We start from the raw sequence: 115,343 nt of genomic DNA on the forward strand, positions 1-115,343 counted from the left end.
ACTCAGCAGTGAAACGATGCATCGCCGATGGTAGTGTGGGGTTTCCCCATGTGAGAGTAGGTCATCGTCAAGATTAAATTCCGAAACCCCTATCTGCGTATGCAGGTAGGGGTTTTGTTTTGCGCGCAAGAAAAGTTCGGCGCTCCACAACCAGGCGGCTTGCGGCTGTCACGGTCTGCCGAGAATGCTAAGGTTCGCCCCTAGCTTTTGTATTTTCCAAGGAAGCCTTTATGCCGGACGCAACGTCCCTCAGTGCTGGTTTTATGGTTGTTCACGGCAATCGCCTGGACGAGTTGCGCAGCCTGGTGGTCAGCTGGATGCGGCGCTACCCATTGGCTCCCCTGGAGAACGAAATCGCCCTGGTGCAGAGCAACGGCATCGCCCAGTGGCTCAAGCTGGCATTGGCTGAAGATCCGCAAGAGGACGATATGGGCGGCTGCGGTATCGCCGCCGCGATCGACGTGCAGTTGCCGGGCAGCTTCATGTGGCAGCTCTATCGCATGGTCCTCGGCCGCGATGAAATTCCCGTCAAATCCTTGCTCGATAAAGCGCCCCTGACCTGGCGCCTGATGCGACTGCTTCCGCAGTTGATCGACCAGGCGCATTTCGAGCCACTGCAACGCTTCCTGACCGATGACGGTGATCTGCGCAAACGCTACCAACTGGCCGAGCGACTGGCTGACCTGTTCGATCAGTATCAGGTGTACCGCGCCGACTGGCTCGAGGACTGGGCAGAAGGTCGTCATCAATTGCGCAACGTTCGAGGTGAACCCAAGCCGTTGACGGCGGCCAACTGCTGGCAAGCCGAGTTGTGGCGGGCATTGCTGCTGGATGTGGGGGAGCAGGGCATGGCGCAAAGCCGGGCCGGTGTTCATCAACGCTTCATCGAGCGCATCAACAGCCTGGACACTGCGCCTGCCGGACTGCCTTCGCGAGTGATCGTCTTCGGGATTTCCTCGCTACCCGCCCAGGCGCTGGAGGCTCTCGCCGGCCTGGCTCGATTCAGCCAGGTGTTGCTGTGTGTCCATAACCCGTGCCGCCACCATTGGGCGGATATCGTTGCCGACAAGGACCTGTTGCGCCACCAATACAAGCGTCAGGCTCGCAAGAGCGGCATGCCGGTGGTGCTCGATTCGCAGACCCTGCATCAGCATGCTCATCCACTATTGGCCGCCTGGGGCAAGCAGGGGCGGGACTACATCAATCTGCTCGACAGCTACGACGACCCCAACAGTTATCGCTCGGCGTTTCGCGATGGGCGCATCGATCTGTTCAGTGACAGCCTGCCCTTGAACATGCTCAATCAACTGCAGGACGACATCCTCGAATTGCGTCCCCTCAATGAAACGCGTGAGCGCTGGCCAGCGGTCGATCTGAAGCAGGATCAGTCGATCCGTTTTCACATCGCCCACAGCGCCCAGCGTGAAGTGGAAATCCTCCACGATCAGTTGCTCGCGCGCTTCAGTGCCGACCCTGATCTGAAACCTCGCGACATCATCGTGATGGTCCCTGACATCGACAGCTACGCACCGCATATCCGTGCCGTCTTCGGTCAGCTCGAGCGCAATGAACCGCGCTTCATTCCCTTCACCCTCGCCGACCAGGGACAGCGCGGTCGCGATCCGTTGCTGATCGCGGTCGAACACCTGCTCAAGCTGCCCGACAGTCGATTCCCTGTCAGTGAAATTCTCGACCTGCTGGATGTTCCGGCGCTGCGTGCCCGCTTCGGTGTCGAGGAGCGTGACCTGCCGACCCTGCACCGCTGGATCGAAGGGGCGGGTATCCGCTGGGGCATGAATGCCGGGCAACGTGCTGGCCTGGGTTTGCCGCAGGCGCTGGAGCAAAACAGTTGGCGCTTCGGCCTGCGACGGATGCTGCTCGGCTATGCCGTGGGTAGCGGCGATGCTTGCGAAGGTATAGAGCCGTATGACGAAATCGGCGGGCTGGACGCCGCGCTGATTGGCCCGCTGGTGGCATTGCTCGATGCGTTGGAGATTGCGCACCACGAACTCTCTGAACCGGCTCCCCCCCAGCAATGGGGCCAGCGCCTGCAAGCGCTGGTGCAATTGTTTTTCCAGGCCAGCAATGAACATGACGACTACCTGCTGGCCCAGCTCGAAGAGCTGCGCGAAACCTGGCTGGAGACCTGTGAATCGGTCGGCCTGCATGATGATCTGCCGTTGACCGTTGTTCGTGAGGCCTGGCTCGCCGGCCTCGATCAGGGGCGTTTGTCCCAGCGCTTTCTCGCCGGTGCGGTGAACTTTTGCACCTTGATGCCGATGCGGGCGATCCCGTTCAAACTGGTGTGTCTGCTGGGCATGAACGATGGCGATTATCCGCGTGCACAACCGCCGCTGGACTTCGACCTGATGGGCAGTGACTACCGTCCCGGCGACCGCTCGCGTCGCGAAGACGACCGCTACCTGCTGCTCGAAGCCTTGCTGTCGGCACGTGATCAACTCTATGTCAGCTGGGTCGGGCGCAGTATTCGCGACAACAGCGAGCGCCCCGCATCGGTATTGATCGGGCAACTGCGTGACCATCTCGCCAGCGGCTGGCGATTGCAGGCTGCCGACGAAGGCTTGCTCGAGGGCATGACCCAGGAGCATCCATTGCAACCGTTCAGCGCCCGTTACTTTCATGAGGGCGATGAGCTGTTCAGTTACGCCAGTGAATGGCAGGCGCTGCATCAAACCAGTGAGCCCGTCAGCGACGGCGGCCTGCTGCCGCCCTACGTGCAGGAGGAACCGTTGAGCCTGGGTCAGTTGCAGGATTTCCTGCGCAACCCCGTGCGGCATTTCTTCAGTCAGCGCCTGAAAGTGTTCTTCGAGGCGGCTGAAGTGCCGTTGGCCGATGAAGAACCCTTTGTGCTCGACGCGCTGCAACGCTACAGCCTCAGCGACAATCTGCTCGGCGCCGCGCTGGCCCGGATCGATCTGGCCGATGAGGCATTGGTGTCGCAGGCCAAGCGCCTGCAAAACAGCGGCCTGCTGCCCATGGCCGGATTTGGCGAATGCCTGCAACGCGAGTTGATCGAGCCGCTGCCCGATCTGTTGCAACGCTATCAGCAACTGCTGGCATTGTGGCCGACGCCGCTCGACAGTGCGTTGCCAATCAATCTCGAATCCCAGGGTGTGCGCCTGGAAGGCTGGCTCAGTGGCCTGCACCGACGTGCAGACGGCGGGTTGCTGTCGGTGACCACGATTCCCAACAGTATCGGCTCGATCAAGGCGCGCAAGTGGCATCGGCTCACTCGCCCGTGGGTCAATCACCTGGTGGCCTGTGCCAGTGGTCTGGCGATGACCACGGCGTTGGTGGCCAGCGACGACAGTCTGCTGTTGGCTCCGCTGGAAGAGGAGGCCGCCTCGCGAATGCTGGGCGACCTGTTGCAGGCCTGGCAGACGGGCATGCGCCAGCCCCTGCCGGTTGCGGTGAAGACGGCGTTTGCGTGGCTCGGCCAGACCGATCCGGCGAAGGCTGACGCCGCTGCACGCAAGGCCTATGAAGGCGATGGCCTGACCACTGACGGCGAGCGTCGCGAAAGCCCTGCGCTTGCCCGGCAGTTCGCTGGCTACGACGCCTTGATCGGCGACGAGACCTTCCCTGATTGGTGTAACGCTTTGTACAAACCCATCGTGGACGCTTCCTGGCGTTCAGTGACCGGTGAGGAGGCGCACTCATGACGGCGAAAACACCGCTGGCCCTGGCCTTCCCCTTGCGCGGAAGCCAACTGATCGAAGCCAGCGCCGGCACTGGCAAGACCTTCACCATCTCCGCGCTGTACTTGCGCCTGGTCCTCGGCCACGGCGGCGAGGCGAGTGGCTTCGGGCGTGAATTGTTGCCGCCGCAGATCCTCGTCGTGACCTTCACCGACGCCGCGACCAAGGAGTTGCGCGAACGGATTCGAACGCGCCTGGCGGAGGCCGCACGGTTTTTCCGTGATGAAACACCGGCGCCCGATGCCCTGATTGCGCAGTTGCGCGATGAGTACCTGCCGGAGCAATGGCCCGGCTGCGCCAACCGCCTGGACATCGCCGCACAGTGGATGGACGAAGCAGCGGTCTCGACCATTCACAGTTGGTGTCAGCGGATGCTGCGCGAGCACGCCTTCGACAGCGGCAGCCTGTTCACCCAGACCCTGGAAACCGATCACAGCGATTTGCTGGGTGAGGTCCTGCGCGATTACTGGCGCCTGTTCTGCTACCCGATGCAGGGCGATGCGCTGGACTGGGTGCGGGTCAATTGGGGCGGGCCTGCGGCCCTGTTGTCGCGAGTCCGGGGTTTGTTCGTCAGCGCGCGCAACAAAGAGCAAGGCCAGGACCCCTCCGAACTGATCATCGAGTGCCTGCAGGAACGCCGTGCCGCTCTGATCGACCTGAAACAGCCCTGGGGTCAGTGGTCGGACGAATTGCTCGCCATCTGCCATGAGGGGGTGGCGAGCAAGCATGTCGACGGGCGCAAGATGCAGGCGCGCTACTTCGAACCCTGGTTCGAGAAGCTGAAAGCCTGGGCCGAGGACGAGTCGCTCGAGCAACTGGACATCGGCACCGGTTTCAGCCGGCTGACCCCCGACGGCATGGCCGAGGCGTGGAAGAAGGGCGATGTTCCCAGCCATCCGGGACTGGATGCCATGCCCGGCCTCAAGGCCAGCCTCGATGCATTGCCAACCCCCGATGCGGCTGTCCTGCAACACGCCGCCCAGTGGGTGAGTACACGGTTCGAAGCCGAGAAGCGTCGTCGCGCGGAAATGGGCTTTGACGACATGCTGCTGCGCCTCGACGCGGCGCTGCAAGCCGAGGGCGGCGAACGCCTGGCGACCCTGATCCGCGAACAGTTCCCGGTGGCGTTGATCGACGAATTCCAGGACACCGATCCGGTGCAGTACCGGATCTTCGAAAGCATCTATCGCATCGAAGCCAATAACCCCGAAAGCGGCCTGTTCCTGATCGGCGATCCCAAGCAGGCGATCTACGCCTTTCGGGGCGCCGACATCTACACCTACCTTCGCGCCCGCCAGGCCACCACTGGCCGGCTGCACACCCTGGGCACCAACTTCCGCTCCAGTCATGGCATGGTCGGTGCGGTCAACCATGTGTTTGCCCGCGCCGAATCACGGGACGCCGGGCGGGGCGCATTTCTGTTCCGCGAAAGCTCGGGCGAGAACCCTGTGCCGTTTCTGCCGGTCGAGTCCCAGGGCCGCAAGGAGACGTTCAGCATCGCGGGCCAGGTGGTGCCTGCGTTGAACATCTGGCAGCTGTCGGCCGATCAGCCTTTGTCCGGTGCGGTTTACCGCCAGCAACTGGCCGCCGCGTGCGCCAGTCAGATCACCGCGTTGCTCAACGGCGGACAACAAGGCCAGGTCGGTTTCGTTCAGCAGGGCAAGGATTTCAAAGGCCTGTTGCCGGCGGATATCGCGATCCTGGTGCGCGACGGCAAAGAGGCTCAGGCCGTCCGTGCCGAGCTCTCCGCCCGGGGCGTGCGCAGCGTGTATCTTTCCGACAAGGATTCGGTGTTCGCCGCCCAGGAAGCTCACGACCTGCTGACCTGGCTCAAAGCCTGCGCCGAGCCGGATGTCGAACGCCCGTTGCGCGCAGCGCTGGCCAGCATCACGCTGAACCTGTCGCTGGCCGAGCTTGAGCGCTTGAATCAGGATGAGCTGGCCTGGGAAGCGCGGGTCATGCAGTTCCGCGGTTATCGCGAGCTCTGGCGCAAGCAGGGTGTGTTGCCGATGCTGCGACGTTTGCTGCACGACTTCCAGCTGCCTCAGGCCTTGATTGCACGCAATGACGGCGAGCGGGTGCTGACCAACCTGCTGCACCTGTCCGAGTTGCTGCAACAGGCGGCGGCCGAGCTCGATGGCGAGCAAGCGCTGATCCGTCATTTGGCCGAGCACCTGGCGTTGTCCGGTCAGGCGGGGGAGGAACAGATCCTGCGCCTGGAGAGCGACGAGCAACTGGTCAAGGTCGTGACCATTCACAAGTCCAAGGGCCTGGAATATCCGTTGGTGTTCCTGCCTTTCGTGTGTTCGGCGAAACCGGTGGACGGCAGCCGTCTGCCGCTGCATTACCACGATGAAAACGGCAATGCCCAGGTGACCCTGACGCCAACGCCGGAGCTGATCGCCCTGGCGGATGATGAGCGGCTGGCCGAGGACCTGCGTTTGCTCTACGTCGCCCTGACCCGGGCCCGGCATGCTTGCTGGCTCGGGGTCGCGGACCTCAAGCGCGGCAACCACAACAGCTCGGTGTTGCACCTTTCGGCGCTGGGTTACCTGCTGGGCGGCGGTGCTGCCCTGACGGAGTCGTCAGGACTGACGCGCTGGCTGCAAGACCTGCAGCAGGACTGCCCGGCGCTGCACTGCGGCGAGATGCCGGACAGGACCGACGAGCATTACCAGCCGCCGCAAAACCAGGCGATATTGCTCGCGGCCCTGACGCCCCGGCGCAAGGCCAGCGAGAACTGGTGGATTGCCTCCTACAGCGCCCTGCGCATTGGTGACAGCCTGAGCGTCGGCAGCGCCGAAGCCCCGGAAAACCCGCAGGCGCAAAAGCTGTTCGACGACGAGCGCCTGGATCCCGAAGCACCTCGCGAAGTGGTGGCCGGCGGTGCCGATATCCATCGATTCCCCCGTGGTCCGAATCCCGGCACCTTCCTCCATGGCTTGCTCGAATGGGCCGGTGACGAAGGCTTCGCTGCCCCGCCGCAGGCCGTGGAAGACGCGATTGCCCGGCGCTGCAACCGCCGTGGCTGGGAAGGCTGGATCAGCACGCTGAGCGACTGGTTGCAGCACTTGCTCACGTTGCCGATGCCCGCCGGTTCCGACCGGCCGCCGGTGATCCTGGCGCAGTTGCAGCACTACCGGGTCGAGATGGAATTCTGGTTCGCCAGCCACAAGGTCGATGTGCTCAAGCTCGATGAACTGGTGCGTCAATACACCCACAACGGCGTGGCCCGTGTCGCCGCCGAACCGGTGATGCTCAACGGCATGTTCAAGGGCTTCATCGACCTGACGTTCGAACACGACGGCCGCTATTACGTCGCCGATTACAAATCCAACTGGCTCGGTGTCGATGACATGGCTTACACCGAGCAGGCCATGGAACAGTCGATCCTGGACAACCGCTACGACCTGCAATACGTGCTGTACCTGCTGGCCCTGCATCGCCAGCTCAAGGCGCGGCTTGCCGATTACGATTACGACCGGCACGTCGGCGGGGCGTTGTATCTGTTCCTGCGGGGCACCCAGGCGGCTTCCCAGGGCGTGTATTTCGCCCGGCCGCCAAAAGACTTGATCGAGCGTCTGGACCGGTTGTTCCAGGGTAAACCGCAACCCCGAGCCGAACCGGCCTGGGAGCAGGGAGAATTGCTATGAGCCGCACCTTCGCCGACCTGCTGCCCACGCCGTTGGCGGCGCAAAGCCTGGCGAGCCTGGCACCGTTGAGCCGCGCCGATGACCTGCTGTTGTTGCTCACCCGTTGGGTCGAGCGCGGCTGGTTGCGTGCGTTGGACAAGGCTTTCGTCGCCTTCCTGCATGAACTGGCCCCGGACGATGACCCACTGGTGTTGCTGGCGGCGGCGTTGACCAGCCATCAACTGGGGCACGGTCACGTTTGCCTGGACCTGTTCGAAACGCTCAAGGCGCCGGACTTCGCCTTGTCGTTGCCACCCGAGGGCGATCTGCACAGCGGCGCGATGCTGCTGCCTTCGCAGTTGCTGGAGACCGTTGACGGCGCTCATTGGTGCAAGGTGCTGGCCAGCAGCAAACTGGTGGCGCTGGCGGTCGACGACAGTGCAACGGCGCAGCAGCGGCCGTTGGTGTTATCCGCAAAGCGCTTGTACCTGCGACGCTACTGGACGTACGAGCGACGTATCGATAACGCGCTGCAAATGCGCCTGGCGGAGCATGAAGCGACGCCGGAAGATCTGCCGCAACGGCTGACCGGCCTGTTCGGCCCTGCTCGCCCCGGTGAGCCGATCGACTGGCAGAAACTCGCCTGTGCCCTGGCCACCCGCAGCGCCTTCAGCATCGTCACGGGCGGGCCGGGAACCGGCAAGACCACCACGGTCGTGCGCTTGCTGGCCTTGCTCCAGGCACCGGCGGTGGAGGCCGGCAAGCCCTTGCGCATCCGTCTCGCCGCGCCCACCGGCAAAGCGGCGGCACGGCTGACGGAATCCATCAGCCAGCAGGTCCGCTCGCTGACGGTCGCCGAAGCCGTGCGGGAGAAAATTCCCTCGGACGTCACCACCGTGCACCGCCTGCTCGGCAGCCGCCCCGGCACCCGGCATTTCCGCCACCACGCCGGTAATCGCCTGCCGCTGGATGTGCTGGTGGTGGACGAAGCGTCGATGATCGACCTGGAGATGATGGCCAATCTTCTCGACGCGATGCCGGCCCATGCCCGGCTGGTGCTGCTGGGTGACAAGGATCAACTGGCGTCGGTGGAAGCCGGCGCCGTGCTGGGTGACCTGTGCCGTGACGCCGAGGCCGGCTGGTACAGCCCGCAGACACGGCAATGGCTGCAGGCCGTCAGTGGTGAACAACTGCAAAGCAGTGGCTTGCAGGAAGATCGACACGGCACCCACCCGCTGGCGCAGCAGGTGGTGATGCTGCGTCACTCGCGCCGGTTCGGCGAGGGCAGCGGGATTGGCCTGCTGGCGCGTCGGGTCAACCAGCAGCAACCCGAAGAGGCCCGCAACCTGTTGACGGCACGTAGTCACGACGATGTGTTTTGCCTGCCGCTCAAAGGTGAGCAGGATCGAGCGCTGGAGCGTTTGTTGCTCGACGGCCATGGCGACGGTCCGCAGGGGTATCGGCATTACCTTCGCTTGCTGCGCGAGCATCGGCCTGCGCTGGACAGCCGTATCGACGATGGCCGCTGGACCGATTGGGCGCGCGATGTGTTGCAAGCCTTCGATGCGTTCCAGTTGTTGTGTGCCGTGCGCAAGGGCCCCTGGGGCGTGGAGGGCCTCAATCAGCGGGTGACCGACGCTCTGCTCAAGGCCCGGCTGATCGACAGCAATCAGCAATGGTACGAAGGCCGGCCGGTGCTGATGACGCGCAACGACTACGGGCTCGGCCTGATGAACGGCGACATCGGCATTGCGCTCAAGGTGCCGGAGCGCGACGGCCCGGACGCGGGACGTCAGGTGCTGCGCGTGGCTTTCCCGCGCAACGATGGCCAAGGTGGCGTGCGATTTGTCCTGCCGAGCCGTTTGAATGACGTGGAAACCGTGTACGCCATGACCGTGCACAAATCCCAGGGCTCGGAATTTGCCCACACCGCACTGATTCTGCCGGACGCCCTGAACCCGGTGCTGACCAAGGAGCTGATCTATACCGGCATCACCCGTGCCAAGCACTGGTTCACCTTGATCGAGCCGCGCGCCGGCGTGTTCGAGGAAGCGGTACGGCGCAAGGTCAAGCGTTTGAGCGGCTTGATGCTGGCGCTGGAAGAGGACGCGCTGTCAGGGGGGTGAGGGTCGCCGTTCCGGCGCCAAAAAAATGGCTGGAGCCCCCGGCTGGTGCGGCCTCGCGGGTGTTTCGGGGCTGTGCTATCGTTGCGGCATTATCCCGTTACAAGCGAAGAGAATCCCTGCATGAAGGTGGCTGTCAGGACGACAGGGCGCATCGTTGGCTGCAAGAAAATCGTGTTCGCGGGTTTTCTCTATGGGTTCAGTGGCCTGGTTTTCGCGCAAGCGCAAACCCCGCCCGGCATGGCCGATCAACGCGCCCACTCGGTCACGCAAGTGGTCCTCGGCATTCTCAGTTATGCCCGTTGGCCGGTCGAGCCGACCCAACTGCGCTTGTGCATAGTCGGCCCGACCGAGTACACCGACGACCTGGTCAAAGGCACGACCCAGGCCACTGGCCGGCCCGTGACCGTGCGCCGCTTGCTCGCCGACAACCCGTCCATCGTCAGTGAGTGCGATGCGCTGTACATCGGCAAGCTCACCGGTGAGGAGCGCAGCCGCCTGTTCGCCTCGGTGACAGGTCGCCCGGTGCTGAGCATCAGCGAAAGCGATGACCCCTGCACCGTTGGCAGTCTGTTTTGCCTGCGGGTTGGCGATGAGCAGGTGTCCTTCGAAGTCAATCTGGATTCCGTCGCCCGCAGCGGCGTGCGCATTCATCCCAGCGTGCTGCAACTCTCGCGTCGCAAGTCGGCGGCGCCATGACTCAGTCCACAGCGGGCCATCGCCCGACCTTGCATTCGGTCATCGGCCGCGGTCATTTGATCGTTGCCTTGGTGGCGGTGGCCATGGCCAGCATTTCGCTGACACTGCTGGGTGTCCTCGCCCTGCGGGTTTATGCCGATCACAACCTGCATTTGATCGCGCGCTCGATCAACTACACCGTGGAAGCGGCGGTGGTGTTCAACGACAAGCCGGCGGCCACCGAAGCCCTGGCCTTGATCGCGTCCACCGAGGAAGTGGCCGATGCCCAGGTGCTGGATGCCCAAGGTCGATTGTTGGCGCGATGGCAGCGCCCGGAGAGCGGTTTTTTTTCCGACCTTGAAATGCAGATCGCCAAGGTGTTCCTGGAAAAACCGATTCGCCTGCCGATCGTCCATCAGGATCACGAAGTCGGCAGCATTCAACTCACTGGCTACGGTGGCAGCCTGATGCGTTTCCTGCTCAGCGGCCTGGCGGGTATCGTGCTGTGCACGGCTGTCAGCGCCTGGGTGGCGCTGTACCTGGCGCGGCGGCAACTTCGCGGAATCACCGGCCCGTTGCGCAGCCTGGCTTCGGTGGCGCACGCCGCACGCAGCGAACGCGCATTCGACCGGCGTGTGCCTCCAGCCGCCATCGCCGAGCTCGACAACCTCGGCAACGACTTCAATGCCCTGCTCGATGAGCTGGAAAACTGGCAGACCCACCTGCAAAACGAAAACGAGACCCTGGCCCACCAGGCCAGCCACGACAGCCTCACCGGGTTGCCGAACCGGGCGTTTTTCGAGGGCCGGCTGATGCGTGCCCTGCGCAACGGCAACAAACTCAACGAGCGCGTGGCGGTGCTGTTTCTCGACAGCGACCGGTTCAAGGAGATCAACGATAACTTCGGTCACGCCGCCGGCGATGCGGTGCTGGTGGCCGTGGCCAATCGGGTTCGCGCGCAACTGCGCGAGGACGACCTGGTGGCGCGTCTGGGCGGCGATGAATTTGCCGTCCTGCTGACACCGCTGCACAAGACCGAAGACGCCGAGCGCATCGCCGACAAGATCCTCGAGAGCATGGAAATGCCGATTGCATTGCCAGGCACTACGCAGGTGTTGACGTCCCTCAGTATCGGCATCGCCGTGTACCCCGATCATGGAGTGACGCCAGGGGCGTTGCTCGACGCGGCCGATGCCGCCATGTACCAGGCCAAACGCCTCGCCCGAGGCGCACAGCACACGTCAGGGTCGGAGCACCCTGTCGCCGACGTTCAAACCAGGAGCTAATGTCCGTGTTCGCATTTCCCCAGCGTTTTTTCACCCTCATTTTGTTCATGGCGGTCATGGCACTGACCGGCTGCCAGACCGCCCCGCAAAAAGGCCTGACTGCCGCCCAGGTGGCGGTGCTCAAGCAACAAGGTTTCGAATTGACCGAAGAGGGCTGGGCGTTCGGTTTGTCCGGCAAGGTGTTGTTTGGCAGTGATGTCGAAAGCCTGAATCCGCAGAGCACCGAAATCGTCGAGCGCATCGGCAAGGCGTTGTTGGGTGTCGGCATTGAGCGCGTGCGGATCGACGGTCACACCGACGCGTCGGGCAAGGAAGCCTACAACCAGCAACTGTCCGTGCGCCGGGCGAAAAGCGTGGCGAAGGTGCTGACCGCCATCGGCATGCAGGAACAGAACATCCAGCTCCGCGGCCTGGGCGCCAGCCAGCCGGTGGCCAGCAACGACACCGCCGCCGGCCGGACCGAGAATCGTCGGGTGTCGATTGTGGTGAGTGCGGATTAATCGGCGAACGCCATCTCTCGATGTTCGCCCATCAATAACCCCTGGTTGCGCTCCGTCACCTCGCGGATGTAATCCCACAACAACGTGATCCGCTTGAGCTTGCGCAGGTCCTCGCGGCAGTACATCCAGAATTGCCGGGTGATGTTGATCTCCTGCGGCAACACCGGCAGCAGGCGCGGGTCCTGGGCGGCGAGGAAGCACGGCAGGATCGCCAGCGAGCGTCCCTGCTGAGCGGCCACGAACTGGGCGATGACGCTGGTGCTGCGCAGGTTGGCGCTGGCGTTGGGCAATACATTGGCCAGGTACAGCAGCTCGGAGCTGAACGCCAGGTCGTCGACGTAACTGATGAAGGAATGCTTGCCCAGGTCGGCCGGGCGGCGGATGGGCGGGTGTTTGTCCAGGTAATCCTGGGTGGCGTACAGCTGCAGTTTGTAGTCGCAGAGTTTGCAGCAGACGTACGGACCGTGCTCAGGGCGTTCCAGGGCAATGACGATGTCCGCCTCGCGCTTGGACAGGCTGATGAAGTGCGGCAGGGGCAGGATGTCCACGGAGATCGCCGGGTAGGCGTCGACGAAGTGGCTCAGTTGCGGGGTGATGAAGAAGCTGCCGAAACCTTCAGTGCAGCCCATGCGCACGTGCCCGGACAATGCCACGCCGGAGCCTGACACCTGTTCGCAGGCCATGTGCAACGTGCTTTCGATGGACTCGGCATAGACGAGCAGGCGCTGGCCTTCGGCGGTCAGGACGAAGCCGCTGGTCCGGGATTTCTCGAACAGCAGGGTGCCCAGCGCCGCTTCCAGCGAACTGATGCGCCGCGACACGGTGGTGTAGTCCACCGCCAGCCGCTTGGCAGCGGTGCTGGCCTTGCGGGTGCGGGCGACTTCGAGAAAAAACTTGAGGTCATCCCAGTTCAGCGACCCCAGTGACGTGATGTTTTTTTGCATGATGGACCGGCTTTTATGTGCGTTCTTATTAGAAGTTTGCACATCTATACTCCAGAAACAGTCCGATCACCACATCGCGACACACGCCTCATCTCAAGGCGACTTTCTCGCCTTGGCTCCCCAATAAGAACAATCTTCGGAGACCAGCATGAACGTATCGCTCACGCCCAATGAAACCACGGTGCACAAGGTCAAGCTGTTGATCGACGGCGAGTGGGTCGAGTCCCAGTCCAGCGAATGGCACGACATCGTCAACCCGGCGACCCAGCAGGTGCTGGCCAAGGTGCCGTTTGCCACCGCGCAGGAAGTCGACGCGGCGATCAGTGCCGCCCATCGCGCTTTCCAGACCTGGAAGCTGACGCCCATCGGCGCGCGCATGCGCATCATGCTCAAGCTCCAGGCGCTGATTCGCGAACACTCCAAGCGCATTGCCGTGGTGCTCAGCAACGAACAGGGCAAAACCATCGCCGACGCCGAGGGCGATATTTTCCGTGGCCTGGAAGTGGTCGAGCATGCTTGTTCCATCGGTACCCTGCAGATGGGCGAGTTCGCTGAAAACGTCGCCAGCGGTGTCGACACTTACACCCTGCGCCAGCCCATCGGCGTGTGCGCCGGCATCACCCCGTTCAACTTCCCGGCGATGATTCCGCTGTGGATGTTCCCGATGGCCATTGCCTGCGGCAACACCTTCGTGCTCAAGCCGTCGGAACAGGATCCGCTGTCGACCATGCTGCTGGTGGAACTGGCCATCGAGGCCGGTGTTCCGGCCGGTGTGCTCAACGTGGTTCACGGTGGCAAGGACGTGGTGGATGCGCTCTGCACCCACAAGGACATCAAGGCCGTTTCCTTCGTCGGCTCGACGGCGGTCGGCACGCACGTCTACGACCTAGCCGGCAAGCATGGCAAGCGCGTGCAGTCGATGATGGGCGCGAAGAACCACGCCGTGGTGCTGCCGGACGCCAATCGGGAACAAACGCTGAATGCGCTGGTAGGGGCCGGTTTCGGTGCCGCCGGGCAACGCTGCATGGCCACCTCGGTGGTGGTGCTGGTCGGTGCGTCGAAGCAATGGCTGCCAGACCTCAAGGCCCTGGCGCAGAAACTCAAGGTCAATGCCGGCAGTGAACCTGGCACCGACGTCGGGCCGGTAATCTCGAAAAAGGCCAAGGCGCGGATTCTCGACCTGATCGAGAGCGGCATCAAGGAAGGCGCCAAGCTGGAGCTGGATGGCCGCGACATCACCGTTCCCGGTTACGAGCAGGGCAACTTCGTGGGCCCGACCCTGTTCTCCGGGGTGACCACCGACATGCAGATCTACACCCAGGAAATCTTCGGCCCGGTGCTGGTGGTGCTGGAAGTCGACACCCTTGACCAGGCCATCGCCCTGGTCAACGCCAACCCGTTCGGTAACGGCACTGGCCTGTTCACCCAGAGCGGTGCGGCGGCGCGCAAGTTCCAGGCGGAAATCGACGTCGGCCAGGTCGGCATCAACATCCCGATCCCGGTGCCGGTGCCGTTCTTCAGCTTCACCGGCTCGCGCGGTTCCAAGCTCGGCGACCTCGGTCCTTATGGCAAGCAAGTGGTGCAGTTCTACACTCAGACCAAGACGGTCACCAGTCGCTGGTTCGATGACGACAGCGTCAATGACGGCGTGAACACCACCATCAACCTGCGCTAAGGAGCCGGACATGAAAATCGCTTTTATCGGCCTGGGCAACATGGGCGCGCCGATGGCGCGCAACCTGATCAAGGCCGGCCATTCGCTGCGGCTGGTGGACCTGAACAAGGTCGTACTGGCCGAGCTCGAGCAATTGGGCGGCAGCATCAGCGCCACCGCCCGCGAAGCGGCGCAAGGCGCGGAACTGGTGATCACCATGCTGCCTGCTGCCGTGCATGTGCGCAGCGTGTGGCTCGGTGAAGACGGTGTGCTGGCCGGGATCGGCCAAGGCGTGCCGGCGGTGGACTGCAGCACCATCGACCCGCAGACGGCACGTGATGTGGCGGCGGCCGCAGCCAGACAGGGCGTGGCCATGGCCGACGCGCCGGTTTCCGGTGGCACGGGCGGTGCAGCGGCGGGGACGCTGACCTTCATGGTCGGCGCGACGCCGGAGCTGTTCGCGACCCTGCAACCGGTGCTGGCGCAGATGGGCCGCAACATCGTGCATTGCGGTGAAGTCGGCACCGGGCAGATCGCCAAGATCTGCAACAACCTGCTGCTGGGGATTTCCATGGTCGGCGTCAGTGAAGCCATGGCGCTGGGGGATGCGTTGGGCATCGACACGGGCGTGCTGGCCGGCATCATCAACAGCTCCACCGGGCGCTGCTGGAGTTCGGAAATGTACAACCCATGGCCGGGCATCGTCGAAACGGCGCCGGCCTCGCGCGGCTATACCGGTGGTTTTGGTGCCGAGCTGATGCTCAAGGACCTGGGGCTGGCCACGGAAGCGGCGCGTCAGGCGCACCAGCCGGTGGTGCTCGGTGCGGTGGCCCAGCAGTTGTACCAGGCGATGAGCCAGCGAGGGGACGGCGGCAAGGACTTCTCGGCGATCGTTAACAGCTATCGCAAGCCGCAGTAACCGAAATCGGAAAACTGCGGGAGCGAGCCTGCTGGCGATGAGGTCGGCGCATCCATGGGGGTGACTGAGCCGCCGTTATCGCGAGCAGGCTCGCTCCCACATTGGACTCTCACCGCTTGCTCCAACCGTCATTTACCGGGAAATCACGTCGGGTGATTCCCCGGTTTTTTTGCCTCAGGCGAACACGAAATACTTGCGCACGGTTTCCACCACTTCCCAGGTGCCTTTCATCCCCGGCTCGATGACGAAAATATCACCGGCACGCAGATGGATCGGCTCCTTGCCTTCCGGGGTGATGATGCAGTAACCCTCACGGAAGTCGCAGTATTCCCACTTCACATATTCCACGTACCACTTGCCCGGAGTGCAGATCCAGGTGCCCATGATCTTGCTGCCGTCTTCGCTGGTGTAGGCGTTGAGGTTGACGGTGTGCGGATCGCCTTCGAGTTTTTCCCATTTGCAGGCGTCGAGTACGGGCAGCGGGTGGGTGTCGCGAAGAACGGTAATCGGTGAGTTAGCGGTCATGATGACTCCGGACAGGGGAGGGGAAAGCTGAAGACGCATCCTGACCGGCTTGGCCTGCTCCGAGTTGTCTGTGCTCGACATCGAGGTGTCCAGAAACGCGCACTCCCACAGGAATACCGCCACAAAAAAGCCCCGGCATTCAGGGAGTGCCGGGGCTTTGTCTTACGCGGTTACTGGGTGACCGGCAGGTTTCGCTGCCGGGCGATGCGCAACCGGTAGCAAGCGTAGATCAGCAGCACCCACACCGGCATGGCGTACACCGAGGCACGGACTGGCGGAATCATCCAGATGACCCAGATGATCACGGCCATGAACGCCAGGCACAGGTAATTGGTGTAAGGCGACCAGAAGGCCTTGAAGCCCGGCACCACGCCACGCTGGGTCATGGCTTTGCGGAATTTCAGGTGGGTCAGGCTGATCAGCGCCCAATTGATCATCAACGAGGCCACCACCAGGGCGAACAGCAATTCCAGCGCTTCATGCGGTGCAAGGTAATTGACCACCACGGCCAGCAGGGTGATCAGCGCCGACACGCCCAGTGCCAGCAGCGGCACGCCTTGCTTGTTCAGCTTCATCAGCACCTTGGGGGCATCGCCTTGCTCGGCCAGGCCGTAGAGCATGCGGCTGTTGCAGTACACGCCGCTGTTGTAGACCGAGAGCGCGGCAGTGAGCACCACGAAGTTGAGGATCTGCGCGGCGGTGTCGCTGCCGATCAGGGCGAAGATCTGCACGAACGGGCTGCCGCTGTAGGCATCGCCCGAGGCGCCCAGTGTTTCCAACAGTTGGTCCCACGGGTACAGCGACAGCAACACGGTGAGTGCGCCGACGTAGAAGATCAGTACCCGGTAGACCACCTGGTTGATGGCCTTGGGAATGACTTTCCTCGGTTCGCTGGCCTCGGCCGCAGTGATGCCGACCAGTTCCAGGCCACCGAAGGAGAACATGATGAAGGCCATCGCCATCAGCAAACCGTTGGTGCCGTTGGGGAAGAACCCGCCATGGCTCCACAGGTTGCTCACCGACGCTTGCGGGCCGCCGGTGCCACTGAACAGCATGTAGCAGCCCAGGGCGATCATGCCGATGATGGCCACGACCTTGATGATCGCGAACCAGAATTCCATCTCGCCGAAGACTTTGACGTTCAGGCAGTTGATCAGATTGACCAGTAAGAAGAACGCCGCCGCACTGACCCACGTCGGCACCTCCGGCCACCAGAACTGGATGTATTTGCCGACGGCCGTCAGCTCGGCCATGCCCACCAGCACGTACAGCACCCAGTAGTTCCAGCCCGACAGGAAACCGGCGAAGCCGCCCCAGTAATTGTGCGCGAAATGGCTGAACGAGCCGGCCACCGGTTCCTCGACGATCATCTCGCCCAGTTGGCGCATGATCAGGAACGCGATGAAACCGGCAATCGCGTAGCCGAGGATCATCGACGGGCCGGCAGACTTGAGGACGCCGGCGGAGCCCAGGAACAGCCCCGTGCCAATCGCACCGCCCAATGCGATCAGTTGAATGTGTCGATTCTTCAACCCTCGTTTCAGCGTTGCCTGTTGCAAAATTTCATCCGCCATCGCGTTCCCTTCTGGTTGTTGTGGCCAGGCCTGATTGGAAAGCGCAGATCTTACGCCTCGCCGCCTGTTTGTAATACTGATCGGGGTTCAGGGTTTGCGCTGCGCAAGGCCTCGAGCAACGCCTTGGCGTAACCGGGCAGGCCATCGAACGAACGGGCGCAGAGCAACAGTTTTCGCTGCGCCCAGTCTTCCTTCAGGGCAAAACGCTTGAATGGCAGGTCGGCGCCCCGGCGCTGGATCGCCACCTGCGGCACGATGGCCAGGCCCGCACCGCGTGCAACCATGCGCATCACCCCGTCGAAGCCCTCCGCACGGATACGGATCGACAAGCGTGTACCGGCGTGCAACGCCTGCTCCTCGAGGTACACCGCCAGTGCGCTGTTGGCGCTCAGGCCGACGAAATCGTGAGGCAGGGTGTCGCTGAACGTCGGGGTTGTCTGATTGGCCAGGGGATGGTCGGGCGGCATGATCAGCACCAGGGGATCATCGCAAAACGGCTGGGTGTCCAGGCCGTGGGTGTCCACGGCGTCGGAGACGATGCCCAGGTCCGCCGCACCCTGGCGCAGGGCATGGACGATGCGCAGACTGGGCATTTCCTGCAGGTCGATGTCGAGGTTGGGGTGGCGACAGAGGAAGTCCGCCAGCAATTCCGGCAGGTGTTCGGTGATCGCCGTGGTGTTGCACAGCAGGCGCACCTGGCCCTTGACGCCCTGGGCATAGTCGGCCAGGTCCTGTTGCATGCGTTCGGCGTGTTGCAGCAGTAGCCGGGCGTGATGCGCCAGGGCTTTTCCTGCGGGCGTGGGCGTGACACCGCGACGGCCGCGCTCGAGGAAGTCGATGCCCAGCGAGGACTCCATGGCGCGGATCCGCGCGCTCGCCGCCGCCAGCGACAAATGGCTGCGCGCCGCGCCGGCAGTGATGTTGCCGGTGTCGAGGATGTTCAGGTAGAGGCGCAGGTCGGTCAGGTCGAAGTGCATTTTTTGCGGCAGCCTTTGGAGATGTGTTGTCTGGGCGGGCCAAATCGCGAGCAGGCTCGCTCCCACAGTGTTTTGCAGTGTTAATCAACTTGCACTCACACCATAAATCCTTGTGGGAGCGAGCCTGCTCGCGATTGGGCCGGCAGCAACACCCAAGTAGCTAGCCTCTGTCCAGGCAAGAGGCACCCTCAGTATATGGCAGATTTTCATCAGGCCGTTCCGGGCTCAGGATAGGCCCATGAACACACTCCTCGCGTACTACCAGAATCTCGGTCTGGCCCTGTCACTGTTGGTCATCGCCACGTTCCTGCTGGCCGGCATGATCAAGGGCGTGATCGGCCTCGGCCTGCCCACCATTGCCATGGGTTTGCTCGGGCTGGCTATGGCACCGTCGCAGGCAGCGGCGTTGTTGATCATTCCCGCGACGCTGACCAACGTCTGGCAACTGGCCTTCGGCGGGCATTTGCGCGGCCTGCTCAAACGCCTGTGGCCGATGTTGTTGGCGATTTTCATCGGCACGGGCGCCGGCACGCTGTGGATCGGCATGGCCGGTGGGCATTGGGTGGTGCGCGGGTTGGGGGCGGCGTTATTGCTCTATGCGTTGAGCGGCCTGTTCCTGCCGACCCTGCGCGTGGGCCGTGCCACCGAGCGCTGGCTGGGCCCGCTGTGTGGCGTGCTGACCGGCGTGATCACCTCGGCCACCGGCGTTTTCGTGATTCCGGCGGTGCCGTACCTGCAGGCGCTGGGCTTGAGCCGGGATGAACTGGTCCAGGCGCTGGGCCTGTCGTTCACCGTGTCGACCCTTGCACTGGCTACCGGCCTGTTGTGGCGCGATGCCCTGGGCGGCGGCGAGTTGGGGGCATCCGTGCTGGCGCTGATTCCGGCGGTGCTGGGCATGTGGCTGGGCCAATGGCTGCGCCAGCGGATCAGCGCGCCCCTGTTCAAGCGGGCATTTTTCATCGGCCTGGGGGTACTCGGCGGCCACTTGCTGATCAGCGGGTAGCGGACGACGGGCTGAGCATGTCGATGGCGCGGATCTCGAAATCCCGTTCCAGGTATTGCTCACGCTGGTCGAGGAACTGCTTCATGTGCGGCAGGTTCGAGTGTACGTCGAGGTGCGCCTGGGATTGCCAGATCTCGAAGAAGATAAACAACGTCGGGTCCTGCTTGTCGCGCAGCATGTGGTACTCGATGCAGCCAGGCTCGGCGCGACTGGCCTCCACATAACCGCGGAAGAACGCTTCGAAGGCGTCGGATTTTTCCGGGCGGGTCTTGGCGTGCAGGATAAAACCTTGCATTTCACTCATCAAACGTCTCCTCGAGTTCGGAATTTGCGCCAAGTCTATGGCAACAATCCGCTATCGATTCGTGCGTATTGGTCAAATGAGTTTTGTGAGCCCGGGGCTTATTCCGCGCGAGGCCGGTCGTTAATCTGCCGCCATTGCATTTTTGACCCTTCCGAGAGATTTCATGAAAAGAGTCCTGTTGCTCAATGGCGGTAAAAAGTTCGCTCACTCCGATGGCCGCTACAACGCCACCCTGCATGAAACGGCGCTGAGCGTGCTGGATCGCGGTGGCGTCGACGTGAAGACCACCTTCATCGACGAGGGTTACGACATCGCCGAGGAGGTGGCCAAGTTCCTCTGGGCCGACGTGATCATTTATCAGATGCCGGGCTGGTGGATGGGCGCGCCATGGACCGTGAAAAAGTACATCGATGAAGTGTTCACCGAAGGCCATGGCAGCCTCTACGCCAGTGACGGTCGCACCCGTTCCGATGCGTCGCAGAAGTACGGCAGCGGCGGTCTGGTGCAGGGCAAGCAATACATGTTGTCGCTGACCTGGAACGCGCCGCAGCAAGCGTTCGACGACCCGACCGACTTCTTCGAAGGCAAGGGCGTGGACGCCGTGTACTTCCCGTTCCACAAGGCCAACCAGTTCCTCGGCATGAACGGTTTGCCGACGTTCCTCTGCGTCGACGTGATGAAACGTCCGAATATCGAGGCCGATGTCGCACGTTACGAGCAGCATTTGACCGAGGTGTTCGGTCTCAAGGCTTGAGGTTCCTTTTGCCCCTCATCCAGTTACTATCAGGCCAGTCTTGAATGAGGGGCCTATGTGAAAGCCAGATCCGATGAATTGCAGATTTTCGTCTGCGTGATTGAGTGTGGTTCGATCTCGGCGGCAGCCGAGCAGGTCGGGCAAACGCCATCGGCGGTCAGTCGTACCCTGTCGCGGCTGGAGGCCAAGCTCGATACCACACTGATCAACCGCACCACGCGGCGCATGGACCTGACCGAGGAGGGCAAGTATTTCTTCGAGCACGCCAAGCTGATTCTCGATCAGATGGATGAGCTCGAAGAACGCCTGTCCTCACGCCAGCAGACCCCGTCCGGGCGTTTGCGGATCAACGCCGCCTCGCCTTTCATGCTGCACGCCATCGTGCCGTACATCGACGAGTTCCGCCGGCTCTATCCCGACATCCAGCTGGAACTCAACAGCAACGACCTGATCATTGACCTGCTGGAACAAAGCACCGACATCGCCATTCGCATCGGCGCTCTGGCCGACTCGACCCTGCACGCCCGCTCACTGGGTTGCAGCCCGTTGCACATCGTCGCCAGCCCGGCTTACCTCGAACGACACGGCACGCCGAGTGGGGTGGAGGACCTGGGTGGACATGCGCTGCTCGGCTTCACCCACAACGAAGGCCTCAACCAGTGGCCGTTGCGTCATGTGCATGGCGATCGTTGGCCGATCCAGGCGTCGATCAGCGCCTCCAGCGGCGAGACGATCCGCCACCTCGCCCTCGAAGGCCAGGGCATTGCCAGCCTGTCGCATTTCATGACCATCGACGACATCCGCGCCGGGCGCCTGAAAGTGCTGTTGGCGGACTTCAACAGTGGTTATCGCCAGCCGATCAACGCGGTGTACTACCGCAACTCGCAACTGGCGTTGCGCATTCAATGTTTCCTGGACTTCATCCAGGGCAAGCTGGCGCTTTATGCCAGTTCGGATTTCAAGGACTGATTCGTGATCCCTGCGCAAGATTGAATTGGGCCAATGGGGATTTTTCGTCCGTAACGTCGCCGGGATACTGGTGACATCAATGACTGACGCAGGGAGATTCCCCATGAATGTTTTCGTCACCGGCGCGGCCGGTTTCATCGGCGGTTCCATCGCCACCGGCCTGATCCGCGCCGGCCACACCGTCACCGGCCTGGTGCGCAGCAGCGAGCAGGCCCATGAGTTGCGTGCCCTGGGCATCACTGCGGTGATCGGCACCCTCGACGACAGCGCACTCCTGGCGCAACAGGCCCGTGCAGCCGACGCGGTGATCAACGCCGCCAGCAGCGACCATCTCGGCGCGGTGCAAGCCTTGCTCGACGCCTTGCGCGGTTCGCAAAAAGTCTTCCTCCACACCAGCGGTTCGAGCATTGTCGGCGATGCGTCGGGCGGCCAGGCCAGTGATGCGATCTACTACGAGGACACACTGCCGGAACCGACGGTGGACAAGGCGGCGCGGGTGGCCATCGATAACCTGATCCTCGCGGCGGCAAAAGACGGCGTGAACTCGGCGGTGATCTGCAACACGCTGATCTACGGCCACAGCCTGGGGGTCAAACGCGACAGCGTGCAACTGCCGCGCCTGCTGAAACAGGCGCGCAAAAGCGGGGTGGTGCGCCATGTCGGCAGCGGTCGCAATATCTGGTCCAACGTGCACATTGAAGACGTGGTGGCGCTGTACCTGCTGGCGCTGACGAAGAACGTACCAGGCACCTTCTACTTCGTGGAAAGCGGTGAAGCGTCGTTCATCGAGATGACCACGGCGATCGCCCAAGCCTTGAACCTGGGTGAGGCCCAAGACTGGCCGTTGCAGGACGCCGAGGCCGAGTGGGGCTATGAAATGGCCAACTACGGCCTGGGCTCCAACAGCCGGGTGCGTGGCAAGCATGCGCGCGAGTTGCTGGGCTGGGTGCCCAAGCGCACGTCGGTGGTGGAGTGGATTCGCGACGAAATGATGTGAGTTCGCTGTAGACCGCGTCGCTGCCATCGCCGGCAAGCCGGTCTCGCTCCCACAGGATCCGGGTAAGCTGGGCCAATGTGGGAGCGAGACTGGCTTGCCGGCGATGCGCTTTCAATGTCCCCGAAGCTGGCCGGGCCGCCGTCAATTCCGTAACATCCGCACATTCCTTTCGCGACACCTGCATGCGGTCCCCCATGAAACTCAAAAATCTTCGCGCCGATGTCCTGGCCGGACTCACCACGTCTTTTGCCCTGCTGCCCGAATGCATCGCCTTTGCGCTGGTCGCGCATCTCAACCCACTGATGGGCCTGTACGGCGCCTTCATCATCTGCACCCTGACGGCGCTGTTCGGCGGACGGCCGGGGATGGTGTCCGGCGCGGCGGGTTCGATGGCGGTGGTGATCGTCGCGCTGGTGGTGCAGCACGGTGTGCAATACCTGCTCGCCACGGTACTGCTGGGCGGCCTGGTCATGCTCGCGTTCGGGCTGCTGAAGCTGGGCAAGCTGGTGCGGATGGTGCCGCACCCGGTGATGCTCGGTTTCGTCAATGGCCTGGCGATCATCATCGCCCTGGCCCAGCTCGAACATTTCAAGAACGGTGACGCGTGGCTCACGGGGACGCCGCTGTACCTGATGGCGGGGCTGGTGGCGCTGACGATGGCAATCGTCTATGTGTTGCCGCGCCTGACGCGTGCCGTGCCGCCGGCGCTGGTGGCGATTCTCGGCGTCGGGCTGGCGGTGTACCTGCTGGGGCTGCCGACGCGCACGCTGGGCGACATGGCGCACATCGCTGGCGGCTTGCCGACGCTGGCGTGGCCGGAGATTCCGTGGACGCTCGAGACCCTGCGCATCATCGCTCCCTACGCGATCCTGATGGCGCTGGTCGGCTTGCTGGAAACCCTGCTGACCCTGAACCTGACCGACGAAATCACCGAGACCCGCGGCTTCCCGGACCGCGAGTGCGTAGCGCTGGGGGCGGCGAACATGGTCTCCGGCGTGTTTGGCGGCATGGGGGGCTGCGCGATGATCGGCCAAACCGTGATCAACCTCAGTTCCGGCGGTCGCGGTCGGTTGTCCGGCGTGGTGGCGGGCGTGCTGATTCTGTTGTTCATCCTGTTCCTGTCGCCACTGATCGAACGCATTCCGTTGGCCGCGCTGGTGGGGGTGATGTTCGTGGTGTCGCAGCAGACCTTCGCCTGGGCCTCGCTGCGGGTGGTGAACAAAGTGCCGTTGAATGATGTGCTGGTGATCGTCGCGGTCACGGTGATTACCGTGTTCACCGACCTGGCCACGGCCGTGCTGTGCGGGATCGTCATCGCCGCGCTGAATTTTGCCTGGCAGCAGGCGCGCGAGCTGTACGCCGACAGCCACCTCGAAGCCGACGGCAGCAAGCTGTACCTGTTGCATGGCACGCTGTTCTTCGCCTCGACCACGCCGTTTCTCAATCAGTTCGACCCCGCCAACGACCCGGCGGTGGTGACGATCGACTGCCGCCACCTGAGTTTCGTCGACTACTCGGCCATCGCCGCACTCAAGACCCTGCGCGAGCGCTACGCCAAGGCCGGCAAGCACCTGCGGGTGCTGCATTTGTCCGAGCGCTGCAAGAAGCTGCTCAAGCGCGCGCGGGTCAATCACGATTGAGGCGATCCCGGCCCGGTGGTTAACCCTGTGGGAGCGAGCCTGCTCGCTCCCACAGGGGGCGGTGGTACAGGATGAAAATCCGCCAGCCGGATTTTCATAACCCGCCACCGCGCATGTCCCTGAGCGACAACCCTTACCCCTGCACGAAAATTACTTTCACCTCGTTTGAAAGTCGCGTTTCGAAATGTTTTAAGAGTTTCACAAAACCTTCGACGTGACCCTTTCGAGGAGTACCGCATGACCCTGTCCTTCGGCTATTGGCTGCTGGTGTATGCCGCCATCGCGATCATTGCGCTGATCGTGCTGATCGCCCGTTATCGACTCAATCCCTTCATTGTCATCACCCTGGTTTCGATCGGCCTGGCGCTGGTCGCGGGCATGCCGGCGTCCGGCGTGGTCGGCGCGTACGAGGCAGGTGTCGGCAAGACGTTGGGGCACATTGCCCTGGTGGTGGCGCTGGGGACCATGCTGGGCAAGATGATGGCCGAGTCCGGTGGCGCCGAGCAGGTGGCGCGGACCCTGATCGACCGGTTCGGCGAGCGCAACGCGCACTGGGCGATGGTCTGCATCGCCTTCCTGGTCGGGTTGCCGTTGTTCTTCGAGGTCGGTTTCGTGTTGCTGGTGCCGATCGCCTTCACCGTGGCGCGACGGGTCGGTGTGTCGATCCTGATGGTCGGTTTGCCGATGGTCGCCGGGTTGTCGGTGGTCCATGCGCTGGTGCCGCCGCACCCGGCGGCGATGCTGGCAGTGCAGGCCTATCAGGCGTCGGTGGGGCAGACGTTGCTCTACGCGATTGTCATCGGCATCCCCACGGCGATCATCGCCGGTCCCGTGTACGCGCGGTTCATCGTGCCGCGCATCCAACTGCCGGCGCAGAATCCACTGGAGCGCCAATTTCTTGATCGCGAACCGCGCGCCCGGCTGCCCGGCTTCGGGGTCACCATGGCGACGATTCTGTTGCCGGTGGTGCTGATGCTCATCGGTGGCTGGGCCAACCTCATTTCCACCCCGGGCAGCGGTTTCAATCAGTTCCTGCTGTTCATCGGCAACTCGGTGATCGCGTTGCTGCTGGCCACGTTGCTGAGCTTCTGGACCTTGGGCATCGCCCAGGGCTTTAGCCGCGAATCGATCCTCAAGTTCACCAGCGAGTGCCTGGCGCCGACCGCCAGCATCACCTTGCTGGTGGGGGCCGGCGGTGGTTTGAACCGGATTCTGGTGGACGCGGGCGTCACCGATCAGATTGTCAGCCTGGCCCATCAATTCCACCTGTCGCCGCTGATCATGGGCTGGCTGTTCGCGGCGTTGATGCGCATCGCCACGGGCTCGGCGACGGTGGCCATGACCACTGCATCGGGGGTGGTCGCACCGGTGGCCATCGGCCTGGGTTACCCGCATCCGGAACTGCTGGTGCTGGCGACCGGCGCCGGTTCGGTGATTTTTTCCCACGTCAACGACGGTGGCTTCTGGTTGATCAAGGAATACTTCAACATGAGCGTGGCCCAGACCTTCAAGACCTGGACCGTGCTGGAGACCATCATTTCGCTGGTCGCCTTCGGTCTGACCGTGGGGCTTTCCTACCTGATTTAACCGGAGCCGCTTGTCATGGACATCCTTTATCAGATCCGCGCCCGTCAGGATTCCTTCAGTGCCGGCGAGGGGCGTATCGCCCGCCTGCTGCTCGACGACGTCGGATTTGCCTCGGCCGCCAGCCTCGATGAGCTGGCGCAGAGGGCGGAAGTCAGCACCGCGACCCTGTCGCGTTTTGCCCGCACTGTCGGCTGCCGTGACTTGCGTGACCTGCGCCTGCAACTGGCCCAGGCCAGCGGCGTCGGCAGTCGTTTCCTCGACCCGGCCGGCACGCCGGAACAATCGGCGTTCTACCGGCAGATCGTCGGCGACATCGAGTCGACCCTGCATCAGCATCTGTCGGCCTTCGACGAGTCGCGCTTTGCCGACGCGGTGAAACTGCTGGGCAAGGCGCGGATGATTCATGCCTTCGGCATGGGGGGGTGTTCGACCCTGTGCAGCGATGAATTGCAGGTGCGGCTGGTGCGCTTCGGTTACCCGGTGGCGGTGTGTCACGACCCGGTGATGATGCGCATCACCGCCGCCGGTCTCGATGCCGGGCACGCGGTGATTGCCTGTTCGCTGACCGGCATCACCCCCGAACTGCTCGAAGCGGTGGAGCTGGCGAGCAGCTACGGCGCGCGGATTCTGGCCATCACCCGCGCCGACTCGCCGCTGGCGCACTTGGCCGATGTGCTGCTGCCGCTGCAAGGGGTCGAAACCTCGTTCATCTACAAACCCACGGCGGCCCGCTACGGCATGCTGCTGGCCATCGATGTGCTCGCCACCGAGCTGGCGCTGGTCAATCCTGAAGACAATCAAGAGCGCCTGCGGCGAATCAAACTCGCCCTGGACGATTACCGTGGCGGCGACGATCACCTGCCGCTGGGAGACTGACATGATGTACGACACGCTGATTCGCAACGCCCTGGTCATCGACGGCAACAATGTGCCGGGGTACACCGCCGACGTGGCGATTCTGGAGGGGCGCATCGCGTGTATCGGCGATTTGCAGTCGGCCACTGCCCATGAAGACATCGACGCTGCGGGGCGTGTGCTGGCGCCGGGTTTCATCGATGTGCACACCCACGACGACACGGTGGTCATCCGTCAGCCGCAGATGCTGCCCAAGCTCAGCCAGGGCGTGACCACGGTGATTGTCGGCAACTGCGGGATCAGCGCGTCGCCGGTGATTTTGAAAGGCGACCCGCCAGACCCGATGAACCTGCTGGGCAGTGCCGCCGCGTTCGTTTATCCCACCTTCGGTGATTACCGTGCGGCCGTCGAAGCGGCGAACACCACGTTGAACGTCGCTGCGCTGGTCGGGCACACGGCGTTGCGCAGCAATCATCTCGACGATCTGTTTCGCACCGCCACGGCGGATGAAATCAGCGCCATGCGCGAGCAGTTGCGCGACAGCCTTGAAGCCGGTGCCCTCGGTTTATCCACTGGCCTGGCGTATGCCAGCGCCTTTTCGGCCTCCACCGATGAAGTGATGCAACTGACCGAAGAACTGACGGCCTATGGCGCGGTGTACACCACCCATCTGCGCAGTGAGTTCGAGCCGGTGCTGGAGGCCATGGACGAAGCGTTCCGGATCGGCCGCCATGCGCAGTCACCGGTGATCATTTCCCACCTCAAGTGTGCCGGTGCCGGAAACTGGGGGCGCAGCCCGCAACTGTTGGCACGTCTTGAAGAGGCGGCGAACACCCACGCCGTGGGTTGCGACTGTTACCCCTACGCGGCCAGCTCTTCGACCCTGGACCTCAAGCAGGTCACCGATGCCCATCGCATCACCATCACCTGGTCCACGCCGCACCCGCAACAGGGCGGTCGCGACCTGATGGACATTGCCGCCGAGTGGGACGTTTCGCTGCTGGAGGCCGCCCGCCGGCTGCAACCGGCCGGTGCGGTGTACTACGGGATGGACGAAGCGGACGTGCGCAGAATCCTTGCGCATCCTCTGTCGATGGTCGGCTCCGACGGCTTGCCGGAAGACCCGTTTCCACACCCGCGCCTGTGGGGCGCTTTCCCACGGGTACTCGGACATTTCAGTCGTGATGTCGGACTGTTTCCGCTGCACACGGCGGTGCACAAGATGACCGGGCTGTCGGCGGCGCGGTTCGGCCTGAAGCAGCGTGGTGTCATCCGTGAAGGCCACTGGGCGGACCTGGTGCTGTTCGACCCGACGACCATTCGCGATGTCGCGGACTTCAATGACCCGCAACGGGCAGCCGAGGGTATCGACGGGGTGTGGGTCAACGGCGTGTTGAGCTACTGCGACGGCCAGGCCAACGGCAGGCGCGAAGGACGGTTTCTGGGGCGGGAAGGGGATTTGCGTGACGGCTTCCGGTGATGATTACGAGACCTGAGTCACAGTGATGGCACATTGAGATTAAAGAATGCTGGCATGAAGCCGAAGTGCTGGGACTGGCCCTAAAACAATCAAGGCCTTACCAGTCAGGGAGCAACGAAATGAGCTTCGGCAAAACCACCCCGATCCTGCGGATTTTCGATGAAAGCAAGGCCGTGGAGTTCTACGTCGATTTCCTGGGTTTCAAGATCGACTGGCAGCATCGTTTCGAGCCGAACTTCCCGCTGTACCTGCAAGTCTCCCGCGGCGAATGCGTGCTGCACCTGTCGGAGCATCACGGCGACAGCACACCGGGTTCGGCATTGCGTATCGAGACCGATGAGTTGGAAGCCTTCCAGCAGCAGTTGCTGGCCAGGGACTATCCGTTCTCGCACCCACAGATCCAGGCCATGCCCTGGGGCAGCCAGGACATGACCATCGTCGATCCGTTCGGCAATCGGCTGGTGTTCACCAACGCGATCAGTGTGTAGCCCATAAAAAAACCTGTGGGAGCGAGCCTGCTCGCGATGGCGTCGGGTCAGTCAATCTTGCATTGAATGACTGTCCGCTATCGCGAGCAGGCTCGCTCCCACAGGTTCGGTGCAATCCTTAAACGCGGAAGTGGCTGACCATTTCCTGCAACTGGTTGCCCAGGCGCGCCAGTTCGACACTGGACTTGGCGGTTTCATCGCTGGCGGAGGCGGTCTGTTCGGACACGTCGCGCACGTTGATGATGCTGCGGCTGATCTCTTCGGCCACGGCACTTTGCTGCTCGGCAGCGGCGGCGATCTGCTGGTTCATCGACTGGATGTTCGACACCGTGCGGGTGATGTTGTCCAGGGATTCGCCGGCCTTGCGCGTCAGGGCCACGCTGCTGTCGGTCAGGGTGCGGCTGTTGTTCATCACCGTCGACACTTGCTGCGTGCCGTTTTGCAGGGCGGCCACCAGGCCTTCGATTTCCTCGGTGGACTTCTGCGTGCGCTGGGCCAGGCCCCGGACCTCGTCGGCCACCACCGCGAAACCACGGCCGGCTTCACCGGCACGCGCCGCTTCAATCGCCGCGTTGAGGGCCAGCAGGTTGGTCTGCTCGGCCACCGCCTTGATCACGTCCATGACGCTGCCGATCTTGTCGCTTTCCTGTTGCAGCACGCTCATCGCTTCAGTGGAACGCACCACTTCGCTGGCCAGGCGTTCGATCTGGGCAATGGCCTCGTTGACCACCTTGTCACCTTCGCGCGCTTCGCCATCTGCGGCTGCGGCGGCCTGCGAGGCCTCTTCGGCATTGCGCGCGACTTCCTGCACGGTGGCCGTCATCTCGTGCATGGCGGTGGCCACCTGATCGGTCTCGATCTTCTGGCTGTTCACGCCGGCGCTGGTCTGACTGGTCACGGCGGACAGCTCTTCGGCCGCGCTGGCGATCTGGGTGACGCCGTCGCGGATGCCGCTGATCAGGTTGCGCAGCGTCACACCCATACGGGCGATGCCTTGTTGCAACACGCCAAGCTCGTCACGGCGAGTCACCTTGACGTCGTGCGACAGGTCGCCACCGGCGATGCGCTCGACCACGGCCAGGGTATCGCGCAGCGGGCCGGTGATCTGGCGGGTGATGATCACGGCGGCGATCACGCCCACCAGCAAGGCCAGCAGGGTGCTGATCAGTTGCAGGGTGCGCGCCTGGGCGCTTTCGGCGTCGCGGCGATCGAGCTGGATCTGATACAGCTGCTCGCTGAGGGTGACGATCATGTTGCCCTGATCGGTCATTTCCTTGCGGGCCTGCACCACATCGTTGTTGGTGCCCTTGTAGGCGAGCACGGCGCTGCGGTAGTCGCTCAGCGCTTTTTCCAGCTTGCGCAGGGCGTCCTGCTGGGTCGAGGCGAAATGCTTGTTGAGCTGTTCCAGGCTGGCCACGGCCGCGTTGAGCTGGTCGGCCGCTTTCTGCTCGGTGTCGGCGTTGACGGCGGCGGTGTAACCGCGCACTTCGTAGCGCGCCAGGATGAAAGCTTCCTTGGCGGCGGTGATGGCCTGGAATTGCTCGAAGCGCTCATCGCTCAACGGCATTTGCTGCACTTCGGCGCTGATGGCATTGATCAGCGACTGCGCCGTTTGCGCGTTGGCGGTCATGACTTCGCGGGCACTGTTGCCGGCCCGGTAGGCGCTGCGCATCTTCTCCAGGGAAATCCGATAGGCGGCGATGAGCGAGGCTTGCTCGTTGAGCAGCTTGAGGTTTTCCGGGCTCTTGAATTTATCCAGCACCGCTTTCTGTTGCGCGGCAAACGCGTCGAGGTTGACCTGCACATTCTGTGCAGTGGTTTCGTCGCCGTTGGCCAGCATGTATTGCAGGCGCGCCACGCGCAGCTTGGTCAGGCCGGCATTGAGCTGGGTGATGTCACTCATCCAGTTGCTGCGGTCGATCAGGCTGCCCAGGCTCGTCCAGCCGGTCAGGGCGAGGACGCCGGTCAGTACCAGGACCAGGCCGAAGCCCAGGCCCAGTTTCATGTTCATGCTGATGTTACCGAACCAGCTATTCATCAAATTCCTCCAGGAACGTTGCACTTGGGTCGTCGGTTGGCTGGAAGATTGTTGTTTTTCGTAGCCAAAAAAGTGTGTAGCAGGCCTGTATCGGCAGGAAATCCGAGAGCTGAAAGGATTTTGTCCGACGGATTCTGTAACAAGATTTTTGCCCGAGCCTTGAGCTTTTTTTCACATGGGTTTCACCGCAAGCCAACGCCCGCCTCTCTACCTTCGCGGCATCGAATGAATGCGCTGCATGCCGGTGAGGCGGCCTGATGGGGAAGCTGGCCGGGCGGCCATGCTTCGGGCGGTTTCACGATGCTCGCCCTGTACTTCGTCGCGCGGCGCTATCGCTGGCGCTATCGCTGGCGCTATTCGAAAGCGCTGATGTACGGCTCGCTGCTGCTCGGTTTCGTCTACGGCACGTGGCACTACATGTCCCACACCTTCTGGGCCGGGATCTTCGTCTGGCTGGCGTGTTTGCTGACGGCGCTGGCGTTTTACGGGCGAGCGCGGTTGGCGTGGCCGGTGCGGGATGGGAGATTTTCCCGGGCGAAAAAAAGCCCGCGGGAGAGCGGGCAAACCGTAGTTTCTTGAATGAGCGAGGGCACTGTAGCGGTTGGTGAGAGGCAATGGGGTGAAGAAAAATTTACCCTGTGGAGCGCACCGATAAGCCAGTGCGCGTGTACGCGTGCCTTGGCCTCAGAAATCGTACTTGAAACTGGTCATGAGGTTGCGCGGTGCTCCGTAGTTGCCGGCCAGCGCCGGTGAGCTGTAGTACTCGCGATCGAATACGTTGTTCAGGTTCACCGATGCGCTCAGGTTTTGGCTGATGTCGTAGCGGGCCATAAGGTTGGCAATGGCGTAGCTGCTCTGGGTGAAGGTGTGCAGATCACCACCGGTTTTGCTCTGCCAGTTGACGCCGCCGCCCAGGGTTACCTTGTCCAGCGGGCCGTGCAGGCGGTAGCTGGTGAAGGTCTTGAGGCTGTGGCGCGGCAGGATGGTGTTGATGCGTTGGTCGTCGGCGTCGGTGGTGACGGAGTAGGCATAACCGGCGGACGCCTGCCAGCCTTCGGCCAGTTCACCGTTGAGTTCCAGTTCGATGCCCTTGGACGTGGTGTCCTGCTCGGCGCTGTACACGTTGTCATGGAGCCAGATCGCCAGGTTGTCCTGCTCCAGTTTGAACAGGGCGAGGCTGGAGTTCAGCTTGCCGTCCAGGTGCGTGCCCTTGAGGCCGATCTCGTAGCCTTTGCCTTCCATGGGGTCCAGGGGCTTGTTGTTTTCGTCGGTGACCCACGATGCTTGCGGGTTGAAGATATTGGTGTAGCTGGCGTACACCGACCAGGTGTCATCGAGGTCATAGACCACCCCGGCGTACGGAATGAACACGCCGTTCTCTTCGCGGTTGACCTCGGTCTCCGGGCCGTTGTACGGGCGATCCGAGGTGTCGCGTTTCCAGTCGATGAGACGGCTGCCGAGGATCAGGCTCAGGTCGTCGGTCACGCTGAAGCGCGAGGTCAGGTACGCCGCGTATTGGGTTTCGTCGATCGACGATTTGCCGCTCTCGGTGAAGTCGGGCTTGGCGGAGTTGCCGTCCCAGGTGAACAGGTTGTCGATGGCGCCGGCGGGTGAGCCGGCATAGTCGTATTGCCAACCTCCCCAGCCCGGTACGCTCTCCTTGTACTTGGACAGGGTCATGCCGCCGATCAGTTCGTGTTCACGACCGAACAGGCTGAACGGGCCGGTGACATACAGGTCGAGGTTGTCCTGACGCGGTGTGCCGGAGAATCGCACCGGCAATTGCGAGGTGCCACTGCCGTCCTTGTCGAGGTCGCCCATCACGTAGTTGAAGACTTCGTCGAACTTGTTTTCGGCGTGGGTGAATTCGACCTTGCCGCTCCAGCCGTTGGCGAATTGCTGTTCGATGGAGGTGAAGAAACTGCTTTGCTCGTGATCGTTGTAGGACCAGTCCGGCGCGCCGTTGAGCGAGCGTTTCAGATTGGTGCGCTCGCCGGTGCTGAAGCGCGTCGGCAGGCCCGTGCGCAGTGGCGAGTCGACGTCGGTGCGCTGGTAGCTGAAGCCCATCGTCAGCAGCGTGTCTTCGCTCAGGTCGAATTCGGTGATGCCGTACATCAGCTGCGATTGCTGGTTGAAACGATCGACCCAGGCGTTCTGGGTCTTGTAGTCGGCGACCAGGCGGCCGCGCACGTTGCCGCTCTCGGTCAGGGGGCCGGATACATCGAAACCGCTGCCGTAGCGATCCCAGTTGCCGGCTTCGCCGGTGATACTGGCGCGAGCCTCGGCTGTCGGGCGCTTGCGGATCAGGTTGATGGTCGCCGAGGGGTTACCCATGCCGCTGATGAGGCCGGTGGCCCCGCGAACGATCTCGATGCGGTCATACATCGCCATGCTTTGCGAATAGTTGTCCAGGCGCGGGTTGGTCGGAACGCCGTCGATCTCGTAGTTCTGGATGGTGAAGCCGCGGGAGTAGTAGCTGTCGGTCTCGGCACCGAGGCCGTCACGGACCACCGTGATGCCTGGCGTGGCTTCCAGGGCATCGGTCAGGGTGGTGAGGCGCTGATCGTCCAGGCGCTGGCGCGTCATGACGGTCAGCGACTGTGGCGTTTCCCGAGGCGTCAGGTTCAGGCGCGTCGAACTGCTGGACGAGTAAGTGGTGTACAGCCCGCTGCCTTCGGTGGTCGAGCCCGGCGCTTTGCCGGAGATGGAGACCGTACCCAATTGCAACGCATCGCCCGCTGCCGCGTTCAGCGAGTAATTGCCGTTGGCGCCTCGACGGGCCTCCAGGCCGGTGCCGGCGAGCAACATCGCCAGGCCCTGATCAATGTCGTAGCGACCCTTGAGCCCCGAGGTGGTTTGCCCTTCGGTCAGCGGCGTGGCGTACGACAGCAGAATGTGCGCCGACTGGCCGAAACGGGTCAGTGCCGGGGCCAGCGGTCCCGGGGGAATGTCGAAAGACACCTGTGTCTGGTCGGCGGCCTGGGCCCAGTCGGGCGCGATCAGCAGCGAGGCGCTGGCCGTCATGCACGCGATGCCTTGCACCACGGCGACCGCCAGTTTGTGTTTGAAAGATACCTGCCAGCCCCGGCCCATGCGTGCGGTGAAATCCACGAGTTGCTCCCCATTGAATTGATTGTCTGGGGGTTGAGTCTCGCGAGCATCGGAAACGGACCACCCTGGCGAAAAAAAATTACGACGCTAGGCCAGGCGTGGTTTCAGCGTGACCCAGTAGCGGGTGAATTGGCGGACATCGAGCTGCAGCGTATCGGCGACGGCGAACAGGATTCGCTCGGTATTGGCCAGGGGAAAGGTTCCGGAAACGCGAAGGTCTGCCAGCGCCGGATCGCAGCTCAGGTGTCCGCGACGATAACGGCTCAGTTCGTTGAGGAAATCCTGCAGGGGCTGACCTTGAGCCACCAGCATGCCTTGTGCCCAGGCGGGTGGCGTGAGGGCGATGGCTTGCCGGGCCGTTATGCCTCGGGCATCGAACAGAACCTGTTCGCCCGCTTTCAATACCAGCAGGGCTTGGCGCTGCGCCGATGGGCTCATCGTCAGCGTGCCTTCGTAGACACTGACCTGAGTGATGCCTGCGCGTTGCCTGACGCTGAAACGCGCCAGGGCGACGTCGAGCCGGCCTTCGCCGGTGTGTATCGACAAGGGGACCCCGTCGACGCGCTTGTCACGGGTGACCAGTATTTCGCCGCGCAACAGTTCGATGCGCCGAGCCTGTCGCTCGAACATCACCTTGATCGCGCTATCGGTGTTGAGTTGGACCTGGGTTTCGTCGGCGAGCGCCAGGCGCCGTTGTTCGCCGATCCGGGTGTGGTAATCGGCGCTCAGGTCTTGCAGCAGCGCCGTGTCTTTCATGCTCCAGGCGGTGGCGCCCGCCGCGAGCAGGATCCCCAGCTGCTTGATCGCCGTGCGTCGCGACATCACCGGTCTGAGCGTGGCATTGGCCAGGTGGCGTTGCTGCGGCGAGCGCATTGCGCTCATGCGCAGGAAAAACGCTTCGGCGCGCTGCCATGCATGCTCATGGGCCGGGTGGGCCTGGCGCCACTGCATCCAGCTGGCGAGGGTTTCTTCGCTGGCCTCGCGCTCCTGGAGTTCGAGGTGCCAGTGCATGGCCTGCTCGGCGATATCAGGGGAAATGCTCGGCTTCACAGGGTATCCAGGCTGTCATCGAGCATGATGCAAAGGGCCCCGGCCTTGGCGATGTAGCGCTTGACTGTGGTGATGGAGCAGTCCAGCCGTTGAGCGATCTGCGCGTGGCTGAACCCGTCGAGCTGCGACCAGAGAAACGCGTCGCGCACAGGCCGGTCCAGGCCTTCGAGCGCGGCGTCGAGGGCCATCAGGGTTTCCAGCAGGATGGCCTGGGTCTCCAGGTCTGGCGCTGTCGGCTCAGGCATCGCCGCCAGTGCCTCAAGGTAGGCGCGTTCGAGTTTCTGCCGACGGTAATGATTGGACAGAACGCTTTGCGCCACCTTCGCCAGAAACGAGCGTGGTGCGTGCAACTCCGGCACCTGCTCCTTGGTCAGCAACCGCATGAACGTGTCTTGGGCCAGGTCCGCCGCGCTCTGCGAGCAGTTCAGCCGGCGCCGAAGCCAGCGCTGGAGCCAGCTGTGCTCTTGGCGGTACAGCACGGCCACGTCGCACAGGCGAGTGTCGGAAGATGGATGCATGGAGAGCGCCGAATGAGTAGGGGTCACAAATGATAATGTTTATCATAAAGATTGGCTGGGTGATGCTGCAACCAGTAAGTGTTCGCTAGGCAGGAATGGGTCGTCAATTTAATGGCGATGACTTAGTGGTCACGTGACAAAAAAGCAATAAAGACAAACTATTGACAGTCTGACGTCGATCTCACATCATCTGCGCCGCTTAAGTGGCATACCGCCATAAAATCGTCACTGGCACAGGATTATTTTGAACCTTCGAAGCCAGGATGATGTCGCACTGATTGCGCTGTTGGGCCAAGTGCCATCAGCCAGGGGCCCGGGTCCCAGCAAACACCGTTTTGCGGACGTTACATTCGCAATGTCCGTTTGAATCTTCAGGAAGAAACTTCATGCTTGATGGACGAGTACTGGTTACCGGCGGCGCAGGGTTCATTGGCTCGCACCTGGTAGAGGCATTGCTGGGCAAGGGCTACAAGGTTCGCGTGCTGGATAATCTGTCGACCGGGAAGGTCGGTAATCTGCCGGTTGGCAATGCCAACCTGAACCTCGTCGTCGGCGATGTCGCTGACAGTGTCGCAGTCGAGCAGGCCATGCGTGACTGTACGGCGGTTGTGCACCTGGCAGCCGTGGCATCGGTCCAGGCGTCGGTGGACGATCCGGCGGGCACCCATCAAAGCAATTTCGTTGGCACCCTCAACGTGTGCGAACACATGGCCAAGGCCGGAATCAGGCGCGTGGTGTTCGCTTCCAGCGCGGCGATCTACGGCAACAATGGCGAAGGCACGGCCATTGACGAAGACACCCCAAAATCACCCTTGACCCCGTATGCCAGCGACAAGCTGGCCAGCGAGTATTACCTGGATTTCTATCGCCGCGAGCATGGCCTGGAGCCGGTGATCCTGCGCTTCTTCAATATCTTCGGGCCGCGTCAGGATCCGTCTTCGCCGTACTCCGGGGTGATCAGCATCTTTACCGAGCGGGCCATGGCCGGTAAACCCGTGGCCATTTTCGGCGACGGCGAACAAACCCGTGACTTCGTTTACGTTCAGGACCTCGTAAGTATTCTCGTACAGGCCGTGGAAGCCAGCGAACCGCGCCCCGGGGCGGTGAATGTCGGGCTCAGTCGCTCCACCAGCCTCAACGACCTGATCGCCGAACTGGGGAACGCCACCGGCACGGCGTTGACGGTGAGCTACCAGGCTGCGCGACAAGGCGACATACGCCACTCGCGCGCTGACAACACTCGTCTGCTCGAGCGTTTCACGCTCCCGGCACCGACTTCCATAGGCGATGGTTTAGCGCAACTGCTGCGCAGTTTGTAAACCTGTCCGCCCAGATGTCAGACGTCAGAGCAGCATCAGTTCAGTCATTTCAAGAGTGAATTATGGAAATCGTTTCTCGCAGGACGCGCGTCCGCGCGGTTGCCAAGCGGCTGTTTGCGGCCCTGGCCCTTTTCGCCAGCGGACCCTCCGTCCCGGCTTCAGCCTTGCCGCAACCGGCCAGCGTGGCGTTCTGGTACGCCGATCAACCGCCGTTGTCCGAGCTGGCGCAGTTCGAATGGTCGGTGGTGGAGCCGGGGCACATGACGCCCGGCGACGTCAAAACCCTGCGCGAGCTGGGCAGTCATCCATTCGCCTACGTGTCCGTCGGCGAGTTCGACGGCAACAAGGCTGAAATCGACAAGGCGGGCCTGCGCCAGGCGATCAGCCCGGTGCGTAATGATTCCTGGAACAGCCAGGTCATGGACCTGACGGCGCCGGCCTGGCGCGAACACTTGCTCGGTCGCGCCAAGGCGTTGCAGGCGCAAGGTTATGACGGGCTGTTTCTCGACACCCTCGACAGTTTCCAACTGTTGCCGGAAGGCGCCCGTGAAGCGCAGCGCGTGGCCCTGGCCAGCCTGCTGCGCGAAATGCACAAGCGCCAGCCGACCCTGAAGCTGTTCTTCAACCGCGGTTTTGAAGTGTTGCCTGAGCTCGACGGTGTCGCCGCGGCGGTGGCGTTCGAGTCCCTGTATGCCGGTTGGGATGCTGCAGCCAAGCGCTATCGCCCGGTGCCGGAAGCCGACCGGCAGTGGTTGCTCGGCGAGCTGCAGCCACTGCGTGCCAAAGGCATCCCGCTGGTGGCCATCGACTACCTGCCACCGGAGCGTCGCGACGAGGCGCGCAAGCTGGCCAAGCGCTTGCGCGATGAAGGTTTCATTCCCTTCATCAGCACGCCGGAGCTGGACTCGATCGGCCTCAGCAACATCGAGGTGCAGCCGCGCCGCATCGCCTTCGTTTACGACGAGCGCGAAGGGGCGCTGGAGGATAACGGCGGGCACACGGTGCTCGGCGGTCTGCTCGAATACCTGGGCTATCGCGTCGACTACATTCCCGCGAGCAGCGCCATGCCGGGTTACCGGTTCAGTGGCTTGTACGCCGGCGTCGTCACCTGGATGACCAGTGGTCCGCCGCAGGACGCGCCGGCGTTCAACCGCTGGATCACCGCGCGTCTGGACGAGCAGGTGCCCGTGGTGTTCTTCAGCGGCCTGCCGGTCGAAGACAAGTTGCTGCTCAAACGCATGGGGCTCAAGCGCGAAGCGCCGCCGGGCGTGCAGCCACTGACCATCACCCACCAGGACAAGGCCCTGATTGGCGCCTTCGAAGCGCCGGTGCAGCCACGTTCCCGTGACCTGACGGCGGTATCGGTACTGCCCAACGGTCCCAAGCCGGTGTTGTCGCTGACCAACGCCAGTGGCGAAGTGTTCACGCCGGTCGTGACCGCCAAGTGGGGCGGCCTGGCGCTGGCACCCTACCTGCTGGAGGCGAACAACGAGCGCAGCCGCTGGATCATCGATCCGTTCGCGTTCCTGCAAACCAGCCTGCAACTGCCCGAGCAACCGCGCCCGGACACCACCACCGAAAACGGTCGGCGGGTCGCTACGGTGCACATCGATGGCGACGGTTTCCCTTCCCGCGCCGAAGTGCGTGGCACGCCTTACGCCGGTCGCCATACGCTGGACGACTACATTAAGCCAAACCCGTTCCTGACGTCGGTGTCGATCGTCGAGGGAGAGATTTCGCCGCGTGGCATGTTCCCGTTTCTGGCCCGTGAGCTGGAGCCGATTGCCCGCGAAATTTTCGCCAACCCGAAAGTCGAAGTGGCCACGCACACCTTCAGCCACCCGTTTTTCATGCAGCCTGACAAAGCGCTCAAACGGGAGAATTTTCATCCGGAATACGGCATGAACATGGCCATTCCGGGCTACGGCAAGATCGATTTCCGCCGGGAGATTTTCGGCTCGCGCGACTACATCAATCAGAACCTCACCACCCCGGAAAAACCGGTGAAGATGGTGTTCTGGCCGGGTGATGCATTGCCCTCCGCCTCGACCCTGAAGCTGGCGTATGACGCCGGGCTCAAGAACGTCAACGGCGCAGAAACCATGATGACCAAGGCCAACCCGTCTGTGACGGGCCTGAACCCCTTGCTGCGCCCGACCGAAGGCGGCCTGCAGTATTACGCGCCGGTCATCAACGAGAACCTGTTCACCAACTTGTGGAAGGGCCCGTACTACGGCTTCCGTGAAGTGATCGATACCTTCGAATTGACCGACAGCCCGCGCCGCCTGCGCGGTCTGCACCTGTATTACCACTTTTACTCCAGCACCAAGCAAGCCTCGATCAAGGCGATGCATGAGATCTACGGGTTCATGCGCGAACAGCATCCGCTGTCGCTGTGGATGAGTGATTACATCGACCGTCTGCATGGCCTGTACCAGGCCAGCCTGGCGCGGACCTCCGACGGTGCCTGGCAGATTCGCGGGATGGACGCCTTGCGTACCGTGCGCCTGGATCCAGGGATGGGGTGGCCGGACCTGCTGCGCTCGCAAGGTATAGCCGGCGTGCGCGACCTGCCGCAGGGGCGCTACGTGCACCTGAGCAGTGATCGGGCGCTGCTGGTGCTGCGTCCCGACCGGGATGATCGCCCGGCGCTGGAGGAAGCCAATCTGCCGTTGGTGGAGTGGCGGTACCTGGATGACCGGCGCGTGAGCTTCGGGTTCTCCGGCCAGTTCGATCTGACCTTCTCCGTGCGTTCCGCCAATCCGTGCCGGGTCGAGGTGGATGGGCAGCGTTTTGCAGGCAAGGCGGCGGCCGGCCTGTGGACTTTCCAATTACCCATGAAGCAGGTGAGTCATGCTCAACTCGTCTGCAACTAATGCCCCTTCCGGCAAAAAGCCGGATGACAACAAGCGCCTGCTCAACCCTTGGGCACTGGCCGTGGTGGCAGTGGCCGTGGGTGGTCTGTTGTGGGCGACCTTCCAGCGCGAGGAAACTTTCCAGCCTGATGGTCGTGAGCCGGATGCCGTCTCGGCCAACTACGCCGAGCTGTTGCTGGCGGCGCACCCGAACGATGACCACCTGCGCCTGCAACTGATCGATCTGCTGATTCGTCTCGGTGAGCTGGACAAGGCGCGTCAACATCTGGAAGCGTGGCCGACGCCGCAGCCCGAGACCCAGGCCTATTATCGGGTGGAACTCGACGCGCGGGCTGCCGCTGTCAGCAACGACCTGATTGCACAGCGCGCCCTGGTGGAGCGGCTGGGCAGTTTCGATCACCGCAAGCTGCCCGTGCCCTTGCTGCAGAACCTGGCCAAGCTGGCGCTGGAGTTGCAGGCACCGGTGTTCGCCGCGACGGTCTTCGAGGAGATCGCCGAACGTGATCCAAAGCTGCGCGAACAATCGCTGAAGTCTGCCGCGCAGTGGCACATGGCGGGCGAAGAGCCGAGCCGTGCAGCCGATATCTACCTGGAACTGCTGCGCAACAGTCAGCCCGCTGAGCGCCGTGAATACGCGCAACTGGCGTTCGACAGTCTGCTGTCTGCCGGTCGCGACGATCAGGCCGCACAGGTGCTGTCCGACGCGTTGCCGCTGCTCGACAACCCGAAAACCGATGCGCCCTGGCTGCAAAAGGGTGTGGACGTGGCGGTGGCCACCAAGCGTTTCGAACTGGCGCAACGCTTGCTCGACCAGTGGCGGGTTTTGCAGCCGGACAACCCGCTGATCGCGCCGAAGGAATTCCACGTGCGCCTGGCCATCGGTGACCTGACGGGAGCCTGGGAAACCGGTCAGCTGCTGGCTGACGAGTCCATGAACGACCCGGCCTTGCTCGAGCAGATGGCGCACCTGGGTGAATGGCGTGGCGAGCCTGCGGCGGCCCTCGACTACTGGATTCGTCTGTTGGAGATCCAGGAAAAGCCCGAGACCCGCGAGCACGCCTGGCGTCTGGCGAGCCAGCAGTTCGACTTCGATCGCTCGATTCCGTTGCTGGCCGAGATCATGCAACAGCGTGCGCTCACCGACGTTGAACTCGATGCGCTGATCTACGGCCACGAATCGCGCGGCACGCCCGAACAAGCCGAGAGCTGGTTGCACGCGTACCTGCGCAAATATCCGTCCCACCGCCTGGCGTGGACGCGCTTGCTGCAGAACCTGGAAAACACCGGGCAGTTCGCGGTCAAGGCCGACGTGTTCGAGGCCTACTCCAAACGCTTCAAGCTGACCTCGGCCGAGCAGGTGGACTGGGCGAACACCTACCTCAAGATGTTCGATAACCAGGCCGCGTGGAGTGTGGTGCAGGCCGCTGACGATTCCATCAAGGATCCCGAGTACTGGCACACCCGCGCTTCCCTGGCCTGGGAGCTGGAGCGTGATGACGACTTGCGTGTATCGCTGGAGAAACTGCTTACCCTCAACGGCAAACTGACCAGCGGCGACGAGAGTCAGTTGATTACCCTGTACCGCGTCGAAAACCCGCAGCGCGCCCTGGCGCTGATGATTGCCAGCTGGGAGCGTGGCCGCGACCCGCAGCGTCTGGTCGAAGCCTTGCAGCAGGCCCAGGAGCTTGGCGAATGGCCGAAAGTCATTGCGCTGCTGGACGATGCGAAGCAATTCCCCGACGCCTATGAACAATCCCAGGTATTGGCCGTGCGCGCCGCCTTGGCTGCCCAGCAGGGTCAGCCGGACGAGGCCGAGCGCCTGTACCTGTTGGGCCTGTCGAAATTCCCGGACGACAACGTGTTCCGCGAGCGCCTGATGTGGTTGTACGTCGACCAGCTCGACTCGGCCAAGCTCAAGCCGTTGCTCAGCCAGTGGCGAGCGCGTGCCCGCGAGGATCGTCTGCTGTGGCTGCCGTTTGCCAGTGCCAGTCAATTGCTGGGTCGCGACAGCGAAGCCTTGGCCTGGTACCGGATGTACCTCAAGGGCAGCCCGAATGACTGGCTGGTGCGTTCGGCCTATGCCGACGCATTGGACAGCGCCGGTTACCAGGATGCCGCTCAGCGCTTGCGCTTGCAGCTGTTGCGCAGCCCGGAGGTGGAGAACATTCAGCCATCTTCCCAGCGTTACGCGGTCTGGTTGCGCCTGATGGCCAGCAGCTTTTCGCCGCGCAAGGCGCAGCAGGAAGTGTTGCGCTGGAAGGACGGTTCGCCCGCCATGCTGCAATTGTGGTTCGAACGTTTGCTGGCGCGCCTCGACGCCACGAACCAGGAAGCGCAGAAGGACCAGTGGCTGGAATGGGCGCGCAGCCAGGGTCTGAAAGTCGATCGCTACGAGCAGATTCAGCAGGCGTTGCGCAGCCGCAACACGGCCCAGGTCGAAGCCCTGCTGGCCCGCAGCGACCTGAACCCGGCGCAACGTGCTCAGGCCCTCACGCGTCTGGGACGTCTGGGTGAAGCCCTCGACACCAGCCTGTCGAACCTGGGGGACGATCAGCCGATGGCCGTGCGCGAACAACTGCGCCGTCAGGCGGTGGAAATCCACGAAACGACGCCTCAGGGGGCACTGCTCTCCTGGCAGAAACAGGACTTCGGCGGCCTGGATTTCAACGCGCCGACCCTGCAGATCGCCCATCACCTGGGCGACAACTGGTACGCCAACCTGGAACTGGAGCAGGGCAAGTATCGGGGGGACGAGATCGAATCCTCGCGGATCGGGCAAGAGCGCAACGCCGCCCTGACGCTGCAACGTGCGGTCGAGGACGGCAGCTACAAACTGTTCGCCGACACTAGCCAGCGCAGCGACGACGACCGCAATGGCCTGGGGCTCTCCCGGACCTGGCGCCTGAGCACCAGCGATGAACTCGAACTGGGTGTCGACTGGCATCGCAAGAGCGAGGACAGCGGCCTGATGCGTGCGTTCGGTCTGCACGACAGCGTCTGGGTGGGTGGCCGTCATGGCCTCACCGCTCGCGACCAACTGAGCTGGGAAGTGGCGCAGAAGTCATTCGCCACCCGCTCGGGCGACGACTTGGGCAGTGGTCAGGCGTTGCGAATGGAGTTCCTGCACACGCTGGAATTCGCCGGGCCGAACTGGACCGTGCGCAGCGGGATCGACTATCAGCACAATCGGGTCAAGGATCGGACGCTGGACGATCTGTCCATCGACAACGGTGGCGCGGTGAAAAATGTCGATGACCCGGATGAACCGACCATTGTGGAAGCCGGCGACCTGCTGCAAAGCCGTTACGGCCAGCTCTACGTTGGCAGCTCCTGGCGTCGCGGCCTACCGGGCGCTCTGGTGCGCACCAAGCCGCAATACACCTGGCTGGTGGACGTCACGGCTGGCTGGCAATGGCTGGATCAAACGTTCAACTACGGCCTCAACACCGGCATCGGTTTTGAAGTGCTGGGTGATGACGAACTGGCCCTGACCTTCGGTTACCAGTCCGCGCCACAAGGCGGGGATGGCAAATCGGGCGGAACACTGGGTGTGAGCTACGGCGTGCGGTTTGGACGCTGATCATGGAATGTCTACGGAGAAACACTATGCAAGCAATTCGTAATCTGGGCCTGGCCCTTGCGTCCCTGGTCATCGCCGGTTGCGCCAGCTTCACCGATGAAACCAGCCCGAACCTGCCGCGCGACGCGCAGTGGGGCATCGTGCCGATGGTCAACTATTCACAGACGCCGCAGGCCGGTGAGCGCAGCGAGCAGATCCTGCTCAGCGTGCTCAGCAGCCGTGGCCTGCAACCACGGGTTTATCCGGTGAGCACCCAGGGCGAACAAGCGCTGATGGATGACAGCGAGCGCCTGGCCGGCGCGCTGGATTGGGCACGCGAGCAGAAGCTCGACTACGTGATCGCCGGCAGCGTCGAGGAGTGGCAGTACAAGAACGGCCTGGACGGCGAGCCTGCGGTCGGCATCAGCCTGCGCGTGCTCGAGGCCAGCAGCGGCCGCGTGCTCTGGAGCAAGAGCGGCGCCCGTGCCGGCTGGTCCCGTGAAAGCCTCGCGGGCACCGCTCAGACGGTGCTCGACAAACTTGTTGGCGCCCTTCGGTTCGAGTGATCGCAATGAATTCTCCCCACATGGATTACAGCCTGGCGCCGCAAGCCAGTGGCCCGGTGTCATGGCTGGAAACGCTGCTGGTGACCGGCCTGGCCATCGGCCTGGGCTTGTGGCTGACCCCGGCAGACCCGCTGCAGATACATGGCGGCTTCCCCTGGCCGATTATCGCGCCGCTGTTGCTGGGTGTGCGCTACGGCTTCGTGCGCGGGCTGTTCAGTGCCGGCCTGCTGGTGCTGGCGATGTTCGTCCTGCGCCACCTCGGGCTTGAAGGCTACGAACAGATCGACTCGTCGTTCATTGTCGGTGTGCTGGTCAGCGGGATGCTGGTGGGGGAGGTTCGTGATCTGTGGATGCGCCGCCTGGAGCGGCTGCAGATGGCCAACGAATACCGTCAGTACCGCCTCGACGATTTCACCCGGGCGCACCAGATCCTGCGCGTCTCCCACGACCTGCTGGAGCAACGCGTCGCGGGCAGCGACCAGAGCCTGCGCAGCTCCTTGCTGGGCCTGCGGGAAAAACTGCGGGTGATGCCGGACGTCGGCGATGCGCTGACCGCCCTGGCCGAACCGGTGGTGTCGATGCTGGCGCAATACGGCGCCCTGCGCGTGGCGGGTCTGTACCGAGTCGACGAACGCGGGGAAAAGGTCTTGCCACAGGCGCTGGCCACCATCGGTGTGATGGGGCCGTTGAGCACCGAGGACGGCCTGGTCAAGCTGTGCCTGGAACGCGGCGAGCTGGTGAGCGTGCGCCAGGAACTGATGGATACCGGTGCGTCCACCGAGTTCTCGTCCTTGCAGGCGTGCATTCCGCTGATCGATGCCGAAGGCCATTTGCTGGCGATCCTGGCGGTCCGGCAGATGCCGTTCTTTGCGTTCAAGGATCGCACCCTGAGCCTGCTGGCGCTGCTCGCCGGGCACATCGCCGACCTGTTGCGCCGCGATCCGCAGGTGCTGCAACTGGCCGACGCCCGTGCCCAGCAGTTCACCTCGCAGCTCAAGCGTTCGCTGGCCGATGCCGACCTGCACCAACTGCCGGCCGGTCTGTTTGCCTTCGAAATGACCCGTCCCAACGAGGAGCTGACGCGCCTGATGGAGCGCAGCCAGCGCGGCCTCGATCTGCACTTGCCGGTGATCAACAACCGCGATCACAAGTTGTTGCTGGTGCTGCTGCCGTTGACCAGCCCGCAAGGCACAGAAGGGTACCTGTCGCGTATCAGCCTGTTGCTGCATGAGCACTTCGGTATCGAGAGTGACATGGACAGCCTGGGCGTACGGGTGATGCCCTTCAATCTGGAGCCTGGCGTCGACCGCCAGGAACTGCGTAATTTCCTGTTCAACGAGTGTGGCCTGAATGATCAGCAAGTGGCTGTTTAGCGGAGCCCTGTTGTTAGAGGGAGGCAGTTGGGCCAGCTTGTGGATACCGGCGCCCGAATTGCAGCAATTGCTGGTGTTCAGCGTCAGCCATGCCCTGGCGTGCGCGCTGCTGTGCGGGGCGGTCTGGCTGTTGTTGCCGGCGCGCTACCGTGCGCCGTTGCCGTGGAGCCCGCTGTTCATTTTCAGCCTGGCGTTCTTCGTGCCGGTGATCGGCATGCTCGGGGTGGTGCTGTCGATCTTCCCGGCGCTGTACCTGCCGCGCAAACGTGACAAGCAGGCCTGGCAGGCAGTGGGCATCCCGGACCTGCCGTATCGCGCGCAACAACAGGTGCATTCGCCGATCTTCGCCGACGGTGGTTTGCAGGATGTGTTGCGCCATGCCCCCGATCCGGATCAGCGCCTGGCCGCCCTGGTGGCCACGCGACGCATGCCGGGCAAGGAAGCGGTGCCGATCCTCAAACTGGCACTGGGCGACCCGAGCGACGACGTGCGCCTGCTGGCGTACTCGATGCTCGACAAGCAGGAAAGCGACATCAACCTGCACATCCAGATCGCCCTCGGGCAACTGGTCGGTGCCAGCCCCGCCGCTGCCGGTGCGTTGCATGCCACCCTGGCGCGCTGGTATTGGGAGTTGGCCTATCTCGGCCTGGCCCAGGGCAGTGTGCTCGACCACGTGCTCGAGCAGGCCGCCGACCATGCCGATCAGGGCCTGCAAGCGGGCGAGGGCGGCGAACTGTTCCTGCTCGCCGGGCGCATTGCCCTGGTGCGCGGCGACATCGAGCGCGCCGAAGTGCTCCTGCACCAGGCCCAGGACGACGGCATGGACCCGGCCCAGGTGCTGCCGTTTCACGCCGAACTGGCGTTCGAGGCCGGGCGCTACTCGGAAATCCCCGGGCTGCTCGCGCAACTTCCCGAGAAAACCCGTCAGCGGCCTCCGTTCGCTGAGCTGGTGAGGAGCTGGACATGAATCATCAGCAAGAGGCGCCGTTGGCCGACATCTGCCTGCTGCTCGAAGGCACCTGGCCTTACGTGCGAGGTGGCGTGTCGAGCTGGATCCACCAGATGATCCTCGGCCTGCCGGAGCTGACCTTCTCGGTGATGTTCATTGGCGGTCAACGTTCGGCCTACCCGGCGCGGCGCTACGAAGTGCCGTCCAATGTGCTGCACATCGAAGAAGTGTTTCTCGAGGATGCGACTCATCCGGTCAACACCCGTGGTACGCCACGCGAAGCCTATCAACAGCAGTTCATGGACCTGTATCGCTTCCTGCATCACCCGGATGCGCCGGAGCCCGAACTGGGCGAACGCCTGCTCGATTGCATCGCCCAAGGGCAGATGACCCTCGACGACGTGTTGCGCAGCCGCGCCAGTTGGGAGGCATTGAGCGAGGGCTATCGCCTGCATTGCGCCGACCCGTCCTTCGTCAATTATTTCTGGACCCTGCGCTCGATGCAGTCGCCGTTGCTGATGCTCGCCGAAGCATCGCGCAAGATGCCGCGCGCGCGGATGCTGCATTCGGTGTCCACCGGATACGCCGGGTTGCTGGGGTGCATCCTCAAGCAACGCTGGAAGTGCCATTACCTGCTCAGCGAGCACGGCATCTACACCAAGGAACGCAAGATCGACCTGGCCCAGGCCAGCTGGATCGCCGAGAGTTCCGGCCAGGCGCTCAACCGCAGCCTCGACGCCGGCTCTGGGTATATCCGGACCCTGTGGGTGCGTTTCTTCGAGCGCATCGGCCAGCTGACCTACAACAGCGCCGACAACATCATCGCGTTGTATGACGGCAACCGTCAGCGTCAGATCAAGGACGGTGCCGACCCGGCGCGCACGCAGGTGATTCCCAACGGCATCGACCTGCCGCAGTGGACGGCGGCCCTGGAATCCCGTGCACCGGGCATTGCCCCGGTGGTGGGGTTGATCGGGCGGGTGGTGCCGATCAAGGACGTGAAGACGTTCCTGCGGGCCATGCGCGGCGTGATCAGCGCCATGCCCGAGGCCGAAGGCTGGATCGTCGGCCCCGAGGAGGAAGACCCGGAGTACGTCAGCGAATGCCGCAGCCTGATGGCCAGCCTGGGGCTGGAGGGCAAGGTGCATTTCCTCGGCTTCCAGCGCATCCAGGAGATCCTGCCGCAACTCGGGTTGATGGTGCTGACCTCGATCAGCGAGGCGCAACCGCTGGTGATCCTCGAAGCCTGGGCTGCCGGCACGCCGGTGGTCAGCAGCGACGTGGGCTCGTGCCGCGAACTGATCGAAGGCGGCAGCGCCGAAGACCGCGACCTCGGGATGGCCGGCAAGGTGGTGGCGATTGCCGATCCACAGGCCACCTGCACCGCGATCCTCGAACTGCTGCGCAACCCGCAACGCTGGCACGACGCCCAGGCCAGTGGCCTGCTGCGGGTCAATCGTTACTACACCGAAGCCTTGATGCTGCAGCGCTACCGCGACCTGTATCAAGCAGCCATGGAGAACAGTTGAATGGCCGGCATTGGCTTCGAACTGCGCAAGATCCTCTCGCGCGATTCCTACACCGCGACCCTGCACGCCTACGTGTACGCCGGCCTGATCAGTTCCGGGCCCTGGGTGCTGTCGATCATCAGCGTGATGCTGGTGGGCATCATCAGCCTGGGCCTGGTGATCCCCAATACGCTGGTGGGACAGTTCCTGGTCACGGTGACGTACCTGATGGCCACCTCGCTGATTCTGACCGGTGGCCTGCAGTTGTACTTCACCCGCTTCGTGTCCGACCGGTTGTTCGAGCACAAGTACGAGCAGATCCTGCCCAACCTGCTGGGCATCCTGTTGCTGGTCACGCTCGCGGCCGGGGTGCTGGGGATCATCGTGCTGAGCCTGTTGTTCGACCAGCCGCTACTCTACCGCTTGCTGGTGCTGGCGAACTTCGTGGTGCTGTGCAACCTGTGGCTGGTGATCATCTTCCTGTCGGGGATGAAGGCCTATAACCGCATTCTGCTGGTGATGCTGGTGGGCTACACGCTGATGGTGGCCAGCGCCTATGTGCTGAGTTTCCTGAAGATACCGGGCCTGTTGCTGGCGCTGTTGATCGGCCACAGCACCCTGCTGTTCCTGTACCTCTATGACATCCTGCGCGAGTACCGGGCGGAGAAACTGATCGCCTTCGATTTCCTCGACCGCCGCCAGGCCTTCCTCAGCCTGCTGGCCACCGGGTTCTTCTACAACTTCGGCATCTGGGTCGACAAGTTCCTGTTCTGGTTCAACCCCGGCACATCGAACGAGGTCATCGGCCCGTTGCGTGCCTCCATCCTGTACGACCTGCCGATCTTCCTTGCCTACCTGGCGATCATCCCCGGGATGGCGGTGTTCCTGGTGCGCATCGAAACCGATTTCGCCGAATGGTACGACCGCTTGTTCCGGGCCATCCGCGAAGGCGAAACCCTGCAGCACATCGGCTCGCTGAAAACCGAAATGACCCTGTCGATCCGTCAGGGTCTGCTGGAAATCTGCAAGGTCCAGGGCCTGACCGTGGTGCTGTTGTTCCTCTTCGCCCCGCGCCTGCTCGACTGGCTGGGCATGTCCAGCTACTACCTGCCGCTGTTCTACATCGACCTGATCGGCGTGAGCATCCAGGTGGTGTTCATGGCGTTGCTCAACGTGTTCTTCTACTTGGACAAACGCACCGTGGTTCTGGAGTTGTGCGTATTGTTCGCGGTGTTGAACGGCGCGTTGACGCTGCTCAGCATGCACCTGGGCCCGAGCTTCTTCGGCTACGGCTTCACCCTGTCGTTGCTGGTGTGTGTATTGCTCGGTTTACACCGACTGTCCACGGCACTGGAAGACCTGGAGTACGACACCTTCATGCTCTCGACGCGGTAAAGTGTTGCCCCTGTGGGGGCGAGCAGGTTCGCTCCCACAATGCTTTTCGCCAGACAGCCGGCGGTCGGCCCCACTTGAAACACCAAGGTCCGCTGCTAGCCTTGATCTCTCGGAGCTGCCGGCTCATCGCGATGTGTTCCGGGCCATCCCTTGACTCGAGCACGGCTCGACCCCTCAAGCCGACCCTCGCCCAACCCCTCATCGACTCCTGGCAAACTCTCCGACGCATGTCCTCCACTCACGCTTTGGAGATAACGCATGAACGCACAGGAGATCCTGCTCACCCGCGTCACGCCCGCCTACTGGCGCGTCACCTTCCATAACCCGCCGTACAACATCTACGGCCCGCAAACCATGCCGCAGCTGAACGAAGTGATCACCGCGCTCGAGACCGATCCGCAGGTCAAGGTCGTGGTGTTCGACAGCGACGTTCCGGGTTTCTTCCTGACCCACTATGACTTCGTGCCGCCCCTGACGGACACCACGAGCATGCCCAACGGCCCCACCGGCCTGCCGCCGCTGCCCGACATGCTGGTGCGCCTGAGCAAGGCGCCGGTGGTGTCCATCGCCTCGATCCGCGGCCGTGCCACCGGCGTCGGCAGCGAGCTGGCGCTGGCCAGCGACATGCGCTTCGCCAGCCGCGAAAAAGCCATTCTGTCGCAATGGGAAATCGGCGCCGCGCTGGTCCCCGGTGGCGGCCCCATGGCCCGTCTGCCACGGCTGATGGGACGTGGCCGGGCACTGGAAGTGCTGCTCACCGGCAATGACATCGACGGCGAACTCGCCGAACGCTACGGCTACGTCAACCGCGCGTTCCCCGATGCCGAACTCGACGCTTTCGTCGACACCATCGCCCGGCGCATCGCGCGCTTCGACAAGCAGTCGATCAGCGAAATCAAACGCCTGGTCGATGCCTCGAGCCTGCCGCCGAATGAGGCCATCGCCGCCGAGTGGGACGGGTTCATCGGTTCGGTGAAACGCCCGGCGGCGCAGCAACGAATCAAGCAGTTGATGGAGCTTGGCCTGCAGGAAAAAGCCGACGTGGAAATACGCCTGGCGCATCACACCGGCACCCTCGGTGAATAAACAGCACTTTATCGATCAGGAGTCATCGTCATGAGCACTGGATTGGAAACCGTTCTGTACACCGCAAAAACCCAGGTCGTCGGTGGACGCACTGGCACCGGCAAGTCGAGCGATGGAGAGCTTGAGGTGACGTTGAGCTCACCGGGCTCGGGCAAGCCGGGCACCAACCCGGAACAACTATTCGCCGTCGGCTACTCCGCCTGCTTCCTGGGCGCGTTGCAAGTGGCGGCCGGGCAACAGAAAGTCAAACTGCCGCAGGACACCGAGGTGAATGCCGAGGTGGATTTGGGCAAGACCAAAAATGGCGAGTTTCAGTTGGCGGTTCGGTTGAATGTGAAGATTTCCGGGTTGGAGGACAAGGTGAAGAAGGAACTGGTCGACGCGGCGCACGAGATTTGCCCGTATTCGCGGATGACCCGGGGGCATGTTTCGGTGGACTTGCAGGTGGGGTGAAGGCTGGGCAGCCCCAAAGCTGCCTTTTTCGTTCCCTGATGAAATGACTATCCCGCCGCCCCTGTGATCGCCCACTCAGCTTTCACAGGGGCTCACCCGAAGCCGTCACCCTCGCTGCCGAATCCGGCAACTCGGCGCAAAGCCTCAGACCACCACCGGATAACAGGCATCACCCCACAGCGTTTCCGGGTTGTCCAGCATCAGCAGGATGATCACCGGCACCAGCTTGCCGAGGAGGTTGGAGCAGTCGCGCAACTGACCCCGGTTGACGCTGCTGTTCCAGGTTGCGCCCCCATGCATGACCTGGTTGCGCAGTGTGTAGATCCGGTTGAACAGAACGCCGAGTACGGCGGGGGTATTGCGGTTGGCCAATGCCTGCTGTGCGGTGCGCCGACCGCTGGCAAAACGTTCGGTCCACTGTTGTTCGCTGATCTTGCCGTTCTGGTGCTCCCAGAAGCTCTGGAACACGAAAGGGTTGTCGAGCAATGCGCGAATGCTGCCGGAAAACTCGGACCAGACCAGATTCTCGATCAGGTTGGCCGTATCGAGAGTGCACAGCTTGTCCAGGAACGCCTTGAACGTCGATTGCTCGGAGAGGCGGTATTGCTCATCGATGTCGGTGGCGTACGCGGAGTTGAAGGCAATCCACAGGAAAATGAAACGCCCATCGACATCCTCGGCCTGCTCGGCACGGCTGAGCCAACTCAGCGCCCGATGAACGCGCAACGTGAGATTGGGATGATGATGTTCACGCTCCAGGCGATGGCGAGTCTTGAGGGTCTGATGGTCCATGGTTCCGGTCCTTGATGTCATGGCGCACGCGAACGGCCAGCGGCGTGTCTGAAAAGTTTACATATTCGGCGTTGAATACCGCCGTGGATAGAGAAGCGTCTAGCCAGCAGGTTACAACCTGCACCCATTGTTTACCTGTACGGACAGACAACGTGGACGAGACTCGTGCTTTTGCTTAGGGTATGGCCATTCGATATTACCTGCAAGGCAGTCTTCATGAAGCGCGAACAGTTCCTGGCACAACCTGAAGTCGAGGCTTTCGTAGCATGGCTGGTGGCGAATTTACCCACGCTCACCTTCAAACTTCATTTCAAATCGAGCAAGTTCGTGCCGGGCGGATTGCAGGTGGAAGTCCGGGGTTTCGAGCAAGTGCTGGAGCATTACCGGTGGAAGGCCAGCTGGCAGGACTCCAACCAAAGCGCCGTGGACTCGCAAACCTGGGCCGAAACTCAACGCTCGCTCGGGCAACTGCGCGAATGGCTGACCAGTGCTGTCAATCGTCGGGATGAACAACAAACGCTGCAGGCGTGCCTGCAGATTCTTCGTTGGGGGGGCGTGCGAGGAGCCATACCGTTTTTGCATCGGCTGGCTGCCGAGGGGGAGCTGTCGAGCTACCTGAAAAAAATGGCGGTGCTGATGTCGCTCGATGGCGACAATGACCTGGATGATCTCGACGCCCTCAGTGTCGAGCGTTTCGATTCGGGCCTGACCAAGATTCATGCCTTGCTCGATGCCTCGGGTTCGCCCATCTACGACAGCCGCGTCGGTGCTGCCATCGGCATGCTGTACTCGCTGTTTCGCCAGCAATGGACGGGAAGCCGCAAACCCCTGCTGGCGTTCCCGTCCGGCGGCGCTCGCGGCAGCCAGATCCGCAACTCCCGGGCGTTCCTGAACGGGTTGGTGGCGCCACAGTTTTCCCAGGTCAGTTATGAAAAATGGGCACGCTGGCAAGTGCGGCTGGGCTGGATCATCCGAGCGGTGCTGGAGCGCACCGACTGGTTCGCCGAACAAGGGGCGCTGCCTGCGCGCTGTCATGCGTTCGAGGCCAGCCTGTTCATGCTCGGCTATGACTTGCGCTGCTTCGATCTGCCGCTGGCGCCCGATCCCAAAAAGGCCGCAGCGGCGGTGGAGGATGAGTCTGAACGCGACACCGGCTGGGTACCGACCGGCCATCCTTTCAGTCAGGTCATCAAGGATTATCTGGCCTTCCGCCAGACCGGTCTGCCGGATGAAAAAGCGTCCTTTGTTGAATGGCTGATGACCCTGCCTCGCAAAGGAAAAACCCTCACCCGCTCTACCGCGCAGGGTTACTGCTTTGCGTTTTCCATCGCGGAGTTCGACCTGTTCGAACGCCCCCTCGAAGAACTCGAACGCATCGCCGCTGGCGGCGAGGACGGGCTGTGCGCGGCACTGGCGACCCCGACGCTGCAACCCTTCACCCTCGGTGATGAGCGGGCCGATGTCTGCCTGGTGGATGTACTGATCACGGGCCGTGCGTACCAGCAAGGGCTGACGGAACAGGCACGCATCGACTTGATCCTGGCTGCCGGCCACGCCGGCAAGAAGAACGCCGCAAAAACACTGATGTCAGTGGGTCGCAACGTGGGCATGCACTTCGGGCTGCTCGATGCGCAGTATTTGCCGACGCCGCTGTTCGAACAGTTTTTCAGTGGCTGCTCGCTCGACGCCTGACCCGCAGACGACACTGATATCAGTGTGAAACGTCCCTGGGCGCTTCACCAACCTGGATGCGCCCATGCAAACCCGAAACGGAATCCAGTTGTACTCCGCCTCAGACATCTGCGGTTTTCTCGAATGCCAGCACCTGACGACGCTGGACCTTCAACACCTCGTCATGCCCATGGAAAAAGCGCCGGCGAGTGATCAGAACCGTTTGATTCAGGACAAAGGACTGGCCCATGAGGCGGCCTTTCTGGAGCGGCTCAAAACCGAAAATGCCAGCGTCGTCGACATCGCGCAGGGCAATCCGAGTTTTGCTCGGCGGGTGGAATTGACCATCGAGGCGATGAAGGCGGGCGTCGACATCATCTTTCAGGCGTCGCTCCAGCAAGGCCCCTATATCGGTCATGCCGACTTCCTGCGCAAAGTACCGCGCGCGTCGGCGCTGGGCGATCACAGCTACGAAGTGATCGACACCAAACTGGCGAAAACCGCCAAGGCCAAGTTCCTGATCCAGGTCGCCCTCTACTCCCGAATGCTGATGCCGATTCAGGGTATACAGCCACAGTGCATGTACGTGGTGCTCGGCGATGCGCAGCAAACCGAACAGGCCTTTCGGGTCGCCGACTACGCCGATTACCTCGAGCAGGTTCTGCAGCGTTTCGAAGCGTTCGTGAACAAAGCCGACCGCCCCTTCACCTATCCGGACCCCTGCGGTTTTTGTGGATTTTGCGCCTGGCGCGACCGCTGTGACGAGCAGCGCCAGCAGGACGATCACCTGTCGGCCGTCGCCGGCATCAGCCGCTCGCAGATCCAGAAATTGCAGAGTGCCGGCGTGACCACTTTGCGCGAGCTGGCCGAGAGCGGCGAAGACCTGCGCGTGGCGAAACTGCAGAGTGAGTCGTTGAACAAGCTGCGCCATCAGGCGCGTTTGCAGTTTCAGGGGCGCTTCAGCGGCGTCCCGCTGTTCGAACTGCTCGCCGTGTCGGGTGAGCGACGTGGCTTTCATCGCCTGCCCCACGCGGTCGAGGGCGACCTGTTCTTCGACATGGAGGGCAACCCCCTGGAAGAAGGTGGGCTGGAATACCTGTTCGGTCTGTACATCGATGAGGGAGGGGCGCAAGTGTTCAAACCCTTCTGGGCGCATGACCGAGAGCAGGAAAAGCTCGCCTTCGAACAGTTCATCGACTGGGTCATCGCCCACCTGCAGCGTTACCCCGACGCGCATGTTTACCACTACGCCTGCTATGAAGAGACGGCGATCAAACGCCTGATGAGCCAGCACGGGACGCGTGAGGCACAGGTGGACTGGTTGCTGCGTAACGGCAAGCTCATCGACTTGTACAAGGTCGTGCGCGAAGCGATCCGGGTGTCCGAGCCCAGCTACTCGATCAAGAACATCGAGCACTTTTACATGGATCAGCGCGACGGCGACGTGACCAATGCCGGCGCGAGCATCGTGTTTTATGAGCGCTGGAAAGAAACGCGTGATGCGGCGTTGCTGGACAAGATCGAGCGTTACAACGAAGACGACGTGCGTTCGACCTGTCTTCTGCGTAACTGGCTGATGACAATCAAACCGTCGGTTGCAGGCGGTGTTCCCGTGCCTGAAACCGAATCCGCAAAATCCGTTGCGGAGCAAACCGAGATCGAGATCCGGTTGGAGGACTATCGCCATCGGCTGCTGGCCGATGACGAGGGTCCGGTCCGGCTGCTCACCTTTCAGTTGCTCGACTTTCACCGTCGCGCCGACAAGCCGACGTGGTGGCAGTTGTTCAGTCGACGGGACATGACGACCGAAGAGTTGCTGGAGGATATCGAAAGCCTGGCCGGTTTGCGGCGTACGGATACACCTGCGACACCGGACAAAAGATCGTTTTTGTATGAATACCGTTTCGAACCTCAGGAAACCAAGATGCGGGGAGGTTCGGCAGGTGTCATCAGTGAATCCTTGAACCCGGTGCAACTGGTGCACCTGGACTATGATCGGTGCCTGGCGACCTTCAAGGCCACCGCGGCCAAGGCACCGCCCGATCAGTTCGACATGATTCCTGGCACACCGATCCCGACGGGTTCGCTGCGCGAAGCGCTGTATCGATACGCCGACAATGTCCTGGCTGGCGGTCAGCGCTTCCAGGCCGTCACCGATTTCCTGCATCGCCGCGCGCCCCGAGTGAACGGCGTCGAGCCTGGCGCGCCGCTGCTCGATCCTGGTTTGCCGACGCTGGAAGCCATCAAGCAGGTGGTGCGCCACCTCGATCACAGCGTCCTGTTCATCCAGGGGCCGCCCGGTGCAGGCAAGACCTACACCGGCTCCCATGTCATCGTCGACTTGCTCAAGGCAGGCAAGCGCATCGGCGTCACGTCCAATTCGCACCACGCCATCAATAACCTGCTGGCGGCGGTTGAATCGCGTGCGCTGGAGGCGGGCGTGACATTCAGCGGATTGAAAAAATCCGGAGAGAGCGAAGACACGGTGTTTACCGGCCGCTGCATTCGCTCCATCGAGAACAAGACGAAGTACCTTGAAGCCTGGGGGCCGAACACCCATTTGACGGCCGGCACCGCCTGGCTGTTTGCCGACCCGGCGTTCACCGAGCAACTGGACTACCTGTTCATCGACGAGGCGGGGCAGGTGAGCGTGGCGAATCTGGTCGCGATGGGCCTTGCTGCGCGCAACATCGTCCTGATGGGCGACCAGATGCAATTGTCGCAGCCCGTGCAAGGTGTCCATCCGGGCCGCTCCGGCGACTCCATTCTCGACTACCTGCTGGATGGCACGCCCACCATCGCGCCTGATCGTGGGGTGTTCCTGGCACACACCTGGCGCATGCATCCCGACGTCTGCTCGTTCATTTCCCAAGCCGTGTACGAGGGTCAGTTGTCGCCGGCGCCCGGTAACGAGAAACGGGTGTTGTCACTGGATGGTCAGCGTCCGGAAGTACCCAGCAGCGGGCTGATGTTTTGCCCCGTGGAACACGATGGCAACAGCCAGAGTTCGGACGAGGAGGCGGCGTACGTCAAAGCACTCTACGCCTACTTCCTGCGCCAGCGCTTCGTGGATAACGAGGGTGTGGCGCACGAGATCGGCGTCGACAACATCCTGGTGGTCGCCCCCTACAACCTGCAGGTGCAGTTGCTGAAACAGGTGCTGCCAACGGGCGCTCGCGTCGGCACGGTGGACAAGTTTCAGGGGCAGGAAGCGGAGATTGTCATCGTCTCGATGGCCACCTCCAACGAAAACTACCTGCCCCGGGACATCAGTTTCCTGTATTCGAAAAACCGCTTGAATGTGGCCGTCAGCCGAGCAAAGTCCCTGGCGTGCATCGTCGCCAGTCCGGACCTGACCGCCGTGCGCTGCGTGACGCCTCAGGAGATGAGTCTGGTCAACGGCCTGTGCATGGCCATCAGACACGGCGCGGGTGAACGCTGTGCAGGTTGATCGCGCCGAGGCGAAGGCGCTCGGCCTCGGGGACTGGCACCTGTGCGTGCTGCTCGATACGTCGCAGTGTCTCTCGTCCCTCGACCCGCAGGTGCTGAATGAGCGCAATGTGGCCGGCGATACGCCGCTCGACCTGGCCTATCGCCTGGGTCGCCGCGAACTGATGGGCAAGCTGCAAGCCCTCGGTGCACAGGGCGAGCCGCAGTTTCGCGACTGGCCTGGCCTCGGGACGTTCATGCCGCACGACCAGTACATTCACCAGCCGGCCCGTTATGGCAATGTCAAAACCCTGGAGGCACGCTACCGACTCGGCGGGAGCCTTAACGATCGCGATGCGCTGGGCAACACGCCGCTGCATTGGTTGGTGATCAATGGGCATTTGAAGGCCGTCAAATACTTCGCCGAGCGCTACCGGTCGTTTGGCCTGGACCTGAACGCGAAGAACCGCCAAGGCGAGACCGCGCGCAACATTGCGTTGGGTAACGGCTTTCACGAGACCGCACAGCAGTTGTTGACGGCCGAGGTCGACAACTGCATCGGTGCGCTACGCATCTGGCGCGAGATGGGGCTCAATCATGCATGAGCCAAGGCCGCAACTCCTTGAGGTTGGTCACCACAATCTGCTGCGCTTCGGGGTTGGTGGCCTGGTTTCGTGGGTCGACCTGGTAGCGGCGCAGTACGTACTTCACCAGGGCCTTGCGACTGGCGACGACCAGCGTCCCTTCGGTCATGCCGAAATCGGTTTCGATGATGGCCTGCTGTGCTGCATTCAAGCGGCCGTCGGGGGCAAAGATGATAGGGACCTCGGTATTCCAGTCCTCGTCCATCTCACGCGTGTTTGGCGACTCGTCGAGCAAATCCGGCTCGCCGCGCAAGCGGCTCAATACAAAGTCGCGGTACTGGCGGTTTTTTTCGCAGTACGCGCGCACATGCCAGCGCATCCCGGTGTACACCAGGGTGTGGGGGGCAATCAGGCGGATTTCCACGTTCGGCGTGTTGAGCGAAACGTACTCGGTCTCCAGGCGCAAACCGTCGCGACACGCCGCGAGCAAGGGCCGCAGGACTTCCGGGCGAATGGGCCGGTCGGGTACTTCCAGAACCTTGGTGTGGGCGTAGGCCAGGGCCAGCCCTTCGATGTGTGGCGCCCGCTCGTTGTTCTGGAAAAGCAGGTGCAGGTAGGCGCTGGCGCTGTCATCGATGAACAGGGGTTTGAAGTGCTTGCTCGGTACGTAGCCCTTGCGTTGCTTGTCATATGTCAAGTTTCGGGGCGCATGTTCATTGATGTAGGTGTTGATGTCCTTGGACGCTTGTTGGCGACTGATCCCGAAGCTCTGCATCAGGTGCCCCGTGGTCAGGCGGCCCTCCCACCAGGCAACGGTCTCGATCAAACGATAGCGAAGTGCCAGGTCCCAGCGGACCTGCTCGATGGATTGCTTGCGTTTCATACCCGCTCCATGTGTTTGAATACTTTACCTGTATAAGTCTACATTCTAGACCTGTCGTAAATCACTACATATCGTGTCTCTGTCTTCGGAATACATCGAAGACAGGAAAGGAAGACAGCATGAGTATGCCGGAAGTGATTTCGACGGGTGCATTGGTGGGGATGGCGATCATCCTGCTGGTGCTGCTGCAACAGTATTTGAAGCTGAGCGACCTGTGGAAAATGGTCGAGCACTACCAGAAGGATCTGCGCTGGGCGCAGATCTGGGAATCCGAAAACCGCGAGCTGCGCTCGGCGTTGCGGGCAGAGCGAGAGCACGTCGCGCAGTTGCAGCGACAGCTTGAGCTGTTGCGCGCGCTGATCCCGATTGCCGAGTGATCCGCTGTATCGATCTTCAGGAGATGGCATTCATGCCGATAAAACCCAGGCCCTTCACGTTTGTGTGTGAAGACTGCAATTGGAAGAAAACCGTGGCACCGCGCAGTGATGCGTTGGCGGCTGGGGAGTGGTTCAGCGCTTGCCCCAAGTGCGGTGGTACGGCGTTGAAGATGCGGGCGGCGGGGTGGTTGGAGGCGGCTGCGGCAGAAATGATGGCGCGTCAGAGACGTTGAGTCCCCTGGCCGCATGAACAAGGCGGCTGCGTTCAGTCATGGCGATATGGCACTATCTGCCGATAGCCTCATGGATTGCAGCCGCGCAAACCGCTGTCATTGAAGATGGCGTCCCAAGGAGTTTCAGGTTTATGGATCAGGCAGAGCTGTACATCGATGCACTCGAGGCCGAGTGCAAGCGTCTCCAGCAGCAACAAGCGCAGACGGTGCCACCCAAGCCGAGCATCGCGGCCTGGGGTTTGGTCAAGGCCGGCAAAAGCTCGCTGCTCAACATGTTGAGCGGCCATGCTCAGGAAGAGTATTTCGCCACCGGCACAGTGCGGACCACCCGCACCAACCAGCAGCTTGAGCTGGAGCACTATGTGCTGATCGACACACCAGGCCTTGGCATCGAGCAAAGCGACAGCCAACAGGCCATGGAAGGGCTCGACGTCGCCGATGTCGTGATGTTTGTCCATGCGCCGCCGGGTGAACTGGACGAAGAGGAGATCGACCTGCTGCTCAAGTTGCATGACGTCCATGGCGATGCCCTTGAGCAGCGGCTGGTGATGGTGCTCAGCCTGCTGGACAAAGACCAGGACGGCGCGATGGCGCAAGTGCGCGAGCGCATTGAAAGCCAGGTGCTGCGCTGCCTGGGGTTCCAGCCGACGTGCGTTGAAGTCTCCAGTCGCCGCTACCAGCGCGGTGTTGAATTGGGACGTCAGGGAATGCAGGAAAAGAGTGGCGTGCCGGCCTTGGCGTTGCAGCTTGAGCAGATGGCGAGTGCATTGGGCCCGCAACTGGCAGCCAGCCGGCACAAGCGTCTGGTGCAACGCCGGGAGGAACTGAGCGCCGCGCTCGATCGGGCCCTGGAGCAGGAACAGGCCAAGGTCCAGGCGCTCTGCGCACCCTACGCCAAAACCGCCAATGCCTTCATCGCCCTGATGTCCAGCATCCAAAGCCAATTCTCGATCAAGACCGCCGAGCTCCGCACGGCCCGCGAGAAGTTGAGCAGCCTTTAAGTCAAGGAGACTTGCAATGCCTTTACCCTGGTTGATTGGTGTCGCTGCAGTGGCTGCCGTCACCGCGATCGTCAAGAGCGTGTCGGATGACAGCCCCTCTTCAAGTTCCTCCAGCTCCTCAGGTTCTGGAGAGGCCGAGCGCCGCAGGCTGGATCTTGCCGCCAAGCGCGAGCGCGAGGAGACCAACCTGAAGAAACGGATCTCCGATCTGGAAAAAGATCGCCGCGATCAATTGAAGGTTCAGCTCAACAGCGTCGCCCCGACCCTGGAACAGCCCGTCAAGGCGATGGCGCCTGGCAGGACGGCCACCCAGTTGGAGCAGATCATCGCCGGCACTCAGTCTTCGACCTCTGCTTATGGCGAGTCGATGAAAATCATTCTGGGTGCGGATTCGTCGTTCTCGGCGGTGAGATCCAAGCGTTTTCTGACGCTGCTCAATGTCCTTGAAGGCCTGACCGCGCCGCTAGCCGTCCAGGCGCAGGAGCAACAGGCGCAAACTCAGGTCAAGCAATCGGCCGCCCGAATCAAGCGTTTGCAGCAATTGAAAACCAGCGTGGAGCGGTTGACATGAATGCTGTGACTCGTGACGACTTGATGGTGGCATTCGAACGACTGCAGGCCCAGTTCGAGCAGCAAAAGAGCGACATCCATGCCAAGGATCGTGCGTTCAATCTGCTGCGCGAAACGTTCATCGCCAGCAACCTTGAGCACACCCGGGCGCTGCTCGAGTCCGTGGGCAGCGACAACCCCTTGCACGCGTTGGCGCAAGGTCTGTCGGAGCGTCTCGCGGACCAGTTCACGGTGTGGCAGAAACAGGTCAAGGCTCGGGCCAAAGGTGCTCAGTTTCGCGAAAACGTCAATGACTCCCTGTTGGTGTTTGTCTACGGCAAGGTCAAATCCGGCAAGAGTTCGCTGGGCAACTATGTCGCCTGGGGCCATAGCGAGCCGACAGCGTCGATGAAGGCGCAGGCGAAGGTTCAGCCGGTGTACTTCTCTGCCGAGCAGACAGCGGTGGAGGGGGGTGACAAGCACAAGGAAGCCGAGCAGAACCTGCAGTTTCGCGTGGGCGCCACCGAAGCGACCAGTTCGATTCAGGGATTTCGCTTGCCTGGCCTGACCTGGGTCGACTCGCCGGGCCTGCACTCGGTCAACCGGGCCAATGGCGATCTGGCGCGGGAGTATGTCGAGCACGCCGATCTGATTCTCTACACCATGAGTTCCCAGGCCCCGGGCCGGGCGTCCGACATGGGCGAAATCGGCGAGTTGTTGGCCGACAAGAAGTCATTGATGGTGCTGCTGACCGGCAGCGACACCACAGAGGAAGACGAGGACGACGACGGCAACCTGGTGCACGAAGTCGTGATGAAACCGCTGCGTGACCAGCAGACCCAGCGCGAATACGTGAGCGCGGAACTGCTGAGGCTGGACGACGATGCGCTGAAGTACACGCGTGTTTTGCCACTGTCGACGCGGTTCGCCGAAACCCACCCGGCTGAGCTGGCGGCCAGCGGTGTGGGCGACCTGTTCCAGACGCTCAAGGTCATCTGCGACAGTGATGCGCTGCAGCTCAAGTTGGCAACGCCGATGAAAAACCTGCGCAACGCCATCAAGGATACGGCAGCGGACCTGGCGCTGTTGTCCGACCTGGCCAAGGGCTTCGATCAGCAGATTCGCGAGCAGGGCAAGGCCATTGAACAGGAGGTGCGCAACCTCGGCCTGGCAGGCGCCGCGCAGATGAGTCGCTACGTCAACCAACTGTTCGATGCCGGCTACAACGACAAGCTGGAGGGCAAACTGCGTAACCAGTTGTCACGAGTTCTCGGTGATCTGGCCGACGACGCCCTGAGGGCCATTGGCAAGACACAGCAGGCCGGCTTGCGTCGCGCCTTTGACGCCAGCGGCTTGAGTGCATTGCCTGAATACCGCGAAGTGACCGAGGCCAAGGAATATATGGCCGGGACTGAGTCGGGTACCAAGACGGCCTGGGGTGCGGGTGGATCACTGTTGGGAGGCGCGGTCGGCTTTTTCTTGGGGGGCGTGCCTGGCGCGATTCTCGGCGCATCCATTGGCAGTGCTTCCAGCATGGCCGGTCGCAGCGCCAAGGCACGTTACGAAACCCATCAAGTGGTGATCGGTGACAACCTGGAGGAGCAGCGCCAAGCCGCCCTCGATGCCTATGCCAATGCCGTCCCCACGTTGCTCGCCGAGCACGTCATGGGCCTGTACGAACCAGTGCGCGCCGGCATGCAACGCTACTGCGAAGGACTCGTTACCGAGAGCAACCGCTTGAACGAACGACTCGATTACCTCGTTGAGACTCAACCGTCATGACTCAGCAACCTCCGATGTCCCACGTCCTGTCGCTCTACGACGACGTGGATGAATTGTGCGCCGTCTACAACCCGCAAGCGGTGCCGGCCATTCGCAAGATGGTCGCGGCCAGAAAAGCCAGCGCCGCAGCGACCATCATGGTCTACGGCGTGTACAACGCTGGCAAAAGCACCCTGATCAATGCGTTGCTCGGATCCGAGCAGGCGACGGTCGCCGACACGCCGGAAACCTACAAGATCCAGGGGTATCGTTGGGGTGACTTCGAGATCCTCGATACGCCGGGCATCGACGCCCCACAGGCCCATGAGCAGGTCACCCGCGAGCAGTTGTATGGCGCCGACGTGGTGATCTTCGTGGTCAACCCGCTGGGCGTCGTCGAAGAAGAAGCCACGCTGTCGGCGCTGCTCGAATTGGTCGAACGCAACAAGCAGATCTTCCTGGTGCTGAACCGCAAAAATCCTTTGGAACCGGTGGAAGCCGAGCGGATCAAGGACCAGTTGCGTGAACGTCTCCAGCAAATGGCCCAGGCACGTGGTTTGCCGCAGGTGTTGCAGGCCATTCCGATTCTCGAGGTCAACGCTCGCTCAGCACTCAAGGCCAAACTCGAGCACAAGGAAAACCTGTTGCAGAACTCGGGGTTTCCCAAGTTCGAAAGCGAGCTCAACCGCTTCTTTGCGTCGATCGAGCAGCGCCAGATCGTTTCCGGTGTTGCCACAGACCTGAGCGGCTTTTTGAACGAAACCGTGGCATTGCTCGATCAACAATCCGACCAGGCGTCCGGCGCTCGCATCGACGCGTTCTACGCGCAGATTGCCCGGCGGGAGATCGACCTTCGCTCGCTGCTCAAAGCGTCGGTACAAGCCAGGGCGGCCGGTGTGGCCAAGGGCGCAGTGATGGCGATGAACCAGGACCCCGAAAACGCCCAGAGCAAAATCGACGGCCTCATCCGGCGCGCCAACGAACAGGTGTGTGGCGAACTGGACGATGAGCTCAAACGCCTGGCACTGGATGCGGCGCAATTGCTCGAAGAGATGCTCGAGTACATACAGGTCCAGCAGCCTGCCGGCTCCCGCGCCGACGCCTTGAACATTCCCGACGCCGGCGATGGTGCACCGGCCGCAGCGCCAGGCAGTACGGTCGACATGAGCCTGCTCGAAGCCGGGGTACGCCAGGCGGGCGGTGCGCTGAAGACCGAACACGTGGTCACCGTCATGAAGCTGGGCAAGGAATGGCTGCCGGCGCTGTTCAAGGGTATTGGCCCGGTGACCATGGGCAAAGTCGCCGAGCAGGTCGTTGGCAAGGTCCTGCCTGCTATCGGCGTCGTTTATCAGGTCGGCAAAATGCTTTACACCGCTTTCGCGGGCGACCCGGAGCAGCAGCGCCTGGAAGAGCAAGCCCGCCAGGAGCAGCAGGCGCGCGAGCGTCGCGACCAGGCGATCAAAAGCCTAGGCGACGACATTGCGTGGGAGTTCTCCCGGGCGTTGACCGAGGTGGTGGAAACCAACATCAAACACAACTTTGCCCAGGTCAACGACAGGCTCAAGGTACTGCGCGGCAGCCTGAGCCAGACCGAACGCAAACTCAGCGAAGACCGCGAGCTGCTGGTGCAGTGCCAGGTGGCGTTGGACACCTATGTCTGAAAACCCCCGGACGTTTTCCTGCAACCGCTGCATGCAGTGCTGCAAGCGCGTCAATCTGCTGCTGCAAACCGCAGGGATGGACCGCGGGGACGGGGTGTGCCGGCATCTGGACGAGATCGAAGGCGGCTGCCGCATCTACGCCAGCCGCCCGGACATCTGCCGGATCGACCGGCAATACGAACTGATTTATCAACGAACGATGACCTGGGAAGCGTTCGTGGACGTAAACGCGGCGGCCTGCAAGCAGCTGCAGACAATCTGAAGTGTTGACCTATTGAATCGTTTAGGAGGCTGTAATGGTGGAAGTAGCTGATCGGCAACAGGACGCAATCGAAGACGTCATTCGTGATGCGGTGCGCGGTGCCGGCAAGGTCAATATCGTCGTCGCCGGCAAGACCGGTGTGGGCAAAAGCACCCTGATCAACACCGTGTTTCGCGGGCAACTGGCGAAGACCGGTTCGGGTACGCCCGTAACGCAACAGATCGAGGAGATCACCAAGGAAGGTCACCCGATCACCATCATCGACAGCAAAGGTCTGGAGTTGAAAGACTACACGACCATTCTCAAGGACCTGGAAGACTTCCTGGCAGAGCGCGCTGGGCATCACGACGAGAACAAGCACATCCATGCCGCCTGGATTTGCATTCAGGAAGGTGGGGATCGCATCGAACAGGCGGAGATCGATCTCTGCCGCGTGTTGATCGATCAGTCCATTCCAGTGGTGGCCGTTGTCACCAAAAGCATGTTCGCCAAGGACGTCGACTTCCACCTCAAGGTCAAGGAAATGCTTCCCGGTGCCTCGGCCGTCGTCCGCGTACGCGCAGAAGCACAAGAGATCGAAGACGACGAAGGCAACGTGTTCAAATTCGGCATCAAAGGTGTTGACGAACTGATCACCGAGTCCGCGAAGTTGGTCCCCGAATCAAAAAAGCGCGCATTCGCCAATGCATTGAATTCGCGGCACCAAGCTTCCATGAAAATCAAAGTCGAGCAGGCTGAGAAGGAAGTATTGATCGCCAGCGGCCTGGCAGCGGCGGCCGGCGCAACGCCCATCCCGTTCTCCGACTCGTTCGTATTGGTCCCGATCCAGGTCGGCATGCTGGCCAAGATCGGCGTGACCTTCGGCATGGAAGTCAGCGCCAGCGCACTGACCACCCTGGTGGTCTCCGCCCTGGGCTCCAGCGCAGCCAGCCTGGTCGGCCGAGCGCTCGTCACCGGCCTGCTGAAAATGGTCCCGGGCGTGGGCAGCGCCGTCGGCGGCACCATCGCAGCGACCACAGCGGCGACACTGACGAAAGGATTAGGCGCGGCTTACATCTCGGTGTTGACAGACTTCTGCAATAACAATCCGGGCAAGGAACTGAACATTGCTTTGATTGGAGAGGAGTTGAAGAAGAAGCTTTCGTTCAATTCAGAGGCCTGATCGACCTGCCGGCAGAGGCTGGCAGGTAGAGGGCCGTGCTTGTCAGTCGCCCAACAAGTGCGGCCTTTGCTTCCCGTTCAAAAAGCCCCGAAATCTCGGGGCTTTCTTATTGATTGTTAGCGGCCGGTCTTCATCGGCGGCCAACAACTCAACACCTTCTGCACATCATCGATCACCGCCTTGCTCATCGACGTCAAATGATGCGCCACCCAGGCGTGACGGTCGCTGTCCCTGGAGTAAGCGGCATCGACGGTCAAAAGCCTGGCCAGGAAGAGCAAATCCGAGACTTGCTCCAGGGCATCTGCCACGGGCACGCCGCGATTTACTCGGAAGAGGGGTTCGTTGTTGCAGTAGTGGAAGGGGGTGAGGCCGATGGTGGTTAGGGGTTCATCGGTGGTTTCGGGGGGTGAGGATGGATTGGTTTCCGGAGGAATGGGTGCTTGCTTGTGCATAGATAAAACTCCAAGTCAGAGAAACGGAGCCATCACACTCGCTACCAAACGAGGGGTGGCGGCCATACGCGGGTTGGTAGACCGGAGACTTGGAAACCGGCGCGCCTGAAAGCGCCCCACGCATGACCACCTCTGAAGACTCAAGCCAAGGCTTGGATCAGGTGATGCTATGCACGCAAGTCAGCCGGGCTACCAAACCCGATCGCTGTTTTGCAGCGACTGGGAAACGATAGGGCTCGGGTGAAATGTGGGCAAGCCGGCGGATTCTGGAGTGGGTGTAGGGGATGGCGCAAGGGTTTGTGGCTTTGGAGACGTATCAGTGGGTGCGCTTAAACGTTGGCGTTTAAGCGCGGGAGAGGCGGATGCAAGGAAGGTTCTTTGGAGGTGTTCGATTCTGCCCAGCAATCAGACTCGTCAGGGAGAGGTGGGCCCCCAAAGACGCGATGAAGCGACTCGGGAAGCTTTTAACGTATGCCATAACCTCGCGTATCGCCTTCTTGACCATATGCAAATCCTCCATAGTGAGCGTTGATAGATGAGAGATGATTTCTGAAATTACAAAACCTGCAATGAAGCCCGTAGGACCTATAACCCATAGAACAGAGCCCGCCATCATCAGTCTCAGGAGGCCACCTCTGAGAGACGCAACTGCTTGTTACGTTTCGGCATATGGACATGCGCGCCGGCACCGAGACTGCGTTGATCATGCTGATCAGTAAGCAACCGGGATCGCATAAATACAAAGAAGGCAACAGTGCAGCGTCCAGGCACATCTAAGATGCTGGAGCGCGCATTCGAAGCTTCGGCACTGAATCAAGTGTGGTGCGGCGACATCACGTACGTGTGTAGACACGAGGCCAGATTTCTCAATCGAACAGCAGCGCCTCGGTTAGCCCCTTGTCAGGGTCCGGTTCATCGATGAGGTGGGCCATGCCGACCAGGCTGCGAGCCAGCTTTTCGTAGGCAACCCATTGAGTGTGCAGGTGGTCGAATACTTGGTTGAACAGCCTGAGGGTTTCTTCTTCCAGGCATTCTTCATTGAACGCGAACACGTCATCGAACCGGGCAGACTCAAGGTGTTCCTCCAGCATTTCTTGCTGTTCGAGCAGTGAGTCATAACCCTGGCGGCACTCTTCCCGCATTTCGTTGGCGAATTCGATAAAGTCCTCGTCGGTCTCGTCGAAGTGCTCTCGCAACGGGGCGGGGATGTTGTTCAGGCTGGTAAAACGCTTGCGTCCTCCGTCCCGGCGTATCTCGCCAATCAGTGCATCCAGCTCATCGAAATCGCCGTAATCCGACAGCCAGCCGCACAAGGTATTGGCATGCCGGGCTTCGGAGACACACTCACTGATCTCTTTCATGCTGTCCGCCAGGGAAGTGCGGCGGAAGAACGGCAGCAGTTGAGTGTGCAAATCGTCGAACGCTTGTGTACGTGCTTGGTAGCGCTTGGCGATGAGGTTGGCTTCTCGGGCGTTCATAGGGCCTCACTGGCATTGGATGGGCGTTCGATGGCGCAGGACGCCGACGGCCTGCGAGCCTATCGAGGTCATAGTGGCGAAATAGAATTGGACTGTCGAGCGTCGGCTCAGCCGAGGGGTTCATTGAAGTAATCGCTGTCGAGCCTGGGCACTTTGGAAAGCTGCGAGCTGATTCGGAGGGGACGGAATACTGTCTGGAATACTCGAATGCCTGGAACTCAAAAAAACTCAAAAGACCGTGAAAGCGGTTGACGCCACGTGATCACTAAATCCCAGGCGCAAAAAAAGACGCCCAAGGGCGTCATCTTCATTGTTGGGCCGGGGTAATTTGAACCCGTAAAGCAAGCTATTGATTTATTGAATTAATATCGATTTTTATTTTTGACTGGAATACCAGTTGGAATACTGCAGCCCACTCCCACGACCTGTTTGCATTCGATCTTGCCAGGAGGCTTCATGACCATTGCTATGGCCTTCTGAAAATGTCAGTACCCATATATCGGCGACGGCACGGTCGGGTAAGCCCTATATACATGCCGGAAAACATTCTCAGCCAGGACTTTGATTTCACCCTCACTGTAGTCGTTAACAGGAAGCCCGGTGCTGTCGTCCCAGAGAAAGTCATAGATTTTCTGCTTCACAGCGTCGCGCGTACTTTCCTTCTCGCGCCAGTTCTCGACCCTGAGCCGCTCGGATTTCAGGGTTTCCAGCAGCTCGGCAGAGACCTTCTTGATCTTTGCTGTATCGCCCTTGGAGAGCTGTGGCTTTGAGAGGAGGTCGAACAAGGCGAGAGTTTCTTCATCAAGCCCCTCCTCCATGGCGCGACGCTCTTCCGCACTCAGATCATCGACCAGCTTCAGAAGCGCCTCGAAGGTCTTTTGAATAGTGAGCCGATCTTTCTCAAGATTGTATTCATCGACAAGTTTGTCGTAGTGAGCCTGGAAGTCGGTACGCAGGGGGTTCTTCATCAGCAGGATGTTCAGACGTTTTTCGATGACATCCTTCAATCCCTGCACGGCGGTGTGCTTGGCCGGAGATTTTGCAAACTCCAAACGCAGCCGTTCGAAGTCGATCTTGCTAATGTCATAGGCCCCAGCTCCCTCAGCTGTAGCGGTACGGGTGTGGATCGCTTCATCAACGATCCCGTGAAGCTGACGGATGATGTCGCTGATGTCAGCGGCTTCCCGATCGGCCTGCAAACTCTTGTAGATTATATTGATCGCATCCCTGGCATCGCGCTGCCCATTCACGCCGGGCACATTGATACAGGCTTTGAACTTCTTGAAGACCTCGCGGGCCATAATCTCAAAGCGCTTGCGAGTCTGGTCGTTCTCGTTGACAACCTCTTTGGCCTCGATGATGGCAGCGTTTCGCGCAAAGCCTGTCTTCTCGTTGATGTCTTCAAGGCGAAAGCCCTGGACTTGAAGGAAGTCGCGTACAAAGCCGATGGCTTCGATGAGCTCTGCGAGAAGGTCTTCCTTAGGCAAGGTAGGGTCGAGTTCGCCCTCATCATCCCCGTGCCCCTCATCTCCGCGACCGGCAAAGGTAGACAGGGCCTGGCGCAGGTTTTTGAGGATGCCGCAGTAATCGACGATCAGACCGTTATTCTTGCCTTCTGCAACACGGTTCGCGCGGGCAATAGCCTGCATAAGCGTGTGAGCCTGCAAAGGCTTGTCGAGATAGAGGGTGGACAGGGTTGGTACGTCAAAACCGGTCAGCCACATGGCACAGACGATAGCCACGCGAAACGGGTGTTCAGGCTTTTTGAATGCACTCTCAAGGTCGATACGCTTTCCATCGCCCAGCAGAAAACCCTCTTTCATCAGGCGACGATGCGGAATGATGTCCAGGTCCCATTTACGGAACTTGTCCACTTCGCCTTGTTCTTCGCTCACCACAACGGCGATCTGCGTTTCCAGCATCCAGTCGATCTGACGGCGACGCCAGATATCATCTTGCTCATCCAGAGCGCTCGGCAGGTCTTTTTCCAGCCGCGCGATGTGATCCTGCCAGTAGGCATCGATCAACTTGTGCATGCGCACGCAGGTTATTTTGTCGATACAAACGAGCATGGCCTTGCCTGTTTCCCAGCCATTGGCGTAATGCCAGACAAAATCCTGTGCAACCTGTTCGAGACGGCTGGTGCTGGTGATGATGTGGTAGTCACGTTTCAGCGCGCGCTCCAGGCGTTGCTGAACGTCGATATCCTCAATCTCTAGCTCTTCAAGTTTTGCCGCAATTTTCTCATTTAGGCCCTTCGGATCGGCAACACTATGTTCGTCGCCATCCTCATCTACAAAGCGCAGCTGTTCGCCGCGCGCGTCGTAATAGAGCGGCACGGTGGCGTTGTCTTCTACGGCGCGTTGGAAGTCGTAGGTGGAGACGTATTCACCGAAGACCTTTTTGGTGATTTCGTCATCCTTGAACAGTGGCGTACCGGTGAAGCCGATGAAGCTAGCACCGGGCATGGCGTTGCGCATGTTTAGTGAGAGCGTGCCGTACTGGGTACGGTGCGCTTCGTCAGTGATGACGATGATGTCATCCCGTTCCGAGTAAGGTTTCTCGGGATCGACCTTTTTGTTGAATTTCTGAATTAACGAGAATACGAAAGCTTTGTGCTGCCCCAGCAACTCTTGCAAATGCTCGCCGCTGGTGGCACGGCACGGATCACGGTCGTTATCCACAACCCCGCACCCGCCGAAAGTTTTGTAGATCTGAGTATCTAGGTCCTCGCGGTCGGTCAGGACGACAAAGGTATAGTTGCCGCCGAGCTTGCGGTGAACCTTCCGGGCAAAGAACACGATTGAATAGGACTTGCCGGAGCCTTGGGTGTGCCAGAAAACCCCGAGCTTGCCAGCACGGGCTTTCCGATCCTTCACGGCATCAATGGCGCGATTAACGCCCAGAAACTGGTGATTCCTGGCGACGATCTTAACGAGTTTGCCAGTGCTCTCATCGAAGAGGATGTAGTTCTCGAAGATGTCCATCAAGTTCGCTTTGAAGCACGTGCCTTTCAGCAGCGTCTCCATATCGACAACGCCGGGGCCATCTTCATGCAGGCGCTTCCAGTCGTTGAAGTGCTCAAATTTGCTAGAGACCGAGCCGATTTTGGCGTCTACTCCATTGCCTAAGACGATGAAGGCATTGTGGTAGAAGAGATGCGGGATGGTGTCCTTGTAGTCAGCAAAGTTTTGCTCGTAAGCGGCCTTGATGTCCTTATGGACATTCTTGAGCTCCATGAACACGAGCGGGATACCGTTCACGAAGCAGACAATATCGGCGCGTCGGCGATACAAATCGCCCTTAATCCAGAGCTCCCGTACGACCAGGAAGTGGTTTGCTGACGGGTTATCGAAGTCGAAAAGGCGTAGACGCTTTTTGACGCGCTCGCCTTTTTCGTCGCGGAAGCTTATCTCAACGCCGTTCTTATGGAGATTATCTTTCTCGCGATTGGTCGCCAGTAGCACAGAGCTGCTGCTGTGCTCATTCACAATGCGCAAGGCGTCTTCATAGGCCTCCATCGGGAGACCAGGATTGAGATCGATGAGCTTCTGGCCGAGGTAGCGGTTCAGTACGACTTCGGTTTCATTGGTGCGACCGAGGGTGCCTTCCTTGCCTAAAACCTCATGCATGGCGTAGATCGACTCATCCCACTGCAAGTCGTGCAGTAGATAGTTAGCTGTCGTCTCTTGCGCCAGATGATCCTCGGTCATTGCATTCATACGGTGATGTCTCCATTCATCAGTCGCGGCGAGAGTATGTCACGAGCCCGCTCAAGCTTAGCATTGTACTCTTCAAGTTTTTCAATTTGAGAGCGTATTGGTTGCACTTCTTTTAGAAAGCTTTCTAAAATTGGCGCTGCAGGAGTCAGTAGTTTTCTACTGTATGCCATGTCTCGATTTAGCCCAGGCACGGCCACATCTGTATTAATGAATCCCGCGTACTGAAGTGCATAGTAAAGATACAGATTGCTTTGTTCTTTGGATATAAAGTAAACAGTATCGATTGGCCAAAATTCCTTTGGTGCCCAATATACCGCACCAACGTTACCCTTCCTGCCCACGATGATTCCAGGGCCTTCTACAAGATTTTTGTTGTGTGTCCCAACGACGCCACTTGAGCCATAAACAGAAACTGTACCCGCAATACGGTCATCCGCCTTTAATGCCTTTCCGTAGTTTAGGGTCAGAATGTCGCCAATTTTTTCTTTACCCCAGCCGTTTGGAATTCCATCTGTTATTTTTACGTGTTCGTGACCTGGGAAGCGAAGATAAATAAACCATTCCTTGAACAATAGCCGAGCTGCATCTTCAAGCAGCTGAATTCTTCGACGATTGTTTTCAATTAGTTCGTCATATGGGCTCAACAGATCCTCAATACTCTTCTGTAGCGAATCCGACTCCGCGTATGTGACTTTTCTTGCGTGAAGATCATTTCTATTTACACCAGGAACAGCTGCCTTGTCACTTTGCATGCCCTTTAATATGTTTTTTAAGAAATAGTGAATGTATTTTGGACGATTACCCTTGAAGTCCTTAACATACAAAGCTGTATTTAGCGGCCAGCAGTCTTGATCTACATAGTAGACCTCGCCTAACGTACCATATCGACCGGTGACGACAGCGGGGGCCTTTGTTTTCGCTTCGTTGTGGTATCCAGTGATGCCAGACGACGAAACAACTGGAATGTCACCATCTACGCGAGAGTCATTTGGTAAGTCATACCCCCTCTTCAAGGTGATGACATCACCTAAAGTGGCATCCCTCCAAGTCATATGCCCAGCTCCTCAAAATTACTGGAAATTTTGGCCGCTAGTAAGATCGAATCCTCATTGAGCCCATTTAATTCAATGTGTATGTCTTTAAGGGCTTCTTCAAAATCAAAATCTTCGTCAACTTCTTCGGGCGCGAATCCCACGTATCGCCCAGGAGCCAAACTCCAGTCGGCATCTTCGATATCCTTTCTGGATACCAGCTTTACCAAACCTTCCACATCGCGTAGCTCTCCCTCAGGAAAGCGTGAGAGCAGCCAGTGCGCCTGCTTGTAGAAATAGCGGACACGCTTCAATTGTTCTGCAACGGACTTTCTTGCAGTCTCCACAGCTTTCTTCAAGCTGGAACGACGGGTGCCATGAATACTTGCGTAATCCCAAAGCTCGCTATCTCTTGCAGCGTGCTCGCTTTCACACAGTTCAATAAGCCATGTGCTAAGTTTGTATGCGTGGTCAATCAGTTTAACAAGATCCCGGCTTTTCTCTGCAAGATCTTTTAAGCAGACATCCTTCTCTGTGAAATCAAAAAGCTCCTTCGCCGTATCTCGCGAATTGGCTCCCCACCACTCATGCAGATCACTTTTCAAGATTTCAAAGCTAGACCAATCAGCGCAGACTTGTTCAATAGCCGTCAATAATTGACCATGCAGAGTAACGTGAGGCTGGTCAGGCTCAGATTTTTTCTCTAACAGCTCCAGGAATGGGCTCATGGCCGAATAAAGTTGCTTAAGTGCAACAATAAAATCAGGCATCGGCTCCGTCATCAGAGCCTCTGATCGTTCACAGGCGTGTGCTTCAAAAAGCGTGTTATCAATGTAGCTAGTCACAAGCTCAATAAAACGCTCGCTTTGCCCCCGATACAACCAGACAATTGCAGTCACATTTTTAAGGTGCTCAGGGCTAAAGTCGTATATCTTTCGCGAGACTTTACGATAGATATTGCGCGCATCAAGCATCAGCACTTTGTCCAGATGCTCTTTGGGCTTATCCTTGTTAAGGAACCAGAGCTGACAAGGTACGCTACGCGTATAGAAAAAGTTGCCACGGATGTCGATCATGGCATCGACATGACCTGTTTTCACAAGCTGCTCGCGCACCTTTGCATCTTCTCGCCCCGCGCTTGAAGCTTGCGAGGACATGACAAAGCCAGCTCGCCCGTTATCATTTAAGTAACTATAAAAGTACTGAACCCAGAGATAGTTCGCATTGTGAACTTTCTTGGTTTTGTTGATGCCAGGAATACCAAATGGCAGGCGGGGATCATTCTTAATTTTCTCAGCATCTACCTCGTCCACGTTGAAGGGCGGGTTCGCCATAACATAATCGACGTTGCCCCAGAGTTTTTCATGAGGATCGTTATAGTAGGTAATGGCCTGCTCGCCGCCGACAACATTACCTTCAAGACCATGAACCGCGAGGTTCATTTTGCACAGACGAGTCGTTACACGATTCTTCTCATGGCCGAAGAAGGTGAGTTTGTTCGGATCGTCTTTATGGACTTCCAGGAAGTGAGCGCTTTGCACGAACATGCCGCCAGAGCCGCACGCCGGGTCAAATACGATGCCGTGATCGGGCTCCAGAACGTTGGTGATGAGCTGCACTAAAGACACAGGGGTAAAGAACTCTCCGCCGTCATGCGCCCCTTGGTCGGCAAACTCGGTAAGGAAGTATTCGTAGATGCGACCGAAAATGTCCCCGGTAGCCTTCTTCAGCTCGTCTGGGTTTAAGGTCCGCAAGAGCTGGCCGAGAACGTCGTTCGGGATGCTGCGATACTCGTTCTTAGGCAGCTGGCCAGCCAGGTTGGCATAATCCTTCTCAATGGACTCCATTGCCTTGATGATGGCTTCGGCTCGGTCATCGGCGTCAGTCAGCGCTACAAGGGCGTCAAATTCGGCCTTAGGGTTGAGGAAAATTGCCCCTTTCTGCGAAAAATCTTCCTTCGTGAGCTCACGGGTCTTGCCGCCCCTGCTCGGCAAACTCGCAACGATTTGGTCCTTTACGGCGAGGAAGCGGCTGTAGGCGTGACGCAGAAAAATCAGGCCCATCACGGGCAGGAAGTATTCGTTGCTGGCTAGTTCAGAGTTGCTACGGAGGGTGTCTGCCGCCTTCCAAAGCCGTCTTTCAATTGCCTCGATGTTCTCTAACTGAGCCAAAACAGCATCCTTTTAATAACACGGGTATGAGGACAGCTCACAGCGCTCCCGGCCTTCGAAGCCGCTTGGAGCACCAATCCTCAAGTAAGCAACGATTCTAGTTTCTTAGGCCATGTTTTGATAGCCAGCACTATGGCCAGCAAACGAATGGTTAGGAGGGGCCTCATATGGGGGCGTGGGTTACGAGGATGGTTTGGAAAGACTCATGGCTCACCGCCTGAGTGTTAGTGAGATATAGCAATCTACCTAAACGCTATCTCGTCCAACCATGAATTGAGCACTACATATCTTCTTCCGTGCTGCAACAGCTCTAGGTCGCTTCCAGGGGATGAGGCTAGCAATCTCATCAACGCAATGACGAGGTGCGTCCCATGCGGCTCCAGATCAATCGTGCAGTAAGCCGATAGTAATACAACGTTGTATTCGCGCGGCCTTCTAGATAGAAAGCCAGAAACCATCGCACATGCTTAACCTGCCAAACCCACGGATTTTCGCGCTGCCACCGCTTTTGAATAGCCACATGCATAATCCGGGCTTGCCGCAGATGGCGTTGCTGCGTAGCAGTCGAGCCAGTCAATACGCCACTCAGGAAAAGCGCCATATCGAATGGCTTGGTCATGCCCGACCTCCAATATATGCTGATACCACGTCGATTCGGTGATGTCCGAGCTCAAAACTGATCTGTTGGCGCGCCTGTCGAGCAAGGTCGTGATCAACGCGATAACAGTGGCCACCACTAACCGGTGCGGGGTGACCCGTAAGTTGCTTGTACCGTTCGCAAGCGTAAGCCGCTCTTAGTTCATGAAAGCCTTTCAGCCCTTGTTCGTGCAGTGTTTTACGCGCAGGGCACACGGTCTGTTGCAAGAACGTTGCGTAGCTTTCGTCTCGAGCCAGCAAGTTACGGCTGCCGGTTGGTGACGCATTTCGAGCGAACTGTAGCGCCGCCTTCACTTCTTCATTGGCCACGACCCAGCGTGGTGCCGAAGCTCCGGACCTGCCACCTTTGGTACCGTCCTGAATATTGATGCGGCCCAAGCACTCAGCCTCACGCTGCAAGCGTAGCAAGTCAGCCAGGATCGCTTCGCGTAGGCGCATGCCGGTTGCGCGGGCCAAGCAGACAATCGCGGCTACGCGGTGGTGTTGCTGTTCGCGAAGCGCTTCAATCACTCGATTCAGTTGTTGGTGGTCTTGGCCATTCGGTGCTCGGGTGCGTACGCTTGATCGCTGCATGCTGAGTGCTCTGCTCGGGCTGGCGATCTTCACGTGCTGATCACCGCGTAGCGCGGCGAGGGTACGGTTGACGCTGCTTAGACGGTTCAGCGCGGTGGCGATGCAGATTTCACCTTGTTGGATTTGCAGGCGCAGATGTGCGGCGTAACTGTGCAAGGTACAGCGATCTATCCGGCGAGCATCGTTGTAACCTGGGCCGTCCGTAGACCGACACCATTTCACAAACGCCTGCCAGCGATCACTGTGTGCTTTGACCGTAGCGAAGTGTCCGCCGGCAAACATATCCTTCAACGCTTGTGGGCCGGCATAGCTGAGCTGACGGCCATAGCCAAAGTTGCGCCCATCACGCCGGCCGACCAATGCCATCGGCTTCACCGTTTTCCGTGTCTTGCAGAAAGCGCAGCACCGCTTTCCAGTGGGCGCTGATCTTGTCCGTCTGATGCCAATGTGTGGGACGAATAATCAGGGCGTTTTGCTGATGCCGGAGCATTGCTCCCTCTTCGCGCAGTTGGTGGATCAGTTGGCCGATGTCGACAGGCCCTAAGACGGGTGTGGCGACAACGGCGACAGTGGCGACAACCCTTGTAGTTGCTGCTCTGAAGCTTGGCGACAAGGCGGCGACGGAAGTGGCGACACTCCGCAATGCAGGTCGTGTCTGATGCTGTGCCTGGTAACGGCGCACCGCGTCATTGAGGCGGAACATGGCGCACCTCGAAGGTCTTTCCGTCAGGAGAGTCCAGCCAGCTATGTGAGATCAATTCGACCAGCAGCGTAATTGCGTGATGACTGCTCTTGCGGGCAAAGCGGGGGCCATTGCGGTTGAGGTCGCGGACGGTGAATTGGGTCCAGCCTTTTTGCGTTAGCCAGCGTAATAGTCGATCTGCCTCCTCGCGTAACGTGTTGATGGGCTCTTGCTCCGTCAGGCGCTGGATTTCGGCCAGGTAGTAATCCATCAGCGTCGAGGCGCGCTGGATATGGGGTTCGTCCACTACATGCGCGTCTTCAATCACCGCCAATACCCCGGCGATACGCAGTACGTTGGCGGCTGCTTTCCCCGCGACGGATTGAACGCCGGACAGCTCGCCAAACTCACCAGATTGGCATTCAATGGTGTCGTGAATATCGATCCAGGCAGTGCGCGCTCTGGATGTCAGTTCCAGCCTGTCAGGGTTAAGTGAGCCGTCGTTGTGTAGCGACATCGGCTTATCCAACAGAGCGGTAATGCGCGCTTGATAGCGCTGGATCTTGGCATCTCGCGTCAGGTCGACGGCCTTGTACAAGCGCCGCCCCACCAGGCGCTCGGGCCAACTGATCAGGCAGCGCCCAAGAATGCCTTGGCCGTTGATCATTCGATCTGTGAGTAGCTGGTTGGCCAGGTAAGGTTGCAGCATCAGATGCAGACTGAGACGGCGATCATAAGCTCGTAGGCTTTCGCCAGGCATGGAGCGCGCCCGGTCGATGGGGCTGCCATCCCAGAGCGTTGACAGGGTGGTGATGGCCTTGAGTTGGTTCTCTTTGCTCATCGTGCTGCTGCCCAAAAACTGGCCGCCCTCATCGTTGAATAACCCCATGCTGGGCAAGCCCTGGCATAGGTTTTTGATCAGCGCCTCAATGGTGGGCTCGGCAATGATCAACCTAGGCGGCACGGGGTCGGATAACTCACGAGCGTCGTGCTTTCCTCGAATGGCGGCGCGATTGGCTTTCAGTTGCTCCAAGTACAGCATCCACTGCCGTCGCTCCCACTCACGCGCAGCCGCCAGCGCAAGATGATCCACTGCGCTTTTCCGATCACCCGACGATGCCACCGTCAGCATGTACAGGGACAACGGATAAACACGGCCATCGAGATGCACATTGGCGTGCGACTGGGCCACCAGGGCGGCAGTGGCCAACACCGATTGCGCAGCCATGGCGCAGGGCACGCCGATCACCTCGGCCATGCGTTCGACGGCTGGCCCTAAGATCTGTCCCAACGCTTCGACTGGATACGCAAGCGGCTCGGGCCGGTATTCCAGCAGCGGCTGTGGCAGGTCGAACACTTCGCACAATTGCATCGTCATTCTCCTGGTGCTTCGAATTTCCCCCTCACTCTCCCCGCCACGGTTGTTGAGTGTTATCAGGGATCAAGGCCCCTGCAGCCTGTGAGGGTTGTCCACTTACACGGGACGGGCGGCTCTTTACGACCGGGAGCTTGGGCATCTCATGATCTGGCCTCCTGAGCACCGATAGCGGTGGGCGGGTGGAGGCTGCGTTGGCTGACGAGACCAGCGCCGCGAGATCCTGAGTCTGTTGCAGGCAGTGATGCGATAACCGGGGCGTGCCTGACTGTCAGTCAGGTGCAGTCCATTCCGTGGGCTGCGGCACCATCATCTGCATTGCTGCTACGGGTGACATCGGGGTTTGTCACGCCGATTGTCACAGGGACAAATGCTGCAATGTGTTGCCCGGCAAGGGCTGCGGCAGTGATTTCGGCGCCCGTCTCTTTCCTGGAGAAAGAGACGGGCGTGGGCTGCCGCATTTGCACTGTGGATAAGTTGGCTTCGATCACGTTGGGCGTGACTGCGCGCCTAATTGGAAGCAAGCGCGCATGGGCTGGGACCACCACTGTAGGGCGTAGCCTTAAAGGTCCCTGGCTACCTGGGCAATGCTGTCGATGACAGCGCTGTACGGCTCTGGTGTAACGCGTGCTCGAAGGGTGGTCAACTGGGGGGGCGGTGGGCTATTTAGGCGTTGGACGTGCGTGGAAGAAGGTGGCCTTGAATGGACGATTGGCCGTTCGTCGGTTTTTAAAGTGAGCCCCTGAGGACGGGAAGGCGAAGCCTTCCTGCCCTCAGGGGCTGGGCGTTAAAAGCTTATGGGCGATGCAGATGGTGGCGACTGTCGCCACGTTGTCGCCATACGAAGGATCGCTAAATACGTGGGATGTCGCCAGTGTCGCCGCCTTCGCCAGCAGGAACTGATTAACGAAACGGGATGACGTTCCCGTTTTTGTTTTCATGAATGGCCGTCACCGACAAATTGCCGGTGGCGGCTTTTTGAATGTATTCGCTCCACCAAGTCATCATCGGGCGTCTTCGCTCGATGTAGTCCGCTCGGTTGTACGCGCTTCGGACTTCGTCTTTGTCGACATGGGCGAGTGCGACTTCAATTAACTCCGGGTCCCATCCATGTTCGTTGAGGATGGTGCTGGCCATTGATCGCAGGCCGTGGCTGACCAACCGATCCTGGAAGCCCATACGCTTTAATGCCATGTTTGCGGTCTGGCTGTTTGCGTGGGTACGCGGATTTCGGTCGGCCGGAAATACGTGTTCCCGGTGGCCGCTGTAGGGCTTGAGTGTCTCTAGCAGCGCGAGCGTCTGGTCGCTTAGGGGGATGGGGTGCACACGGCGTTTTTTCATGCGCTCCTTTGGGATGGTCCAGATGCGTTTCTCGAAATCTATTTCTGCCCAGGTCGTCCCGGCAGCCTCGGCAGGGCGGGTCATAGTGTGCAGTTGCCATTCGATCAGGCAGCGGGTGATGCGTTTGATACTGGCGTTGGCAATCGCCAGCATAAGGTCGGGTAGTTCTTCGGGAGGAAGTGCCGGCATGTTTTGTTTTTGCGGTTTCTTGAAGGCTGACCGAATGCCACTGAGCGGGTTCGCAAAGATCAGCCCGCAGTTGACGCCGTAGGCCATGATTTCGTTGAGACGTTGGGAAAGTCGCTTGACCGTCTCCAGGCTGCCTTTGGCCTCGATCGGGCGTAGGAGCTTGATGATCATGGGGGCGGTGATGTCTGCAAGGGGTGCGGCTTTGAGGCTGGGGAAAACATGCAGCGTGAGTGAGCGCCAGATGTCTTCGGCGTAGGCCGTTGTGACGGAGTGTTTTTTCAGTTCGAACCAGGCGGTGGCCACCTTCTCGAATGTGTGTTCGGTCTTCGCCAGCTTGGCTTGCCTGAGCTCATCGCGGTGAGCCTTGGGATCAATGCCTAGCGCCAGTAGTTCACGTGCTTCTTGAGCTTTCTTTCTGGCGTTCGCCAACGAGAGAGCCGGGTAAGGGCCCAGAGCCATATTGAGGCGGTTTTTGGTTACCGGCTCGCGATAGTTGAAATTCCATATCATCGAGCCACTGGCTCTGACCCTGAGTTGAAGGCCGTCACCGTCAGTGAGAACGAAGTCTTTTCCTGTTGCCTTGACTGCCTTGAGTTGGCGGTCTGAGAGGCGGGTTGCATTAGTAGGCATGAGAGCTACCTCCGACACCGTTTTGGTATCCCAAAAATAGCACCGGTGAGGCCGGGATACCAAATGGGATACCAAAACGCGTGGAACTCTAAATTCTTCTACGGAAGCTAATGGCCCTGAAACCCTTGATTTCAATGGATTTCAGGCACAAAAAAAGACGTCCGTGGACGTCTTTAGATGATGAAGTGGTGGAGCCGGGGGGATTTGAACCCCCGTCCGCCAGTACTCCGCTGTCGGTACTACATGCGTAGCCGTGTCTATTAAGTTAACCCTCAGCGACCCGACGGGCAGGGTGCTTTGGGCGAGTTGTGTAAGTTTTAGCCGCTTCGTCCACAACGTACTGCACGGCGATTCTGTTCTATATGACAATCACTTTGGGTTTACAGACATCCCCTGATGATTGCTGGACCCGAAGGTACCAGAAGGGAAGAGCTAAGGCTGCTTACGCAGCGAGAGCGTATTCCCCGTAGGTTTCGTCATTGGCAACTATAAGAAGTTGCAACAGTGGATTTACGAGTTCTGTTACCAACTCGGCATGCACCTAAAGTTTCGCAACCGGCGTCGAATCCTAAACGGCCCCGAGCCTGATGCTCGGTGAATCATGTGAGCAACAGGCCTGTGCAGTGTACGCCAAAGCGGTCCGGAAGGCCAACCCGAAGGTTGGCCGCTGCGGCTGATCAGCTGCTTTTGCCGTCTTTGTTGGTTTTCTGCAGTTCGGTCATGGTCTGCTGGGTCTCGGTAATGCATTGCTTGATGCTGGTTTCATCACCTTTGTTCAGCAACGCCTTGGCTTTGTTGAGCGAGGCTTCAATCTGCCCCTGCATTTCCGGCTTGACCTGTGCCTTGCCGTTCTCGATGGTCTGGATATTGGTTTCACACAGATTATCCGTCTTGCTCGCGGCAAACGAAGTGGACGCCATCATGGAAGCTGTAACGAACAGACCTAACAGTACAGAACGTTTCATGTGTATCTCCTTGAACTGAGGGTCCAGGCATTTGCTGGCCGTCAGCACGGGCTGCCGAGTTTGGGTATGGCCCGGCAATGTCCGGGCTTATTCGGTGGACTACAGCCGCGCGTCAGGGTTCTATTTTTCTTCAGATGGCCCTCGCCCGGGTGACGCGATCCACGAGGTAGACCAGGCCGTGGTAGTTGATGCCGCCGTGTTGGGTCAGGCCGATTTCGCAGGTGCGGCTGGTGGAAATCCCTTCGCTGCAGGTCTGCACGGCGTCCTTGAGGGTGCGCAGCGAATGGGCGTTCAGTTCCGGTGTGGTGAAGCCCTTGTCGCCGGCAAACCCGCAGCAGTGAATCCCTTCGGGAATCACCACGTTTTTGCTGCACTTGCGGGCCAGGTCGATCAGCGCCTGGCTTTCGCCCAAGTGTTGGGTGCTGCAGGTGACGTGGACTGCGATGGGGGCTTCCTGAGGCATGAATTCGAGCCGGTCCATCAGGTGCGTACGGATGAAGCGCACCGGGTCGTACAGGTCGAGTCGGACATCGCCCAGGTCCTGGACCAGGCGCAGGGTGCAGGGGCTGGTGTCGCAGTAGATCGGATCGAGGCCGCCACGGCTGGCGTGCAGCAGGGCGCCCAGCATTTCCTGGCGCTTGTGTTCGGCCTGCTCGGCGTAGCCTTTTGAGGCGAACGGCTGGCCGCAGCACAGGCTGTCGAGGTTGTCCGGAAGGACGACCTGGTAGCCGGCTTTTTCCAGCAGGCCACGGGTCTTTTCGTACAGCGACGTTTGCTCTTTGTCACCGGCCGCCGGCCCCATCACCCGCGAGACGCAAGCCGCCAGGTACACCACGCGCGGACGGGCGTCCGATACGCTCGGGCTGAAGCGAATGGCTTTCTCCGGCTGCGGCATGGCGTTGGTCCATTGGGGGACCTGGCCCTTGGACACCTTCGTCAGGGTCGCCGACAGTTTGGCCAGGCGTGGCGCCCCCAGCAGCATGCGCGCGCCGTTGGCCACGTGCAGGGTGAAGCGTGCGCCTTGCAGGGCGGTGGCGAAATTGCCTTCAAGCCAGTTGGCGGTTTTCGTATGGGTGGCTGTACGGCCGCGCAGCTTTTTCACCAGGTCGCCGGTGTTGATGCCGACCGGGCAACGCTGGGCGCACAGCCCGGTGGCGGCGCAGGTCTCGAGGCCGTGGTATTCATACGCGGCTTCCAGTTCGCGGGTGTCCACGCCGGCACGCTTTTTCGCCTGAATGTCACGCCAGATCACGATGCGCTGGCGCGGGCTTAGGGTCAGGCCTTTGGAGGGGCACACCGGTTCGCAGAATCCGCACTCGATGCACTTGTCGACGATCTCGTCGGCGGCCGGCAGCGGTTTCAGGTGCTTGAGGTGAATCTGTGGATCTTCGCTGAGCACCACGTCCGGGTTGAGAATGCCGTGGGGGTCGAGCAGGCGTTTGAGTTGCCACATCAACTGATAGGCGTCGCTGCCCCATTCCAGTTCGACGAAGGGCGCCATGTTGCGGCCGGTGCCGTGCTCGGCTTTCAGCGAGCCGCCGAACTCCACCGCGACCAACTGCGCGACGTCATCCATGAACGCCTGGTAGCGTGCGACTTCTTCCGGGTTGTTGAAGCCTTGGGTGAAGACGAAGTGGAGATTGCCCTCCAGGGCATGCCCGAAAAGGATCGCTTCGTCGTAGTGATGTTTGTCGAACAGCTCGATCAGACGGTTCACGCCAATCGCCAGTTGTTCCACCGGGAAGGTCACGTCCTCGATGATCACCGTGGTGCCGGTTTTACGCACGGCGCCAACGGCGGGGAAGGTGTCCTTGCGGATGGCCCAGAGGCGGGCGTTTTCCACCGGGTTTTCAGTGAAGTCGACCTGTTTCTCCACTGGGAACGAGGCCAGCGACGCCATGATCTGCGCCAGTTGCTCGTGCAGCAGGGTGGAGGATGCGGCGCGGGATTCGATCAACAGCGCGCAGGCATTGTCCGACAGGTGTTGTACGAAATCCGGCATGCCGGGCTTGTTCTGCACCGAGCGCAGGCTGCGCCGGTCGAGCAGTTCCACGGCCGACACCGGCTGGCTCTTCAACACGCTGACGGCGTTGCAGCAGGTCTCCACATCGGGGAACACGATCAGCGCCGAGGCTTTGTTCGGGTGGTCGATCACGGTGTCGTAGGTGACCGCGCTGATGAACCCGAGCGTGCCTTCGGAGCCCACCAGCAGGTGGCTCAAGATATCCACAGGCTCGTCGAAATCCACCAGGGCATTGAGTGACAGGCCGGTGGTATTTTTCAGGCGATACTTGTGGCGGATCTTCGCGGCCAGCTCGCTGTTGGCGCGAGTTTCGCGGCCCAGCTGCGCCAGGCGATCCAGCAGTGCGCCGTGGCTTTGGCGAAACGCCGCGACACTCGCCGCATCTTCGGTGTCGAGACGGCTGCCGTCGGCCAGCACCAGGCGAATCCCGGCCAGCGTGTGGTAGGTGTTTTGCGCCGTGCCGCAGCACATGCCGCTGGCATTGTTGGCGACGATGCCGCCGATCTTGCAGGCGTTGATCGAGGCGGGGTCCGGGCCGATCTTGCGTCCGAACGGTGCCAGCCAGGCGTTGGCCTGGGCGCCGATCACGCCCGGTTGCAGGCGGATTTGCGTGCCCTGGCCACGAATCTCGCGGCCGTTCCAGTTATCCCCCAGCACGATCAGCACCGAACCGCTGATGGCCTGGCCGGACAGGCTGGTGCCGGCGGCGCGGAACGTCACCGGGACCTGATCCCGTTGGGCCAGCTTGAGCAGGGCAATCACCTCGTCCTCGGATTCGACGCGTATCACCAGTTTCGGAATCAGCCGGTAGAAACTGGCGTCGGTGCCGAAGGCCAAAGTCGACAGCGGGTCGTCGAAACGGCGCTCTGGGGGGATCAGTTGCTGCGCATCTCGCAGGAAAGCGGCCGGTAGACTCATTGGTCCTCCAGAATCAAAACCACCAGGTCTTTCGGACCGTGGGCGCCATAAGCCAGGACTTGTTCGATGTCGGCGGTCTTCGACGGGCCAGACACCAGTAGCGCGTTGGTCGGCATGCGCTGGGCCCAGTTGAACTCCTGCTGCACCTGATAGAAGTTGTCGCGGATTTCACTGGCCTTGAGCAGGGCGAAATGCACCGAGGGCGCCAGGCTCATCAAGCGCGGCTCTTCCCGCGTCGGCCAGAGAATCAGGCTGCCTGTCGCCGCGATGGCCCCGAGCGTGCCGGTCAGGCTGGCCGGGGTGTCGTTGAACAACTCGGCTTTCCATTCCTCCACCGGACGGTCGTAGGATTTGAGTGCCGGCAACCCCGGATTGTTCGCCCAGTGCTGAGTGAGCTGTTGACCGTGAGCAGTCGTCGGCGCGATCAGCAGACTCGGCAACTGGCGCTCGCCGATCAATTGCGCGAGCAACGCCGGCCAGCCTGCGCCCGAGGTCAGATGGATTTCCGTGTGCACCGCTTCCATCAGTTTGCGCAGTTGCGCAATGCGCTGTTCCGGCGCGTAGGTGTAGGGCGCAGTCACCAGTTCGACATCGAAGTTGTCGGGCACGGGTGTGGTGCCGGTCAGGCTTTTGCGCAATTTGCCGAGGATGTTTTGCTTGGCGCTCATCAGCGGTCTCCCTGTTTGCCCAGGTGTTCGCGGGCCATGTCGTGCAGTGAGCGGGCAGCGGGTTTCGGCGCGCTGTGGTTTTGCGTCCAGGGGCCGACGTTGCTCGGTGCGAGCGCACGCAGGCGCGTGGCGAGAAAGCCGAACAGACGGTACAGCGTCGGCGAGCTGTTGAGCCGCGCCCAGGCGTTCCAGATCAGGCGTTCCTTGCGCGAATACTTGCTGCCCTGGCCGCGCATGACCTGATGCGGGCTGTCCGGCGCCTTGACGTTCTCTTCCCGCAGGCGGCGCAGCAACGCGGGGATCGGGATCTTGACCGGGCACACCTCACCGCAGGCCCCGCACAGCGACGAGGCGCTGGGATGGTTCGGCACTTTCGCCAGGCCGACCATGTGCGGCGTGATGATTTTTCCGATAGGGCCGGGGTACACCTCCCCATAGGCGTGGCCGCCGATTCGGGTGTAGACCGGGCAATGATTCATGCAGGCGCCGCAGCGGATGCAATTCAGGGTCTGGCGCAACTCGCTGTCGGCAAAGGCCTGGCTGCGACCGTTGTCCAGCAACACCAAGTGCACTTCCTGAGGGCCGTCGAGCTCGTGTTCCTTGCGCGGGCCGGAGATCATGTTGACGTAGGTGGTGATCGGGATGCCCAGCGCGGAGCGGGTCAGCAACGACAGCAGCGGCACCACGTCGCGCAGGTTTTCCACGACTTTCTCGATGCCGGTGACGGCGATGTGCACCGGCGGCACGGTGGTGGTCATGCGCCCGTTGCCTTCGTTTTCCACCAGCAGCAGGGTGCCGGTTTCGGCGACGGCGAAGTTGACACCGGAGACGCCGATGTCCGCTTCGAAGAATTTCTGCCGCAACACTTTGCGACCGATCTGAATGAGTTGGTCGACGTCCTTGGTGTATTCCACGCCAAGTTTGTCGTGGAACAAGGACGCGACCTGACCGGCATTCTTGTGGATCGCCGGCATAATGATGTGTGAAGGCTTCTCGTGGTCGAGCTGAACGATGTATTCCCCCATGTCCGACTCCAGGCATTCAATGCCTTGAGCTTCGAGGACATGGTTCATTTCCATCTCTTCGCTGACCATCGATTTGCCCTTGATCACTTGCCGCCCCTCGTGAGCGCGGATGATCGAGAGGACGATGTCATTGGCTTCGTCCACCGTTTCCGCCCAGTGCACTGTCACACCGTTGCGGGTCAGGTTCTGTTCAAGCTGTTCGAGCAGGTCGGGCAGCTTGGATAACGCACGGGCGCGGACCGCATTGCCCAGCGCACGCAAATGTTCCCTTTCGTGGGCATCGCCGAAAGACGCTGCCCGTTTTGTCATCAGAGAATCCATCGCCTTGCGAAAGTTGTTTCGCAGCTGCGGGTCACCCAGTGCCTTGTGCGCACGGGTGTGGAAATCTTCTTCTACGGCAACCGTAGGAATGATCGTGGAAGCGTTCATTGGCCGCCTCCGGTTCGTTGCCAGAGGAAACTCGCCAGGTGTTGGCCGCGCAACGCTTCCTGCTGTTTTTCCAGAGAGCCGTTGATGTTCATCAGGCATCCGCAGTCGGCACTGAGTACCTGATGCGCACCGGATTCCTTCAGCGCGCGGGTCTTGTCGGCCACCATCGCTCCGGAAATATCCGGCATACGGACGCTGAAAGTCCCACCGAAGCCACAGCATTCGCTTTCACGAGTGTGGTCGACCCGCTCCACGTTGCCCAGTTGCGCCAACAGCTCGCGACCGTGCAGGTGGGTATTCATTTCCCGGCGCGCCGAGCACGACGTGTGCAGGGCCACCTTGACCGGGGCGCCATTGTCCTTGAGCTGCACCTTGCAGACAAACAAGAGGAACTCGGCCAACTCGTAGGTCCGGGCCGCCAGGGCCTGAACCTGTTTCAACGTGTGCGGCTCGTCCTTGAACAGGTCGGCGTAGTGTTCACGAATCATCCCCGCACAGGAACCCGACGGCACCACCACCGGATAGTCACCGGCAAACAATGCCAGTTGCGCACGCGCCACGGTCCGGGCCTGTTCGGTGTAACCCGAGGTGTAGGCCGGCTGTCCGCAGCAGCTCTGCCCTTGCGGGTACTCGACGCGAATACCTTCGCGCTCCAGCAGGTGGATCGCATCCATCCCGGCTTCCGGGTAGAACAGATCCACCACGCAGGTTCCGAACAGATAAACCCGGGACGGTTTTTCGCCGGGATACTGTCGAGGCTCGGGCAGGGGCGGGGCGACGCGGGTCGCGTTCGGCACGGCGTTGTAAAAAAGCTCGCTCATCAGGCGTGTCTCCGGGTGGGCCCGGTTATCCGTCCGCTGAGGCTGCTGAATATAGCGCGTGATGCTTCCAGCAGCCTTACGGACCGGGTTGTGAATAGCTGACGCCGCAGGGGTGGTGCGGCGTCGGTACTTGCGTTGGGGCGTGGGTGACTCAGTGCACCAGCATGCCGGTGAACCAGTAGGCTTGAGCCAGGGTGATCAGGCCGACGATGGTGGCGAAGAACAGGCTGTGCTTGAGGGTGAAACGGAACAGATCCGATTCCTTGCCCACCAGGCCAGTCGCGGCGCAGGCCACGGCGATCGATTGTGGCGAGATCATCTTGCCGGTCACGCCGCCGCTGGTGTTCGCCGCGACCAGCAAGGTGTCATTGACGCCGATCTGGTGTGCGGTGGTGGCTTGCAGCGAACTGAACAGCGCGTTCGACGACGTATCGGAACCGGTCAGGAACACGCCCAGCCAGCCGAGGAACGGCGAGAAGAACGGGAAGGCTGCGCCGGTGCCGGCCAGTACCAGGGCCATGGTCGAAGACATGCCCGAGTAGTTGGTGACGAAGGCGAATGCCAGCACCATGCCGATGGACAGGATCGGCCAGCGCAGTTCGAAAAAGGTCTCTTTCAAGGTGGTCAGACCAGTTTTGACATTGATCTTCAGTACCAGCATCGAAATCAGTGCCGAGAAGAAAATCGCCGTGCCGGTCGCGGAGATCGGATCAAGCTTGAACACCGCCGGAATGGCCGTCGGCGCAGCCACGATCGGTGCGGTCTTGATCACCAGTTGATCGAGGTGCGGGATGGCGAAGTTGAACACCCAGCTGTACATCGAGCCGCCGGCGGCAAACATCGCCTTGAACGGCTTCAGGGTCCAGATGGTGACCAGTACGGTGAGGATCAGGAACGGCGACCAAGCCTTGAAGATTTCACCCAGGCTGTAAGGCGATGCTTGCGTGGTGCGCGGTTGGCCGAAACCCCCGGCGCTGGCAGCAACGACCGAGGCGGAAACGGCGCCGGCCACGTGTTGGCCTGCGGCGCGTTTAGGCTGCCAGACTTTCAGGAACAGGGTCAGGGAAATCAGGCTGGCCAGGGCCGAGGTGATGTCCGGCAGTTCCGGGCCGATGAAGTTCGACGTGAAGTACTGGGTGACGGCAAAGCTCAAGCCCGCCACCAGCGCGGCCGGCCAGGTTTCACGTACGCCACGCAGGCCGTCCATCATGAACACCAGCCAGAACGGGACGAACAGCGACAGCAGCGGCAGTTGACGGCCGGTCATGGCGCCGATCTTGAAGGCGTCGATCCCGGTCACTTGTCCGGCCACGATGATCGGGATCCCCAAAGCACCGAAGGCCACCGGCGCGGTGTTGGCGATCAGGCACAGGCCAGCGGCGTACAGCGGGTTGAAACCCAGGCCTACCAGCAGGGCGGCGGTAATCGCCACCGGTGCGCCGAAACCGGCCGCCCCTTCAAGAAAGGCACCGAAGCAGAAACCGATCAGCAACACCTGCAGGCGCTGGTCGTCGGTGATCGAAAGGACCGAACTGCGGATCACCTCGAACTGACCACTCTTGACCGTCAGCTTGTAGAGGAATACCGCGGCCACGATGATCCACGCGATCGGCCACAGGCCATAGGCGAAACCATAACCGGCGGCGGCGAATGCCATGTCGACCGGCATCTGGAACGCGAAGATGGCCACCAGGATAGACAAGGCCAGCGTAATGCTACCGGCCACGTGACCCTTGAGGCGGAACACCGCCAACGCCAGAAAGAAAAACACGATGGGGATGACGGCCGCGAGGGCGGATAGGCCGAGACTGCCGAGCGGGCTATAGAGCTGTTGCCAGGTTTGCATGTGGGGTGGCCCCTAGTTGTTGTTGGTAGGCACTGGTCAGCGTTCTTGGTTAATTGGTAATACCAATTTACAATCGCTGTTCGCTAGGGTAAAAGCCTTGCCGGTGGTGTGTCAATTTGCAGCACTTAAACTTTTGTCGAATAGGGGCGGTACTGCCTGCGTGATTCGCTCGAACAAATGCCGTCTGATACGTGCCGGCCTGGCGCCGATAGGCCAGAATAGAGAGCCCGGCGAGCCGTCGGGATCGTGGAGAATTGAGTATGGGGTTTGATCAGATTCGTCAGCGCCGTTTGTCTGACGATATTGTCGAGCGGCTTGAGGGGATGATCCTCGAGGGTACGTTAAAGGCGGGAGAGCGTTTGCCGGCCGAGCGTGCGCTGGCCGAGCAGTTCGGCGTGTCACGCCCTTCGTTGCGCGAAGCGATTCAGAAGCTGGCGGCAAAAGGCTTGCTGGTCAGTCGCCAGGGTGGCGGCAATTATGTGGTGGAGTCATTGGGCACGACGTTCAGTGATCCGCTGCTTCATTTGCTGGAAAGCAATCCCGAAGCCCAGCGCGATCTGCTGGAGTTTCGCCACACCCTGGAAGCCTCCTGCGCCTATTACGCAGCCCTGCGTGCCACCGATGTCGACCGTGAACGCCTGACGGCAGCTTTCAACGAGCTGCAGGATTGTTACTCGCGCCACGACGAGGTCAGTCGAGCCGAAGAGGGGGCGGCGGACGCCAAATTCCATCTGGCCATCGCCGAAGCCAGTCACAACGCTGTCCTGCTGCATACCATCCGTGGGCTGTTTGACCTGCTCAAGCGCAACGTGGTGACCAACATTGGCGGCATGTACAAGCAACGCACGGAAACCCGCGACATGCTGATCACCCAGCACCGAGAGTTGTACATGGCGATTATCGAGGGCAGGGCCGAGCAGGCGCGGGAAGTCTCCAGTCGACACATCCTGTATGTGCAGGAAGTGCTGGAGGAGGTGCGTCAGGAAGTGCAGCGCGTGGCCCGGGCGGAGCGGCGCAAGGGGATGTAGCCCGGCAATTTGCGGCGACAGGGCACTTGCTATCGTCGGAACGCCGCCCGGAGCAGGCTCGCGCCCACAGAATCACATTCAACCTGTGGGAACGAGCCCGCTCGCGATGGCGGCTTCAGGCAAAAGGAAGATCAGTCTTCCTTGCCCTTGTTGCGCACCGCACGCTGCAGCTCGCGACCGGCGTCGCGCTCGCGTTCGGTATCACGCTTGTCGTATTCCTTCTTGCCCTTGCCCAGAGCGATCTCGCACTTGACCATGTGCTTGCTCCAGTACCAGGACAGGCACACGCAGGCGTAGCCCTTTTGCTGGACGGCGGCGGACAGCTTGTCCAGCTCGCGCCGGTTGAGCAGCAGTTTGCGGGTGCGGGTCGGATCGGCAATGACGTGCGTGCTGGCAGTCATCAGCGGCGTGATGTGACTGCCGAGCAGCCAGGCTTCGCCGTCCTTGAGCAGGACGTAGCTGTCCACCAGCTGCAGCTTGCTTGCACGCAGACTTTTTACTTCCCAGCCGGCCAGGACCAGACCAGCCTCGAACTTGTGCTCGATGAAGTAATCGTGTCGCGCCTTTTTATTCTGCGCGATGGTCCCTGTAGGGTGTTTCTTCTGTTTAGCCATAGGGGCGGCATTATAGGGAGTTGCAAGCGAGTCGGCTACGGTGATGCTGCGTGCTTGAGCAGGTTGATTGAATCCCGGACAATGCGCGCTCTTTTTGCAATGCTTGGACGTGACAACGATGTCGACAGACAAGGTTTCTGTCCACGGCAGCTGGGCCAGCCGCTGGGTCTTCATTCTGGCCGCAACCGGTTCGGCCGTGGGCCTGGGCAGCATCTGGAAATTCCCGTACATGGTCGGGATCTACGGCGGCGGGGCCTTTGTGTTGATGTTCCTGGCCTGTATCGCGCTGATCGGTGTGCCGGTGATGCTCGCGGAAACCCTGATCGGCCGTCGCGCCCGGCAGAGTCCGGCCAATGCCCTGAAGGTGTTGGCGCTGGAGGCCGGGCACTCGGCGAAGTGGTCCTGGGGCGCCTTCGCCGGCATGATCACGGCCTTGCTGATCCTGTCTTTCTATAGTGTCGTTGGCGGTTGGTCGCTGGATTACATCATCAACATGGGGCGTGGCGATTTCCAGGGCGTGACGCCTGACCAGGTCGGTGCGTACTTTGGCAAGGTGATCGCCGACCCCTGGCGCCTGACACTTTGGCACACGGTGTTCATGCTGCTGTCGGCGATTGTGATCGCCAAGGGTGTGGTGGCAGGGCTTGAGCGCAGTTTGCGCATCATGATGCCGCTGCTGTTCGTCATGGTCTTGGTGTTGTTGGGCTACAGCATGACCACCGGCCATTTCATGAACGGCCTGCATTTCATGTTCGACTTCCACCCGGAAAAAGTCCTCGACGGCTTGTTGCCGGCAATGGGCCATGCGTTCTTTTCGTTGAGCGTGGGGGTGGGTTCGATCATGATCTACGGCGCCTACATGCCCAAGCAATCATCGATTTCCGGCACAGTGGTCGGCGTTGCGTTGCTCGACACCTTCGTCTCCCTGGTGGCTGGTCTGGCGTTGTTCCCCATCGTCTTTGCGGCCGGGCTGAATCCCAGCGAAGGCCCGGGGCTGATGTTCGTCAGCCTGCCCTTTGCCTTCGGTAACGTAGCATTTGGCCAGCTGATGGGCGTAGTGTTCTTCGTGCTGGTGGCGATTGCTGCGTGGAGTTCGGCCATTTCGTTGCTGGAGCCCATGGTGGCTTACCTGGTGGAGCGGACTAAGGTCAGGCGCGCCTGGGTGACGTTCTGGCTGGCGTTCACTTGCTGGTTCGTTGGTCTGGGGACGGTGTTTTCGTTCAACATCTGGAAGCCAGCCAGGTTTTTCGTGAACGAAGGCGGGGCGTTCCATCTCTATCAATGGGGGGCCGTCGGCGGTCTGGATTTCTTTGGTGTGATCGATTTCTTCACCTCGCGGATCATGTTGCCACTCGGTGGCTTGTGCTTCGTGTTGTTTGCGGGTTGGGTGATGGGGCGTGAAGCGGTGCGCGACGAATTGTCGATCCGCAACCCCAGGCTGTTCACGCTGACCCTGTTTTTGATGCGCTATGTGGCGCCCATCGGCATTCTCGTAGTGTTTGCCGCCCAGCTGTGGAAGTGACGCTGACATGACGACACACATTCAACGTTCGGCTTTGCTGCCGTATCCGGCGCAAGCGCTGTATGACCTGGTCAATGACGTAGCGCGTTATCCGGAGTTTCTGCCGTGGTGTTCATCGGCCGAGGTCCTGGAAAGCGCCCCCGAGTTCATGCGCGCAAGCGTCGGGGTGGCCAAGGGAGGGCTCAGCCAGCATTTCGTGACCCGCAACACCCTGGTTCCCGGGCAATCGATCGAGATGAACCTCGAAGAGGGCCCGTTCACCCAGTTGCACGGTATCTGGGTGTTCAAGGCCCTGACCGACAAGGCCTGCAAGATCAGCCTGGACCTGTCGTTCGACTACGCCGGGCCGATTGTTCGCGCCACCCTGGGACCGTTGTTCAATCAGGCGGCCAACACCCTGGTCGATGCGTTCTGCCAGCGCGCCAAGCAGATGCATGGTTGAGACCGTGATCGAGATTGAAGTGGTGTATGCCGCAGTGGATCGCCAGGTACTTCGCAGCGTGTCGGTGCCGGTGGGCACCACGGTACGTTCCGCGCTGTTGAGTTCAGGGCTGGGCAGTGAGTTTGCGGAATTGAATCTGGTCGATTGTCCGGTCGGGGTGTTCGGCAAGGTGATTGTCGACCCGGACACTCGCCAGGTTCAGGCGGGGGATCGTCTGGAGATTTATCGGCCGCTGGTGGCCGATCCCAAGGAAGTTCGCCGGCTTCGCGCCGCCAGGGCTGCCGAGGCGAAGGCCCGGAATGGGTGATTGGCCGAAAATCAGGCAATAAAAAACCCGGAAATTCCGGGTTTTTTATTGCGTCGCAAATTATTGCGGCGAGGTGTCCAGCGGTTCTGGCGTCGGGACTGGAACGGTTTCTACGCCGTCGACGTCCTTCTGGATCTGGTCCAGCAATGAACCTGGCTTGGCCGGTTTTTCCGGTTTTGGCTTCTCGACGTTCTCGGCAGGAGCGGTCACGTTAGTGCCACTGTCCTGGCCCAGAATGGCTTCATCTCGGCTCACGCCTGGCATGAAGTCGCCGGAGAGGCTGACAAGTTGATCATTTGGGTTGAAGATAACGCTAATGCGTTCCTGTTGGCGTTCACCGCCACCCGGTTGCAGGCTGTACAGGTAATCCCAGCGATCGGCATGGAACGTGTCGGTCAGCAGGGGGTTGCCCATGATAAACCGTACTTGCCGTCGGGTCATTCCGGGGCGTAACTGGTCTATCATGTCCTGCGTGACGACATTGCCCTGCTGGATGTCGATTTTGTAAACCCCGGGGAATGAACAACCGGCGAGTGCGAGCAGTCCCACAAAGGTGAAACTGGTTAGCAAGAGCTTGGTGTTTTGCATCGGTGGGCGACTTCCACTATCTTGGCTGGGACAACGTAAACGCCGATCATACCCGCATTAAGAGAAGCTGCGAAGCAGCATCGCGAGAAAGCTGACCATGGTTGAAAATAGCGAACTACGCAAAGCCGGCCTCAAAGTGACCCTGCCACGGGTCAAAATTCTGCAAATGCTCGATTCCGCCGAGCAGCGCCACATGAGTGCCGAGGATGTCTACAAGGCACTGATGGAGGCTGGCGAGGACGTCGGTCTGGCCACGGTCTACCGTGTACTGACCCAGTTCGAGGCAGCTGGCCTTGTGGTGCGGCACAACTTCGACGGGGGCCATGCGGTCTTCGAGCTGGACGACGGCAAGCATCACGACCATATGGTCAACGTCGAAACCAGTGAAGTGATCGAGTTCTTCGATCAGGAAATCGAAAATCTGCAGAAAGCGATCGTCGAGAAGTATGGCTTCGAGATGGTTGATCACAATCTGGTGCTGTACGTACGCAAGAAAAAGTAAGCATGTCGCGTGAGCTGCCAGGCTCGCGAAACGAACAAAGGCGACTCAAGAGTCGCCTTTGTGCTTTGCGCGGGAGCTAAATTTTCGCGGTTACCACCATTTTCTTGGCGTGAGCCAGGGACTCCTTCGTCAGGTCGATACCGCCCAGCATCCGGGCGACCTCTTCGACGCGATCGTTTTTGCTCAGCTTGGAGACGGCCGTGTGGGTCGCTTTCTCGTCACGCACCTTGTGCACGAATAGATGCTGATGCCCCTGGGCCGCCACTTGTGGCAAGTGAGTCACCGTCAGCACCTGCCCGCGCTCGCCCAGGCGGCGCAGCAACTGGCCGACAATCTCGGCGGTCGGCCCGCCGATCCCCACGTCCACTTCATCGAACACCAGGGTGGGTACTCGCGACGTCTGTGCGGTGATCACCTGGATGGCCAGGCTGATCCGCGACAGTTCGCCGCCCGAGGCGACCTTGGCCAGGGCTTTCAGTGGCTGGCCGGGGTTGGCGCTGACCAGTAGCTCGACCTGCTCCAGGCCGTTGGGCAGCAGTTCGCCGCCGCTGTTGGGGCGTAACTCGATGGTGAAACGCCCACCCGGCATGCCCAGGCGTTGGATCTCCTGTTCGACGGCACTGGCCAGGCTGCTTGACGCCTGGTGGCGCAGATCGCTCAACTCCCGGGCCTTTTCCTGATAATGACGGGCGTAGGACGCCAGCTCGTCGCCCAGGCGCTCGATCGACTCGTCGTTGGCATTGAGGGTCTCGATTTCATCCAGCAGCCGTTGCTGCATCTCGGCGACCTCGGTGGGCTGGATACGGTGTTTGCGCGCCATGGTGTAGATCGCGTCGAGGCGCTCTTCCAGGTACTGCAGGCGTGCCGGGTCGGCGTCGAAGTTGTCGAGGAAGCGATTCAGTTCGCCCACGGCCTCTTCGACCTGGATCTGTGCACTGGTCAACAGGCTGCTGGCTTCACCCAGTGCGCCAATCGAACTGTTGACGCTCGACAGGCGATTGAGGCTCGCGGTCAGGGCGTTCAGGACATTGCCTGAATCACTTTCGCTGCATTGCTCGACCACCTGCCGGCAGATGCCGAGCAGGGTTTCGGCATTGGTCAGGTTCTTGTGTTCCTGCTCCAGTTCCTCCAGTTCTTTTTCGCCAAGGCCGAGATTCTCTAGCTCTTCGAGCTGATAACTCAGCAACTGATGGCGGGCGCGCTGCTCGTCGCCCGAGTTGGTCAGGCGCTCCAGCTCCTGGCTGGTCTGGCGCCAGCGCTGGGCGGCGAGCTGAACCTGGCGGGCAAGGTCGGTGGCGCCGGCATACTCGTCCAGCAGGCGGCGGTGCGTATCGGTCTTGAGCAGGGACTGGTGTTCATGCTGGCTGTGGATGTCGATCAACAGCTCGCCAAGGGCCTTGAGGTCACCCAGCGGGCAGGGAGTGCCGTTGATATAGCCTCGCGAGCGACCTTCGGCGGTGATGACCCGGCGCAGGATGCATGGACCGTCACTTTCCAGGTCGCGCTCGGCGAGCCAGGCACTGGCTTCCGGAATGTCGACCAGGTCGAACGTGGCCAGGATGTCTGCCTTGTCAGCGCCGGGACGGACCACGCCGCTGTCGGCACGATCCCCCAGGGTGAGGCCCAGGGCGTCGAGCATGATCGACTTGCCGGCGCCGGTTTCCCCTGTGATCACGCTCATCCCGCGATCGAGTTCGAGATCGAGATGTTCAACGATGGCGTAGTTGTGTACGGACAGGTGCACCAGCATGACGGCCGCTCCCAGGCTTTAGGTCTGGTTATTTATACAGTGTTTTATTTGCGACTGACAATGCCCTCCCTTAGCTCGATTTGCTTGGTCCGACGAAATCGTTAGTGCATCGGGGAATGACAATGCAGCTGTTTTTTGTAGGGTTAATTGTTATCGGCCCTTGAAGCTGGTTTTTGCGGCCCCATATACCGGGACAGAAGCGCGAGTTGAGCTCGCGGACGTTATTGAAAGGAGAATTCTATGGCTGACGAACAGACAGTGGATACGCAAAACCCAGACGCCAACCAGGCGCCCGAGGCTTCGGGCGAAGACCTGGCGACTCGTGTGCAAGTGCTCGAAGAGCAACTGGCCAGCGCGCAGGATAACGCTTTGCGCGTAGCCGCCGATCTGCAGAACGTCCGCCGCCGTGCCGAGCAGGACGTTGAAAAGGCTCACAAGTTCGCGCTGGAGAAGTTCGCCGGCGACCTGCTGCCGATCATCGACAGCCTGGAGCGCGGCCTGGAGTTGTCCAGCCCGGACGACGAGAGCATCCGTCCGATGCGCGAAGGCATCGAGCTGACCCTGAAAATGTTCCAGGACACCCTCAAGCGCTATCAGCTTGAGGCGATCGACCCGCATGGCGAACCGTTCAACGCCAGTCTCCATCAGGCAATGGCCATGCAGGAAAGCGCCGACGTCGAGCCCAACAGCGTGCTCAAGGTGTTCCAGAAGGGTTACCAGCTCAGCGGTCGCCTGCTGCGTCCGGCGATGGTCGTGGTCAGCAAGGCCCCGGCTCCGGTTTCGCCATCTATTGATGAGCAGGCTTGAAATTAGCCGCAAGGCCCCCATTTAGAAGTCAAGCGTTTAAGTGCTACCGCAGTTAGCCACCACTGCTGCGGCAACCAAATCCAAAGTTTCGGGAGAGTGAACATGGGCAAAATTATCGGTATAGACCTGGGGACTACCAACTCCTGCGTCTCCGTGCTGGAAAACGGCCAGGCCAAAGTGATTGAAAACGCCGAAGGCGCGCGCACCACGCCTTCGATCATCGCTTACGCCAACGATGGCGAAATCCTGGTTGGCCAATCGGCCAAACGTCAGGCTGTGACCAATCCGCACAACACCCTGTACGCGGTGAAGCGTCTGATCGGTCGTCGCTTCGATGAAGAAGTGGTACAGAAAGACATCCAGATGGTCCCTTACAAGATCGTCAAGGCTGACAACAGCGACGCCTGGGTTGAAGTGAACGGCCAGAAAATGGCTCCGCCACAAATCTCGGCTGAAATCCTGAAGAAAATGAAGAAGACCGCCGAAGACTACCTCGGCGAGCCTGTGACCGAGGCGGTGATCACCGTTCCGGCCTACTTCAACGACAGCCAGCGTCAAGCCACCAAGGACGCCGGTCGCATTGCCGGTCTGGACGTAAAACGTATCATCAACGAACCTACTGCGGCTGCTCTGGCCTACGGTATGGATAAGGCCAAGGGCGATCACACCGTGATCGTTTACGACCTGGGCGGCGGTACGTTCGACGTTTCCGTGATCGAAATCGCTGAAGTCGACGGTGAGCACCAGTTCGAAGTGCTGGCCACCAACGGCGACACCTTCCTGGGTGGTGAAGACTTTGACATTCGTCTGATCGATTACCTGGTTGACGAATTCAAGAAAGAAAGCGGCATGAACCTCAAGGGTGACCCGCTGGCCATGCAGCGCCTGAAAGAAGCGGCTGAAAAAGCCAAGATCGAGCTGTCTTCCGCTCAGTCGACCGACGTCAACCTGCCGTACATCACTGCAGACGCCACCGGTCCTAAGCACCTGAACGTGAAGATCTCCCGCGCCAAGCTGGAATCGCTGGTGGAAGACCTGGTTCAGCGCACCATCGAGCCTTGCCGCATCGCGCTGAAAGACTCCGGCATCGACGTGGGTTCGATCAATGACGTGATCCTCGTAGGCGGTCAGACCCGTATGCCACTGGTTCAGAAGCTGGTGACCGAGTTCTTCGGTAAAGAAGCGCGTAAAGATGTGAACCCGGACGAAGCCGTTGCCATGGGTGCTGCCATCCAGGGTGCCGTTCTGGCCGGCGACGTGAAGGACGTTCTGCTGCTCGACGTCAGCCCGCTGACCCTGGGTATCGAAACCATGGGTGGCGTGATGACTGCGCTGATCGAGAAAAACACCACGATTCCTACCAAGAAATCGCAAGTGTTCTCGACGGCCGACGACAACCAGGGCGCCGTGACCATTCACGTGTTGCAAGGTGAGCGTAAGCAAGCGGCGCAGAACAAGTCCCTGGGCAAGTTCGACCTGGCCGAGATTCCACCTGCACCGCGTGGCGTGCCACAAATCGAAGTGACTTTCGACATCGACGCCAACGGCATTCTGCACGTGGGCGCCAAGGACAAAGCCACTGGCAAGACCCAGTCGATCGTGATCAAGGCCAACTCCGGTCTGTCCGACGAGGAAATCGAGCGCATGGTGCGTGATGCCGAGGCGAACGCCGAGGAAGACCGCAAGTTCGAAGAACTGGCCGCTGCCCGCAACCAGGGTGATGCACTGGTCCACTCCACGCGCAAAATGGTCGCTGATGCCGGCGACAAGGTCAGCGCTGAAGAGAAGACTGCCATCGAAGCCGCAGTGGTTGCCCTGGAAGCCGCCGTCAAAGGCGACGACAAGGCTGCCATCGAAGCCAAGGTCGAAGAGCTGTCGAAAGTCTCCGCTCCAGTGGCGCAGAAGATGTACGCCGAGCAGGCTCAACCTGCTGAAGGCGCTGCACCGCAAGGCGAATCGGCCGAGAAGGCTGATGACGTGGTCGACGCCGAGTTCGAAGAAGTCAAAGACAACAAGTAAGTTGTTGGTCGCCCGGTTGACTGCCTTCGGGCAGTGGCTGGTAGGATGTCGCCGCGCGGGAGCCTGCTCCCGCGTTGGTGTGTCTGGAGTACACGAATTTTTACAGCATGCGACAACGCTCGCGTGTTGAGGGCATGGCCGGGAATGCTCCTGCTTTCCGTGCCGCAATTGCCACATCGAAACAAAGACCAGGATCGTTGAATTGACGTGAGTTGGGTCCGGGCCTGTATTGGGGCTCAACGAGTTTGGCGAAGCTCAGGAGAGGTTTGCCGAACGTCCTCAAGAGTGCAGAAGACTTATGGCAAAGCGTGACTATTACGAAGTATTGGGTGTTGAGCGCGGCTCCAGCGAAGCGGACCTGAAGAAGGCCTACCGCCGCCTGGCGATGAAGCACCACCCGGACCGTAATCCTGATGACAAGGCGTCGGAAGAACTGTTCAAAGAGGCCAACGAGGCCTATGAAGTGCTGTCCGACTCCAGCAAGCGTGCCGCGTATGACCAGTACGGTCATGCCGGTGTCGATCCGAGCATGGGTGGCGGCGGTGCCGGGTTTGGCGGTCAGAACTTCTCCGACATCTTCGGTGATGTGTTCAGCGACTTCTTCGGTGGCGGTCGCGGCGGTGCCCGTGGCGGCGCCCAGCGCGGCAGCGACCTGCGCTACACCCTGGAGCTGAACCTGGAAGAAGCCGTGCGCGGCACGACGGTGAATATCCGCGTTCCGACGCTGGTCAACTGCAAGCCGTGCGACGGCTCGGGGGCCAAGAAAGGCTCCTCGCCAGTGACCTGCCCGACCTGCGGTGGTATCGGCCAGGTCCGCATGCAGCAAGGTTTCTTCTCGGTGCAGCAGACCTGCCCGCGCTGCCATGGCCAGGGCAAGATCATTTCCGACCCGTGCAGCTCCTGTAACGGTGACGGTCGTGTCGAGGAGTACAAGACCCTGTCCGTGAAGGTGCCGGCCGGTGTCGACACCGGTGACCGTATTCGCCTGTCCGGCGAAGGCGAGGCGGGCGCTCAGGGTGGCCCGACGGGCGACCTGTACGTGGTGATCAGCGTGCGTGAGCACGCGATCTTCCAGCGTGATGGCAAGCATCTGTTCTGCGAAGTGCCGATCAGCTTCGTCGATGCGGCGCTGGGCGGCGAGCTGGAGATTCCGACCCTCGATGGTCGGGTCAAGCTGAAAATCCCCGAGGGGACTCAAACCGGCAAGCAGTTCCGTGTCCGTGGCAAAGGCGTTGCGCCGGTGCGTGGCGGCGGTGCGGGCGACCTGATGTGCCGCGTGGCCGTCGAAACCCCGGTCAACCTGGGGCGTCGGCAGCGCGAATTGCTGGAGGAATTCCGCAGCTCGCTGGCGGACGACAACAGCCACTCGCCAAAAACCACCGGCTGGTTCGAAGGCGTGAAGCGCTTCTTCGGCGACCTGTAAGGAGTGAGCATGCGACGTATAGCTGTCATGGGTGCCGCTGGCCGCATGGGCAAAATCCTGGTCGAGGCGGTGCAGCAGCGCGCACCGCTGACCGGCCTGACCGCCGCCATCGTGCGCCCCGGCAGCACGCTGATTGGCGTGGATGCCGGTGAGCTGGCCTCGCTGGGACGTATCGGCGTGCCGCTGTCCGGTAACCTGGATGCGGTGGCGGATGAGTTCGATGTGCTGATCGACTTCACGCTGCCGGAAGTCATGCTGAAAAACCTGGCGTTCTGCCGCAAGGCCGGCAAGGCCATGGTGATCGGCACGACCGGTCTGGATGCGGCGCAGAAGCAGTTGCTGGTCGAGGCGGGCAAGGATATTCCGATCGTGTTCGCCGCCAACTTCAGTGTCGGCGTGAATCTTTCGCTCAAGCTGCTCGACATGGCGGCGCGGGTGCTGGGTGACGACGCGGACATCGAAATCATCGAGGCCCATCATCGGCACAAGATCGATGCGCCTTCGGGCACCGCATTGCGCATGGGTGAAGTGATCGCCAATGCCCTGGATCGCGATCTGCAGAAAGTCGCGGTGTACGGGCGTGAGGGGCATACCGGTGCGCGTGAGCGTGAAACGATCGGTTTTGCCACTGTTCGCGGCGGTGACGTGGTGGGCGATCACACGGTTCTGTTCGCCTGTGAAGGCGAGCGGCTGGAGATTACTCACAAGGCTTCCAGTCGCATGACGTTCGCCAAGGGAGCCGTGCGTGCGGCGTTGTGGCTGGATGCGCGCGAACCTGGCCTCTACGACATGCAAGACGTGCTCGAACTGCGTTAAGATGCGCCCCGGAATCGGGCTCAAACCCACGATTGGGCCCCGGTTTCATTACGCCAAGCGACGTCCTGTCGCATTCTCCGGCCTTTAGGGCTCATTGGCGGTAGACCAAAAACGCCTTTTTCTGTAAGCTACAGCTTTAGTGTGTCCACTAAAAGCGCGCAGAAATAATTCAGTGAAGAAGCGGGGTGACGTGTCCATACGTCACTCCGCTTTTTTACAACCTGCGATCGCCCTTTCAGGCTTTATTTACGGGAGGTCTTCTTGACTAAGCCAGCCATACTCGCCCTTGCTGATGGCAGCATTTTTCGCGGCGAAGCCATTGGAGCCGACGGTCAAACCGTTGGTGAGGTGGTGTTTAACACCGCAATGACCGGCTATCAGGAAATCCTTACCGATCCTTCCTACGCCCAACAGATCGTTACCCTGACGTACCCGCACATCGGCAACACCGGCACCACGCCGGAAGACGCCGAGTCGAACCGCGTATGGTCCGCTGGCCTGGTTATCCGTGATCTGCCACTGGTTGCGAGCAACTGGCGTAACACGATGTCCCTGTCCGATTACCTGAAAGCCAACAATGTTGTGGCGATCGCCGGTATCGACACCCGCCGCCTGACGCGCATCCTGCGTGAGAAAGGCGCGCAGAACGGCTGCATCATGGCCGGTGACAACATTTCCGAAGAAGCCGCCATCGCCGCAGCCCAGGGCTTCCCTGGCCTCAAGGGCATGGACCTGGCGAAAGTCGTCAGCACCAAGGACGCCTACGAGTGGCGCTCGACGGTCTGGGACCTGAAGACCGATAGTCACGCAACCATCGACGCGTCGCAGCTGCCGTATCACGTGGTCGCCTACGACTACGGCGTCAAGTTGAACATCCTGCGCATGCTGGTCGAGCGCGGTTGCCGTGTGACAGTGGTGCCTGCGCAAACGCCGGCGGCCGATGTACTGGCAATGAATCCGGACGGCGTGTTCCTGTCCAACGGCCCTGGCGATCCGGAGCCTTGCGATTACGCGATCCAGGCGATCAAGGACGTGCTGGAAACCGAAATCCCGGTATTCGGTATCTGCCTCGGTCACCAGCTGCTGGCCCTGGCCTCCGGCGCCAAGACCCTGAAAATGGGCCACGGCCACCACGGCGCCAACCACCCGGTCCAGGACCTGGACACCGGCGTTGTGATGATCACCAGCCAGAACCACGGTTTTGCGGTAGACGAAGCGACCCTGCCAGCCAACGTCCGCGCGATCCACAAGTCGCTGTTCGACGGCACCCTGCAAGGGATCGAGCGTACCGACAAGAGCGCCTTCAGCTTCCAGGGCCACCCGGAAGCCAGCCCTGGCCCGAACGACGTAGCGCCTTTGTTCGATCGCTTCATCAACGAAATGGCCAAGCGACGCTGATCGTTGGCCCTGATGCAGCAGCCCGGAGGCGGTCCCGATAGCGGCGGCCCCTCCAGGCTTCACAGATTGATCAAGACGGCTTGCCGACTGACCTGCGGATTTGAGTGACAACCCATGCCAAAACGTACAGACATTAAAAGCATCCTGATTCTCGGCGCTGGCCCGATCGTGATCGGCCAGGCCTGCGAATTCGACTACTCCGGCGCCCAGGCCTGCAAAGCCCTGCGCGAGGAGGGTTACCGCGTCATCCTGGTGAACTCCAACCCGGCCACCATCATGACCGACCCGGCCATGGCTGACGCCACCTACATCGAGCCGATCAAGTGGCAGACCGTTGCCAAGATCATCGAAAAAGAGCGTCCGGACGCGCTGCTGCCGACCATGGGTGGCCAGACCGCCCTGAACTGCGCCCTGGACCTGGAGCGCGAAGGCGTTCTGGAGAAGTTCGGCGTGGAAATGATCGGTGCCAACGCCGACACCATCGACAAGGCCGAAGACCGTTCGCGTTTCGACAAGGCCATGAAGGACATCGGCCTGGCCTGTCCGCGTTCCGGCATCGCCCACAGCATGGAAGAGGCCAATGCGGTCCTCGAGAAGCTGGGCTTCCCGTGCATCATCCGTCCGTCCTTCACCATGGGCGGCACCGGTGGCGGTATCGCTTACAACCGTGAAGAGTTCGAAGAAATCTGCGCCCGCGGCCTGGACCTGTCGCCGACCAAAGAACTGCTGATCGACGAGTCCCTGATCGGCTGGAAAGAATACGAGATGGAGGTTGTCCGCGATAAGAAGGACAACTGCATCATCGTTTGCTCCATCGAAAACTTCGACCCGATGGGCGTGCACACCGGTGACTCGATCACCGTGGCGCCAGCACAGACCCTGACCGACAAGGAATACCAGATCCTGCGTAACGCCTCCCTGGCGGTATTGCGCGAGATCGGCGTGGAAACCGGTGGCTCCAACGTTCAGTTCGGCATCTGCCCGAACACCGGCCGCATGGTCGTGATCGAGATGAACCCGCGTGTGTCCCGTTCCTCGGCCCTGGCTTCGAAAGCCACCGGTTTCCCGATTGCCAAGGTTGCCGCCAAACTGGCCGTGGGCTACACCCTCGACGAGCTGTCGAACGACATCACCGGCGGCAAGACCCCGGCGTCCTTCGAGCCGTCCATCGACTACGTCGTCACCAAGTTGCCACGCTTTGCCTTCGAGAAATTCGCCAAGGCCGACGCACGCCTGACCACCCAGATGAAGTCGGTCGGTGAAGTCATGGCCATCGGCCGTACCTTCCAGGAGTCCCTGCAGAAAGCCCTGCGCGGCCTGGAAGTGGGCGTTTGCGGCCTGGACGAGAAGCTCGACCTGAGCAACCCGGAAAGCATGGGCATCCTCAAGCGCGAGCTGACCGTGCCTGGCGCCGAGCGTATCTGGTACGTGGCTGACGCGTTCCGCGCCGGCCTGTCGGTCGAAGACATCTTCGGCATGAACATGATCGATCCATGGTTCCTGGTGCAGATCGAGGACCTGATCAAGGATGAAGAGAAGGTCAAGACCCTCGGTCTGTCGGCCATCGACCGCGACCTGATGTTCCGCCTCAAGCGCAAGGGTTTCTCCGATCAGCGTCTGGCCAAGCTACTGGGTGTCACCGAGAAGAATCTGCGCACTCACCGTCACAAGCTGGAAGTGTTCCCGGTCTACAAGCGCGTCGACACCTGCGCGGCCGAGTTCGCCACCGACACCGCCTACCTGTACTCGACCTACGAGGAAGAGTGCGAAGCGGCGCCGTCCGGTCGCGACAAGATCATGATCCTCGGCGGCGGTCCGAACCGTATCGGCCAGGGTATCGAGTTCGACTACTGCTGCGTGCACGCGGCGCTGGCACTGCGCGATGACGGTTACGAGACCATCATGGTCAACTGCAACCCGGAAACCGTTTCCACCGACTACGACACCTCCGATCGCCTGTACTTCGAGCCGGTGACCCTGGAAGACGTATTGGAAATCGTGCGTGTCGAGAAGCCGAAAGGCGTGATCGTCCAGTATGGCGGCCAGACCCCGCTGAAGCTGGCGCGTGCCCTGGAAGCCGCCGGCGTGCCGATCATCGGTACCAGCCCTGACGCCATCGACCGTGCCGAAGACCGTGAGCGCTTCCAGCAGATGGTCGAGCGCCTGAACCTGCGTCAGCCGCCAAACGCCACCGTGCGCAGCGAAGACGAAGCCGTTCGCGCAGCCGCGAAGATCGGTTATCCGCTGGTAGTGCGTCCTTCGTACGTACTGGGCGGCCGGGCGATGGAAATCGTCTACAAGGAAGAAGAACTCAAGCGCTACCTGCGTGAAGCGGTGCAAGTGTCCAACGACAGCCCGGTGCTGCTGGACCACTTCCTCAACTGCGCCATCGAGATGGACGTGGATGCGGTCAGCGACGGCAAGGACGTCGTGATCGGCGCGATCATGCAGCACATCGAACAGGCGGGCGTTCACTCCGGTGACTCCGCGTGCTCCCTGCCGCCGTACTCGCTGCCCGCGCACATCCAGGACGAGATGCGCGAACAGGTCAAGAAAATGGCCCTGGAACTGGGCGTGGTCGGCCTGATGAACGTGCAGTTGGCGCTGCAAGGCGAAGACATCTACGTCATCGAAGTCAACCCGCGCGCTTCGCGTACCGTACCGTTCGTGTCCAAGTGCATCGGTGTTTCCCTGGCCATGATCGCGGCCCGCGTGATGGCCGGCAAGACCCTGAAGGAACTGGGTTTCACCAAGGAAATCATTCCGAACTTCTACAGTGTGAAAGAGGCGGTGTTCCCGTTCGCCAAATTCCCGGGTGTGGACCCGATCCTCGGCCCAGAGATGAAGTCCACCGGTGAAGTCATGGGTGTGGGCGACACCTTCGGCGAAGCCTTCGCCAAGGCCCAGATGGGCGCCAGTGAAGTGCTGCCGACCGGCGGTACTGCGTTCATCAGCGTACGTGACGATGACAAGCCGCTGGTTGCAGGTGTGGCACGCGATCTGATCAACTTGGGCTTCGAAGTGGTCGCCACTGCCGGTACTGCCAAGCTGATCGAAGCGGCAGGCCTGAAAGTGCGCCGTGTGAACAAGGTGACCGAAGGCCGTCCGCACGTGGTCGACATGATCAAGAATGACGAAGTCACGCTGATCATCAACACCACCGAAGGTCGTCAGTCGATCGCTGATTCGTACTCCATTCGTCGAAATGCCCTGCAGCACAAGATTTACTGCACCACCACCATTGCTGCGGGCGAGGCCATCTGCGAAGCGCTGAAGTTCGGTCCCGAGAAGACCGTGCGCCGCTTGCAGGATCTACATGCAGGATTGAAGGCATGAGCATAACGAAATACCCGATGACCGTTCAGGGCGCTCGCGCCCTGGAAGAAGAACATGCTCATCTGACCAAGGTCGTTCGTCCGAAGCTCAGCCAGGACATCGGTACGGCCCGCGAGTTGGGTGACTTGAAGGAAAACGCCGAATACCACGCTGCTCGCGAGCAGCAGGGTATGGTCGAGGCGCGGATCCGTGACATCGAAGGCCGCATGCAGAATGCAGTTATCATCGATGTCACCGCCATTCCTCACACCGGCAAGGTGATTTTCGGCACCACCGTCGAAATCGCCAACGTCGAGACGGATGAAAGCGTGACTTACCAGATCGTGGGTGAGGATGAGGCTGACATCAAACTCGGCAAAATCTCTGTCGGTTCGCCCATCGCCCGCGCCTTGATTGCCAAGGAAGAGGGTGATGTGGTTGCGGTCAAAACGCCAAGCGGTGTTATCGAGTACGAGATTGTCGAAGTTCGCCACATCTGAAGGCGGGCGCCCGTTTCGTGCGGGCGCCATGCTTTGGCAGCTGACCCAGATGCTCTGGGTGGGCGGCCTGTGGTTGTCGCATGTTGGTCTGCCAGCGGTGCTGGGTCGAATTGGCCTGGCGCCGCTGCTGATCGACGAAATTGCAGGCATGCTGAATGCGCTGATGGTGGCATTCGCCGCAGCGTGTGTGATTTTTCAGGCGATGGTGCTGGTCCGGGCCGAAGGGCTGGCCAGTCTGTGGCGCGATATTCGTGGGCAGTTGCTGCTGATGGCGCTTTACGCGAGCGCGATGTTCTTTGCGGTGCTGCTCGGTTGGCCGGACGCCGTGCGTTGGCAGGTGTTCAGTTATCTTGTGCTGGGCTTTTCCGGACTGGTGCTGGTTCTGCAGCCGGTACCGGGATGGGGTGGCAGGGTGCGCGAAGCACACCCTTGACCCTTGCCATCACTTGAAGCGATGAACGTTCGACAGTTGCTTGTTGACGCTGAAGTTCTTGCGGTAAATCAGTGCCATCTTGCCGATGACCTGAACCAGATCCGCCTTGCCAGCCTTGCACAGCTCTGCAATGGAGGCCAGACGCGATTCGCGGTCGAGGATGTTGAGCTTGATCTTGATCAGTTCATGATCCGCCAGGGCGCGTTCAAGTTCGGCTAGCACACCTTCAGTTAAACCGTTGTCAGCCACAATCAAAACCGGTTTCAGATGGTGGCCAATGGATTTGTACTGTTTCTTCTGCTCTTGAGTGAGCGGCATAAATCTGACCCTTTCGTCTGGATTCTGTAAAATGGCGGCCATTTTACCCGAGGGCTCGTTGATCCGCCCAATTAATCACGACCCTAATCATCGAGGTGCCCAATGGCGCGTTCCAAGACAAGCCTTGGTTGGCTGAAACGACATGTCAACGATCCCTATGTGAAGCAGGCGCAGAAGGATGGATACCGCTCGCGTGCGAGTTACAAACTTCTGGAAATCCAGGAGAAATACAAACTGATCCGTCCGGGCATGAGTGTGGTCGACCTCGGTGCGGCACCGGGTGGCTGGTCGCAGGTCACCAGCCGTCTGATCGGTGGTCAGGGGCGTCTGATCGCCTCGGACATCCTGGAAATGGACAGCATTCCGGACGTAACCTTCATCCAGGGTGACTTCACCGAGGACGAAGTGCTCGCGCGGATCCTCGAGGCCGTGGGTAATTCGCAGGTAGACCTTGTGATTTCCGATATGGCCCCCAATATGAGTGGTACGCCTGAAGTAGACATGCCCAAAGCGATGTTTCTTTGCGAGCTGGCGCTTGATTTGGCGGATCGGATCCTCAAGCCCGGTGGCAATTTCGTCATCAAGATTTTTCAGGGCGAAGGGTTCGATGTTTACCTGAAGGACGCTCGCAAGAAGTTCGACAAGATCCAGATGATCAAGCCGGACTCTTCTCGTGGCAGTTCCCGCGAGCAATACATGCTGGCCTGGGGCTATCGTGGCAAGAGCGAGTGAAGCGAGGTTTTTGGTCGGGTCGATAGGTTTTTCATATTTCGCCCCGCGAGCAATAGCGAATATTGTGTGGAAAGTGTTTCACAAAGGGTTACAGACGGCGCCTGCCAAGCCGTACGTAATGTAGTAAGTTAGGCTGGTGAATATCATGCGAAGCGCGCGCCATTAGCGGAGCTTGCTTCAGAGGGTAGTTAATTGAACGATATGGCAAAGAATCTGATCCTGTGGTTGATCATCGCGGCTGTCCTGGTGACGGTGATGAACAACTTCTCCAGTCCTAACGAGCCGCAGACCCTCAACTATTCCGACTTCATCCAGCAGGTCAAGGATGGCAAGGTCGAGCGCGTAGCGGTTGATGGCTACGTGATCACCGGCAAGCGCAACGATGGCGACAGCTTCAAGACCATCCGTCCTGCTATTCAGGACAATGGCCTGATCGGCGATCTGGTGGACAACCACGTCGTGGTCGAAGGCAAGCAGCCGGAGCAGCAAAGCATCTGGACTCAACTGCTGGTCGCGAGCTTCCCGATCCTGGTGATCATCGCCGTGTTCATGTTCTTCATGCGCCAGATGCAGGGTGGCGCGGGAGGCAAGGGCGGGCCGATGAGTTTCGGCAAGAGCAAGGCACGCCTGCTCTCCGAAGATCAGGTGAAAACCACCCTGGCTGACGTCGCCGGTTGCGATGAGGCCAAGGAAGAAGTGGGCGAGCTGGTCGAGTTCCTGCGTGATCCGGGCAAATTCCAGCGCCTGGGCGGGCGTATTCCTCGCGGCGTACTGATGGTCGGTCCTCCGGGCACCGGTAAAACCTTGCTGGCCAAGGCGATTGCCGGCGAGGCCAAGGTGCCGTTCTTCACCATCTCCGGTTCCGATTTCGTCGAAATGTTCGTCGGTGTCGGTGCCAGTCGTGTTCGCGACATGTTCGAACAAGCCAAGAAGCACGCCCCGTGCATCATCTTCATCGACGAAATCGATGCGGTCGGTCGTCATCGTGGTGCGGGCATGGGCGGTGGTCACGACGAGCGCGAGCAGACCCTCAACCAGTTGCTGGTTGAGATGGACGGCTTTGAAATGAATGACGGCATCATCGTCATCGCGGCCACCAACCGTCCTGACGTACTGGACCCGGCCTTGCTGCGTCCGGGCCGTTTCGACCGTCAGGTGGTGGTCGGTCTGCCGGACATTCGCGGTCGTGAACAGATTCTCAAGGTTCACATGCGCAAGGTGCCCATGGGTGACGACGTCGCGCCAGCGGTGATCGCACGGGGTACTCCGGGCTTCTCCGGTGCCGACCTGGCCAACCTGGTGAACGAGGCGTCGCTGTTCGCCGCCCGTACCGGCAAGCGCATCGTCGAAATGAAAGAGTTCGAGCTGGCCAAAGACAAGATCATGATGGGTGCCGAGCGCAAATCCATGGTCATGTCCGAAAAAGAAAAACAGAACACCGCTTATCACGAGGCAGGTCATGCCATCGTCGGTCGCGTGGTTCCCGAGCATGATCCGGTCTACAAGGTGTCGATCATCCCGCGCGGTCGAGCGCTGGGCGTCACCATGTTCCTGCCGGAAGAAGATCGCTATAGCCTGTCCAAGCGCGCATTGATCAGCCAGATCTGCTCGCTGTACGGCGGCCGAATTGCCGAAGAGATGACCCTGGGCTTCGATGGCGTCACCACCGGTGCGTCCAACGACATCATGCGTGCCAGCCAGATTGCGCGGAACATGGTGACCAAGTGGGGCTTGTCGGAAAAACTCGGTCCGTTGATGTACGCCGAAGAAGAGGGCGAGGTATTCCTGGGTCGCGGCGGCGGTGGTCAGAACGCCAGCTTCTCCGGCGAAACCGCCAAGCTCATCGACTCCGAAGTGCGCAGCATCATTGACCAGTGCTACGGCACCGCCAAGCAGATCCTCACGGATAACCGCGACAAGCTCGACGCAATGGCCGATGCCCTGATGAAGTACGAAACGATCGACGCCGATCAGATCGACGACATCATGGCGGGTCGTACCCCTCGCGAGCCTCGTGACTGGTCGGGTGGTACCGGTAGTTCCGGAACGCCTCCGGTGGTACAGGATCCGCGTCCGGAAACACCGATCGGCGGTCCCGCTGCTGACGTTTAAGGTTTGAAATGACTTCTGTTCAGTCCTCGACCCGGTTGCCTTGCGGCAACCGGGTTCTTGATTTGGCCCATACGCATGTCATGGGCATTCTCAATGTCACTCCCGATTCCTTCTCCGATGGCGGCCAGTACAGCCAGCTCGATGCAGCCCTGCGTCACGCTGAGGCCATGGTGCTGGCGGGCGCAACGCTGATCGATGTCGGTGGTGAATCGACCCGGCCAGGTGCCAGGGCGGTTTCCCCGATCGAAGAGCTGGAGCGCGTCGCTCCGATTGTCGAGCGCATCAATCGCGAGCTGGATGTGATCATCTCGGTCGACACCTCTACCCCGGCAGTCATGCGCGAAACTGCGCGGCTGGGAGCGGGGTTGATCAATGATGTTCGCTCGCTGCGCCGTGAGGGAGCCCTGGATGCGGCGGCAGACACCGGCTTGCCGGTCTGCCTGATGCACATGCTCGGTGAGCCCGGCGACATGCAGGACAATCCGCAGTATCAGGACGTCACCCAAGAGGTTGCCAGTTTCCTGGCCGAGCGCATGGCACAGTGCGCAGCGGCCGGAATTCCGGCGCAGCGGATCATCCTCGATCCGGGATTTGGCTTCGCCAAGAACCTGCAGCACAATCTAAGCCTGTTCAAGCACATGGAAGCCCTGCATGTTTTCGGGCGGCCCTTGTTGGTTGGGGTTTCACGCAAGAGCATGATCGGTCAGACCTTGAATCGCCCAGTCGATGAACGACTGTCGGGTGGCCTGGCGCTCGCGGCGCTGGCATCTCTCAAGGGGGCGCGTATATTGCGCGTCCATGACGTGGCCGAGACTGTCGATGTGGTGCGCATGATCGCTGCAGTGGAATCAGCCGAATAAGAATGATGGAGCACTTATGACTAAGAAATACTTTGGCACCGACGGCATTCGTGGTCGGGTCGGCGAATATCCGATTACCCCTGAATTCATGCTCAAGCTCGGTTGGGCGGCGGGCATGGCATTCCGCAAAATGGGCGCCTGCAAGGTATTGGTGGGTAAGGACACCCGTATTTCCGGGTACATGTTCGAATCGGCGCTCGAGGCCGGACTGACGTCGGCAGGGGCTGACGTCATGCTCCTGGGGCCGATGCCGACGCCGGCCATCGCCTACCTGACGCGTACTTTTCATGCCGAAGCCGGCATCGTGATCAGTGCTTCGCACAATCCTCACGACGACAACGGCATCAAGTTTTTCTCCGGCCAGGGCACCAAGCTGCCGGATGAAGTCGAGCATATGATCGAAGAACTGCTCGATACCCCGATGACAGTGGTTGAATCGAGCAAGATCGGCAAGGTCTCGCGAATCAACGACGCTTCGGGTCGTTACATCGAATTCTGCAAGAGCAGCGTACCGACCGGGACCAGTTTCTCGGGCCTGAAGATCGTCATCGACTGCGCGCACGGTGCGACCTACAAGGTGGCTCCAAGTGTGTTCCGTGAATTGGGTGCCGATGTCGTCGTGCTTTCCGCGCAACCGAACGGCCTGAACATCAATGACAACTGCGGTTCGACCCACATGGGTCCGCTGCAGGCGGCCGTGCTGGCCGAGCATGCCGATCTGGGCATTGCGTTCGATGGCGATGGTGACCGGGTTCTGATGGTCGATCACACGGGCGCGGTGGTCGATGGCGATGAGCTGCTGTTCATCATTGCCCGCGACCTGCATGAGCGCAACATGCTCAAGGGCGGTGTGGTCGGGACGTTGATGAGTAACCTGGGGCTGGAACTGGCCCTTGCGGACCTGTCGATTCCCTTCGTGCGTGCCAATGTCGGTGACCGCTATGTCATCGCCGACCTGCTGGAGCGCAATTGGCTGGTCGGTGGAGAGAACTCGGGTCATATCGTCTGCTTCAACCACACCACGACCGGTGATGCGATCATCGCGGCCCTGCAGGTTCTGATGGCGCTCAAGACGCGCTCCGAAACCTTGGGTCAGGCTCGCCAAGCGCTGCGCAAGTGCCCTCAGGTGTTGATCAATGTGCGATTCGGTGGCGGGGCAAGTCCGCTCGATCATGCGGCGGTCAAGGAAGCCAGTGAGCGTGTCACCCAGGCCATGGCGGGTCGTGGGCGTGTGCTGCTGCGCAAGTCCGGCACGGAGCCGTTGGTGCGTGTCATGGTCGAGGGTGAGGACGAATCCGTGGTTCGTGGTCATGCCGAGGCGCTGGCAAAACTGGTTACTGAAGTTTCTGCCTGAATTCGGCTTGCCAGCCATGATTGTGTTGGGTAACATCTGCGCCCACTTTGACCGACGAGGTACAGCATGCGTCGCCCTATGGTAGCTGGTAACTGGAAGATGCACGGTACCCGCGCCAGCGTCGCTGAGCTGATCAACGGCCTGAGTCATCTGGCCTTGCCGAGCGGTGTAGATGTCGCGGTATTTCCGCCTTGCCTGCATATCAATCAAGTGATTGATGGCTTGAAAGGCCAGTCGATTTCGGTCGGCGCGCAGAATTCTGCGGTGGAATCCATGCAGGGTGCATTGACGGGTGAAGTTGCCCCGAGCCAGTTGGTGGATGCAGGTTGTTCCCTGGTACTTGTCGGGCATTCCGAACGCCGCCAGATCATGGGTGAGCGGGATGAGATGCTGAACCGCAAGTTCGCGGCGGCACAGGCGTGTGGCTTGATTCCGGTGTTGTGTGTAGGGGAGACCCTCGAGCAGCGTGAAGCCGGTAAAACTCTTGAGGTGGTCGGGCGTCAGCTGGGCTGCATCATCGAGGAGCTGGGTGTCGGTGCCTTTGCCAAGGCAATTATTGCTTACGAGCCGGTCTGGGCCATTGGCACCGGGCTGACGGCTTCGCCGCAACAGGCGCAGGATGTGCATGCAGCCATTCGCGCCCAGTTGGCGGCAGAGAATTCTGAGGTCGCACAAGGTGTGCGGCTTCTATACGGCGGCAGCGTGAAGGCGGCCAATGCGGTCGAACTGTTCGGCATGCCGGATATCGATGGGGGGCTCATTGGTGGAGCTTCCCTGAATGCAGATGAGTTCGGTGCGATTTGTCGCGCCGCGGGAAACTGAAAAAATGCTGGAAACAGTCGTAGTCGTTTTTCATCTGCTGGGCGCATTGGGCGTAGTTGCTCTGGTATTGCTGCAGCAGGGTAAAGGTGCGGATGCTGGCGCGTCTTTCGGAGCAGGTGCTTCAAATACTGTGTTCGGAAGCCAAGGTTCCTCTACCTTTCTTAGTAAGTTTACTGCTATACTTGCCGCCGGTTTCTTCATAACCAGCTTGGGGTTAGGTTACTTTGCTAAAGAGAAAGCTCACCAGCTGACTCAAGTAGGTTTGCCAAACCCGGCAGTGTTGGAAGTTCCAAAGCAACAACCGGCTTCTGATGATGTACCGGTGCTTCAAGAGCAAAAGTCGGCTACCCCAGCGACTGATGTGCCTCCAGCTCAAGAGCAGAAGTAAGAAGGGTTTCAAACGTAGTATTGCCGAGGTGGTGGAATTGGTAGACACGCAACCTTGAGGTGGTTGTGCCCATAGGGTGTAGGGGTTCGAGTCCCCTTCTCGGTACCAATTAGTCAGGAGAGCCCGCTGTTGCGGGCTTTCTTGCAGGTGGAAGGTTACATTGACCCTGTAGGGGATCGGTCGTATACTTCCGCCCCAGCTTTGTCGCGGGGTGGAGCAGTCTGGTAGCTCGTCGGGCTCATAACCCGAAGGTCGTCGGTTCAAATCCGGCCCCCGCAACCAGTTTCAGGAGCCCCTATTCAGGGGCTTTTTGTTAGCTGAATACTTTTTGACGCCGATGTTCAATGGCGATCTCATGTGGGCTTTTTGCCCATTTTTTATTTGCAAAGCATGCACAAGGGGGTTCAGGTGTCGAGCAAGCTAGAACAGCTGCAGGCCTTGTTGGCCCCGGTAGTCGAGGCTCTTGGCTATCAATGCTGGGGGATCGAATTCATCTCTCAAGGCAAACATTCGGTCCTGCGAATCTATATCGATAAAGAGGGCGGCATTCTGATTGATGACTGCACCGCAGTGAGCCATCAGGCCAGTGCAGTCCTCGATGTCGAAGACCCGATCAGTTCCGAATACACCCTTGAGGTGTCCTCTCCTGGCATGGATCGCCCACTGTTCACCTTGGAACAGTTTGCCTCGCATGCCGGTGAACAAGTGAAGATCAAGCTGCGCTCGCCTTTCGAAGGTCGACGCAACTTTCAGGGCCTTCTGCGTGGGGTAGAAGAGCAGGACGTCGTGGTGCAGGTAGATGACCACGAGTTCCTGTTGCCGATCGATATGATCGACAAGGCCAATATTATTCCCAGTTTTGACTGAGACGCGGATCCCGCGGATCCAATGGCTTGCGAAAGGCGAGGCGTACGATGAGCAAAGAAGTACTGCTGGTTGTTGAGTCGGTATCCAATGAAAAAGGCGTACCGCCCAATGTGATTTTTGAAGCGCTGGAGCTGGCTCTGGCCACTGCTACCAAAAAGCGTTTCGAGGACGAAGTCGATCTGCGTGTGGAAATCAATCGCCACACCGGTGCATACGAGACATTCCGTCGCTGGACAGTCGTCGAGGAAGATGACCTGGACGACCCGGCGATCGAAACCTGGCCGAGCAAGGTTGCCCAGACGCACCCTGGCGCCAAGGTTGGCGATGTCGTCGAAGAAAAGATCGAGTCCATCGAGTTCGGTCGCATCGCTGCGCAGACTGCCAAGCAAGTCATTGTGCAGAAGGTCCGCGAAGCCGAGCGTGCTCAAGTCGTTGACGCCTATCGCGAGCGCCTGGGGGAAATCATCTCCGGCACCGTGAAGAAAGTGACCCGTGACAACGTGATCGTCGACCTGGGTAACAACGCCGAGGCGTTGCTGGCCCGTGAAGACATCATCTCTCGCGAAACTTTCCGGGTCGGCGTGCGTTTGCGCGCACTGCTCAAGGAAATCCGCACCGAGAACCGCGGCCCGCAACTGATCCTGTCGCGTACCGCGCCGGAAATGCTGATCGAGCTGTTCCGCATCGAAGTGCCGGAAATTGCTGAAGGGCTGATCGAAGTCATGGCTGCCTCCCGCGACCCGGGTTCGCGCGCCAAGATCGCCGTTCGCTCCAAGGACAAGCGCATCGACCCGCAAGGCGCCTGCATCGGTATGCGCGGTTCGCGCGTCCAGGCAGTGTCGGGTGAGTTGGGCGGTGAGCGTGTGGACATCGTCCTGTGGGACGATAACCCGGCTCAATTCGTGATCAACGCCATGTCCCCGGCTGAGGTTGCGGCAATTATCGTTGACGAAGATGCCCACGCCATGGACATCGCCGTTGGCGCAGACAATCTGGCTCAGGCCATCGGTCGTGGGGGTCAGAACGTGCGTCTGGCCAGCCAGTTGACTGGCTGGACCCTGAACGTCATGACCGAATCGGACATCCAGGCCAAGCAGCAAGCAGAAACCGGCGATATCCTGCGCAACTTCATCGACGAGCTGGAAGTCGACGAAGAGCTGGCACAGGTGCTGGTAGATGAAGGCTTCACCAGCCTGGAAGAGATTGCCTACGTACCGTTGGAAGAAATGCTCAACATCGACGGCTTTGACGAAGAGATCGTCAACGAGCTTCGCGCTCGTGCCAAGGATCGTTTGTTGACCAAAGCCATCGCTACTGAGGAAAAGCTGGCAGACGCCCATCCGGCCGAAGACCTGCTCTCGCTTGAGGGTATGGACAAGGATTTGGCGATGGAACTGGCGGTGCGCGGCGTAATTACCCGCGAAGACCTGGCCGAGCAGTCTATTGACGACCTGCTCGACATCGACGGCATCGACGATGATCGTGCCGGCAAGTTGATCATGGCCGCCCGAGCCCACTGGTTCGAGTAATTAGGCGCGGCCTGAGGAGAGAAGTGCATGACGCAAGTCACGGTGAAACAACTGGCCGATGAGGTCAAAACACCGGTAGAGCGCCTGTTGCAGCAGATGCGTGAGGCAGGTCTGCCGCACACCGCCGCCGAAGAACATGTGACTGACAGTGAGAAGCAATCCCTGCTGACTCACTTGAAAAGCAGCCACAAGGCGAAAGTGGAAGAACCACGCAAGATCACACTGCAGCGTAAAACCACCAGCACCTTGCGTGTTGCTGGCAGCAAAAGCATCAGTGTTGAAGTTCGTAAAAAGAAAGTGTTCGTACAGCGCAGCGCGGAAGAAATCGAAGCCGAGCGCAAACGCGAGCAGGAAGAGCGTCGTGCAGTAGAAAATGCTGCTCGTCAGAAGGCTGAAGAAGAAGCCAAGCTTCGCGCCGAAGAAGAAGCGCGTCGCCAGCCTGCTCAGGTTGAAGCGCCTGTTGCTGCGGCCGAGGCGGTTGCAGCGCCTGCTGCTGTCGAGCCTGTGCGTGAAAGCGCGCCGGCCGTCGCAGCTGCTCCGGCACCTGCGGCCGATACCCGCAAGCGCGACGAACAGCGCCGTCCGGACAAACCACGTGCCGACGATAACAGTCGTCGCGGCGGTGGCGATGGCGAGCGCAAGAACGCTCCGCATCGTGCTTCGGTCAAAGAGAAAGCGCCTGCTCCACGTGCGGCGCCACGTACCACCGACGAAGAAAGCGATGGCTTCCGTCGTGGTGGTCGCGGCAAGGCCAAGCTGAAAAAGCGCAACGCCCACGGTTTCCAGAGCCCGACCGGCCCTGTCGTGCGCGAAGTGAAGATCGGCGAGACCATCACTGTGGGCGATCTGGCCCAACAGATGTCGGTCAAGGCTGCCGAGATCATCAAGTTCATGTTCAAACTGGGTACTCCAGCGACCATCAACCAGGTACTGGATCAGGAAACTGCCCAACTGGTTGCCGAAGAGCTGGGCCACAAAGTGACCCTGATCAGCGACACCGCCCTGGAAGATTCCCTGGCCGAGTCCCTGAAGTTTGAAGGCGAGGCGGTTTCCCGTGCGCCGGTCGTGACCGTAATGGGCCACGTTGACCACGGTAAAACCTCCCTGCTCGACTACATCCGTCGTGC

At 60.6% G+C, this 115,343-nt stretch carries 90 protein-coding genes, 2 tRNA genes, 2 other RNA genes and 3 pseudogenes (1 of these 97 running past the window's edge); 63 read left to right on the forward strand and 34 right to left on the reverse strand.

The annotated features are described in order from the left end of the window. Positions 1-230 precede the first annotated feature (230 nt). The 6 genes from recC to IB249_RS28160 all read left to right on the forward strand — a co-directional run bounded on the left by recC (position 231) and on the right by IB249_RS28160 (position 11,938). Positions 231-3,683, forward strand: coding sequence for an exodeoxyribonuclease V subunit gamma (gene recC / locus IB249_RS28135; protein WP_192309387.1), 3,453 nt, complete (start codon positions 231-233; stop codon positions 3,681-3,683). Then, positions 3,680-7,372, forward strand: a complete 3,693-nt coding sequence (gene recB, locus IB249_RS28140; RefSeq protein ID WP_192309389.1) for an exodeoxyribonuclease V subunit beta — start codon at positions 3,680-3,682, stop codon at positions 7,370-7,372. Before recC ends, recB begins: the two co-directional genes overlap by 4 nt. Further along, positions 7,369-9,477: an exodeoxyribonuclease V subunit alpha gene (gene recD / locus IB249_RS28145; RefSeq protein ID WP_192309391.1), complete on the forward strand. Its 2,109-nt coding sequence runs from the start codon at positions 7,369-7,371 to the stop codon at positions 9,475-9,477. The genes recB and recD overlap by 4 nt, the downstream gene beginning before the upstream one ends. A 120-nt stretch (positions 9,478-9,597) precedes the next feature. Further along, positions 9,598-10,173, forward strand: a complete 576-nt coding sequence (locus IB249_RS28150) for a YfiR family protein (RefSeq protein WP_192309393.1) — start codon at positions 9,598-9,600, stop codon at positions 10,171-10,173. Continuing rightward, positions 10,170-11,438: a diguanylate cyclase domain-containing protein gene (locus tag IB249_RS28155; protein ID WP_192309395.1), complete on the forward strand. Its 1,269-nt coding sequence runs from the start codon at positions 10,170-10,172 to the stop codon at positions 11,436-11,438. The genes IB249_RS28150 and IB249_RS28155 overlap by 4 nt, the downstream gene beginning before the upstream one ends. After that, entirely contained in the window at positions 11,438-11,938 is a 501-nt protein-coding gene (locus IB249_RS28160) for an OmpA family protein (protein ID WP_192309397.1), read from the forward strand. Before IB249_RS28155 ends, IB249_RS28160 begins: the two co-directional genes overlap by 1 nt. Here IB249_RS28160 and IB249_RS28165 read toward each other — a convergent pair. Then, positions 11,935-12,882 carry a LysR family transcriptional regulator gene (locus IB249_RS28165; protein WP_192309399.1) on the reverse strand — a complete coding sequence of 316 codons (948 nt, stop codon included), beginning with the start codon at positions 12,880-12,882 and terminating at the stop codon, positions 11,935-11,937. The genes IB249_RS28160 and IB249_RS28165 overlap by 4 nt on opposite strands. Before the next feature lie 148 nt (positions 12,883-13,030). On the opposite strand from IB249_RS28165, the gene IB249_RS28170 reads away from it, so the two are divergent. Further along, entirely contained in the window at positions 13,031-14,557 is a 1,527-nt protein-coding gene (locus IB249_RS28170) for a CoA-acylating methylmalonate-semialdehyde dehydrogenase (protein ID WP_192309401.1), read from the forward strand. 10 nt (positions 14,558-14,567) lie between these two features. After that, the gene (mmsB, locus tag IB249_RS28175) at positions 14,568-15,455 is read left to right on the forward strand and encodes a 3-hydroxyisobutyrate dehydrogenase (RefSeq protein ID WP_192309403.1); all 888 of its coding nucleotides are present in this window, start codon (positions 14,568-14,570) and stop codon (positions 15,453-15,455) included. Positions 15,456-15,629: 174 nt separating this feature from the next. On the opposite strand, the gene IB249_RS28180 is transcribed toward mmsB, so the two are convergent. The 3 genes from IB249_RS28180 to IB249_RS28190 form a co-directional block, all read right to left on the reverse strand. Then, complete coding sequence (locus tag IB249_RS28180) at positions 15,630-15,980, reverse strand: cupin domain-containing protein (RefSeq protein WP_192309405.1); 351 nt, start codon at positions 15,978-15,980, stop codon at positions 15,630-15,632. 170 nt (positions 15,981-16,150) lie between these two features. Beyond that, entirely contained in the window at positions 16,151-17,554 is a 1,404-nt protein-coding gene (locus IB249_RS28185) for an amino acid permease (RefSeq protein ID WP_192309407.1), read from the reverse strand. A gap of 50 nt (positions 17,555-17,604) precedes the next feature. Further along, positions 17,605-18,531: a LysR substrate-binding domain-containing protein gene (locus tag IB249_RS28190; protein WP_192309409.1), complete on the reverse strand. Its 927-nt coding sequence runs from the start codon at positions 18,529-18,531 to the stop codon at positions 17,605-17,607. Between the two features lie 238 nt (positions 18,532-18,769). Here IB249_RS28190 and IB249_RS28195 point away from each other — a divergent pair, with 238 nt between their 5' ends. Continuing rightward, a complete protein-coding gene (locus tag IB249_RS28195; RefSeq protein ID WP_192309411.1) occupies positions 18,770-19,534 on the forward strand; it encodes a sulfite exporter TauE/SafE family protein in 765 nt (254 codons plus the stop codon). On the opposite strand, the gene IB249_RS28200 is transcribed toward IB249_RS28195, so the two are convergent. Further along, positions 19,524-19,838 (reverse strand): putative quinol monooxygenase, encoded by a 315-nt coding sequence (locus IB249_RS28200; RefSeq protein ID WP_192309413.1) that lies wholly within the window; start codon positions 19,836-19,838, stop codon positions 19,524-19,526. The genes IB249_RS28195 and IB249_RS28200 overlap by 11 nt on opposite strands. A 163-nt stretch (positions 19,839-20,001) precedes the next feature. On the opposite strand from IB249_RS28200, the gene IB249_RS28205 reads away from it, so the two are divergent. The 8 genes from IB249_RS28205 (at position 20,002) to IB249_RS28240 (ending at position 28,608) form a co-directional block, all read left to right on the forward strand. After that, complete coding sequence (locus tag IB249_RS28205) at positions 20,002-20,592, forward strand: NAD(P)H-dependent oxidoreductase (protein WP_192309415.1); 591 nt, start codon at positions 20,002-20,004, stop codon at positions 20,590-20,592. A 57-nt stretch (positions 20,593-20,649) separates the two neighbouring features. Further along, a complete protein-coding gene (locus tag IB249_RS28210) occupies positions 20,650-21,561 on the forward strand; it encodes a LysR family transcriptional regulator (protein WP_192309417.1) in 912 nt (303 codons plus the stop codon). 103 nt (positions 21,562-21,664) lie between these two features. Further along, positions 21,665-22,558 carry an NAD-dependent epimerase/dehydratase family protein gene (locus IB249_RS28215; RefSeq protein ID WP_192309419.1) on the forward strand — a complete coding sequence of 298 codons (894 nt, stop codon included), beginning with the start codon at positions 21,665-21,667 and terminating at the stop codon, positions 22,556-22,558. A 194-nt stretch (positions 22,559-22,752) separates the two neighbouring features. Then, the gene (locus tag IB249_RS28220) at positions 22,753-24,198 is read left to right on the forward strand and encodes a SulP family inorganic anion transporter (protein ID WP_192309421.1); all 1,446 of its coding nucleotides are present in this window, start codon (positions 22,753-22,755) and stop codon (positions 24,196-24,198) included. A 237-nt stretch (positions 24,199-24,435) separates the two neighbouring features. Then, complete coding sequence (locus IB249_RS28225) at positions 24,436-25,785, forward strand: gluconate:H+ symporter (protein WP_192309423.1); 1,350 nt, start codon at positions 24,436-24,438, stop codon at positions 25,783-25,785. 15 nt (positions 25,786-25,800) lie between these two features. Further along, entirely contained in the window at positions 25,801-26,661 is an 861-nt protein-coding gene (locus tag IB249_RS28230) for a MurR/RpiR family transcriptional regulator (protein WP_192309424.1), read from the forward strand. A 1-nt stretch (position 26,662) separates the two neighbouring features. Then, the gene (locus IB249_RS28235; protein WP_192309425.1) at positions 26,663-28,120 is read left to right on the forward strand and encodes a D-aminoacylase; all 1,458 of its coding nucleotides are present in this window, start codon (positions 26,663-26,665) and stop codon (positions 28,118-28,120) included. 119 nt (positions 28,121-28,239) lie between these two features. Continuing rightward, positions 28,240-28,608 carry a glyoxalase superfamily protein gene (locus tag IB249_RS28240; protein ID WP_192309426.1) on the forward strand — a complete coding sequence of 123 codons (369 nt, stop codon included), beginning with the start codon at positions 28,240-28,242 and terminating at the stop codon, positions 28,606-28,608. A gap of 118 nt (positions 28,609-28,726) precedes the next feature. Here the strand turns inward: IB249_RS28240 and IB249_RS30280 are convergent, their stop codons facing one another. Both IB249_RS30280 and IB249_RS30285 read right to left on the reverse strand, forming a co-directional pair. Continuing rightward, positions 28,727-29,590 carry a methyl-accepting chemotaxis protein gene (locus tag IB249_RS30280; protein ID WP_412548030.1) on the reverse strand — a complete coding sequence of 288 codons (864 nt, stop codon included), beginning with the start codon at positions 29,588-29,590 and terminating at the stop codon, positions 28,727-28,729. After that, a pseudogene (locus tag IB249_RS30285) lies at positions 29,585-30,646 on the reverse strand (methyl-accepting chemotaxis protein); the annotation flags it as partial. The gene IB249_RS30280 and the pseudogene IB249_RS30285, both read right to left, overlap by 6 nt. Positions 30,647-30,913: 267 nt before the next feature. On the opposite strand from IB249_RS30285, the pseudogene IB249_RS28250 reads away from it, so the two are divergent. Beyond that, a pseudogene (locus IB249_RS28250) lies at positions 30,914-31,225 on the forward strand (PAP2 family protein); the annotation flags it as partial. Positions 31,226-31,330: 105 nt separating this feature from the next. On the opposite strand, the gene IB249_RS28255 reads toward IB249_RS28250, so the two are convergent. The 3 genes from IB249_RS28255 to IB249_RS28265 form a co-directional block, all read right to left on the reverse strand. Continuing rightward, complete coding sequence (locus tag IB249_RS28255) at positions 31,331-33,670, reverse strand: TonB-dependent siderophore receptor (protein WP_225607235.1); 2,340 nt, start codon at positions 33,668-33,670, stop codon at positions 31,331-31,333. A gap of 174 nt (positions 33,671-33,844) precedes the next feature. Continuing rightward, on the reverse strand, positions 33,845-34,807 hold the full coding sequence (locus IB249_RS28260; protein WP_318653519.1) for a FecR family protein: 963 nt from the start codon (positions 34,805-34,807) through the stop codon (positions 33,845-33,847). Continuing rightward, positions 34,804-35,325 carry a sigma-70 family RNA polymerase sigma factor gene (locus tag IB249_RS28265; protein ID WP_192309429.1) on the reverse strand — a complete coding sequence of 174 codons (522 nt, stop codon included), beginning with the start codon at positions 35,323-35,325 and terminating at the stop codon, positions 34,804-34,806. Before IB249_RS28265 ends, IB249_RS28260 begins: the two co-directional genes overlap by 4 nt. A 386-nt stretch (positions 35,326-35,711) precedes the next feature. On the opposite strand from IB249_RS28265, the gene IB249_RS28270 reads away from it, so the two are divergent. The 10 genes from IB249_RS28270 (at position 35,712) to IB249_RS28315 (ending at position 50,409) form a co-directional block, all read left to right on the forward strand. Next, positions 35,712-36,644 carry an NAD-dependent epimerase/dehydratase family protein gene (locus IB249_RS28270; RefSeq protein WP_192309431.1) on the forward strand — a complete coding sequence of 311 codons (933 nt, stop codon included), beginning with the start codon at positions 35,712-35,714 and terminating at the stop codon, positions 36,642-36,644. A gap of 62 nt (positions 36,645-36,706) precedes the next feature. Continuing rightward, the gene (locus tag IB249_RS28275; protein ID WP_192309433.1) at positions 36,707-39,520 is read left to right on the forward strand and encodes a bifunctional glycoside hydrolase 114/ polysaccharide deacetylase family protein; all 2,814 of its coding nucleotides are present in this window, start codon (positions 36,707-36,709) and stop codon (positions 39,518-39,520) included. Continuing rightward, a complete protein-coding gene (locus IB249_RS28280) occupies positions 39,498-43,100 on the forward strand; it encodes a tetratricopeptide repeat protein (protein ID WP_192309435.1) in 3,603 nt (1,200 codons plus the stop codon). The genes IB249_RS28275 and IB249_RS28280 overlap by 23 nt, the downstream gene beginning before the upstream one ends. 26 nt (positions 43,101-43,126) lie before the next feature. Beyond that, complete coding sequence (locus IB249_RS28285; protein WP_192309437.1) at positions 43,127-43,645, forward strand: penicillin-binding protein activator LpoB; 519 nt, start codon at positions 43,127-43,129, stop codon at positions 43,643-43,645. 5 nt (positions 43,646-43,650) lie between these two features. After that, the gene (locus IB249_RS28290; protein WP_225607231.1) at positions 43,651-45,018 is read left to right on the forward strand and encodes a PelD GGDEF domain-containing protein; all 1,368 of its coding nucleotides are present in this window, start codon (positions 43,651-43,653) and stop codon (positions 45,016-45,018) included. After that, positions 44,996-45,985, forward strand: a complete 990-nt coding sequence (locus IB249_RS28295; protein ID WP_192309439.1) for a HEAT repeat domain-containing protein — start codon at positions 44,996-44,998, stop codon at positions 45,983-45,985. The genes IB249_RS28290 and IB249_RS28295 overlap by 23 nt, the downstream gene beginning before the upstream one ends. Further along, complete coding sequence (gene pelF / locus IB249_RS28300; protein WP_192309441.1) at positions 45,982-47,496, forward strand: GT4 family glycosyltransferase PelF; 1,515 nt, start codon at positions 45,982-45,984, stop codon at positions 47,494-47,496. The genes IB249_RS28295 and pelF overlap by 4 nt, the downstream gene beginning before the upstream one ends. After that, positions 47,497-48,870 carry an exopolysaccharide Pel transporter PelG gene (gene pelG / locus IB249_RS28305; protein ID WP_192309443.1) on the forward strand — a complete coding sequence of 458 codons (1,374 nt, stop codon included), beginning with the start codon at positions 47,497-47,499 and terminating at the stop codon, positions 48,868-48,870. Positions 48,871-49,128: 258 nt separating this feature from the next. Then, positions 49,129-49,956 (forward strand): enoyl-CoA hydratase/isomerase family protein, encoded by an 828-nt coding sequence (locus IB249_RS28310; protein WP_192309445.1) that lies wholly within the window; start codon positions 49,129-49,131, stop codon positions 49,954-49,956. Positions 49,957-49,986: 30 nt separating this feature from the next. Next, the gene (locus IB249_RS28315) at positions 49,987-50,409 is read left to right on the forward strand and encodes an organic hydroperoxide resistance protein (protein WP_192309447.1); all 423 of its coding nucleotides are present in this window, start codon (positions 49,987-49,989) and stop codon (positions 50,407-50,409) included. 144 nt (positions 50,410-50,553) lie between these two features. Here IB249_RS28315 and IB249_RS28320 read toward each other — a convergent pair whose 3' ends face one another. Beyond that, positions 50,554-51,201 carry a HEPN domain-containing protein gene (locus tag IB249_RS28320; protein ID WP_192309449.1) on the reverse strand — a complete coding sequence of 216 codons (648 nt, stop codon included), beginning with the start codon at positions 51,199-51,201 and terminating at the stop codon, positions 50,554-50,556. 216 nt (positions 51,202-51,417) lie between these two features. Here IB249_RS28320 and IB249_RS28325 point away from each other — a divergent pair, with 216 nt between their 5' ends. The 3 genes from IB249_RS28325 to IB249_RS28335 all read left to right on the forward strand — a co-directional run bounded on the left by IB249_RS28325 (position 51,418) and on the right by IB249_RS28335 (position 56,906). Then, the gene (locus IB249_RS28325; protein WP_192309450.1) at positions 51,418-52,893 is read left to right on the forward strand and encodes a hypothetical protein; all 1,476 of its coding nucleotides are present in this window, start codon (positions 51,418-51,420) and stop codon (positions 52,891-52,893) included. A 64-nt stretch (positions 52,894-52,957) separates the two neighbouring features. Then, the gene (locus IB249_RS28330; protein WP_192309451.1) at positions 52,958-56,323 is read left to right on the forward strand and encodes a TM0106 family RecB-like putative nuclease; all 3,366 of its coding nucleotides are present in this window, start codon (positions 52,958-52,960) and stop codon (positions 56,321-56,323) included. Continuing rightward, positions 56,313-56,906 carry an ankyrin repeat domain-containing protein gene (locus IB249_RS28335; RefSeq protein ID WP_318653520.1) on the forward strand — a complete coding sequence of 198 codons (594 nt, stop codon included), beginning with the start codon at positions 56,313-56,315 and terminating at the stop codon, positions 56,904-56,906. The genes IB249_RS28330 and IB249_RS28335 overlap by 11 nt, the downstream gene beginning before the upstream one ends. On the opposite strand, the gene IB249_RS28340 is transcribed toward IB249_RS28335, so the two are convergent. After that, the gene (locus IB249_RS28340; protein WP_192309453.1) at positions 56,893-57,768 is read right to left on the reverse strand and encodes a WYL domain-containing protein; all 876 of its coding nucleotides are present in this window, start codon (positions 57,766-57,768) and stop codon (positions 56,893-56,895) included. The genes IB249_RS28335 and IB249_RS28340 overlap by 14 nt on opposite strands. Positions 57,769-57,887: 119 nt before the next feature. Between IB249_RS28340 and IB249_RS28345 the strand changes: the two genes are divergently transcribed. From IB249_RS28345 to IB249_RS28375, 7 genes are all read left to right on the forward strand, one after another. Then, the gene (locus tag IB249_RS28345; protein ID WP_192309454.1) at positions 57,888-58,145 is read left to right on the forward strand and encodes a hypothetical protein; all 258 of its coding nucleotides are present in this window, start codon (positions 57,888-57,890) and stop codon (positions 58,143-58,145) included. 364 nt (positions 58,146-58,509) lie between these two features. Next, positions 58,510-59,379, forward strand: coding sequence for a GTPase (locus IB249_RS28350; RefSeq protein WP_192309456.1), 870 nt, complete (start codon positions 58,510-58,512; stop codon positions 59,377-59,379). A gap of 49 nt (positions 59,380-59,428) precedes the next feature. Further along, complete coding sequence (locus tag IB249_RS28355) at positions 59,429-59,950, forward strand: hypothetical protein (RefSeq protein ID WP_192309458.1); 522 nt, start codon at positions 59,429-59,431, stop codon at positions 59,948-59,950. After that, the gene (locus tag IB249_RS28360; protein ID WP_192309460.1) at positions 59,947-61,710 is read left to right on the forward strand and encodes a dynamin family protein; all 1,764 of its coding nucleotides are present in this window, start codon (positions 59,947-59,949) and stop codon (positions 61,708-61,710) included. The genes IB249_RS28355 and IB249_RS28360 overlap by 4 nt, the downstream gene beginning before the upstream one ends. Continuing rightward, the gene (locus IB249_RS28365) at positions 61,707-63,350 is read left to right on the forward strand and encodes a GTPase (RefSeq protein WP_225607233.1); all 1,644 of its coding nucleotides are present in this window, start codon (positions 61,707-61,709) and stop codon (positions 63,348-63,350) included. Before IB249_RS28360 ends, IB249_RS28365 begins: the two co-directional genes overlap by 4 nt. Beyond that, positions 63,343-63,612 carry a YkgJ family cysteine cluster protein gene (locus IB249_RS28370; RefSeq protein ID WP_192309462.1) on the forward strand — a complete coding sequence of 90 codons (270 nt, stop codon included), beginning with the start codon at positions 63,343-63,345 and terminating at the stop codon, positions 63,610-63,612. The genes IB249_RS28365 and IB249_RS28370 overlap by 8 nt, the downstream gene beginning before the upstream one ends. 34 nt (positions 63,613-63,646) lie before the next feature. Beyond that, entirely contained in the window at positions 63,647-64,774 is a 1,128-nt protein-coding gene (locus tag IB249_RS28375; RefSeq protein ID WP_192309464.1) for a YcjF family protein, read from the forward strand. Between the two features lie 116 nt (positions 64,775-64,890). Here IB249_RS28375 and IB249_RS28380 read toward each other — a convergent pair whose 3' ends face one another. After that, positions 64,891-65,226 carry a DUF3077 domain-containing protein gene (locus tag IB249_RS28380; protein WP_192309466.1) on the reverse strand — a complete coding sequence of 112 codons (336 nt, stop codon included), beginning with the start codon at positions 65,224-65,226 and terminating at the stop codon, positions 64,891-64,893. Between the two features lie 600 nt (positions 65,227-65,826). After that, positions 65,827-65,894: hammerhead ribozyme type II (locus tag IB249_RS28385), an RNA gene on the reverse strand. A 40-nt stretch (positions 65,895-65,934) separates the two neighbouring features. Here IB249_RS28385 and IB249_RS29885 point away from each other — a divergent pair. Then, positions 65,935-66,070, forward strand: a pseudogene (locus tag IB249_RS29885) (IS3 family transposase); the annotation flags it as partial. A 22-nt stretch (positions 66,071-66,092) separates the two neighbouring features. On the opposite strand, the gene IB249_RS28390 reads toward IB249_RS29885, so the two are convergent. The 16 genes from IB249_RS28390 to IB249_RS28465 form a co-directional block, all read right to left on the reverse strand. After that, positions 66,093-66,704 carry a hypothetical protein gene (locus IB249_RS28390; RefSeq protein ID WP_192309468.1) on the reverse strand — a complete coding sequence of 204 codons (612 nt, stop codon included), beginning with the start codon at positions 66,702-66,704 and terminating at the stop codon, positions 66,093-66,095. A gap of 485 nt (positions 66,705-67,189) precedes the next feature. Next, positions 67,190-70,426 (reverse strand): type I restriction endonuclease subunit R, encoded by a 3,237-nt coding sequence (locus IB249_RS28395; RefSeq protein ID WP_192309470.1) that lies wholly within the window; start codon positions 70,424-70,426, stop codon positions 67,190-67,192. Continuing rightward, positions 70,423-71,478, reverse strand: coding sequence for a restriction endonuclease subunit S (locus tag IB249_RS28400; RefSeq protein WP_192309472.1), 1,056 nt, complete (start codon positions 71,476-71,478; stop codon positions 70,423-70,425). The genes IB249_RS28395 and IB249_RS28400 overlap by 4 nt, the downstream gene beginning before the upstream one ends. Continuing rightward, on the reverse strand, positions 71,475-73,628 hold the full coding sequence (locus IB249_RS28405; protein WP_192309475.1) for an N-6 DNA methylase: 2,154 nt from the start codon (positions 73,626-73,628) through the stop codon (positions 71,475-71,477). Before IB249_RS28405 ends, IB249_RS28400 begins: the two co-directional genes overlap by 4 nt. 346 nt (positions 73,629-73,974) lie before the next feature. Further along, complete coding sequence (locus tag IB249_RS28410; protein WP_192309477.1) at positions 73,975-74,247, reverse strand: hypothetical protein; 273 nt, start codon at positions 74,245-74,247, stop codon at positions 73,975-73,977. Next, positions 74,244-75,224, reverse strand: a complete 981-nt coding sequence (locus IB249_RS28415) for an integrase domain-containing protein (RefSeq protein ID WP_192309479.1) — start codon at positions 75,222-75,224, stop codon at positions 74,244-74,246. The genes IB249_RS28410 and IB249_RS28415 overlap by 4 nt, the downstream gene beginning before the upstream one ends. Continuing rightward, the gene (locus IB249_RS28420; protein ID WP_192309888.1) at positions 75,202-75,561 is read right to left on the reverse strand and encodes a hypothetical protein; all 360 of its coding nucleotides are present in this window, start codon (positions 75,559-75,561) and stop codon (positions 75,202-75,204) included. The genes IB249_RS28415 and IB249_RS28420 overlap by 23 nt, the downstream gene beginning before the upstream one ends. Then, on the reverse strand, positions 75,545-76,912 hold the full coding sequence (locus IB249_RS28425; RefSeq protein ID WP_192309482.1) for a YfjI family protein: 1,368 nt from the start codon (positions 76,910-76,912) through the stop codon (positions 75,545-75,547). Before IB249_RS28425 ends, IB249_RS28420 begins: the two co-directional genes overlap by 17 nt. Before the next feature lie 906 nt (positions 76,913-77,818). After that, on the reverse strand, positions 77,819-79,075 hold the full coding sequence (locus IB249_RS28430) for an integrase domain-containing protein (RefSeq protein ID WP_192309484.1): 1,257 nt from the start codon (positions 79,073-79,075) through the stop codon (positions 77,819-77,821). Between the two features lie 186 nt (positions 79,076-79,261). Continuing rightward, positions 79,262-79,655, reverse strand: a transfer-messenger RNA (tmRNA) gene (gene ssrA / locus IB249_RS28435). 97 nt (positions 79,656-79,752) lie between these two features. Further along, on the reverse strand, positions 79,753-80,040 hold the full coding sequence (locus IB249_RS28440; protein ID WP_192309486.1) for a hypothetical protein: 288 nt from the start codon (positions 80,038-80,040) through the stop codon (positions 79,753-79,755). A gap of 130 nt (positions 80,041-80,170) precedes the next feature. Further along, the gene (locus IB249_RS28445; RefSeq protein WP_192309488.1) at positions 80,171-82,981 is read right to left on the reverse strand and encodes an FAD-binding and (Fe-S)-binding domain-containing protein; all 2,811 of its coding nucleotides are present in this window, start codon (positions 82,979-82,981) and stop codon (positions 80,171-80,173) included. Continuing rightward, on the reverse strand, positions 82,978-83,649 hold the full coding sequence (locus tag IB249_RS28450; protein WP_192309490.1) for a LutC/YkgG family protein: 672 nt from the start codon (positions 83,647-83,649) through the stop codon (positions 82,978-82,980). The genes IB249_RS28445 and IB249_RS28450 overlap by 4 nt, the downstream gene beginning before the upstream one ends. After that, the gene (locus IB249_RS28455) at positions 83,649-85,103 is read right to left on the reverse strand and encodes a LutB/LldF family L-lactate oxidation iron-sulfur protein (protein WP_192309492.1); all 1,455 of its coding nucleotides are present in this window, start codon (positions 85,101-85,103) and stop codon (positions 83,649-83,651) included. The genes IB249_RS28450 and IB249_RS28455 overlap by 1 nt, the downstream gene beginning before the upstream one ends. Continuing rightward, on the reverse strand, positions 85,100-85,924 hold the full coding sequence (locus IB249_RS28460) for a (Fe-S)-binding protein (protein ID WP_192309494.1): 825 nt from the start codon (positions 85,922-85,924) through the stop codon (positions 85,100-85,102). Before IB249_RS28460 ends, IB249_RS28455 begins: the two co-directional genes overlap by 4 nt. Positions 85,925-86,075: 151 nt before the next feature. Then, positions 86,076-87,770, reverse strand: a complete 1,695-nt coding sequence (locus IB249_RS28465) for a lactate permease LctP family transporter (protein WP_192309496.1) — start codon at positions 87,768-87,770, stop codon at positions 86,076-86,078. 260 nt (positions 87,771-88,030) lie between these two features. Here IB249_RS28465 and IB249_RS28470 point away from each other — a divergent pair, with 260 nt between their 5' ends. Next, positions 88,031-88,798 (forward strand): GntR family transcriptional regulator, encoded by a 768-nt coding sequence (locus IB249_RS28470; protein ID WP_192309498.1) that lies wholly within the window; start codon positions 88,031-88,033, stop codon positions 88,796-88,798. A gap of 131 nt (positions 88,799-88,929) precedes the next feature. Here the strand turns inward: IB249_RS28470 and smpB are convergent, their stop codons facing one another. Beyond that, entirely contained in the window at positions 88,930-89,412 is a 483-nt protein-coding gene (gene smpB, locus IB249_RS28475) for an SsrA-binding protein SmpB (protein ID WP_192309500.1), read from the reverse strand. 118 nt (positions 89,413-89,530) lie between these two features. Between smpB and IB249_RS28480 the strand changes: the two genes are divergently transcribed. The 3 genes from IB249_RS28480 to IB249_RS28490 are packed head-to-tail and all read left to right on the forward strand — an operon-like array spanning position 89,531 to position 91,683. Beyond that, entirely contained in the window at positions 89,531-90,934 is a 1,404-nt protein-coding gene (locus IB249_RS28480) for a sodium-dependent transporter (protein ID WP_192309502.1), read from the forward strand. A 7-nt stretch (positions 90,935-90,941) separates the two neighbouring features. Next, positions 90,942-91,376 carry a type II toxin-antitoxin system RatA family toxin gene (locus IB249_RS28485; RefSeq protein WP_192309504.1) on the forward strand — a complete coding sequence of 145 codons (435 nt, stop codon included), beginning with the start codon at positions 90,942-90,944 and terminating at the stop codon, positions 91,374-91,376. Then, positions 91,369-91,683, forward strand: a complete 315-nt coding sequence (locus IB249_RS28490; RefSeq protein WP_192309506.1) for an RnfH family protein — start codon at positions 91,369-91,371, stop codon at positions 91,681-91,683. The genes IB249_RS28485 and IB249_RS28490 overlap by 8 nt, the downstream gene beginning before the upstream one ends. Positions 91,684-91,743: 60 nt before the next feature. Here the strand turns inward: IB249_RS28490 and IB249_RS28495 are convergent, their stop codons facing one another. Beyond that, the gene (locus tag IB249_RS28495) at positions 91,744-92,271 is read right to left on the reverse strand and encodes an outer membrane protein assembly factor BamE (RefSeq protein ID WP_192309508.1); all 528 of its coding nucleotides are present in this window, start codon (positions 92,269-92,271) and stop codon (positions 91,744-91,746) included. A 97-nt stretch (positions 92,272-92,368) separates the two neighbouring features. On the opposite strand from IB249_RS28495, the gene fur reads away from it, so the two are divergent. Further along, the gene (gene fur, locus IB249_RS28500) at positions 92,369-92,773 is read left to right on the forward strand and encodes a ferric iron uptake transcriptional regulator (RefSeq protein ID WP_110966279.1); all 405 of its coding nucleotides are present in this window, start codon (positions 92,369-92,371) and stop codon (positions 92,771-92,773) included. Positions 92,774-92,849: 76 nt separating this feature from the next. On the opposite strand, the gene recN is transcribed toward fur, so the two are convergent. Beyond that, a complete protein-coding gene (recN, locus tag IB249_RS28505; RefSeq protein WP_192309510.1) occupies positions 92,850-94,523 on the reverse strand; it encodes a DNA repair protein RecN in 1,674 nt (557 codons plus the stop codon). A 240-nt stretch (positions 94,524-94,763) separates the two neighbouring features. On the opposite strand from recN, the gene grpE reads away from it, so the two are divergent. The 8 genes from grpE to IB249_RS28545 all read left to right on the forward strand — a co-directional run bounded on the left by grpE (position 94,764) and on the right by IB249_RS28545 (position 105,234). Continuing rightward, positions 94,764-95,330: a nucleotide exchange factor GrpE gene (gene grpE / locus IB249_RS28510; RefSeq protein WP_192309512.1), complete on the forward strand. Its 567-nt coding sequence runs from the start codon at positions 94,764-94,766 to the stop codon at positions 95,328-95,330. A 102-nt stretch (positions 95,331-95,432) separates the two neighbouring features. Then, positions 95,433-97,349, forward strand: coding sequence for a molecular chaperone DnaK (gene dnaK / locus IB249_RS28515; protein WP_192309514.1), 1,917 nt, complete (start codon positions 95,433-95,435; stop codon positions 97,347-97,349). A 298-nt stretch (positions 97,350-97,647) separates the two neighbouring features. Continuing rightward, the gene (dnaJ, locus tag IB249_RS28520; protein ID WP_192309516.1) at positions 97,648-98,772 is read left to right on the forward strand and encodes a molecular chaperone DnaJ; all 1,125 of its coding nucleotides are present in this window, start codon (positions 97,648-97,650) and stop codon (positions 98,770-98,772) included. A gap of 9 nt (positions 98,773-98,781) precedes the next feature. After that, positions 98,782-99,588, forward strand: a complete 807-nt coding sequence (dapB, locus tag IB249_RS28525) for a 4-hydroxy-tetrahydrodipicolinate reductase (protein WP_192309519.1) — start codon at positions 98,782-98,784, stop codon at positions 99,586-99,588. A gap of 261 nt (positions 99,589-99,849) precedes the next feature. Next, a complete protein-coding gene (carA, locus tag IB249_RS28530; protein ID WP_192309521.1) occupies positions 99,850-100,986 on the forward strand; it encodes a glutamine-hydrolyzing carbamoyl-phosphate synthase small subunit in 1,137 nt (378 codons plus the stop codon). Between the two features lie 114 nt (positions 100,987-101,100). Next, complete coding sequence (carB, locus tag IB249_RS28535) at positions 101,101-104,322, forward strand: carbamoyl-phosphate synthase large subunit (RefSeq protein WP_192309523.1); 3,222 nt, start codon at positions 101,101-101,103, stop codon at positions 104,320-104,322. Between the two features lie 2 nt (positions 104,323-104,324). Further along, positions 104,325-104,801, forward strand: a complete 477-nt coding sequence (gene greA, locus IB249_RS28540) for a transcription elongation factor GreA (protein WP_192309880.1) — start codon at positions 104,325-104,327, stop codon at positions 104,799-104,801. A gap of 28 nt (positions 104,802-104,829) precedes the next feature. Then, entirely contained in the window at positions 104,830-105,234 is a 405-nt protein-coding gene (locus IB249_RS28545; protein ID WP_192309883.1) for an MFS transporter, read from the forward strand. 9 nt (positions 105,235-105,243) lie between these two features. Here IB249_RS28545 and IB249_RS28550 read toward each other — a convergent pair whose 3' ends face one another. Next, positions 105,244-105,552, reverse strand: a complete 309-nt coding sequence (locus IB249_RS28550) for a YhbY family RNA-binding protein (protein WP_017336468.1) — start codon at positions 105,550-105,552, stop codon at positions 105,244-105,246. A gap of 102 nt (positions 105,553-105,654) precedes the next feature. Between IB249_RS28550 and rlmE the strand changes: the two genes are divergently transcribed. The 11 genes from rlmE to infB all read left to right on the forward strand — a co-directional run. Next, positions 105,655-106,284, forward strand: a complete 630-nt coding sequence (gene rlmE / locus IB249_RS28555) for a 23S rRNA (uridine(2552)-2'-O)-methyltransferase RlmE (protein WP_192309525.1) — start codon at positions 105,655-105,657, stop codon at positions 106,282-106,284. A 201-nt stretch (positions 106,285-106,485) separates the two neighbouring features. Beyond that, entirely contained in the window at positions 106,486-108,396 is a 1,911-nt protein-coding gene (gene ftsH / locus IB249_RS28560) for an ATP-dependent zinc metalloprotease FtsH (RefSeq protein ID WP_192309527.1), read from the forward strand. Between the two features lie 8 nt (positions 108,397-108,404). Then, positions 108,405-109,256 (forward strand): dihydropteroate synthase, encoded by an 852-nt coding sequence (folP, locus tag IB249_RS28565; protein ID WP_192309530.1) that lies wholly within the window; start codon positions 108,405-108,407, stop codon positions 109,254-109,256. Positions 109,257-109,272: 16 nt separating this feature from the next. Then, positions 109,273-110,610, forward strand: a complete 1,338-nt coding sequence (gene glmM / locus IB249_RS28570) for a phosphoglucosamine mutase (protein ID WP_192309532.1) — start codon at positions 109,273-109,275, stop codon at positions 110,608-110,610. A gap of 66 nt (positions 110,611-110,676) precedes the next feature. After that, positions 110,677-111,432, forward strand: a complete 756-nt coding sequence (tpiA, locus tag IB249_RS28575) for a triose-phosphate isomerase (RefSeq protein WP_192309534.1) — start codon at positions 110,677-110,679, stop codon at positions 111,430-111,432. Between the two features lie 4 nt (positions 111,433-111,436). Then, positions 111,437-111,820 carry a preprotein translocase subunit SecG gene (gene secG, locus IB249_RS28580; protein WP_017336473.1) on the forward strand — a complete coding sequence of 128 codons (384 nt, stop codon included), beginning with the start codon at positions 111,437-111,439 and terminating at the stop codon, positions 111,818-111,820. A gap of 22 nt (positions 111,821-111,842) precedes the next feature. Further along, a tRNA-Leu gene (locus IB249_RS28585) sits at positions 111,843-111,928 on the forward strand. Between the two features lie 97 nt (positions 111,929-112,025). Continuing rightward, positions 112,026-112,102: transfer RNA gene (locus IB249_RS28590), tRNA-Met, on the forward strand. A gap of 126 nt (positions 112,103-112,228) precedes the next feature. Further along, complete coding sequence (rimP, locus tag IB249_RS28595; protein WP_085578886.1) at positions 112,229-112,687, forward strand: ribosome maturation factor RimP; 459 nt, start codon at positions 112,229-112,231, stop codon at positions 112,685-112,687. 47 nt (positions 112,688-112,734) lie between these two features. After that, a complete protein-coding gene (nusA, locus tag IB249_RS28600; protein WP_192309536.1) occupies positions 112,735-114,216 on the forward strand; it encodes a transcription termination factor NusA in 1,482 nt (493 codons plus the stop codon). A 27-nt stretch (positions 114,217-114,243) separates the two neighbouring features. After that, positions 114,244-115,343 carry the beginning of a translation initiation factor IF-2 gene (infB, locus tag IB249_RS28605; protein WP_192309538.1) on the forward strand. Its footprint extends 1,429 nt past the window's final position, so only the first 1,100 of its 2,529 coding nucleotides appear in the window; its start codon is at positions 114,244-114,246; the stop codon falls past the right edge of the window.

The sequence above is a fragment of the Pseudomonas sp. PDM04 genome (assembly GCF_014851765.1).
Classification (GTDB): Bacteria; Pseudomonadota; Gammaproteobacteria; order Pseudomonadales; family Pseudomonadaceae; genus Aquipseudomonas.

What these genes read in the sequence shown, in the direction of transcription:
- recC (WP_192309387.1), top strand. Translation starts at nt 231, where the DNA reads ATGCCGGACGCAACGTCCCTCAGTGCTGGTTTTATGGTTGTTCACGGC.
- recB (WP_192309389.1), top strand. Translation starts at nt 3,680, where the DNA reads ATGACGGCGAAAACACCGCTGGCCCTGGCCTTCCCCTTGCGCGGAAGC.
- recD (WP_192309391.1), top strand. Translation starts at nt 7,369, where the DNA reads ATGAGCCGCACCTTCGCCGACCTGCTGCCCACGCCGTTGGCGGCGCAA.
- IB249_RS28150 (WP_192309393.1), top strand. Translation starts at nt 9,598, where the DNA reads ATGAAGGTGGCTGTCAGGACGACAGGGCGCATCGTTGGCTGCAAGAAA.
- IB249_RS28155 (WP_192309395.1), top strand. Translation starts at nt 10,170, where the DNA reads ATGACTCAGTCCACAGCGGGCCATCGCCCGACCTTGCATTCGGTCATC.
- IB249_RS28160 (WP_192309397.1), top strand. Translation starts at nt 11,438, where the DNA reads ATGTCCGTGTTCGCATTTCCCCAGCGTTTTTTCACCCTCATTTTGTTC.
- IB249_RS28165 (WP_192309399.1), bottom strand. Translation starts at nt 12,882, where the DNA reads ATGCAAAAAAACATCACGTCACTGGGGTCGCTGAACTGGGATGACCTC.
- IB249_RS28170 (WP_192309401.1), top strand. Translation starts at nt 13,031, where the DNA reads ATGAACGTATCGCTCACGCCCAATGAAACCACGGTGCACAAGGTCAAG.
- mmsB (WP_192309403.1), top strand. Translation starts at nt 14,568, where the DNA reads ATGAAAATCGCTTTTATCGGCCTGGGCAACATGGGCGCGCCGATGGCG.
- IB249_RS28180 (WP_192309405.1), bottom strand. Translation starts at nt 15,980, where the DNA reads ATGACCGCTAACTCACCGATTACCGTTCTTCGCGACACCCACCCGCTG.
- IB249_RS28185 (WP_192309407.1), bottom strand. Translation starts at nt 17,554, where the DNA reads ATGGCGGATGAAATTTTGCAACAGGCAACGCTGAAACGAGGGTTGAAG.
- IB249_RS28190 (WP_192309409.1), bottom strand. Translation starts at nt 18,531, where the DNA reads ATGCACTTCGACCTGACCGACCTGCGCCTCTACCTGAACATCCTCGAC.
- IB249_RS28195 (WP_192309411.1), top strand. Translation starts at nt 18,770, where the DNA reads ATGAACACACTCCTCGCGTACTACCAGAATCTCGGTCTGGCCCTGTCA.
- IB249_RS28200 (WP_192309413.1), bottom strand. Translation starts at nt 19,838, where the DNA reads ATGAGTGAAATGCAAGGTTTTATCCTGCACGCCAAGACCCGCCCGGAA.
- IB249_RS28205 (WP_192309415.1), top strand. Translation starts at nt 20,002, where the DNA reads ATGAAAAGAGTCCTGTTGCTCAATGGCGGTAAAAAGTTCGCTCACTCC.
- IB249_RS28215 (WP_192309419.1), top strand. Translation starts at nt 21,665, where the DNA reads ATGAATGTTTTCGTCACCGGCGCGGCCGGTTTCATCGGCGGTTCCATC.
- IB249_RS28220 (WP_192309421.1), top strand. Translation starts at nt 22,753, where the DNA reads ATGAAACTCAAAAATCTTCGCGCCGATGTCCTGGCCGGACTCACCACG.
- IB249_RS28225 (WP_192309423.1), top strand. Translation starts at nt 24,436, where the DNA reads ATGACCCTGTCCTTCGGCTATTGGCTGCTGGTGTATGCCGCCATCGCG.
- IB249_RS28230 (WP_192309424.1), top strand. Translation starts at nt 25,801, where the DNA reads ATGGACATCCTTTATCAGATCCGCGCCCGTCAGGATTCCTTCAGTGCC.
- IB249_RS28235 (WP_192309425.1), top strand. Translation starts at nt 26,663, where the DNA reads ATGATGTACGACACGCTGATTCGCAACGCCCTGGTCATCGACGGCAAC.
- IB249_RS28240 (WP_192309426.1), top strand. Translation starts at nt 28,240, where the DNA reads ATGAGCTTCGGCAAAACCACCCCGATCCTGCGGATTTTCGATGAAAGC.
- IB249_RS30280 (WP_412548030.1), bottom strand. Translation starts at nt 29,590, where the DNA reads ATGGGTGTGACGCTGCGCAACCTGATCAGCGGCATCCGCGACGGCGTC.
- IB249_RS28255 (WP_225607235.1), bottom strand. Translation starts at nt 33,670, where the DNA reads ATGACGGCCAGCGCCTCGCTGCTGATCGCGCCCGACTGGGCCCAGGCC.
- IB249_RS28265 (WP_192309429.1), bottom strand. Translation starts at nt 35,325, where the DNA reads ATGCATCCATCTTCCGACACTCGCCTGTGCGACGTGGCCGTGCTGTAC.
- IB249_RS28270 (WP_192309431.1), top strand. Translation starts at nt 35,712, where the DNA reads ATGCTTGATGGACGAGTACTGGTTACCGGCGGCGCAGGGTTCATTGGC.
- IB249_RS28275 (WP_192309433.1), top strand. Translation starts at nt 36,707, where the DNA reads ATGGAAATCGTTTCTCGCAGGACGCGCGTCCGCGCGGTTGCCAAGCGG.
- IB249_RS28280 (WP_192309435.1), top strand. Translation starts at nt 39,498, where the DNA reads ATGCTCAACTCGTCTGCAACTAATGCCCCTTCCGGCAAAAAGCCGGAT.
- IB249_RS28285 (WP_192309437.1), top strand. Translation starts at nt 43,127, where the DNA reads ATGCAAGCAATTCGTAATCTGGGCCTGGCCCTTGCGTCCCTGGTCATC.
- IB249_RS28290 (WP_225607231.1), top strand. Translation starts at nt 43,651, where the DNA reads ATGAATTCTCCCCACATGGATTACAGCCTGGCGCCGCAAGCCAGTGGC.
- IB249_RS28295 (WP_192309439.1), top strand. Translation starts at nt 44,996, where the DNA reads ATGATCAGCAAGTGGCTGTTTAGCGGAGCCCTGTTGTTAGAGGGAGGC.
- pelF (WP_192309441.1), top strand. Translation starts at nt 45,982, where the DNA reads ATGAATCATCAGCAAGAGGCGCCGTTGGCCGACATCTGCCTGCTGCTC.
- pelG (WP_192309443.1), top strand. Translation starts at nt 47,497, where the DNA reads ATGGCCGGCATTGGCTTCGAACTGCGCAAGATCCTCTCGCGCGATTCC.
- IB249_RS28310 (WP_192309445.1), top strand. Translation starts at nt 49,129, where the DNA reads ATGAACGCACAGGAGATCCTGCTCACCCGCGTCACGCCCGCCTACTGG.
- IB249_RS28315 (WP_192309447.1), top strand. Translation starts at nt 49,987, where the DNA reads ATGAGCACTGGATTGGAAACCGTTCTGTACACCGCAAAAACCCAGGTC.
- IB249_RS28320 (WP_192309449.1), bottom strand. Translation starts at nt 51,201, where the DNA reads ATGGACCATCAGACCCTCAAGACTCGCCATCGCCTGGAGCGTGAACAT.
- IB249_RS28325 (WP_192309450.1), top strand. Translation starts at nt 51,418, where the DNA reads ATGAAGCGCGAACAGTTCCTGGCACAACCTGAAGTCGAGGCTTTCGTA.
- IB249_RS28330 (WP_192309451.1), top strand. Translation starts at nt 52,958, where the DNA reads ATGCAAACCCGAAACGGAATCCAGTTGTACTCCGCCTCAGACATCTGC.
- IB249_RS28340 (WP_192309453.1), bottom strand. Translation starts at nt 57,768, where the DNA reads ATGAAACGCAAGCAATCCATCGAGCAGGTCCGCTGGGACCTGGCACTT.
- IB249_RS28345 (WP_192309454.1), top strand. Translation starts at nt 57,888, where the DNA reads ATGAGTATGCCGGAAGTGATTTCGACGGGTGCATTGGTGGGGATGGCG.
- IB249_RS28350 (WP_192309456.1), top strand. Translation starts at nt 58,510, where the DNA reads ATGGATCAGGCAGAGCTGTACATCGATGCACTCGAGGCCGAGTGCAAG.
- IB249_RS28360 (WP_192309460.1), top strand. Translation starts at nt 59,947, where the DNA reads ATGAATGCTGTGACTCGTGACGACTTGATGGTGGCATTCGAACGACTG.
- IB249_RS28365 (WP_225607233.1), top strand. Translation starts at nt 61,707, where the DNA reads ATGACTCAGCAACCTCCGATGTCCCACGTCCTGTCGCTCTACGACGAC.
- IB249_RS28370 (WP_192309462.1), top strand. Translation starts at nt 63,343, where the DNA reads ATGTCTGAAAACCCCCGGACGTTTTCCTGCAACCGCTGCATGCAGTGC.
- IB249_RS28375 (WP_192309464.1), top strand. Translation starts at nt 63,647, where the DNA reads ATGGTGGAAGTAGCTGATCGGCAACAGGACGCAATCGAAGACGTCATT.
- IB249_RS28380 (WP_192309466.1), bottom strand. Translation starts at nt 65,226, where the DNA reads ATGCACAAGCAAGCACCCATTCCTCCGGAAACCAATCCATCCTCACCC.
- IB249_RS28390 (WP_192309468.1), bottom strand. Translation starts at nt 66,704, where the DNA reads ATGAACGCCCGAGAAGCCAACCTCATCGCCAAGCGCTACCAAGCACGT.
- IB249_RS28395 (WP_192309470.1), bottom strand. Translation starts at nt 70,426, where the DNA reads ATGAATGCAATGACCGAGGATCATCTGGCGCAAGAGACGACAGCTAAC.
- IB249_RS28400 (WP_192309472.1), bottom strand. Translation starts at nt 71,478, where the DNA reads ATGACTTGGAGGGATGCCACTTTAGGTGATGTCATCACCTTGAAGAGG.
- IB249_RS28410 (WP_192309477.1), bottom strand. Translation starts at nt 74,247, where the DNA reads ATGACCAAGCCATTCGATATGGCGCTTTTCCTGAGTGGCGTATTGACT.
- IB249_RS28415 (WP_192309479.1), bottom strand. Translation starts at nt 75,224, where the DNA reads ATGGCATTGGTCGGCCGGCGTGATGGGCGCAACTTTGGCTATGGCCGT.
- IB249_RS28420 (WP_192309888.1), bottom strand. Translation starts at nt 75,561, where the DNA reads ATGTTCCGCCTCAATGACGCGGTGCGCCGTTACCAGGCACAGCATCAG.
- IB249_RS28425 (WP_192309482.1), bottom strand. Translation starts at nt 76,912, where the DNA reads ATGCAATTGTGCGAAGTGTTCGACCTGCCACAGCCGCTGCTGGAATAC.
- IB249_RS28430 (WP_192309484.1), bottom strand. Translation starts at nt 79,075, where the DNA reads ATGCCTACTAATGCAACCCGCCTCTCAGACCGCCAACTCAAGGCAGTC.
- IB249_RS28440 (WP_192309486.1), bottom strand. Translation starts at nt 80,040, where the DNA reads ATGAAACGTTCTGTACTGTTAGGTCTGTTCGTTACAGCTTCCATGATG.
- IB249_RS28445 (WP_192309488.1), bottom strand. Translation starts at nt 82,981, where the DNA reads ATGAGTCTACCGGCCGCTTTCCTGCGAGATGCGCAGCAACTGATCCCC.
- IB249_RS28450 (WP_192309490.1), bottom strand. Translation starts at nt 83,649, where the DNA reads ATGAGCGCCAAGCAAAACATCCTCGGCAAATTGCGCAAAAGCCTGACC.
- IB249_RS28455 (WP_192309492.1), bottom strand. Translation starts at nt 85,103, where the DNA reads ATGAACGCTTCCACGATCATTCCTACGGTTGCCGTAGAAGAAGATTTC.
- IB249_RS28460 (WP_192309494.1), bottom strand. Translation starts at nt 85,924, where the DNA reads ATGAGCGAGCTTTTTTACAACGCCGTGCCGAACGCGACCCGCGTCGCC.
- IB249_RS28465 (WP_192309496.1), bottom strand. Translation starts at nt 87,770, where the DNA reads ATGCAAACCTGGCAACAGCTCTATAGCCCGCTCGGCAGTCTCGGCCTA.
- IB249_RS28470 (WP_192309498.1), top strand. Translation starts at nt 88,031, where the DNA reads ATGGGGTTTGATCAGATTCGTCAGCGCCGTTTGTCTGACGATATTGTC.
- smpB (WP_192309500.1), bottom strand. Translation starts at nt 89,412, where the DNA reads ATGGCTAAACAGAAGAAACACCCTACAGGGACCATCGCGCAGAATAAA.
- IB249_RS28480 (WP_192309502.1), top strand. Translation starts at nt 89,531, where the DNA reads ATGTCGACAGACAAGGTTTCTGTCCACGGCAGCTGGGCCAGCCGCTGG.
- IB249_RS28485 (WP_192309504.1), top strand. Translation starts at nt 90,942, where the DNA reads ATGACGACACACATTCAACGTTCGGCTTTGCTGCCGTATCCGGCGCAA.
- IB249_RS28490 (WP_192309506.1), top strand. Translation starts at nt 91,369, where the DNA reads ATGGTTGAGACCGTGATCGAGATTGAAGTGGTGTATGCCGCAGTGGAT.
- IB249_RS28495 (WP_192309508.1), bottom strand. Translation starts at nt 92,271, where the DNA reads ATGCAAAACACCAAGCTCTTGCTAACCAGTTTCACCTTTGTGGGACTG.
- fur (WP_110966279.1), top strand. Translation starts at nt 92,369, where the DNA reads ATGGTTGAAAATAGCGAACTACGCAAAGCCGGCCTCAAAGTGACCCTG.
- recN (WP_192309510.1), bottom strand. Translation starts at nt 94,523, where the DNA reads ATGCTGGTGCACCTGTCCGTACACAACTACGCCATCGTTGAACATCTC.
- grpE (WP_192309512.1), top strand. Translation starts at nt 94,764, where the DNA reads ATGGCTGACGAACAGACAGTGGATACGCAAAACCCAGACGCCAACCAG.
- dnaK (WP_192309514.1), top strand. Translation starts at nt 95,433, where the DNA reads ATGGGCAAAATTATCGGTATAGACCTGGGGACTACCAACTCCTGCGTC.
- dnaJ (WP_192309516.1), top strand. Translation starts at nt 97,648, where the DNA reads ATGGCAAAGCGTGACTATTACGAAGTATTGGGTGTTGAGCGCGGCTCC.
- dapB (WP_192309519.1), top strand. Translation starts at nt 98,782, where the DNA reads ATGCGACGTATAGCTGTCATGGGTGCCGCTGGCCGCATGGGCAAAATC.
- carB (WP_192309523.1), top strand. Translation starts at nt 101,101, where the DNA reads ATGCCAAAACGTACAGACATTAAAAGCATCCTGATTCTCGGCGCTGGC.
- IB249_RS28545 (WP_192309883.1), top strand. Translation starts at nt 104,830, where the DNA reads ATGCTTTGGCAGCTGACCCAGATGCTCTGGGTGGGCGGCCTGTGGTTG.
- IB249_RS28550 (WP_017336468.1), bottom strand. Translation starts at nt 105,552, where the DNA reads ATGCCGCTCACTCAAGAGCAGAAGAAACAGTACAAATCCATTGGCCAC.
- rlmE (WP_192309525.1), top strand. Translation starts at nt 105,655, where the DNA reads ATGGCGCGTTCCAAGACAAGCCTTGGTTGGCTGAAACGACATGTCAAC.
- ftsH (WP_192309527.1), top strand. Translation starts at nt 106,486, where the DNA reads ATGGCAAAGAATCTGATCCTGTGGTTGATCATCGCGGCTGTCCTGGTG.
- folP (WP_192309530.1), top strand. Translation starts at nt 108,405, where the DNA reads ATGACTTCTGTTCAGTCCTCGACCCGGTTGCCTTGCGGCAACCGGGTT.
- glmM (WP_192309532.1), top strand. Translation starts at nt 109,273, where the DNA reads ATGACTAAGAAATACTTTGGCACCGACGGCATTCGTGGTCGGGTCGGC.
- tpiA (WP_192309534.1), top strand. Translation starts at nt 110,677, where the DNA reads ATGCGTCGCCCTATGGTAGCTGGTAACTGGAAGATGCACGGTACCCGC.
- secG (WP_017336473.1), top strand. Translation starts at nt 111,437, where the DNA reads ATGCTGGAAACAGTCGTAGTCGTTTTTCATCTGCTGGGCGCATTGGGC.
- nusA (WP_192309536.1), top strand. Translation starts at nt 112,735, where the DNA reads ATGAGCAAAGAAGTACTGCTGGTTGTTGAGTCGGTATCCAATGAAAAA.